Source organism: Arcticibacterium sp. (genome assembly GCF_055134445.1).
On sequence record NZ_JBSRVI010000034.1, the window covers coordinates 1 to 83,340 of the forward strand.

Annotated in this window: 65 protein-coding genes; 47 read left to right on the forward strand and 18 right to left on the reverse strand. The window is 37.3% G+C overall.

Going from position 1 to position 83,340, the window contains the following annotated elements:
• The 7 genes from ACTBZY_RS04010 to ACTBZY_RS04040 all read left to right on the forward strand — a co-directional run.
• Positions 1-284: RagB/SusD family nutrient uptake outer membrane protein (locus tag ACTBZY_RS04010; RefSeq protein ID WP_463045047.1), on the forward strand; the 284-nt coding region annotated here is incomplete at its 5' end.
• Between the two features lie 26 nt (positions 285-310).
• Positions 311-901, forward strand: a complete 591-nt coding sequence (locus tag ACTBZY_RS04015; protein ID WP_463045048.1) for a hypothetical protein — start codon at positions 311-313, stop codon at positions 899-901.
• Between the two features lie 4 nt (positions 902-905).
• Complete coding sequence (locus ACTBZY_RS04020; RefSeq protein ID WP_463045049.1) at positions 906-4,223, forward strand: VCBS repeat-containing protein; 3,318 nt, start codon at positions 906-908, stop codon at positions 4,221-4,223.
• Complete coding sequence (locus tag ACTBZY_RS04025; RefSeq protein ID WP_463045050.1) at positions 4,216-7,494, forward strand: VCBS repeat-containing protein; 3,279 nt, start codon at positions 4,216-4,218, stop codon at positions 7,492-7,494. The genes ACTBZY_RS04020 and ACTBZY_RS04025 overlap by 8 nt, the downstream gene beginning before the upstream one ends.
• Positions 7,491-8,054 (forward strand): hypothetical protein, encoded by a 564-nt coding sequence (locus ACTBZY_RS04030; protein WP_463045051.1) that lies wholly within the window; start codon positions 7,491-7,493, stop codon positions 8,052-8,054. Before ACTBZY_RS04025 ends, ACTBZY_RS04030 begins: the two co-directional genes overlap by 4 nt.
• A 175-nt stretch (positions 8,055-8,229) precedes the next feature.
• Entirely contained in the window at positions 8,230-9,729 is a 1,500-nt protein-coding gene (locus ACTBZY_RS04035) for a lipopolysaccharide biosynthesis protein (protein WP_463045052.1), read from the forward strand.
• 22 nt (positions 9,730-9,751) lie between these two features.
• On the forward strand, positions 9,752-11,203 hold the full coding sequence (locus tag ACTBZY_RS04040) for a UDP-N-acetylmuramoyl-L-alanyl-D-glutamate--2,6-diaminopimelate ligase (RefSeq protein ID WP_463045053.1): 1,452 nt from the start codon (positions 9,752-9,754) through the stop codon (positions 11,201-11,203).
• Here the strand turns inward: ACTBZY_RS04040 and ACTBZY_RS04045 are convergent.
• Together ACTBZY_RS04045 and ACTBZY_RS04050 are read right to left on the reverse strand one after the other, a co-directional pair.
• A complete protein-coding gene (locus ACTBZY_RS04045; RefSeq protein WP_463045054.1) occupies positions 11,200-13,425 on the reverse strand; it encodes an FUSC family protein in 2,226 nt (741 codons plus the stop codon). The two genes, ACTBZY_RS04040 and ACTBZY_RS04045, sit on opposite strands and share 4 nt — an antisense overlap.
• Before the next feature lie 14 nt (positions 13,426-13,439).
• Complete coding sequence (locus ACTBZY_RS04050) at positions 13,440-15,212, reverse strand: MutS-related protein (protein ID WP_463045055.1); 1,773 nt, start codon at positions 15,210-15,212, stop codon at positions 13,440-13,442.
• 52 nt (positions 15,213-15,264) lie between these two features.
• Between ACTBZY_RS04050 and recG the strand changes: the two genes are divergently transcribed.
• The 4 genes from recG to ACTBZY_RS04070 all read left to right on the forward strand — a co-directional run bounded on the left by recG (position 15,265) and on the right by ACTBZY_RS04070 (position 19,932).
• Positions 15,265-17,358: an ATP-dependent DNA helicase RecG gene (gene recG, locus ACTBZY_RS04055; RefSeq protein WP_463045056.1), complete on the forward strand. Its 2,094-nt coding sequence runs from the start codon at positions 15,265-15,267 to the stop codon at positions 17,356-17,358.
• A 124-nt stretch (positions 17,359-17,482) separates the two neighbouring features.
• On the forward strand, positions 17,483-19,348 hold the full coding sequence (locus ACTBZY_RS04060; RefSeq protein WP_463045111.1) for a carbamoyltransferase family protein: 1,866 nt from the start codon (positions 17,483-17,485) through the stop codon (positions 19,346-19,348).
• Positions 19,341-19,568 carry a DUF5989 family protein gene (locus ACTBZY_RS04065; RefSeq protein ID WP_463045057.1) on the forward strand — a complete coding sequence of 76 codons (228 nt, stop codon included), beginning with the start codon at positions 19,341-19,343 and terminating at the stop codon, positions 19,566-19,568. Before ACTBZY_RS04060 ends, ACTBZY_RS04065 begins: the two co-directional genes overlap by 8 nt.
• 1 nt (position 19,569) lies before the next feature.
• Complete coding sequence (locus ACTBZY_RS04070) at positions 19,570-19,932, forward strand: SxtJ family membrane protein (RefSeq protein ID WP_463045058.1); 363 nt, start codon at positions 19,570-19,572, stop codon at positions 19,930-19,932.
• Between the two features lie 75 nt (positions 19,933-20,007).
• On the opposite strand, the gene xylA is transcribed toward ACTBZY_RS04070, so the two are convergent.
• Positions 20,008-21,348, reverse strand: a complete 1,341-nt coding sequence (xylA, locus tag ACTBZY_RS04075; RefSeq protein ID WP_463045059.1) for a xylose isomerase — start codon at positions 21,346-21,348, stop codon at positions 20,008-20,010.
• Between the two features lie 81 nt (positions 21,349-21,429).
• Positions 21,430-22,143, reverse strand: a complete 714-nt coding sequence (locus ACTBZY_RS04080; RefSeq protein ID WP_463045060.1) for an MIP/aquaporin family protein — start codon at positions 22,141-22,143, stop codon at positions 21,430-21,432.
• 66 nt (positions 22,144-22,209) lie between these two features.
• Here ACTBZY_RS04080 and purB point away from each other — a divergent pair, with 66 nt between their 5' ends.
• The 3 genes from purB (at position 22,210) to ACTBZY_RS04095 (ending at position 25,793) form a co-directional block, all read left to right on the forward strand.
• Positions 22,210-23,553 carry an adenylosuccinate lyase gene (purB, locus tag ACTBZY_RS04085; RefSeq protein WP_463045061.1) on the forward strand — a complete coding sequence of 448 codons (1,344 nt, stop codon included), beginning with the start codon at positions 22,210-22,212 and terminating at the stop codon, positions 23,551-23,553.
• Positions 23,554-23,723: 170 nt separating this feature from the next.
• The gene (fucP, locus tag ACTBZY_RS04090; RefSeq protein WP_463045062.1) at positions 23,724-24,992 is read left to right on the forward strand and encodes an L-fucose:H+ symporter permease; all 1,269 of its coding nucleotides are present in this window, start codon (positions 23,724-23,726) and stop codon (positions 24,990-24,992) included.
• 189 nt (positions 24,993-25,181) lie between these two features.
• Positions 25,182-25,793, forward strand: a complete 612-nt coding sequence (locus ACTBZY_RS04095; protein ID WP_463045063.1) for a hypothetical protein — start codon at positions 25,182-25,184, stop codon at positions 25,791-25,793.
• On the opposite strand, the gene purU is transcribed toward ACTBZY_RS04095, so the two are convergent.
• Complete coding sequence (gene purU, locus ACTBZY_RS04100) at positions 25,790-26,629, reverse strand: formyltetrahydrofolate deformylase (RefSeq protein ID WP_463045064.1); 840 nt, start codon at positions 26,627-26,629, stop codon at positions 25,790-25,792. The genes ACTBZY_RS04095 and purU overlap by 4 nt on opposite strands.
• Positions 26,630-26,863: 234 nt before the next feature.
• On the opposite strand from purU, the gene ACTBZY_RS04105 reads away from it, so the two are divergent.
• On the forward strand, positions 26,864-28,276 hold the full coding sequence (locus tag ACTBZY_RS04105) for a tetratricopeptide repeat protein (RefSeq protein WP_463045065.1): 1,413 nt from the start codon (positions 26,864-26,866) through the stop codon (positions 28,274-28,276).
• A 31-nt stretch (positions 28,277-28,307) separates the two neighbouring features.
• Here the strand turns inward: ACTBZY_RS04105 and ACTBZY_RS04110 are convergent, their stop codons facing one another.
• Complete coding sequence (locus ACTBZY_RS04110) at positions 28,308-30,332, reverse strand: tetratricopeptide repeat protein (RefSeq protein WP_463045066.1); 2,025 nt, start codon at positions 30,330-30,332, stop codon at positions 28,308-28,310.
• Positions 30,333-30,539: 207 nt separating this feature from the next.
• Here ACTBZY_RS04110 and ACTBZY_RS04115 point away from each other — a divergent pair, with 207 nt between their 5' ends.
• The 5 genes from ACTBZY_RS04115 (at position 30,540) to ACTBZY_RS04135 (ending at position 37,277) form a co-directional block, all read left to right on the forward strand.
• On the forward strand, positions 30,540-32,255 hold the full coding sequence (locus ACTBZY_RS04115) for a tetratricopeptide repeat protein (protein WP_463045067.1): 1,716 nt from the start codon (positions 30,540-30,542) through the stop codon (positions 32,253-32,255).
• Positions 32,256-32,263: 8 nt separating this feature from the next.
• Positions 32,264-33,082 (forward strand): lipoprotein insertase outer membrane protein LolB1, encoded by an 819-nt coding sequence (gene lolB1, locus ACTBZY_RS04120; protein WP_463045068.1) that lies wholly within the window; start codon positions 32,264-32,266, stop codon positions 33,080-33,082.
• A 40-nt stretch (positions 33,083-33,122) separates the two neighbouring features.
• Positions 33,123-34,313, forward strand: a complete 1,191-nt coding sequence (locus ACTBZY_RS04125) for a murein hydrolase activator EnvC family protein (protein WP_463045069.1) — start codon at positions 33,123-33,125, stop codon at positions 34,311-34,313.
• An 81-nt stretch (positions 34,314-34,394) separates the two neighbouring features.
• Positions 34,395-35,213: a 3-methyl-2-oxobutanoate hydroxymethyltransferase gene (gene panB / locus ACTBZY_RS04130; RefSeq protein WP_463045070.1), complete on the forward strand. Its 819-nt coding sequence runs from the start codon at positions 34,395-34,397 to the stop codon at positions 35,211-35,213.
• A gap of 39 nt (positions 35,214-35,252) precedes the next feature.
• Complete coding sequence (locus ACTBZY_RS04135) at positions 35,253-37,277, forward strand: ComEC/Rec2 family competence protein (protein WP_463045071.1); 2,025 nt, start codon at positions 35,253-35,255, stop codon at positions 37,275-37,277.
• Here the strand turns inward: ACTBZY_RS04135 and ACTBZY_RS04140 are convergent.
• Positions 37,274-37,828: a cob(I)yrinic acid a,c-diamide adenosyltransferase gene (locus ACTBZY_RS04140; protein ID WP_463045072.1), complete on the reverse strand. Its 555-nt coding sequence runs from the start codon at positions 37,826-37,828 to the stop codon at positions 37,274-37,276. The two genes, ACTBZY_RS04135 and ACTBZY_RS04140, sit on opposite strands and share 4 nt — an antisense overlap.
• A 76-nt stretch (positions 37,829-37,904) precedes the next feature.
• Between ACTBZY_RS04140 and ACTBZY_RS04145 the strand changes: the two genes are divergently transcribed.
• On the forward strand, positions 37,905-38,402 hold the full coding sequence (locus tag ACTBZY_RS04145) for a hypothetical protein (protein ID WP_463045073.1): 498 nt from the start codon (positions 37,905-37,907) through the stop codon (positions 38,400-38,402).
• Complete coding sequence (locus ACTBZY_RS04150) at positions 38,399-39,616, forward strand: S-adenosylmethionine:tRNA ribosyltransferase-isomerase (protein WP_463045074.1); 1,218 nt, start codon at positions 38,399-38,401, stop codon at positions 39,614-39,616. The genes ACTBZY_RS04145 and ACTBZY_RS04150 overlap by 4 nt, the downstream gene beginning before the upstream one ends.
• On the opposite strand, the gene ACTBZY_RS04155 is transcribed toward ACTBZY_RS04150, so the two are convergent.
• Positions 39,597-40,622 carry a LacI family DNA-binding transcriptional regulator gene (locus ACTBZY_RS04155; RefSeq protein ID WP_463045075.1) on the reverse strand — a complete coding sequence of 342 codons (1,026 nt, stop codon included), beginning with the start codon at positions 40,620-40,622 and terminating at the stop codon, positions 39,597-39,599. The two genes, ACTBZY_RS04150 and ACTBZY_RS04155, sit on opposite strands and share 20 nt — an antisense overlap.
• Before the next feature lie 237 nt (positions 40,623-40,859).
• Here ACTBZY_RS04155 and uxuA point away from each other — a divergent pair, with 237 nt between their 5' ends.
• The 3 genes from uxuA to ACTBZY_RS04170 all read left to right on the forward strand — a co-directional run bounded on the left by uxuA (position 40,860) and on the right by ACTBZY_RS04170 (position 45,093).
• Positions 40,860-42,062 (forward strand): mannonate dehydratase, encoded by a 1,203-nt coding sequence (gene uxuA, locus ACTBZY_RS04160; RefSeq protein ID WP_463045076.1) that lies wholly within the window; start codon positions 40,860-40,862, stop codon positions 42,060-42,062.
• Between the two features lie 173 nt (positions 42,063-42,235).
• Positions 42,236-44,326, forward strand: coding sequence for an alpha-glucuronidase family glycosyl hydrolase (locus tag ACTBZY_RS04165; RefSeq protein WP_463045077.1), 2,091 nt, complete (start codon positions 42,236-42,238; stop codon positions 44,324-44,326).
• Positions 44,327-44,337: 11 nt separating this feature from the next.
• Positions 44,338-45,093 carry an SDR family NAD(P)-dependent oxidoreductase gene (locus tag ACTBZY_RS04170; protein ID WP_463045078.1) on the forward strand — a complete coding sequence of 252 codons (756 nt, stop codon included), beginning with the start codon at positions 44,338-44,340 and terminating at the stop codon, positions 45,091-45,093.
• An 80-nt stretch (positions 45,094-45,173) separates the two neighbouring features.
• Here the strand turns inward: ACTBZY_RS04170 and ACTBZY_RS04175 are convergent, their stop codons facing one another.
• The 3 genes from ACTBZY_RS04175 to ACTBZY_RS04185 all read right to left on the reverse strand — a co-directional run bounded on the left by ACTBZY_RS04175 (position 45,174) and on the right by ACTBZY_RS04185 (position 48,157).
• Positions 45,174-45,701, reverse strand: coding sequence for a YceI family protein (locus tag ACTBZY_RS04175; RefSeq protein ID WP_463045079.1), 528 nt, complete (start codon positions 45,699-45,701; stop codon positions 45,174-45,176).
• A gap of 134 nt (positions 45,702-45,835) precedes the next feature.
• Positions 45,836-47,110, reverse strand: coding sequence for a DEAD/DEAH box helicase (locus tag ACTBZY_RS04180; protein ID WP_463045080.1), 1,275 nt, complete (start codon positions 47,108-47,110; stop codon positions 45,836-45,838).
• A gap of 57 nt (positions 47,111-47,167) precedes the next feature.
• Complete coding sequence (locus ACTBZY_RS04185) at positions 47,168-48,157, reverse strand: N(4)-(beta-N-acetylglucosaminyl)-L-asparaginase (RefSeq protein WP_463045081.1); 990 nt, start codon at positions 48,155-48,157, stop codon at positions 47,168-47,170.
• Between the two features lie 166 nt (positions 48,158-48,323).
• Here ACTBZY_RS04185 and purH point away from each other — a divergent pair, with 166 nt between their 5' ends.
• Both purH and ACTBZY_RS04195 read left to right on the forward strand, forming a co-directional pair.
• On the forward strand, positions 48,324-49,838 hold the full coding sequence (gene purH / locus ACTBZY_RS04190) for a bifunctional phosphoribosylaminoimidazolecarboxamide formyltransferase/IMP cyclohydrolase (RefSeq protein WP_463045082.1): 1,515 nt from the start codon (positions 48,324-48,326) through the stop codon (positions 49,836-49,838).
• An 84-nt stretch (positions 49,839-49,922) separates the two neighbouring features.
• A complete protein-coding gene (locus ACTBZY_RS04195) occupies positions 49,923-51,317 on the forward strand; it encodes an MBL fold metallo-hydrolase RNA specificity domain-containing protein (RefSeq protein WP_463045083.1) in 1,395 nt (464 codons plus the stop codon).
• Positions 51,318-51,323: 6 nt separating this feature from the next.
• On the opposite strand, the gene ACTBZY_RS04200 is transcribed toward ACTBZY_RS04195, so the two are convergent.
• Together ACTBZY_RS04200 and ACTBZY_RS04205 are read right to left on the reverse strand one after the other, a co-directional pair.
• Complete coding sequence (locus tag ACTBZY_RS04200) at positions 51,324-52,070, reverse strand: ABC transporter ATP-binding protein (RefSeq protein WP_463045084.1); 747 nt, start codon at positions 52,068-52,070, stop codon at positions 51,324-51,326.
• A gap of 9 nt (positions 52,071-52,079) precedes the next feature.
• On the reverse strand, positions 52,080-52,811 hold the full coding sequence (locus ACTBZY_RS04205) for an MlaE family ABC transporter permease (RefSeq protein WP_463045085.1): 732 nt from the start codon (positions 52,809-52,811) through the stop codon (positions 52,080-52,082).
• Between the two features lie 82 nt (positions 52,812-52,893).
• On the opposite strand from ACTBZY_RS04205, the gene ACTBZY_RS04210 reads away from it, so the two are divergent.
• From ACTBZY_RS04210 to ACTBZY_RS04235, 6 genes are all read left to right on the forward strand, one after another.
• Entirely contained in the window at positions 52,894-53,598 is a 705-nt protein-coding gene (locus tag ACTBZY_RS04210) for an SDR family oxidoreductase (protein WP_463045086.1), read from the forward strand.
• Between the two features lie 90 nt (positions 53,599-53,688).
• A complete protein-coding gene (locus ACTBZY_RS04215) occupies positions 53,689-54,111 on the forward strand; it encodes a DUF5606 family protein (RefSeq protein WP_463045087.1) in 423 nt (140 codons plus the stop codon).
• A 139-nt stretch (positions 54,112-54,250) separates the two neighbouring features.
• Positions 54,251-55,174, forward strand: coding sequence for a hypothetical protein (locus ACTBZY_RS04220; protein WP_463045088.1), 924 nt, complete (start codon positions 54,251-54,253; stop codon positions 55,172-55,174).
• A gap of 1 nt (position 55,175) precedes the next feature.
• The gene (gene nadA, locus ACTBZY_RS04225; RefSeq protein WP_463045089.1) at positions 55,176-56,144 is read left to right on the forward strand and encodes a quinolinate synthase NadA; all 969 of its coding nucleotides are present in this window, start codon (positions 55,176-55,178) and stop codon (positions 56,142-56,144) included.
• A gap of 3 nt (positions 56,145-56,147) precedes the next feature.
• The gene (locus ACTBZY_RS04230; protein ID WP_463045090.1) at positions 56,148-56,603 is read left to right on the forward strand and encodes a hypothetical protein; all 456 of its coding nucleotides are present in this window, start codon (positions 56,148-56,150) and stop codon (positions 56,601-56,603) included.
• Positions 56,604-56,673: 70 nt separating this feature from the next.
• Positions 56,674-58,326 carry a S41 family peptidase gene (locus ACTBZY_RS04235; protein WP_463045091.1) on the forward strand — a complete coding sequence of 551 codons (1,653 nt, stop codon included), beginning with the start codon at positions 56,674-56,676 and terminating at the stop codon, positions 58,324-58,326.
• Between the two features lie 4 nt (positions 58,327-58,330).
• Here ACTBZY_RS04235 and ACTBZY_RS04240 read toward each other — a convergent pair whose 3' ends face one another.
• From ACTBZY_RS04240 to rseP, 4 genes are all read right to left on the reverse strand, one after another.
• Positions 58,331-58,780 (reverse strand): hypothetical protein, encoded by a 450-nt coding sequence (locus tag ACTBZY_RS04240; protein WP_463045092.1) that lies wholly within the window; start codon positions 58,778-58,780, stop codon positions 58,331-58,333.
• 31 nt (positions 58,781-58,811) lie between these two features.
• The gene (locus tag ACTBZY_RS04245) at positions 58,812-59,279 is read right to left on the reverse strand and encodes a MarR family winged helix-turn-helix transcriptional regulator (RefSeq protein WP_463045093.1); all 468 of its coding nucleotides are present in this window, start codon (positions 59,277-59,279) and stop codon (positions 58,812-58,814) included.
• A gap of 82 nt (positions 59,280-59,361) precedes the next feature.
• Positions 59,362-59,880: a DUF6702 family protein gene (locus ACTBZY_RS04250; RefSeq protein ID WP_463045094.1), complete on the reverse strand. Its 519-nt coding sequence runs from the start codon at positions 59,878-59,880 to the stop codon at positions 59,362-59,364.
• Entirely contained in the window at positions 59,855-61,201 is a 1,347-nt protein-coding gene (gene rseP, locus ACTBZY_RS04255; RefSeq protein WP_463045095.1) for an RIP metalloprotease RseP, read from the reverse strand. Before rseP ends, ACTBZY_RS04250 begins: the two co-directional genes overlap by 26 nt.
• Before the next feature lie 358 nt (positions 61,202-61,559).
• Between rseP and ACTBZY_RS04260 the strand changes: the two genes are divergently transcribed.
• The 12 genes from ACTBZY_RS04260 to ACTBZY_RS04315 all read left to right on the forward strand — a co-directional run bounded on the left by ACTBZY_RS04260 (position 61,560) and on the right by ACTBZY_RS04315 (position 76,791).
• A complete protein-coding gene (locus tag ACTBZY_RS04260; RefSeq protein WP_463045096.1) occupies positions 61,560-62,537 on the forward strand; it encodes a YpdA family putative bacillithiol disulfide reductase in 978 nt (325 codons plus the stop codon).
• Positions 62,538-63,178: 641 nt separating this feature from the next.
• On the forward strand, positions 63,179-63,880 hold the full coding sequence (locus ACTBZY_RS04265; protein WP_463045097.1) for a 3'-5' exonuclease: 702 nt from the start codon (positions 63,179-63,181) through the stop codon (positions 63,878-63,880).
• Positions 63,881-64,082: 202 nt separating this feature from the next.
• Positions 64,083-64,622 carry a heme NO-binding domain-containing protein gene (locus ACTBZY_RS04270; RefSeq protein WP_463045098.1) on the forward strand — a complete coding sequence of 180 codons (540 nt, stop codon included), beginning with the start codon at positions 64,083-64,085 and terminating at the stop codon, positions 64,620-64,622.
• Between the two features lie 2 nt (positions 64,623-64,624).
• On the forward strand, positions 64,625-67,108 hold the full coding sequence (locus ACTBZY_RS04275) for a PAS domain S-box protein (RefSeq protein WP_463045099.1): 2,484 nt from the start codon (positions 64,625-64,627) through the stop codon (positions 67,106-67,108).
• 2 nt (positions 67,109-67,110) lie between these two features.
• Entirely contained in the window at positions 67,111-68,247 is a 1,137-nt protein-coding gene (locus ACTBZY_RS04280; protein WP_463045100.1) for an FIST signal transduction protein, read from the forward strand.
• Between the two features lies 1 nt (position 68,248).
• Positions 68,249-69,748, forward strand: a complete 1,500-nt coding sequence (locus tag ACTBZY_RS04285) for a response regulator (RefSeq protein ID WP_463045101.1) — start codon at positions 68,249-68,251, stop codon at positions 69,746-69,748.
• Positions 69,749-69,930: 182 nt separating this feature from the next.
• Positions 69,931-70,656, forward strand: coding sequence for a LytR/AlgR family response regulator transcription factor (locus ACTBZY_RS04290; RefSeq protein ID WP_463045102.1), 726 nt, complete (start codon positions 69,931-69,933; stop codon positions 70,654-70,656).
• A 354-nt stretch (positions 70,657-71,010) separates the two neighbouring features.
• On the forward strand, positions 71,011-71,649 hold the full coding sequence (locus ACTBZY_RS04295; protein WP_463045103.1) for a hypothetical protein: 639 nt from the start codon (positions 71,011-71,013) through the stop codon (positions 71,647-71,649).
• Between the two features lie 413 nt (positions 71,650-72,062).
• Positions 72,063-72,860 carry a hypothetical protein gene (locus ACTBZY_RS04300; protein ID WP_463045104.1) on the forward strand — a complete coding sequence of 266 codons (798 nt, stop codon included), beginning with the start codon at positions 72,063-72,065 and terminating at the stop codon, positions 72,858-72,860.
• A gap of 93 nt (positions 72,861-72,953) precedes the next feature.
• Complete coding sequence (locus ACTBZY_RS04305; RefSeq protein ID WP_463045105.1) at positions 72,954-75,605, forward strand: hypothetical protein; 2,652 nt, start codon at positions 72,954-72,956, stop codon at positions 75,603-75,605.
• A gap of 1 nt (position 75,606) precedes the next feature.
• Entirely contained in the window at positions 75,607-76,179 is a 573-nt protein-coding gene (locus ACTBZY_RS04310; RefSeq protein WP_463045106.1) for a hypothetical protein, read from the forward strand.
• 12 nt (positions 76,180-76,191) lie between these two features.
• Complete coding sequence (locus tag ACTBZY_RS04315; protein WP_463045107.1) at positions 76,192-76,791, forward strand: hypothetical protein; 600 nt, start codon at positions 76,192-76,194, stop codon at positions 76,789-76,791.
• A 268-nt stretch (positions 76,792-77,059) separates the two neighbouring features.
• Here ACTBZY_RS04315 and ilvA read toward each other — a convergent pair whose 3' ends face one another.
• Complete coding sequence (gene ilvA / locus ACTBZY_RS04320) at positions 77,060-78,307, reverse strand: threonine ammonia-lyase (protein WP_463045108.1); 1,248 nt, start codon at positions 78,305-78,307, stop codon at positions 77,060-77,062.
• Positions 78,308-78,683: 376 nt separating this feature from the next.
• Here ilvA and ACTBZY_RS04325 point away from each other — a divergent pair, with 376 nt between their 5' ends.
• Both ACTBZY_RS04325 and ACTBZY_RS04330 read left to right on the forward strand, forming a co-directional pair.
• Positions 78,684-81,707 (forward strand): SusC/RagA family TonB-linked outer membrane protein, encoded by a 3,024-nt coding sequence (locus ACTBZY_RS04325; RefSeq protein ID WP_463045109.1) that lies wholly within the window; start codon positions 78,684-78,686, stop codon positions 81,705-81,707.
• A 13-nt stretch (positions 81,708-81,720) separates the two neighbouring features.
• Complete coding sequence (locus ACTBZY_RS04330; protein WP_463045110.1) at positions 81,721-83,214, forward strand: SusD/RagB family nutrient-binding outer membrane lipoprotein; 1,494 nt, start codon at positions 81,721-81,723, stop codon at positions 83,212-83,214.
• Positions 83,215-83,340 lie beyond the last annotated feature (126 nt).

Here is an 83,340-nt window from a genome sequence, read left to right on the forward strand (position 1 = left end):
TAATGAGAAGCGGTGACAATGCAGCTGCATTAAAAATGATAAATGACCTAAGAACCATACGTAAGGCATCTAAGCTATCTTCTTTAACTGCAGATACAATGTTTGGTGAAAGAGGTCGTGAACTATATTGGGAGGCAATTGCCAGAACAGACGAAATTCGATTTGGTAAGTTCAATAGACAATATCAAGCGGTGACGAATATTGAAGCTTATACTGTTCTGTATCCAATTCCATCCATCGCCATTGCTTCAAATACAAACTTGACGCAAAACGAAGGATACTAATTAAGAATTAACTAATTTTAAAAGGAATGCTCGAGCAATCGAGCCTTCCTTTTTTTTATATGAAAAGGCTTATCATTTTCTTCTCTTCAATGGTTATTCTATATTCTTGTGCATCAAATGAAGCACAAGTAACCGATCAGATATATAAAGAACTAAAACCTAAAGAAGCTCATGTGACAATCAAGATTAAAGATGAGTTATTCTACTCCCACGAAAGTAAGTTTCAGGGGAATATCAATCTAGGTACCGGTTTTAGCGATATCAATATTATTGACCAGTTTGGTGGAAATATTCAATTACAAATGGCTAAAAATAATTGGCTTAAAAGTGAAAAGAAAACATTCAATGTAAGTCCGAATAACGGTGAGGAGTATCCCAATTATGGGAACATGCTTATTGGTAAAAGAGACAGTAGTAGTTTTAAAGGTTATATATTGTCTCGCGGAAATTTTGAATGGCTGCTACTTAATACAGAAAGAGCCATTTTAAAATTAGATGGCTATTTCGTTCGGCCACAAGACGCTAGAATACCTCAAAATGAAATACCCTTTGAAGGTAAAATATACTTCAATCAACCCCGTATAGATCTAAATGATCTAGACATTAGCGACTTATAAAAATTTGAAAGCACTTTCCACGTTCCTCATTCTGCTTGCATTATTCTCCTGTAAAAGTGAGAAACAAAACACGTTATTTGAACTTAAGAACAATGATGAGATAGGGATTTCATTTATTAATCATGTAATAAACACAGAAGACCAAAATATATTCAACTATCGCAACTTCTACAATGGTGGAGGTGTGGCCATTGGTGATATTAACAACGACGGTCTAGCTGATATCTATTTTACAGCAAATCAGGGCAGTAATAAATTATACATCAATCAAGGTAATTTTCAATTTCAAGATATCACAGAGAGCTCAGGGACGAGTTTAGAAAAACAATGGAGCACCGGCGTGGTCATGGTAGATATAAACGCTGATGGCCTTTTAGATATTTATGTTTGTAACGCTGGTTACCAAAAAACAGTAGGTCAGGAAAATGCCCTTTTCATCAATAATGGTGACCTCACTTTTACCGAAAAAGCTTCCGAATATGGACTTGCCGATTCTGGTTATACTACCCATGCTGCATTTTTTGATTATGACCTCGATGGCGATCTTGATGTCTATCTCTTAAACAACAGTTTCATACCCGTTAATACGCTAAATAATGCCAACAACAGAGACCTCCGTGCAGAAAACTGGCCCGTGAAAGACTTTTTAAAAGGAGGAGGAGATAAACTGCTACGAAACGACAGTCATTTTGATGATGAGCAAGTCTTAATACCTTCGTTTGTTGATGTGAGCGAAGAAGCTGGGATTTTTGGTAGCCTCATTGGATTTGGCTTAGGCGTAACCGTTGGCGATATAAATAACGATCAATACCCGGATATCTATGTTTCTAATGATTTTTACGAAAAAGACTACCTCTACATAAACCAGAAAAATGGTACCTTTAAAGAGGACATTGAAAACAGAATGGGACATACTTCTTTTGCTTCAATGGGTGCCGACATGGCAGACATAAACAATGATGGTTATCCCGAAATTTTTGTAACAGACATGCTGCCAAAAGAAGAGCAAAGGTTAAAAACCACAACAGCCTTTGATTCTCACTATACCTATAGCCTTAGGTTACAAAGAGGCTTCTACCATCAGTACATGCAAAACACGCTGCAACTAAATAATGGAAAGGGGGCGTTTTCCGAAATAGCCAATTATGCCAATTTAGAAGCAAGTGATTGGAGCTGGGGAGCTCTTATATTTGATGCAGATAACGACCGCAACCCCGACATTTATGTTTCTAATGGTATTCAACATGACGTGATTGACCAAGACTTTATTGATTTCTTTGCAGACGAAGTTTCTCAAAGCATGGCTAGCTCAGGCAAAAAAGAAAGCATAAAGAATATTTTGGCTCACATGCCACAAAAACCTATCAATAACCTATTCTTTAAGAATGAAGGCAATCTCGTTTTTAAAGAAGAGAAGAATTGGACAGCCGATTTACCCTCCTTTTCAAATGGTGCCGCTTACGCCGATCTAGATAATGATGGCGATCTAGATTTAGTCGTCAATAATGTCAATCAGCCCGCATTTATATTTCAGAACAATTCGTCTACTCAGAATCATTACATTACCTATAAACTTAAAGGATTTGGTCAAAATACCTTTGCCATTGGAGCAGTAATTAATCTATACCATAATGGTGAAATACTTACCAAACAATTAATGCCAAGTAGAGGGTTTCAATCGAGCACAGAATACCCCTTAACATTTGGCTTAGGAGACTGGACAGCAATAGATTCCACTGAAATAATATGGCCAAACAACACCGTCAGCAATTTCTATCAAGTAAAATCCGACAGTCTTTATATGATAGACTACGGTTCGGTAAAAACAGCAAAAAGCAAACCTAAGACTAAGGCCAGCAGAAATGTTTTCACCCCTGTACCGTTTGAAATAGAGTCTCATTTGGAAAACCAATATGAAGATTATTATTACGAAAAAAACATCCCTTTTAAACTGTCAGCAGAAGGGCCTAAAATGGCCATTGCCGATCTCAATGGAGACCAATTAGAGGATATCGTTATTTGCGGAAGCAAAAATCAGGCAAGCCAAATTTACCTACAAAACGAAAAAGGTTTTCGAAAGACAGAACAAAAAGATCTAGCCATTTTTGCACCTTTTGAAGACATTTCTGTTGCCATTTTTGACGCTAATGGAGATGGACATCCCGACATTTATTTTGGAACTGGCGGCAATGAGGTCGAAATCAATGCTCTAGACTTAAAAGACCGTCTTTATATTAATGACGGCAATGGAAACTTTAAATATGACTTAAAAGCAATTCCCGGTAACACTTATAATACATCTACGGTGCTACCCTTTGATTATGACCAAGATGGAGATTTAGATCTATTTATAGGAAGTAGGTCTTTTCCGAAGCAATACGGCACTGTTCCACCATCTTTTGTCTATCAAAATAACGGGAATGGGAAATTCACCGATGTCTCCAAATCATTAAGCCTTGATTTTCAAACATTGGGTATGGTGACCTCCGCCACTTGGACAGATATAAACGGAGACAAAGCCAATGAGTTAACCGTTGTAGGAGATTGGATGGAACCCAGAACTTATCGCTATCAAAACGGGAAATTCTTTCGCATAGAAAATGGACTTGAAAAGTTATATGGTTTCTGGGGGGCTATAACCAGTTCGGATCTTGATAATGACGGCGATATAGACTTGGTAATAGGAAATATTGGTCAAAACTTCTCGCTAAAAGTAAATCCTGAAAAGCCAATTAAAATGTTTGTCAATGACTTTGATGGAAATGGAACCACCGATAAAGTCATGACGAAAACAATTAATGGAAGAGATGTCCCCGTCTTTCTTAAAAGAGAAATGATGGATCAATTCCCTGCTTTAAAAAGTAACAATCTAAAACATGTAGATTATGCCACTAGGTCTCTTGAAGATCTCTTTGGAAATAAAGCCCTTAAGAACTCAAAAGTCTTAAAAGTTAATTATCTAAAGTCTATTGTAGCTATTAATAATGGTGACGGAACATTTAATACGCTTGAACTACCCCCTGAGATACAGTTTTCATGCATTAAAGCCATCAGCATCAAAGATATTAACGGTGATAACTTTGATGATATCATCATGGCAGGAAACTCAAGGAATATGATACCTCAGTTCAACACTTTGGATGCTAATAGAGGCACTTTATTATTTAATGATGGTAAAAATCATTTCTCCGTAGTGGCTAATTCTGGTCTAAATATTACGGGAGAAGCGAAAGACCTCAATTTTGTTACTGTCGGTAAGAATAATTTCTTGGTTGCCGTTGAGAATAATAAGAAACCTATATTTTATTTATGGAATGAATAAGTGGTTTAAATTAGCTTCTCTTTCTTTTCTCTTATTTGGCTGCAATTCCAAAAAAGAGCCTGTGCTTTTTGAGCTCCTAGATAGTGAAAAAACAGGCATCACTTTTAACAATCAAATTGTACCAACGAATGACCTCAACATATTTAGGTATATGTATTTCTACAATGGTGCGGGAGTAGGTGCCGGAGATTTTAATAACGATGGACTAATTGACGTCTTTTTCTCCTCCAATCAAGGTGAAAATGAACTGTATCTTAATAAAGGCAACCTTAAATTCGCAAACATCTCGGATAAAGCTGGGATCAGTAATAATGGTGGTTGGAGCACGGGAGTGTCTGTTGTAGACATTAACCAAGACGGTTTATTGGATATCTATGTGAGCCAAGTTGGAGATTTTGAAGTCTTAAAAGGTCATAATCTATTATTCATTTGTGAGAAAATAGACCAAAATGGTATCCCTATATTCTCAGAAAAATCTAAAGAATACGGTCTTGACTTGGTTGGATTCGGCACTCAGGCCGTCTTTTTTGATTATGACCTTGACGGCGATTTAGATTTCTTCCAAGTGAACCACTCCGTTCACCAGAACGGCACATTTGGGAAAAGAGAAAATTTCCTTAACACCAAGCATCCATTAGCAGGAGACCGATTCTTTGAAAACATTAATGGCAAATATCTTGAAAAAAGCGACCAAAGTGGTATTAATCAAAATGCTCTCGGTTATGGCCTCGGATTGGCTGTTTCTGATGTTAACCTAGACGGATATCCCGATATATATGTAGGCAATGATTTTCATGAGAACGACTACCTCTATATCAATCAAAAAAACGGACGTTTCATAGATGAACTAAGCCAGAGGATTAGCCATACCAGTCGTTTCAGCATGGGTATAGATATTGCAGACCTCAATCACGACATATTTCCCGAAATAGTTACGTTAGACATGCTTCCCTTTAATCATGAAATTCTTAAAAGATCGGAAGGCGAAGACACCTTTTATAATTTCGAATTCAAACTAAAACAAGGATACGATTATCAGTTTGCTAGAAATAATCTTCAGTACAATAACGGAAATGGCGTTTTTAGTGAGATAGGTATGTCCAGCAACATCTCGGCAACAGACTGGTCCTGGAGTAGTCTTTTTGATGATTTTGATAATGATGGAGAAACCGACCTGTTCATTAGCAATGGTATTGCAAAAAGAATGAATGATACAGATTATATCAATATTGTTTCAAACGACGAAATCCAAAAGAGAATTCAAGAGAAAACATTCGATGAATCTGACGAAGCTTTAACAGATCTTATTCCAGAAATTAAAATCCCAAATAAACTATATTTAAACAAAGGCGACCTTTCTTTCCAAGACGCTAAACGCCAAATAGTCAATAACAAAGACTCCTTCTCTAATGGTGCAATATCTGTAGATCTTGATAACGACGGTGACTTGGATATCATTACCAACAATATCAATGCCCAAGCCTTTATATATGAAAATAAAACGATAAGCAGCACGGCCACAAACGAACCTTTGAAAATTCAATTAAAGGGAAGCGATAAGAATAAAAATGGCATTGGAACCAAGATTATAGCATATGCCAACAACCAAAAATACTATAAAGAAAAATTTCCTGTTAGGGGCTTCCAGTCTTCTTCCGAAGCTCCATTAATATTTGCCACTAAGGCTGCAATAGACTCTATTTGGGTTATCTGGCCCGACAATTCATTTCAATCTTTAAAAAAGACAACAGAGAAATCTATCACCATACAATATCAAACCGGACTTCCACAATTTGATTATCTAAGGCTAAAAATACCAGAAGAAGAAACTTTCATAGACGTCACTGACCAAATGCTTTACAAGCCACTTTTTCATCAAGAAAATACTTTCAATGAATTCGACCGTGAAGCCTTAATCCCTAGTAAAATGAGCACTCAGGGACCAGCCGTAGCTGTTGGAGATTTGAATGGAGACGGTTTGGATGACCTATATTTTGGAGGCTCAAGAAAAGAAAAAAGTAAAGTTTTGTTTCAAACCTCCACTGGAATTTTAAAAGAGTTTGACTTCCCAGATATTTCAAATGATAGCCTTTATGAAGATGTTGACGCTATTATATTAGATGCCAATAATGACGGATTAAACGATATCATTGTCCTTTCTGGTGGAAATGAATACTTGAATAAATCGGAATTCAATTCACCTCGACTCTATTTAAATCATGGCCAAAATGTTTTTAAGAAATCTCAGCAAGCCTTTCCTCTCCTCTTTACAACAGCTCAGTGTATAAAAGCTGCAGATTTTGACAACGACGGTGATCTAGATGTTTTTATTGGAAGCAGAACCTATCCATGGGCCTATGGGAAAATACCCCCTTCCTATTTATTGCTTAATGACGGTAAAGGCCATTTTACCATAAAGAATATGCCTGTACTTGAGAATTTAGGGATGGTAAAAGATGCCTTATGGATGGATATTGACCAAGATAATGATCCAGATTTAATTGTGGTTTTAGAGTGGGATGGTGTTTTTTGTCTGGAGAACAATAATGGCGAATTCATAAAAAAATCAATGACGGATAAAAAGGGTTGGTGGAATATCATTTATCCTACTGATATCAATAATGACGGTAAAACCGATTTCATTCTCGGTAACCTAGGCGAGAACAGTAGGTTAAAGGCTACTGAAAATAAACCTGTAAGAATGTATGTGAAAGACCTAGACGAAAATGGTCGATTAGATCAAATTCTGACTTATTACTTAGAGGAGGAGGAAGTCATCTTCGCAGATAAAAAGGAGCTTGAAAAACAAATGCCTTTTATTAGAAAAAAATATAACCTAGCCAAGGACTTTGCAAAAGCGGATTTCAGAGATGTTTTCGGACAGGATAAAATAAAGGATGCTAAAGTCTTTGAAGCCAATTACTTCAAAAGTGCCATTCTTCTAAATATGGGTAATGGGTCGTATAGATTAGACAACCTGCCTTGGAAAGCACAAGTGGCACCAATATCAGCCGTTGCAAGAATACAAGGGAGTTCAGGGTATCTAATTGCTGGGAACTTTTTTGATTCAAATATCCAACTAGGTAGATACGATGCTGGTATTGGAGGAATTCTAGACAAAAATGGTAACTATCATAACATTCCAGGAATTACCTTGAGGGAACAAATAAGGCAAATCCTTCCAATCAAGATTAATGGAGAAAGTCACTATCTGGTAATCGCTAATAATGCCGCCATCCGAATCATTAAAAAATCTAAAGTCAGTTCATGAAAAATTTACTCCTGCTTTTTATAGCTACGTTCTTAATTTCCTGTTCCAATAACGCCGAAAAAAACTGGGACACCGAAATATTTGAAAACCTACAAAAACTTCAAGCGGACCAAATATCGGCTGAGATTCAAGTTGATGGTCAACAAGTTTTCGATAAAAGGGAAAATTTTAATCCGAGTTTAAATCTTAGCGAAAACTCCTGTTATCTAGCATTTGAAAATTCTAATGGTGAAAAAATAAGCCTTCGACTAGATGGAGAAGGCTGGTATAAACAGCCTATTAAGAATGTAACTTTCAAAGAAAACATTCCTGTTTCAGAAGCAAATACTGGTTCTTTATCCATCCTAAAAAAAAGAGGGAATGAAAAAGAAGCATTTATTCTCAACGAAGGTTGGGCTGAAGTGAGACAACTGAATCAAGAAGCCTGTATTATTATAATTCATGGTATGCTTAATAGTTCTGACAAGGAAGCATCGAGCAAAACGATAAATGGATTAATAGTTTGGAAAAAACCGAAAGAACTGGACGCTAATTCTCCTCATAAAACCTATTATTTTTAATTCATTCGCTTATTCATTCGAGTAATTACTTGAAACAATTCATTCATTCTCAGAATACGACTTAAAAAGAATGAAAGATAAATGTTAACATTGCATATTATTTCTGAGACGAACCAAGTAATATAGCCGCCTCAGTTTCAAAATTTTCAAAGCCAGCAGTGGCAATACCTTAAGAATGTCTTTCCTTAAAAAATTAGCTGGTGATTCTGTACTTTATGGTCTAAGCAGTATCGTAGGAAGGTTACTCAACTGGCTTTTGGTGGTGGTGCATACCCGTATTTTTGAACAACCTAGAATTTTATCCGACAATGCTCAATTATACACCTATGTAGTTGGCCTTAACGTACTTTACACATTCGGTATGGAAACTGCATTTTTCAGATTCGCCAGTAAAAAGGAAAATGAGTCTGAATACTTCAATATTATCCTAAGCTTCATTATTCTTTTAGGCGGTACGCTTTCTACTCTTTTTATCCTCGGAGCCACGCCCATCATAGATTCCTTAGGATATCCAGGTAAAGAAAGACTCGTGATTTGGCTTGCCATAATTATTGCTGTGGATGCTATATGTGCTATCGCTTTTGTAAAACTTAGAGCACAAAATAAAGCCAGACGATTCGTTAAAATTAAGCTAATAGGCATTGCCATAAACATTGGGCTCAACTTCTTCTATCTGATGTTTTGCAATTATATTCTTCAAGGACTATTCCTTCCAGAATTAATAGGCTTCGCAGCCTATTTTTATAATCCAGCCATTGGTCCTGATTATATTATTTGGGCTAACTATGTGGCTAGTTTACTAACGCTGTTACTTTTATGGAAAGAGTTTGTTGGTTTCAAGTTCGTCTTGAATTGGGAAAAGCTTAAGACGGTTTTAAACTATGCTTATCCTCTTTTAATTTTAGGTTTAGCCGGAGCCATCAACCTAGTGGCGGATAGGCTTATGTTTAGAGATCTTATTCCAGAAGGTTTTTATCCTGGTTTCAGTACAGAAGACGCCTTTAGTATTTATGCCAACGTCTATAAATTATCCATTTTCATGACCTTAGTGGTTCAGGCTTATCGCTACGCTGCAGACCCTTTTTTCTTTTCTAAAATGGGTGATAAAAACTCGCCTCGAATGATTGCATTGAGTACCAAGTGGTTTACCATTGCCAGTATTGTAATATGGATTGTGGTCTCCTTAAACTTAGACTGGATTGGATTATTAATAGGAAAAACCTATCGTTCCGGCCTTATTGTTGTCCCAATTTTACTTTTAGCAAATCTATTTATTGGCATATACGGAAATATTTCAATTTGGTACAAACTCACAGATAAAACCTATTACGGAACCTGGATTACCCTTGGGGGAATGGTTCTAACCATTGTGTTAAATATCATTTTGATACCGATATATGGTTATATGGGCTGTGCCGTTACCTTTGCCATCAGTTCTCTTCTAATGGTTATTGCCTGTTACTATTATGGGCAAAAACACTATACTGTTCCTTACGATTTACTCAAAATTCTATTTTATCTGGGCATTGCGGCCCTTATAATTATAATAGACTCGCAAATTCAATATGTTGGATTGCAGTATTCTGTCCTTGTTCATTTAATTTTGTGTCTCGCCTTTTTAGCTCTAATTTACAAATTAGAGAAAAAAGGCTTTTCCGAACTAAGGATGAACTAGTACACTTCATATACAAACGACTATGCTTTTAAGCGACATTTTATACAAAATTTCCCTATTGACGGTATCCGGTAAAACGGATATTGAAATTTCTAATATTGAATTTGATAGCCGTAAAATAAACGAGGGTTCCTTATTTATTGCTGTTCCCGGATTGCAAGTAAACGGGCACGAGTTTATTTCAGATGCCATAGAATTGGGAGCAAAAGCCGTTTTGTGCGAAGAGTTACCTGAGAATCTTACGGAAGGTGTTACGTTCATAAAAGTAGAAAACTCTGCGATGTCTATGGGATTAGCAGCTTCTAACTTTTATGACAACCCCTCTTCAAAGATTAAATTAGTAGGCATCACTGGTACCAATGGCAAAACCTCCGTAGCCACCTTACTTTTTGATTTATTTAGAAAACTGGGTTATACCTGCGGGTTGCTTTCTACGGTACAGAATCAAATAGAAGATGAGGTTATTCCTTCTACACATACTACACCAGACGCTGTCAAAATAAATGAACTGTTGGCATTAATGGTTAAAAAAGGCTGCACCCACGTTTTTATGGAGGTGAGTTCGCATGCAGTAGTTTTAGAAAGAATAGCAGGATTGACTTTTACGGGAGGGGTTTTCACTAACATTACCCAAGACCATCTGGACTTTCACGAGACCTTTAAAAATTACATTGACGCCAAAAAAGGTTTCTTTGACAGGTTAACTAAAACAGCCTTTGCTTTAACCAACTCTGATGATAAAAATGGGAAGGTTATGCTGCAAAACAGTATTGCTCAAAAATATTCTTATGCATTAAAAGGTATTGGCACCTATAAAGGTAAAGTATTAGACTGTGGATTATTTGGGCTCAACATGACCATCAATGAGCGTGAAGTTTGGTTTAAACTTATTGGTAGATTTAATGCTTACAATCTTCTTGCGGTCTATGGCACAGCCATTCTATTAGAAGAAGAATCTGAAGCCATTTTAACGGAGTTGTCTCAGTTACAACCTCCTCCAGGAAGATTTGAACAGGTACACTCTACGCATCAAAGAGTGGGAATAATAGACTACGCTCATACACCAGACGCCTTAAAGAATGTTTTGGAAACCATCAATGACCTTAAAGATGGCAATCAGCAGGTAATTTGTGTGATAGGCTGCGGCGGTAATAGAGATAAAGGTAAAAGACCTCAAATGGCCAAAATTGCCTGTGAGCTAAGCGACAAAGTCATTTTAACATCTGACAATCCAAGAAACGAGGAACCTGAAGATATCTTGAAAGATATGCAGGAAGGTGTAAGTGTTACAAAAAGGAAAAAGGTTTTATCTATCTTAGACAGAAGAGAAGCCATAAAAACAGCAGTGATGCTCTCCAATGAAGGTGACATTATTTTGGTGGCAGGCAAAGGCCACGAAAGCTACCAAGACATAAAAGGGGTAAAAAGCCATTTCGACGACAAAGAAGAAATAATTAGAGCTTTTATGAACTAGTCTAAGCCTTTTACCGTCTGCCTCATACTTTCCGAAATGCTATGCAGCCATTTGAGGTGGTCTGTAACAAGCTTACCTTCTTGTAGTTTACTTCTCATGTCTGAACTCATGGGCGTAAAGCCCTTTTCTAGTTCCTTATCTCGTTCTTCGGACAATTGCAGAAATCTTTTGTCTAAAACCTCAGTGGCTTCTGTAAGTTCTGACTCATCTTCCAAAACCTCCACCTGCTCTCCTACCAGCGTTCCCAAAGCAGCTTTCAAATTCTCTAGAATATGCCTTATCACGGTTTCATATTCTTTAGAGGCCTGCGTAGTTTCATGGTTTTGAATATAAATACCTAAAGCAGCCAAAGCCGTCAAAAAAGTTTGATTTAAAACCACAACCGCATAAAGCTGGGCTTGATGACCTTGCCTAGACTTAGGTTCCTCGGTTTGACGCTGAAATGCCGCCATTAAGTTTCCACTTTCCAGAAAAGCTTTTTTTCTAGAAAGCCTATAAATGGTATCAGGCGTTTCTTTAGAATGATAAAGTCTATCAATATTCTCCATATAAGACATGGATGCTTCTATCGCTTTCTGAATAGCTATTTTTATGCCTCCCTGTTCCCAAGATGGCCAAAGGAGATATATGGCTAAGAACGAGATTCCAGCACCAATCAAAGTATCTAAAACCCTATACTGCACAATACTAAAAGCATTATCCACCAAAATTGCGTATAAAAGTATAACAGCCGTGGTAATGAAGGTGGCTGCCACTTTATAGTTTTTTTGAAGAAAAACAAAACCAACAAAAAGTGAAGGAATAGCTAGTGTGCCATAAACCGTCTTAGAATCAAACAATAAAAGAACCACTACACCTACCGAAGCACCTATCAGTGTTCCAAAAATTCTATTCAGAGCCCTTGCTTTAGTAAGTCCAAAGTTTGGCCTCAAAATAACCGAGATAGTCAATAAAACCCAATACGCATTCTGATGCTGAAGCGTTTTTCCTATTAATAAACCAGCAAACATGGCCACCGTAAGCCGAAGAGCATGTTTAAAAACCGATGATTTAATATTCAAATTGGCTCTCAGCGTCTTTATGTTATAGTCTTGTGTTGAAATAAAAAGCTTTCTGTCGCTTCTCTTCAGCAGACTTTCTGAGCCTTCCAGAATATTGGCATAAACACGTTTAGCAGAAAAGACCTTCTCTTCTTGACGAACTTCATAATCCAATAGATTTCTCAAAACCAATGCCCCTTGCCGTGCTTTCGGTAGTCCTATTTCAGTCACATAATCATGAATACTTCCTTCGCAAAAACCTTTATTAGGACTAAGATTGGTGTCTAGCTGCAAAGGCTTATTGGAACGTATAGCTTCTGCCAAAGCATATAAATGAACAATGGTACTCGCCGAAAAAGACTTAAAAGTTTCCGTTTTACTAAACTGCTCTCCTAATGTATCTTCTAAGCTTGCAGAGTCGGTGTCTTTTGCTAATCCCAACTCATAAACATCCAGCATTTCAAGAAAAATAAGAAGCTGCCTACTGGTTTCGTTGGACTGTCCCTCGTTCTGTCTTTTAGTATACAAAAGCACTCGCAAAAGCTCGTGCTGCTCATTCAAGCTAATCTGTAGTTTGAGCAATTTTTGCTCCAGCAGAAGTCGGTTATCGGCTTTGTTCCAGAGTAGTTGGTATTTAACTTTCAAAAAATCGGCCGTGGTTTCCACACATTCCGCCAAACTTTGTGCTGTACTTTTATTCTGAAATGCCCAATGCGACAAACTGGCTAAAACCAAATACCATATACCTCCGCAGAAAATTAAAAGCAGTTGTACGCCTAAAGGCAAATTCGTTTTTAACAAGGAAAAACTCATGACCATGGCAAAGTGACACGAAAAAACAACCATGGAAGCTCTAAAGCCATAGACCGAAAGCATACTTACCCAAAACAGGCTTAAAGCAAAAAATACGAAAAACAAAGGTTCAGAAACCGCCCGGGTAATATAACAGCCTGCCGTTATAATTAAACTGAGAAACAAAGCAGTTAAAATTCCAATTATCCTGTGTCTGGTTCCTCCGTCAATATTAGGTAAGAAAGTATAAAATACCCCTAAAGCAAAAGCAAGCCCGTAAGTCAAGTGGTCAAACGTAATTCCGAGGTATAGCGGAATCACCAAAGCAATGGTTAATACTGCTCCCTTCAAGAAATCGAATCGATATATTTGGTTTATGAGTTTTTGCACTTTAAAAATTCAGATTAAACATCCAAACCAACGCTTCTAAGTAACTCAGAAGCATTGAAACTATGACAGACTCCTGGCTTTAATTTGTAATCAAACGTCAACTCCCCATCTTTAGCATCATACTCAAAAAAGTAGTTCTTGCTACTATCAGGATATTTATCCGCCATTTCTGTCATTCTCAAATCATGGGTAGCTACCAAAGCGTAAGAATCAGATTTTATGACTCTTTCTAGAAAAGCCATAGAACCTTTAAGTTTATCTTCCGAATTGGTTCCTCTTAGCATTTCATCCACCAATAACAACGCCTTCGGTTCCTTATTCATAGCTTCCAAAAGAATTTTTATCCTATCTATTTCCGCTTTAAATGTGGAAGAGTTTTGCTCCAAGGAATCTTTAATTCGCATGTAGGCGAAAAGTGTAATTTCAATATTTAGCTTGAAACGCTCCGCAAAGACAGGAGCTCCTGCATAAGCGAGCAATACATTGGATCCCAGTGTTCTTAAAAAGGTGCTTTTCCCAGACATATTAGAACCCGTAATAAGGCTTAATCTGTTATTGGAGTCCAACGTAAAATCGTTAGCAACGGAGTCAATCATTAAGGGATGACCTAATTTTAGGGCCTCCACTTTCACACCATCCTGATCATACAATTCTGGAAACACCCATTTTGGATTATTAAAAGCCAGCGTTCCTAAGCTTGATGCTTCCTCAAAAGTGGCCAAACAACTAAATATTCTTTCAAAAAAGTTCGGATTGTCTTTTACCCATTTTCTAAGCCTTACCAACTGAACCAGATCAAAAGGGGAGAAAGCATAAAGAAAGAAGGCTGCAAACTGATTATTCTTCATGTCAATTTTAGTAGAAATTAACTGAAACTCTTCTATCGGGTTTTTACCGTCAATTGGGAGTAAATCATGAGCTTTTTTTAATATCTCACTCTGCCAGGTTTCCTGCAAAACCATTTGAGTCCCAGTTTTGTACTTTGCCATATCCCTGCTTAGTCCCTTGATTATCCTGAAATAAGGCTCTGTCACTTTTTTATTTAGACCTACCAAGGAAAAATTAAGTCCTAAGAGTGCCACTAAGGCTAGCATTCCATTATTGACCCCATATCGATAAAAGGCTATTATAACGCCCGCCACAAAAATCCATTTCAAGAAAGCATAGTACTTAATAAGTCCTTCAAGTTTTATTTTAGGCGGCTCTACCAAGTTTTCTAATTCCCCCACAGGAGCGTCGGATAGTTCAAAAAGTGAGGCCTGAAAATTTTGACGCCAGATGGCCTTTTCTGCAAGCTCCTTCGCGGCTTCTTGCCTTTTTAAAATCGTCTCTAAAGTGGGCACTTCAAGAAAAGACTTTGCCAATACCTCTTTACCCCATTGCGTTCTAGCCCTGTTGGTTAAATGAAATAGAGAAAAACCACCAAATACATCTAAGTCTGCACTGTAATCGTGGCGTTCATCACTAAACGCTATACCATTCCCATATTTATTCTTTCCGCCAGAGCTAACTTCTAATTCATTTTCTAAAACGGAAATCAAAACCTCCTTTAACAAAACCTCCTCTTGTATCTTCTCATGATATCTGACCAAAAAGTAAAATCCAGCCAAAATCAATAAAATGGCAGAAAAGGCAATCAAAGCGGACGTCTTAAATAAGAAATAAAGTAATATGCAGCCTAAAATAATAGCCGCTAGCCTTATATTAGAAGTATTATTATTTTTAACGTTTAACTCCGAAAGGTTTATCTTCTCCTTTTCAATTCGTTCTTTGTAGTATTTTGTCATGCTGGTATTATGATTCTGCGTGAAATTACCAAAGCCTTTCTATTTTTGTCTTATGTACTCCGTTTTAGAAAAAAAAATTGATTTCCTCCCAGGGGTCGGCACTTCCAGAGCCAGCCTCCTAAATACGGAGTTGGGTATCTTCACTTATGCAGATTTATTAGAGTATTATCCCTTCAGATATGAAGACAGGAGCAAATTCCATCATATTTCCGCTCTTTCAGAAGACCTGGACAGTGCCCAACTAAAAGGAAAGATTACCAATATTCATAAAGCCGGCACTGGAAGAAAAGAAAGACTCGTTGTCAATTTTTCAGACGGCACCGGCACCGTAGAGCTCATTTGGTTTCAAGGTATCAGATGGGTGGAAAAAAAATTAGTGGTAGGAGCAGAATACATTGTTTATGGCAAACCCACTATTTTTGGCCACGCATTTAATTTCAGTCATCCAGAAATAAACGCCCTAACTCCATCAACTGAAAAGGCAACGGGATTAAAACCCGTATATTCCCTTACCGAAAAACTTCGCAAAAAATTTATCGATAGTAAAGTTCTTGGTCAAATAACACAAAATGCATTAAGAGATATTGGAAATAATGTTCCAGAAAACTTGCCTGAAAGTTTATTGGTGAAATTCAAGATGATCCCACGTTGGCAGGCTTATCAATTAATCCACCATCCCAAAGACTATAATCATGTCAAGCATGCCCGAAGGAGACTTAAATTTGAAGAGTTATTTTACAATCAGCTTTCGCTGATCAATCAAAAGTTACTTCGTAAAAATGAGTTTGAAGGTCATCTCTTCACAAAAACAGAATTACTGACTAGGTTTTATACCGAGCATTTGCCTTTTGAATTAACCAATGCTCAAAAGAAGGTTATTAAGGAGATATTCTTTGATTTCAAATCTCAAATGCAAATGAACCGTTTGCTTCAAGGTGATGTGGGTTCCGGAAAAACCATCGTTAGCTTTATTTGTATGCTTATGGCTATTGATGGTGGGGCTCAGTGCTGTTTAATGGCACCTACGGAGATTCTTGCCACCCAGCACTTTCATGGCTTGAGTGAATTTGCCGAAAAAATTGGACTGAGAATAGCTCTACTTACAGGCTCCACTAAGAAAAAAGAGAGAACTCTAATACATGAAGGGCTACTAAACGGCACCCTTAATATCATTATTGGCACCCATGCCTTAATAGAAGATAAAGTCCAATTTCAGAATTTAGGACTATGTGTTATTGATGAGCAGCACCGTTTTGGTGTAGCCCAGCGAGCTAAACTTTGGAATAAAAACAAAGAAATTCATCCGCACATTTTAGTCATGACTGCTACACCCATACCCAGAACGCTAGCCATGACGCTTTATGGGGATTTAGACGTCTCTGTTATTGACGAACTTCCTGCTGGCAGAAAACCCATCAAAACGGTTCATAGATACGACTCTAAAAGGCTGGAAGTATTTCAGTTTATTAGAGAAGAAATATTAAAAGGAAGACAGGTTTATATTGTTTATCCACTTATAGAAGAATCAGAAACGATGGATTTCAAAAACCTGATGGACGGCTATGAGAGCATTGCAAGAGCTTTTCCACAAAATGCTTTAAGTATCGTTCATGGTAAAATGAAGCCCAAGGATAAAGAATACGAAATGCAGCGTTTCGTCAAAGGGGAAACAAATATCATGGTAGCCACTACAGTGATTGAAGTAGGTGTAAATGTCCCCAACGCCAGTTTAATGGTTATTGAAAATTCAGAGCGTTTTGGTTTAGCTCAGCTCCATCAGTTAAGAGGAAGAGTGGGCCGTGGTGCAGAACAGTCGTACTGTATCTTAATGACCGACTTTAAACTCTCTAGGGAGTCAAGAAAAAGAATTGAGACTATGGTAGAAACGAACGACGGCTTCCAAATATCAGAGGTGGACTTAGAGCTTCGAGGACCCGGAGATATGTCTGGAACCCAGCAAAGTGGTCTCATGGATCTAAAAATAGCTAATTTAGCCACTGACGGGGCTATTCTGAAATTTGCCAGAGAATCTGCACTAGAAATCCTAGATGACGATCCATACCTCGGGAAAAAACAATATGCTATGATTAAGGCTTTCATCGATAAGAAAAAGACTCCCAGATTAAATTGGAGTAGAATTAGCTAAAATCCATTATCTTAGCTAATAAAGCGTTAATTAGGGTAACATATTTTCACACTTTTCTTAATACTACGCTTCAGATTTCGTTTTTTTATATCCCATTAAACTGACTAATTAATTTTAGCCAATGTTGAAAATTTTAGGAATATCTGCGTACTACCATGATTCCGCAGCAGCTTTAATAGAAGACGGCAAAATAATAGCCGCTGCCCAAGAAGAGCGATTCAGCAGAAAAAAACAAGACGCTGGATTTCCTACTGAGGCCATCAAACACTGTTTGGAGTACGGAGGGCTTGAACTTTCAGATCTAGACGCCATCGTGTTTTATGACAAACCATTGCTTAAAATGGAACGCCTTCTAGAAACATACTACGCTTTTTCTCCTTCCGGTTTAAAATCCTTTTTGTTGGCTATGCCTGTTTGGTTAAAGGAAAAAATGTTCCTTAAGAAAACCCTAAAAATGGGTTTTTCTAATATTGGTGAATATGACAGAAAAAAAGTAAAGGAGCTTTTTCCTGAACATCATCTCTCACATGCCGCTAGTGCATTTTATCCCTCTCCTTACGAAGAAGCAGCCATTATGACGCTCGACGGCGTGGGCGAATGGGCCACGGCATCTATTGGATATGGAAAAGGGAAAGACATCAGTATCTTGAAGGAGTTAAAATTCCCTCATTCTATTGGGCTTTTATATTCTGCTTTTACCTATTTCTTAGGCTTTAAAGTGAACTCTGGGGAATACAAACTTATGGGACTTGCTCCCTACGGTCGCTCAAACTCTGAAGAAGTTAAAAAATATAAATCTATTATAAAAAGTGAAATCGTTGAAGTATTTGAGGATGGTTCTATTTGGCTCAACCAGAAATACTTCAGATATGCCACTGGCTTAAAAATGGTTTATGATGACAAATGGGAAGGGCTTTTTGGTTTTCCTAAAAGAGAGTCTGAAGCACAACTGGAACAACACCACTGTGACCTTGGTCTCGCCATTCAGGAAATAACCGAAGAAATAGTTATTCTGATGGCAAAAGAAGCACAAAGATTAACTAAAAGTGACAACCTAGTTTTGGCAGGAGGTGTAGCTTTAAATTGTGTAGCTAACGGGAAACTGCAAGATGCCGGTATTTTTAAAAACGTTTATATTCAACCCGCTGCTGGAGATGCTGGAGGTGCATTAGGTGCTGCATTAGCAGCACATCATATCTATTTTAACCAAGATAGAATTATAGATAAAACTAAAATTGATGCTATGCAGGGTTCTTATCTTGGGCCTGAGTTCTCAGGCTTGGATATCAAACTAATGGCAAAAAAATATGATGCACCATATTCGTTCTTTGAAAGTTTTGATGAATTATCAGAAAAGACTGCAAAATTAATTTCTGTAGGCAACGTTATTGGTTGGTTTCAGGGAAGAATGGAATTTGGTCCTCGTGCTTTAGGTTCAAGAAGTATTTTAGGAGACCCTAGAAACCCTGAAATGCAGAAAAAGCTTAATCTTAAAATTAAATATCGAGAAGGTTTCAGACCATTTGCCCCTTCTGTTTTGTCAGAAGATGTAGAAGAGTATTTTCAATGTAAAACCATATCTCCGTATATGCTTTTAGTTCATGGTGTTCAGGAAAGTAGAAGAAATAAAACCCCAGAAAATTATGCGGATTTGCCTTTAATGGACAAGCTATATTTTCTGCGTTCCGATTTACCTTCTATAACGCATATCGATTACTCCGCAAGAATACAAACAGTGCATGAAGAGACGAACCCAAGGTATTATCAGCTTATCTCGGATTTTAAAAAAGAAACAGGCATAGGCGTTGTCGTTAATACCAGTTTCAATGTAAGAGGCGAGCCCATTGTTTGCACTCCGCAGGATGCTTATAAGTGCCTTATGAGAACAGAAATGGACTATCTTGTGATAGGTAACTATATTTTTGATAAAACACAACAGCCAGAATGGCTAGAAAAAGATAAATGGCAAGAGGAGTTTGCCCTTGATTGAAATAAAAACCACCCCGAATGGTCAAACAAATACGCTTCTTTTTTGGGGAAAGGAGACCAAAACACATAGCATGGAATTCATTAAAGACTTATGGCATTTTCTTTCCGAAAGAAAAAAATGGTGGCTCGCCCCCGTTATTATTGTTCTGCTTCTGATTGGCGTATTGCTTGTCATTGGTGGTGGCTCTTCCTTAGCACCGTTCATCTACACATTATTCTAGAATGGAAAAACAAAATAAATCAGAAATCATACTGTCCATAGTAGTAGGGTTTTTAGTCCTATTTTTCATCTTCAAAGCCCAGTGGTTATTATATACTGCTAGTGCCGTTGGTATCTTAGGATTATTATCAGGCTTTTTTGCAGATTTGATAATAAAATTCTGGCTCAAACTCGCCGAGTTTATGGGCAAAATCAATGGCACCATTTTACTATCCATTATCTTTTTTGTGATATTGACTCCAGTGGCACTTCTGATGAAACTCTTTAAAAAATCGGATGAGCTGAAACTTAAAAAGCCATTAAACACCACTTTTGAAGATAGAAATTATCAATATCAGCCCGACGATTTAAAGAACATTTGGTAATAAAAGCTTTTAAAAAGAAAATCCCGACTTGAAATTCAAGTCGGGATTTTGCATATAAATCAAGTTTATCTAACCTTAAATATACTGGTTGATAATCATCTCAAACAATTCTTGTTTGCCGCTAATCTGAGCTGGCTCACCTACTTCATGAGCAATCTTAGCTAAATCTTCAAGGCTCAACTCGCCATTTTCAAATTTGGCACCATTACCCGCATCAAAAGAAGCATATCTGTCTGTTCTCATCTTCTTGTAAGGAGATTTGGTCAATATATCGTTCGCAATCAAAAGAGCACGAGCAAAAACATCCATTCCGCCAATATGAGCAATGAAGATATCCTCAAGATCTGTCGAGTTTCTTCTAGTCTTAGCATCAAAGTTTATTCCGCCAGTAGTAAATCCTCCATTTTCTAAGATAACCAACATAGACTCCGTAACCTCATAAAGGTCTACTGGGAATTGGTCTGTATCCCATCCGTTTTGGTAATCCCCACGGTTAGCATCAATAGAACCTAACATGCCAGCATCCACAGACATTTGTAATTCGTGAGCGAAAGTGTGACCCGCTAATGTCGCGTGATTAACCTCTGCGTTGATAGCAAAATCTTTATCTAGACCTTGAGCTTTCAAAAAGCCAATTACCGTTTGAGCATCAAAATCATACTGATGCTTAGATGGCTCTGCTGGTTTAGGCTCGATATAATACTTACCCGTAAACCCTTGCTTTCTTCCGTACTCAGAAGCCGTTCTTAAAAACTGACCTAAGTGATCCAATTCTCTTTTAGTGTTGGTATTCAAAAGTGACATATAACCTTCTCTACCTCCCCAGAAAGTATATCCAGTACCACCAAGTTCGATTGTAGCATCAATACAAGTTTTTACTTGCAATCCAGAATGAGCCACAACCTCAAAATTAGGGTTAGTAGAAGCACCATTCATGTATCTTGGGTTAGAGAAAAGGTTGGCTGTACCCCAAAGTAACTTCACACCAGAAGCTGCTTGTTTCTGCTTAGCATAGGCTACTATGGTAGCCATGTTGCTCTCATATTCTTTCAAAGAGTTCCCTTCTGGAGACATATCCACATCGTGAAAACACCACCATCCAGCACCTAGCTTTGTAAAAAACTCAAACGCTGCATCCATTTTCTCATGAGCAGCTGTCATGGCGTTGGCATTGCTGTCCCATGGAAAAGCCTTTGTTCCAGGACCGAAAGGGTCTCCACCAGTTCCACAGAAAGTATGCCAGTAAGCAACTGCAAACTTCAAGTGGTCACGCATGGTTTTACCTGCCACTATTCTGTTTTCATCATAAAACTTAAAGGCCATCGGGTTGTCCGACTCTTTACCTTCAAATTTTATTGGTTCTTTCACAAAAGGGAAGAACTCTTTGTCTCCAAGGGTTAAATTTAAATGACTCATTTATAATTTATCTTAAGTTAATTTTCAATAATAAGTGTCAAATATACAATTAATAATTTATTCCTAAAAATATCAGCCAAATTATAAGCCAAAAGCTATCAAAAAGTATGCGGCAATAATACAGCCTATAATAGGACCAACTACCGGAATCCATGCGTAAGACCAGTTATTACCACCTTTTCCTGCAATTGGCAATACGGCATGAGCTATTCTCGGTCCTAAATCTCTAGCAGGATTTATAGCATAACCCGTAGTCCCTCCTAAAGAAAGACCTATACCCCAAACCAAAATCCCAACCAAAAGTGGCTTCAATCCAGAATCTGCCTCCGCATAAATAGACATCACACCTATAATTAAAACAAAAGTTCCAATAACCTCACTGAGAATATTCCCTAAGGTATGTGGTACCGCCGGGCCAGTACAAAAGATCCCAAGTTTTGTTCCTTGATCATTTGTTTCTTTCCAATGTGGCAAATACATCAACCAAACCATAGTGGCTCCTAAAAAAGCACCAATAAACTGAGCAAGAATAAATGATGCAACATTAGCATAGTCTCCGCTGTGTACCGCCAAGCCAATCGTAACGGCAGGATTTAAGTGTGCACCTTGGCTCCCAAATTTTTGTGCGACAAAAACACCCAAAGCAACGGCAAAGCCCCAACCTGTGGCGGTGACTATCCAGCCAGAATTATTTCCATAAGTTTTTGCTAAAGAAGTATTAGCGTTTACACCTCCGCCAAAAAGTATCAGCATAAATGTCCCGACAATCTCGCCGATAAAGTTTGTTGTCTCCATTTCAATTTTAAGTTTAGGGTTGTTATTCTTGGCAATTTAGTAATTTCGCAACTTAATAATAATAGCATGCATTTAAATTCCCTTACGGCCATTTCTCCTGTAGACGGTCGATATAGACGCCATACGGAGAGCCTTGCTCCTTTCTTTTCTGAATTTGGCCTGATTCATTATCGTGTCAAAGTTGAGATTGAGTATTTCATAGCCCTTTGTGAAAAGCCTTTACCGCAGTTAACTGACTTTAACAAAGCCCTTTTCCCTGCCCTTAGAGCTATCTATGAAAACTTTAGTGAGGCCGATGCTTTAGAAATAAAGGAGACCGAACAGGTGACGAACCACGATGTAAAAGCGGTAGAATATTTTATTAAAGCGAGGTTTGAGAAAATGGATATTGCTTCCTTTTCTGAATTTATTCACTTTGGACTTACGTCACAAGACATCAATAATACTTCTATCCCTTTATCGCTTAAAGACGCCTCTGAAAAAGTGCTCTTCCCAGCTATTGAAGGAATTGTTGAAAACCTTTCTGCTCTTTCAACCGAATGGGCAGACATATCTATGTTAGCAAAGACACACGGCCAGCCAGCCTCCCCTACTAGATTAGGAAAAGAAATGGCTGTTTTCGTAGAACGTTTATCTGTACAATTTGACCAGTTAAAAGCTATTCCTTTTTCTGCAAAGTTTGGCGGAGCCACTGGAAATTTCAACGCCCATCATGTGGCCTACCCTGAGCACGACTGGGTTGAATTTGGAAATAACTTTGTGAACAACATTCTTGGTATTAGCAGAAGCCAGAAAACAACACAAATAGAGCATTACGATAATTTCGCGGCATATTCTGACGCCTTAAAACGCATCAACAACATATTGATAGATTTCTCAAGAGACATCTGGACATATGTAATGATGGAATATTTCAAGCAAAAAATCAAAGCAGGTGAAATAGGTTCATCTGCCATGCCTCATAAGGTAAACCCAATTGATTTTGAAAATGCAGAAGGAAACTTAGGTGTAGCCAATGCCTTATTAGAACACTTTTCTGCCAAGCTACCTATATCTAGACTACAAAGAGATTTGACAGACTCTACTGTTCTTAGAAACGTAGGTGTCCCGATAGGTCATGCCATAATTGCTCTTAAATCTTTGGAAAAAGGAATTGGCAAATTACAGTTGAACAAAGAAGCCATAGACCGAGATTTAGAAAACAATTGGGCAGTAGTGGCTGAAGCCATTCAAACGGTATTAAGAAGAGAAGGCTTCCCAAAACCTTACGAAGCCTTGAAAGACTTAACGCGTAAAAACGAAAAGATTACAGAAAAGTCTATCAAAGAGTTTATAGAGTCTTTAGACATTTCTGACAAAGTAAAATACGAGCTAAAGGCTATTACACCTTTTACTTTTACTGGAGTTTAAACCGCCATTGAGTTAAATAGATACTAAATCTTGAGATAAAAATTTATTTCAAGATTTAGCTTCCTCTATTACTCCTTTTGCATTTCCTGATGCAAATTGAGCAGATTCGAGAGCAATAGATCTTGGATTCAAATAGAATTTCTATTTTAGCATGAATAACCCTAATTAAAATGCTAAAGAAAACTCCTATCATCCCTTTCATTCTGACCACAAGCCTTTTCGCTTTGTGGGGATTTGCCAATGACATTACCAATCCTCTGGTAAAAGCTTTCGGAACTATTTTTAATCAAAGCCAAACCATCAGCACTTTTGTGCAGGTTGCTTTTTATGGTGGATACTGCTTAATGGCTATTCCCGCAGCTATTTTCATTAAAAAATACACTTATAAAAAGGGCCTTTTGATTGGCCTTGCACTTTATGGACTGGGATGTTTGGCTTTCATTCCTGCAGCTCAGTTAGGAATTTTCCAAGTTTTCTTAGTCGCCTATTTTATCATGACTTGCGGTTTAAGCTTCTTAGAAACCAGTGCAAACCCTTATATCCTTGCCATGGGAGAAGAAGAAACTAGTACACAACGATTAAATCTAGCTCAAGCTTTTAATCCTATTGGCTCTATTACTGGGGCATACATTGCCACAAATTTCATTTTAGGCAAAATGAACAAAATGGGCACGCTGGAACGTGCTGAACTTTCTACTACAGACTTTAATGTGATAAAAATGGCAGATTTAGAAATTGTCAAAGGTCCATATGTTATCATCGGTTTAGTCTTGATAATCATGTTTGTACTGTTTCTAATTTATAAAATGCCCGAATACAAAGAAGTCGACAGCTCTAAAGGCTTGGACATCAAAGGCACTTTTCAGCGATTAATGAAAAACGGCAGATATAAAGAAGGTGTAATAGCACAAGCTTTTTATGTAGGTGCTCAAATAGCCATGTGGACATTTATTGTTCAATACGGTACAGAAGTATATATGAATTCAAGCATGATAGAGGCTGAGGCGGCAGAAAAAGCCAGCGGGATGCAAATCTATGCCTTGGTACTTTTTGCGGTCAGTAGGTTTATTTTCACCTTCCTAATGAAATTTATGAAACCTGGCTTTCTATTAATGGTTTTAGCCACTTTGGCCATTCTATTCTTACTTCCAGTCATATTTATAGGGGGAGAAATGGGTATGTACTTCATTGTTGGAGTTTCTGGATGTATGTCTTTAATGTTTCCTACCATCTATGGTATTGCATTAAAAGGAGTGGGAGACGACGCTAAGCTAGGAGCAGCTGGACTAGTTGCCGCTATTGGTGGTGGGGCATTATTACCACTGGTTCAGGCTTCTATCATTGATAACGCTTCCGTAAACTTATCATTTATAGTTCCATTGGTATGTTTCATAGTAGTGGTTTTTTACGGACGAAGAGCCTATACCACATATGCTTAAAAAGTAACTTCCAGTAGCCTTAATTTTTTAAGGTCTACGTCATTAGGAAAAGCCCAAAATAACACTGGTTCTTGCAGCAATAGGTTATTTTGGGCTTCATCTTGTCATAAGCTCAAATAGATTCTACCTCAAATAAATCAATAACTCGCTTAGATTTTGCGTTATTAGCATCAACTATAACCATTATTAATGCTAAGATCACTTATCACCTTATTCATCTTCCTTTTAGGCTTCCAAGCTTTTTCTCAAGAAATGCCTCAGCCAGAGGAAGAAAAGCCGATTTACTTTGAACAACCTAAATCTAATTTTAAAGAAAATCTTCATTTTGGAGGAAATGTCTGGTTAGGTTTTTTCGGAGCATTTTACGCAGACCTTTCTCCTATGGCTGGGTATGAGCTTAACGAAAGCGGTACGGTAGCTGGATTAGGCGGAACGTTTATATATCAGGGAAATTATAGTCAGGGCAAAGGCGTAGCCATGTTTGGCCCAAGAGTTTTCATTCGTCAACCGATCTGGAGAAGCTTTTTTGCTCATGCAGAATATGAAATCATAAATGCTCCTATTACCCAATTTTATTCTTTTGATAGAGATCAAGTTATTACAGGAGAAATTCCAAAAAAATGGGAAGGCTCTCCACTCATTGGACTTGGCATGTACCAAGGTCGCACGAGAGAACAATACGGAAGTTTTATTTCTGTAATGTATAATATAGGTCAATCCTATGGAAAGGGTTTTGTGTCACCCCAAGGCCTCGGTGGCGGAGATTCTCCCTTTGTTTTAAGGTTAGGCTTTTTCTTTTAAAGAATAATGGTCTTGTTGCCAAAAATAAAAACGCGGTCGTTGAAGACTAGTTTTAAGGCTTTGGTAAGCACCGTTTTCTCTACATCCTTCCCTTCTCTTGACATATCTTTAGAAGTGAATCTGTGGTCAACTTTTTTGACGTCTTGAGCAATTATTGGTCCTTCGTCCAAATTATTATTTACAAAATGTGCCGTTGCACCAATAATTTTCACACCCCTATCGAAAGCCTGTTTATATGGATTGGCACCAATAAATGCGGGCAAAAAGGAGTGGTGAATATTGACAATTTTGTTTGAAAACTTGGCTACAAAATAGGGGGTCAAAATCCTCATGTATTTGGCTAAAACCAAAAACTCTGGTTGATACTGATTGACGACTTTCAAAATCTCCAATTCATGACTTTCCCTACTGTGGCCTTCACAACTAAGGTAATGAAAGGGTATATCAAATTTGTTGACGTAGGGCTCCAAAGTATCATAGTTGCTAATGACCGCCAAAATATTAGCATCCAGTTCTCCAAAATGATATCTGGTAAGTAAATCAGAAAGACAGTGATGTTCTTTGGTACACAAAATCACAATGTCCTTTTTCTTTTTAGGGTTTAATCTAAATTTGATTTCCTCATTGGGAACCCTTTTTCTAAGATCGGAAATGACAATCTCGGCATCAAAGTTTTTATCACTTTCAAACTCCGTCCTCATGAAAAATTGACCCGCCGGGCTAACATATTCATCCTGATTAATAATGTTACACTCGTTTTTATAAAGTACTTTGGTAACATGATAAACAAGGCCCTTTGAGTCTGGCCCTTCCATTAAAAGTATATTCTTGGTCATTGCTTTTTTTAGCTCTAAGGCCTAATAATTATGCGAAACAAATAGATTGAGGTAGCTATTCGCAAATTAAAACGTCTTTATTTTGAACTTTCAAGCTTAAAAGGGCTGGAAATGACCACTTCGAACTGGAAATCCTTTAAATAAATTAGTTTCTAAGTGTTGAAATCTCATCATAAAATAATTAATTTTAATTTCATGACGAGGTAATATTCTCAAAACAGCAGACCATTTTAAATGAATATTGAGTTTAACGACAATTTTGACGACATCGAGGATAAAGGCATAAGCCAAACCGCCAAGAAGTTTGAGGAAATGGTTCTAAACAATGAATCGCATTACCTGAACGAAGACATATATGAGTCCTTATCTGAGTTTTATCTTGAAAAATCAGATTGGGTTTTAGCTAAAAAAGCATGTCAATTGGGTTTGGACCAATATCCTTATTCTCTGGAACTCCTATTAAATAGGACTCAGCTTCATGTGAATGAATTTGAGTATGAAGAAGGTTTAGAATTGCTAGAAAAGGCTGCTACTTTTTTCCCAGCAGACACCGAAATTCTATACATGAAAGGCGTCATCTATAATCTTATGGGCGAGCATCATTCTGCTTTAGAGATTTTAGAAAGAACGCTAATGCTTTCTGACCAGAAAGACGACATATATTTCCAACTGGCTCAAACCTTCCAAAATCTTGGGGATTTTGAAACTGCAGTAGTGAACTATAAAGAAGCAATAGCTCTGGGGTACGACAATGAAATAGCCTATTTGGAGCTTATTTATAATCTTGAATACCTCAATAAACTAGAAGAAAACATTGCCTACTTCAAGGGATTGACAGACACAAACCCTTACTCTCACTATGCATGGTATTGTTTAGGTTTAGCTCAAAGCCGACTAAAACAATATCCTGACGCTATAAGAGCCTTTGATTTTGCTGTGGTCATAAAAGACGATTTTGCGAGCGGCTGGTTTAACCTTGGTCATAACTATATGAACGAGGAAAACTATGAAAAAGCTCAAGAAGCTTATCAGAAGACCCTTGAGCTTGAAAAACCTTCCGCTGAAGTTTTGACCTACTTGGCGTCTAGTCATGAAAAACTGGGCGATTTCTTGGCGGCTTTTAATAATTACAAAAAAGCAACCGAAATAGATGAAAAATGGGACGAAGCATGGTACGGAATGGGAGCCGTACTTTACGAACAAAAAAAGTGGATTGAGGCCATTCATTTCGCTAAAAAAGCTACAAAGCTGAATGAAACCAACAGTGATTATTGGTTATTACAGGCAGATATAGAAGCCCGTCTAGGAAACATGATGTCTAGTATAGAAGCCTATAACCATGCCGCAAATTTGGATTCAGAGAATATAGATGTTTGGCTAAATTGGTCTTTACTATATTTTGAACAAAAAGAGTATCAAAAAGCCTTTGAGATCATCTTTAATGCCATTGAAGAAGTGCCGGGAGACGCTGATTTATATTATAGAGCTACCGTTTATTTGGTTTATGATGGCACGTATAACGAGGCCTACAAGTATCTTCAAGATGGTTTAAATCTAGACTTTGACGCCCACGAGCAGATTTATCCATTTTTCCCAAACCTTAAAACACAAAAAGCTCTTTTTAGGATAATAGAACAGTATAGATAAGGCTGTTAACGGTCTTATCTATACTGTTATTCTAGAATGCCACACCATTTTGGTTTAGAATATCAACGGCTTCTATTTTTCCTTTTTTTGCCGCTTTTTTATACCATGCTATAGCATCGAGAATTAAGCCTCTGTTGGCGTGGTTTATACCAATATTATATTCATAATCTCCACTAGGATCTAGTTCCGCGGCCTTTTCCCAATAAGCAATAGCCTCGTCATTCTTTCCAGACTCCGCTAGACTCAATCCAATATTTTTATAAGCCACCAGATAAGTAGGGTCTTTAGTAATTAGGGCCTTTAAGCCTTCGATTTCCTTTGCCAAATTACCTTCTTGTCTATAGCTAAAAGAACGATTTAAAATTAAATCCAAGTTGTCAGGGTTTTCTTTTAGCAATTTATCATAAATAGCCCTTGCCTCATTTCCACGACCAATCGCAGACAAAACTGAACCATAGGTATTGACATATTCAAAATTTTCAGGCTCGGCTTCCGCTGCCAATTTAGCATATTGGTAAGCTTCTTCATTTCTTTCTGTTTTACTTAGAGCTAAGGCCATAAGCCAGTCTGTCCTGTTATTTATAGGCATATAATTATATGCCCTTTCAATATAAGGGATGGCTAAATCAAACTGCTCTTCGTCAATATACATGGAAGCAATAGTACGGCATACATCGGCATTTTTAAATCCATTATTGTCGGCACGGGTAAGATATTCTTTAGCCATAGGAAACTCCTTTTCTCTCAAATGATACCAGCCAATATTGCTTAAAACCATCGCATCTTGTGGGTATACTTTCTCCGCAGGTTTAAAGAGTGTATATCCATTTTTCCAATGTGGCACTTGCACAAAACTTAAAAGAGCACATACCGCCAAAAGAGCAAAACTGAAAAACTTCCAAGAAGGCGATTTCTGTATTCCTTTGGCTAAGAAAAGACTTATTAAAAATAAAGGTCCTATAGAGGATAAGTAGTAATACCTATCAGCTACGATAGCACTTCCCACCGGTAAAATCTGTAATACCGTCGAAATGGCAATAGTGAAAAAAGCGACAGCCCACCATATTTTCTTATTCTTCCTTCCTAAAAAATAGACCACTCCTAAAAAGATAGGCAACACAAAAGCAGCAAGATTAAATATCCCAGGAATGGCACCATTTGGTTTTCCAGGATAAGGGTAAAAAGGCAGTAGCGTACTTGGAAAAATGGTTTTGACCCAATAAAATAAAAAGGAGTAACAAGCAATCCTGGCTCTTTCAGATACCGTATAAGCCGCAGAAATAACCGAAGTAGCGTCTGCCCCAGCATCTTTTTGGGCTGTGGTGGCAATGTATGCAAATGTCAAAGTCACCACGAAAAAAGGAATCTTATCTAAAAGGTTTTTAACACTCAGTTTCTTATCCAAAAACCACCAATCAGTAATTATTAATAGAGCAGGCAACACCACAGCCATACCTTTTGAAAAACAAGAAAGTATAAAAAACAGTATCGAGAGACCATACTGAACTTTATTTTTGGAAGTCTGATAGTTTAAATAAGTCAAGAAAGACAATAAAAGAAACAGGGTGTAGAGTACATCCTTTCTTTCTGCAGCCCATGCCACAGACTCCACATGTAACGGATGGAGAGCGAAAAAACCGGCGGTCAAGATGGCCACCCAAAAGTTTTTATTTAATCGGCTTATTAAGAGATATACCAAATAGCTATTTAAACTATGCAGTACAAGGTTATTAAAATGATACAACCAAGGGCTTTCGCCCACTATGGCATATTCTACGGCTAAAGTAAGCATGGTCATTGGGTGAAAATTACCCACATGGAATCCCGTTAAAAGAGCGTTTAAATCAAAGTTTTTAACGGCATCATTAAGGGTAATGTAGGGGTCATCGTCCCAGACAAGGCCATTGCCCCAAATTTGGGCGTAAGCCAAGAAAACACCCGCTAACATTATCAATAGCACCCATTTCTTGTCTATTTCAAATGTGTCTAATGGTGGAACTGCTTTTTGACTAAGTTGATTTTTAATAGGGGTCTTTTTGTGTTTGCTTTTGGCCATTTTCGTCTTAAGTCGTTAACAAATCTTTCTTTCTACAAATTTGTATAAAAAAGCGACATTTCTCCTCCTCAACGGTCTATTAAATGATATTTTGGCGAATTGTAACAAAATAAGCTACTTTGCGTTCTGATTTGGCAGAACTATTGTATCCTATCAATTGTATCCTATCAATAGACTTCTCTTAAATTGATAAAAACATAACCATTAATGGCTAAAGCATATTTCTTACTTCTTGCATTTCTTTTGCCATTATTTTCTATGGCTCAAGGTGCCTCTACCAATGGCGTAAAAGATGAACAAGAGATAAACTCTGAGTCGCTATTTATCGATGCCATGAAAGAATATACTGCCGAGAATTATGCCAAATCTGCCGAAATGTTTCAAGCTGTTATTAAGAAATTTAAACCCACAGCTGGCATGTACCACATGCTCAGTAAGGCATATGAACAATTAAACAACCTTAACGCGGCATCTACTGCAGCAAAAAGCACTTTAGAACTGGACAAAGAAAACACCTACTATCAAAAGTTTTATGCCAACATACTTACACGTCAATTAGATTATACTGCCGCTATAGACCTTTATAAGAAGGTCATCAAAAAGAACCCATTAGATATTTCATCTTATATTCTACTTAGTGACATTTATATTAGCCAAGAGGAGTATGACCAAGCCATTAAACTGTACAATCAAGTTGAGAAAAATATTGGTGCAGATGAAGAAATCTCCCATAGAAAACAAATACTTTTTCTTAGGCAGAATAAAGTAGAAGCCGCCATAAAAGAAGGAACCAGGCTTATTGAAAACCAACCTTTAGATCCTGATTATGTTCTAAATCAGGCTCAAATAATGATGGGTAATCAAAAACTAGAGGACGCAGAAAAGTTACTAAAAGATTATTTACAAAAAGACCCAAACCTAGCCGAGGGGCATGTTTTATTGGCTGACATTTACAGACGACAGGGTGACATAGGTGCCTGTAATACGGAATTACAGCTTGCATTTCAAAATCCATCTTTAGAATCTAACATTAAGCTTAAGGTTTTAAGCTCCTTCGTTAAACTCGTAGAAACCAAGCCCGACACAGAGAATATCAATAACGCCATTTCTCTGACTCAAAAACTTATTGACATAGATCCTAAACTAGCAGGATCATATGTTATCATGGGTGACCTTAGGATGAAAAAAGGCAGACTTGAAGAAGCCCGTGAAAGCTACTTAAAGTCCATAGAATTTGATAAATCAGTATTTGAAGTTTGGTTAGCCATAGTGGAGCTTGATACGAAGTTAAATGATACGCCAGCTTTGATTAGAGATGCAGGTTTAGCCGCAGAATATTTTCCTAATCAGGCATTCTTTTGGTATCACAATGGCTACGGAAATGTTTTAGCCAAAAATTATGATGACGCCATTTATGCCCTAGAAGAAGCCAGAAATTTATCTTTTGACAATACTGAACTTCTAAAACATATTTTGTCGCTTTTAGGAGACTCCTATAATGCTACTAAGCAATACACTGCGTCTGAGAAGGCCTTTGAAGAGGTTTTGAAGATGGATGCAGGCTACTTGCCCGTTCTTAATAATTACAGTTATTATTTAGCCTTAAGAGGTAGAAATCTTGATAAAGCAGCATCCATGACCGAAAAACTGGTGAGTTTAGCACCAGGGAACGTCGACTATTTGGACACTAGGGCTTGGGTATTATTTAAGAATGAAAACTATCAACACGCCAAAGAGGTTATTGAAAGTGCCGTGTTGTATTCCAAAAATGTGAACGGAACGGTATTAGAACATTATGGCGACATACTTTTTAAGCTAGGTGATGTTACACAAGCCATTGAGCAATGGAAAAAAGCAAAAGAACTGGGAGAGAACAGCAAAAACATTGACGAAAAAATATTAAAACAGCAATACATCGAGTAACCGCCTTCATGATATCAAAATCAACCCGTCTTTTATTTGCACTTACACTTCTTATTTTTCAATTTTCCTGTAAAAGAGGTAAGATCCAAAAATCTATTGCTGAGCTTCCAAAATCCGATATTTCTAATATGGACTCAACGGCTATTCAAGGAAAGCCAGCAACATTAACGATAAGCGAATCTGACTTTGATTATCTTAAACTTAAAAGTAAAATAGACTTTCAGTCCGAAAACCTATCTCAATCTTTCCCTGCCAATGTTCATATTAAGAAAGACAGCGTCATCTGGATCTCTGTTTCTGTAGGCATAGAAGCCGCCAGGTGCCTCATCACACAGGATTCCATTTTAATCATGGATAGAATTAACAGAAAATATTACGGACTAAGCATTTCTGAGCTTAATAACCAGTTTAACTTCGATTTTGACTTTAAACTTTTACAGTCTTTGCTTATTGGTAACCTTCCCTTTGAAAAAAAAGACGATGATTTAGTTCAATTAAATAGTTTATATACCAGTTTGTTTCAGCGTACTCAAAACATTAAAATAGAGAACCAAATTGACAATGTAAATCATAAATTAACCACCATTCTTGCAGAAGACCTGGGTGGAAAAAGCAAACTTGGTATCTCTTATTCGGACTTTATTCAAGTTATCAATGGGGTCGTTGTCCCTCACGCCATTTTTGCAAAAATTGATGTCTTCAGAGGAGACCAGATCAAAACCTCTACGCTTGATTTTAAACATACTAAGTTTGAGTTTCAAGATAACCAGCTTAGATTCCCCTATGCCATTCCTAAAAGTTATGAGAAAGGAATAATTGCCTTCTAGCGGAAAACACTTTCTTTAAAAATTTGACTTAATTTTGGGTATGGTTTTCACTTTCAAAAAAGCTTTCCTTTTAATCGCGATTTTATGTGCGAGTATGGCTGTGTGTGGCCAGAAGTCCCGAGAACAATTAGAAAAGGAAAAAAAAGAAAATCTAGAAAATATTAAAAGAGCTGAGCGAGTACTCAATCAAACCAGTTCTCAAAAAAAGGCGTCCATTGGAAAAGTTAAAGCTCTCAACACGCAGATATTCAATCAACAAAAGCAAATAGATCTCTTCTCCCAAGATATCAATTTAATAGATACTGAAATAGGAGAGCTGGAAGTGGCCAACCAAGAACTTCAAAAAAAGTTAGCTGCTTTAAAGAAAGAATATGCAGAGATGCTTTACATAGCCTCCAAGTCTAGTGGGAAGCTCAATAAATTGAGTTTTCTTTTTTCTGCTCGTTCCTTCAATGACCTCGTAATGAGGTATAAATATTTAGAACAATACACGGATAATAGGAAAATACAGGTTGGACAAATAAATAAAGTTTCTCAAACGCTAGCGAGCAGACAACAAGAGCTTTCTCAAAAGAAAAATGAGAAACAGAATGTGCTAACTCAAAAACAAGGAGAAACTCAGAAACTCTCGGTACTTCAAAGAGAACAATCCCAAACGGTAGCTCAATTATCCAAAGAGGAGAGAAATATCAGGAAAGAGATAGAAAGCTCAAAACAAGCTATAAGAAGACTCGATAACCTTATTTCTTCCATTATTCGCAAATCTGCCGAAAAAGTAAGCAATGCCACTCCGAATGAGGCCGTCGTCAATACCGCCTTGTCGGCATCCTTTCAAAACAATAAAAGAAAACTTCCTTGGCCTGTTCAAAACGGTTTTATCTCAGATAAGTTTGGCGTTAAAAACCACCCAATTTTAACAAATCTAAAAGTTGACAACAACGGAATAGATATCCAAACCTCTCCAAATGCACGTGTAAGTTCCGTCTTTGATGGAATTGTACTTGATATTTCTCAAATTCCAGGTCTGAATAATGTGGTAGCTATTCAGCATGGCGAATATTTCACCGTTTACGCCAATTTGAAATCCGTCAATATAAAACTACAGGATAAAGTCATTGCCGGTCAATTGATTGGTATAGCCGGAGAAAAAGGTGGTGAGTATGAAATAAACTTTCAAGTCTGGCATCAGTTCACCAAGATGGATCCTGAAATTTGGTTAGCTAGAAAATAAACTTCTCGGAATAGCATTGGCAAAATTAAATTTGCAATCGAACAAAAAATCGTCAATCTTCAACAAAACTTAAAGTAAATTATGTCTGTACATTCTGATGTAAAACGAATTACTACCAACATTTTACGCAACATGAAACAGCAAGGCGACAAGATAGCTTGTCTTACCGCCTATGACTATTCTATGGCTACCCTTGTAGATGCTGCTGGTATAGAGCTAATTTTAGTTGGCGATTCGGCTTCAAATGTTATGGCGGGTCATGAGACCACTTTGCCTATCACCTTGGATCAAATGATTTATCATGCCCAAGGGGTTATTAGAGGAGTAAAGAGGGCTCTTGTGGTAGTAGATTTGCCCTTTGGAAGTTATCAAGGAAACTCCACCCAAGCTTTAAAGTCGGCCATCAGGATCATGAAAGAATCAGGTGCTCATGCGGTAAAAATGGAAGGTGGAGAAGAAATAGAAGAATCCATTTCTAGGGTTTTAAGTGCCGGTATTCCTGTAATGGGTCATCTAGGTTTAACGCCGCAGTCTATCTATAAATTTGGAACATATTCGGTTAGAGCAAAAAGTGAAGATGAGGCAGATTTACTTAAATCTAATGCCCAACTTCTTAACGATTTAGGATGTTTTGGTGTAGTTTTAGAGAAGATACCTCAGGAATTAGCCGCAGAGGTCACCGCTTCCATTGATATCCCTACGGTGGGTATTGGTGCTGGAAATGGCTGTGATGGACAAATTCTGGTCATTCACGACATGTTAGGAATAAACAAGGATTTTAGCCCTCGTTTTTTAAGACGCTACGCCGACCTACATACCGAAATGACCAATGCCTTCACGGGTTATATTAAGGATGTAAAATCTGGAGACTTCCCGAATGAGAAGGAAAGCTATGGCTAGCATTTGGCCGCAATACTTTTAAACTAAATCTACTTAAGCATGGAATTAAGAGCCTATCCTATTATTCGTTTGGTGCTCTTTCTTATCCTAGGCATTCTGGTATTTGAATTTTTCAATCTCTCCCTTTCCCAAGTATTTATAGTATTTGGGGTTTCCCTTATAGTTCTTCTTTTAGGCTTATATCATAAGAAAAATGCGGTTTTTAGCATTGCTATTTATAGCTGCTTGATAACCATAGGCTGGCTATTTTCAAGTTTTCATGATAGAAATTCTCAAAACCAAAGAAACGATTTTGAAGCTTATCTCATAAGAGTTAATTCTGCCATAGAAACCAAGCCAAAATCCTATAAGGCCATTGGTGAAATTTATAAAGTTAGAAAAGACAGTGTCTGGCAAGAATCAAAAGGGGATATTCTTCTTTACTTTTCACAAGATACCTTAAAACCGAAATATGGAGACATTTACTTGATAGCTGCTACTCCCAGAGAAATTGAAGGTCCCAAAAACCCCCTCGAATTTGATTATAAACTCTTTCAAGCCAGACGGGGAATTAAAATGCATCACTTTCTTAGAAAAGATGATTATACGAAAGTCGGTTACAAACCTAAAAATCCCGTATTCCAATTGTCCTACGCTCTTAATACGGTTTCCAGCGAAAGACTACACGAAATATTGGTAGACAAAGCCAATATAGGTGTGGCTGAAGCCATGCTAATAGGCACTAAAGACGAACTTGACGCAGACGTACGCGACGCCTACGCCACGGCAGGTGCCATTCATATTCTGGCTGTTTCAGGGCTTCATGTGGGAATCCTAATGCTTATGCTAAATTTTATATTTGGCCCATTAAACCGTAACAAAAAGACAAAATGGCTATACGGTCTTATTATTGTCTCTTGCTTGTGGGCCTATGCCCTTTTTACTGGTTTTTCTCCGAGTGTGGCTAGAGCCACACTCATGTTTAGCATTATTCAAATAGGTACTTTAATCCAAAGAGATAAAAACAGTATTAATGTATTAGCGGCATCAGCGTTTTTGCTGTTACTCATCAATCCATTCTGGTTGTTTGAAGTTGGTTTTCAGCTTTCTTACTTGGCTATTTTTGGGATATTATACCTCTATCCTTATTTAAACGAATTATATCAACCTAAAAACTGGCTGTTGACCAAACTCTGGCAAATAAGTGTTCTTTCTATTTCTGCCCAACTATTCACATTTCCTTTAAGTATTTACTATTTCCATCAGTTTCCCAGTTATTTCCTACTGACGAATCCTTTGGTTACGGTACTGAGCAGTGCGGTTCTTTTTTTGGGCATCCCTTCACTATTATTCTATTGGGTACCCTTCCTTTCGGATGTTTTAGCTTGGCTGTTAAAATATACCCTGGTCGTTCTTAATAAATCCATTTTCTATGTTTCTGCCCTACCTGAATCTAAGCTTCAAGGATTTTCCATTTCTCAGTTTGAAGTTGTGGCCTTATATATTTTCCTCTTTCTGGTTATTCTATTTTTCTTAAAAAGAGAATCTAAGTATCTCTTTACAGGTTTAGCCTTATTCCTGATAATTTCCGCTTGGAATTTTCATGAAGATTTCATTCAGCGTAGACAAAAGGAACTTACTTTTCATTTTATCCCACGTTCCTCCGGTTTTAGCCTCATAGATGCTAAGTCTGCTTTATTTATCACGGACTCCGTCACAGCTAAGAACCCTCGAGCCTATAATTTTCATTTAAAAAACTATTACGACCATCTTGGTGTAAAAAACTATAAAATCATCAGCCCTGAAAATGGGAAACAGAACTTCACTTTCGAGTTGGGCGAATCCAATCATTTATGGATACAACAATTTTTCCGTACCAAAGTGAAAGATTCATTTTCGAGAGTTATCGTTTCTAATAACGCTGTTTACAATATTGAAAAGCAGTTTGACACCTATCCCGAAGAAATCATTTTAGACGACACCAATTCCAAATACAGAATTGCTACGCTCAAAAAACAAGCGGACTCATTGAACATAAAATTGGTCTCGTTATACGAAACTGGAGGTTTAACTTATAAATACTAAACCCTTGGAAACCATTTAACCTCCTCGGCTTTTTCATCCTGGCCCATCTTCCTCGACAGCACGAAAAGATAATCTGAAAGTCTGTTCAAATATTTTATGATCATAAAGTTGAGTTCTTCCTCGTCGTGAAGTCTTATCGCACACCTTTCTGCTCTTCTACACACCGTCCTAGCCAAATGTGCATAGGAGACGTTAATGCATCCACCTGGTAAAACAAAATGTTTCAAGTCCGGCAGTTCTAGGTTCATTTCATCCATCTGATTTTCAAGAAGATTTATATCCTCTTCTTTTAAATCTGGAAGCTTCTTTACTCCGCCACCGCCAGACTCCGAAGCCAGCTCTGCTCCAATTGTAAAAAGTCTGTCTTGCACTTCCTTCAAAATTTCTCTCTTTGCTGTGTCTTCGGAAACATCTCGCAATAATCCTATCCAAGAGTTTAGCTCATCTACCGTACCATAGGCCTCAATTTTCAATTCTCCTTTGCTAATTCTCTTCCCTCCTATTAACCCTGTGGTTCCTTTATCCCCTGTTTTGGTATAAATCTTTGACATAATTATTTTTAAACGTAATGCAAGACTAAATTTGCACTCAAATTAATGGTACCACAAGAAATTTAGGTGATAAATTATGTATAACGTTATATTTAATTATTGGAAAAGAGCTGCTTTTATCTTTTTGCTAGGTCTTTTACTTTACTGCTATGTTGGCCTTCCAGAGTCTATTGCTTTTAAGCATAATGACATAGGCCGACCTATCGGCTTTATAGATAAACAAAGTTTCTTTTATATTTCAGTTGCCTTGATTGTTGGCTTGAACCTTCTTTTTGGGGTTGTAAAGTCATCTTTTGAAAAAATAAATTTGCAAAAAATCATACCTAACAGTAGCTGGTCAGCCCAAGAGACGGAATTAAAAACTCTTATCTCTGCATGGTTTAATGCCATTCTTGCCTTTGTAAACACCTATTTAGTTTTTGTATTAATGGGTCTTATGCAAATCAATAGAGATCCTTCGCAAAATCTCAACAGAGATTACAGCTGGTTCCTAGTTATTGGAGCTGTTATACTTATGGGTATTCTTTTTTCTGTGCCCATAAAAATCCTTTTTTCGAAGCCTGTTCAAAATTGAAAGTACCGTCCGAAATAAAAATAGAAGACTATAACTACCCACTTCCTGACGATAGGATAGCGAAATATCCTTTGAGTCCGCGGGACTCATCCAAGTTATTGGTTTTCAAAGAAGGGAAAGTGAAGGATGAAGGGTTTAAGTCTCTTCCAAACGAACTTCCACTTAAGGCACACCTGGTGTTTAATAACACCAAGGTGATTCCTGCACGGTTATTTTTTAGAAAAAAAACTGGAGCACTCATTGAAATTTTTCTATTAGAACCCGTTCAACCCAGCAGAGTTATTTCTCAGGTCATGGAATCAACAGATTCAGCGACCTGGAAATGTATGATTGGCAATAAAAAGAAATGGAAAGATGAGATTTTAGAATTGTCTATCCCTGTTTCAGATTCTTTACAAGTTATTGTCAAAGCCACTCTATTCAATAAGGAAGAAAACACAGTTGCTTTTGACTGGACGGGCAATATAAGTTTTGCTGAGTTGGTAAAGATTTTTGGTCAAATCCCCCTTCCTCCTTACCTCAATAGAGCAACAGAAGAGATAGATAAAGAAACTTATCAAACTGTGTACTCTGAATGGGACGGAGCAGTGGCTGCCCCTACAGCTGGCCTTCATTTTACGGAAAGCATATTCGAAAAATTAAAGGAAAAAGAAATACAAACCTCTTTTATCACGCTTCATGTGGGTGCAGGAACTTTCCAGCCTGTAAAAACTGAAAATGCACTAGAACATCACATGCACTCCGAGCAAATTGTCTTCACAAAGACATTCTTGGAATGCCTCTTAAAAACAGAAGGTCCTGTTATTCCTGTGGGCACCACATCTATGCGTTCTTTGGAGAGCCTATATTGGTACGGCGTAAAAGTTTATAAAAATCCAGCAGGGGAAGTCCCATTCTTTATTGAAAAGTTATATCCATATCAGAACTTACCTGAAGAATTACCTTCAAGCCTAGTTTCCATTCAGGCTATTATAAGCTATATGGAAAGCAATAACCTTGAAACTTTAGTAGGCGATACTGAGATTTACATCTTTCCGGGTTATCATTTTAAGATTTGTAAAGGAATTATTACGAATTTCCATCAACCTAAATCAACGCTCTTACTTCTTATTTCGGCACTTATAGGAGAAGAATGGAAAGAAATATACGAATTTGCCTTACAAAATGACTTTAGATTCCTCAGCTATGGAGACTCTAGTTTGCTTCTCTCATAGTGGAGCCACGCTTTATAAGCTCATGTCTTAACACTATAGTGTTGGTCATCTGAACGTCCATATTACCATTAAGATGTGCTATTAAACTGTTGGCCGCCAACTCACCCATTTCCTCTCCAGGGTAATGAATAGTTGATAATTTGGGCTCTACGATTCTACTTATAGGGTCGTCATTAAAACCTATAATAGCAATTTCTCCAGGAACTCTTATTCCCTCCTTTTTCAAAGATACCATAAGGGAAGCCGCACAGGTGTCGTTAGTCACAAAAATCCCGTCTGGTTTTTCATCTAATTCTGCAATATGTTGACTCACTTCATAACTGGCATCTAGGCTAAGATCGGTTACAAAGAGCATTTTTTCAGAAAAAGACAAGTTAGAATCCACTAATGCCTTTAGGTAACCTTTATATCTATCCTGGTAAACGTTCCAATCCAAATCTCCCGTAATGTGACTGATTCTTGTGCATCCTTGCTCTATTAAGTGCATAGTTGCTTCATATCCTGCCTGAAAATTATCAATGACAATTTTGGGTACATTCTTTATATCCAGCACCCGGTCAAAAAACAAAGTGGGAATACCTTTTTTTAGAAATGGCTCAAAATGAGCAATATTATCTATTCCGAGTAGCGTTGATACCAGCAGACCATCTACCCTAGAATCAAACATCGTTTTAGCATTGGCTATCTCCTTTTGCTGGTTCTCTAGTGACTGTGTAATCAGTAAATTATATCCAGAATGATTAGCGGCCTTCTCCATTCCTGCCAGTACTGTTGCCAGAAAATATGAATCTAGCTTGGGCACCATAACCCCTAAAGTCATCGTAGATTTAGCCCTCAAGTTTTTAGCAAAAAGGTTAGACCTGTAACCCATTTCTTTTGCCGCTAAGTTTATTTTACTTTTGGTTCTTTCGTTAATGGCTGGATGATCGTTCAGGGCTCTACTCACCGTAGAAGCAGAAATGTTCAATTGATCAGCGATGTCGTAGATAGTAACTTCTTTTTGCATATATTAATGCTTGTTATAGATTCAAAAATAGTGATAATATATTTCCCAAAAGTGGAAATTTAGAAAATGCAATCGGTTGAAATTTAATAAATTTCCGTATATTTCAAGCTGAAATATTCAATCCTTTAAAATAAATTTGCTTTTTCTTAGCCTTAAATAATTGAAGAATGGTTTCCAAACCATTTGAAAGATTGGCAGAGGGATATAAGGGACTAAATTTAAATTGAAAATAATACAATGAAACATACCATGAGATGGTACGGCCCAAACGACGGGGTCACTTTAATGGATCTAAGACAGGCTGGTTGTACTGGTGTTGTCAATTCATTACATCAAATAGCCGTAGGCGAAATCTGGACGAAGAAAGATATCCAAGAACGCATTGATATTATTCAGAAAGACAATGACAAGTTTTCAAAGCTAACTTGGGATGTCGTAGAAAGTCTTCCTGTTCATGAAGACATCAAAAAGGGTATCCCTGGCAGAGAAAAATATATAGAAAACTATAAGGCTTCGCTTAAAAATTTGGCTAGTTGCGGTATTACCACGGTTTGCTATAATTTTATGCCCGTTTTAGATTGGTCTAGAACGCAGTTAGCCTATCAAATGCCAGATGGTTCTTATGCTTTACGTTTTGTTCATGTAGATTTTGCAGCATTCGATCTCTTCATTTTAAAGAGAAAAGGAGCTGAGCAAGACTATGACGAAGAAACAAGGCTTCAGGCGAAAGAAAGATTTGACGCCATGTCAGCAGAGGATATCAAAACTTTAAAAGAAGCCATTCTTCAAGGACTTCCTGGCTCTGATGACGCCTTTACGGTAGAGTCTTTCCAAAAACTTTTAGACGAATACAAGCATATTGGTGATAAAGAATTACGAGAAAACCTTTATTATTTCATGCAGCAAGTAGGTCCAATTGCCGAGCAAGTTGGTGTCAATTTATGCATTCATCCAGATGACCCACCAAAACCTTTAATTGGTTTACCTCGAGTTCTTTCTTGTCAAAAAGATATTGAGCAGTTAATGGCTGCTTATGATCATCCTGCCAATGGACTTACTTTCTGTACGGGTTCTTTGGGCGTAAGAGCAGACAATGATCTAGTGAGTATCATAGAACAATTTGGTAATAGAATTCACTTCCTTCATTTAAGAACTACGCAAAGAGAAGCAGGTTCTAAAAACTTTCATGAAGCACAACATTTAAATGGTGATGTTGACTTTTATGAAGTTATTGAGGCCATTCTTAAAGAGGAAAGAAGACGAAAATCTGCGGATGAAAAAGTAACAGAAATTCCGATGCGACCAGATCATGGACATCACTTTTGGAGTGATTCAGATAGAAAATACTACCCTGGTTACTCTTATATGGGCAGGCTAAAAGGACTCGCTGAACTAAGAGGAATGGAGCTTGCCATTAACAGGCAACTCGATAAAGCATAGACTTTACTTTAAGTAAAGTAGACAAAACGATCTTCTAAATAAGATAAAAGTCATCAATTACTACCCTCGGGTAGTAATTGATAAACTATGCCTATAAAACTGCATAAAGGTTGATTTTGCACCCGAAACAGCCTCTTTATCTCATCATAATTCAGCTCCATTTCCTACATATTATGAAAAAATTCATTCTGTTACTCTGCTTAATCTCCTACATTTCCTTTGCCGATGACGGCTCTCGCCTCTGGCTAAAGTACGACTTAATTCAAGACGCATCAGCGAGAAAAGCCTACCTCAAAACGTATAAAAAAATAGTTTTACACCAGGACACAGAAAGAACACAACTGGCTGCAAAGGAATTACAGTTTGCTTTAAAAGGACTCCTAGGAGCTGATACACCCATTGCTAATGGGAAAAATGAATCTTCGAAAAACGCCATTACCATATCTATTGATAGAAATTTAGATTTAGGAGACGGTTTTCATATTTCTGGAAACAATTCAGGAATTAAAGTGGAAGCACAGAATGACCTCGGTGCCCTCTATGGTACCTTTGCTGTAATAAGGAGAATTCAAACTTTAGAATCTTTGACTTTCGATTTGACCGAAAAGCCTAAGATTAACATTAGAATGCTTAACCATTGGGACAATGCCAATGGAACCGTAGAAAGAGGCTACGCCGGCTCTTCCATTTGGAAATGGACAGAGCTTCCAGAGGTTATAGACCCAAGAATAATTCAGTATGCACGAGCAAACGCATCAATCGGGATAAATGCCGCCGCTATTAATAATGTTAACGCCAGTTCCAAGTTTCTCACCCCAGAATATTTACGTAAAGCAAAAGGAGTGGCGGACGTTTTACGTCCTTATGGTATCAAAGTCTTTATTTCTGTAAACTTCCGTTCTCCAAAAACACTTGGCGGACTAGAAACATCAGACCCTTTGGACCCGAAAGTTCAGGAATGGTGGCAAGAGAAAACAGATGAAATTCATTCTTATATCCCAGATTTTGGAGGCTATTTAGTTAAGGCGAATTCTGAAGGAGAACCTGGACCACAAGATTACGGACGAACACATGCTGATGGAGCCAATATGCTGGCCAAAGCCCTGGAAAATAGAGACGGAATTGTGATATGGAGAGCGTTCGTTTATAATGCCGACATTAACGGAGATAGATTTGAAGAAGCTTTCAAACAGTTTAAACCTTTGGATGGACTGTTCGACGAAAAAGTCATAGTTCAGGTGAAAAACGGCCCGATTGACTTTATGCCCCGAGAGCCGTTCCATCCAATGTTTGGTGCTTTTCCGAAGACTCCTTTGGCTATGGAATTTCAGATTACGCAGGAATATCTAGGTCAATCTACGCATTTAACCTATCTGGCTCCGATGTTTCAGGAGACCCTAAGTTCCGATACTTACGCCCAAGGCGAAGGTTCTACGGTAGCAAAAGTAGTAGACGGAAGCCTTTATAAGCATCCAATAACCCTTATGGCTGGTGTGGCCAATACAGGCTCGGATGCCAATTTCACGGGTCATCCTTTTAATCAAGCCAACTGGTATGCATTCGGGCGACTGGCCTGGAACCACGAACTCAGCTCAGAACAAATTGCGAAAGAATGGGCTTCCATGACACTAAGCAATAATCCTAAAGTTATTCATGAGGTAGAAGGAATCATGATGGAATCCCTACCTATCTACATAAAATATACCTACCCCTTAGGTCTACACCATATGATGGGAGAAGGGCATCATTACGGCCCCCAACCCTGGCTAGATAAAAGTGGCAGACCAGACTGGACTTCTACCTATTATCATAGAGCAGATAAACAAGGGATTGGTTTTGACAGGACTGGCAAAATGAGTAATGCCTTAAGCCTGTATCAGCAGGGTGTTCAGAAAAAATGGAACAGCCCAGAAACCTGCGATTTGAATTATTTAATGTGGTTTCATCACCTAGAATGGAATTATAAATTAAGTACTGGAAATACGGTTTGGGAAGAATTAATGCTAAGGTATTACCAAGGACCGCAAGACGTTAAAGTGCTTATGCGTAAATGGGAAAGCTTACGCAATGAGATTGATAAAGAAGTTTTTGAAAACGTTAAAAGTAGATTAGCCATACAGCAGAGAGAAGCTTATTGGTGGAGAGATTCCTGCTATTTGTATTTCAAACAGTTTTCGCAACAGCCATTACCGGCGGGTTTAGAAGAGCCAAACAGAACATTAGAAGACGTAAAAGACATCGAAGGAGTATACCATTTAAGATAGGATAGAAAAACATGAATAAATTTTCATTAAAAGGAAAGTTAGCTTTAGTTACGGGCGGGGGTACAGGAATAGGCTTAGCCATTACGGAGTGCTTTATAAAAGCTGGTGCACGCGTGGTTATAACGGGACGCAGAGAAGATGTCCTAAAAGAAACAGCAGATAAACTTGGAGACAGTGTAAAGTACATCGTCAACGACATCACAGATTTAGACAGTTTGCCAACATTAGTAGAAAACATAGAGTCCAATATTGGCTCATTAGATATTTTAGTCAATAACGCAGGCGTAAATCAAAAGAAACCCGCTGTAGAAGTCACGAACAAGGAGTTTGACCGTATCATACAAACGAACCTTTACGGTGTATTTGTGTTAACACGTGAAGTTGGAAAAAAAATGATTTCTAGAAAATCTGGCTCCATCATTATGATCTCGAGTATGTCTGCCTATTACGGAATAGACCGAGTGGTATCATATACCGCCTCCAAGAGCGGCGTAGAGGGTCTAGTTATGGCTTTCTCATCGGAATTCGGGAAAGACAATGTAAGAGTAAATGCCATAGCTCCAGGTTTCATAGAAACCAATATGATGCTGACCGCCATGAACTCAGACCCTGCCAGAAAAGACAAAGCTTTTGATAAAATTCATTTGAACCGTTGGGGGCAAATTGAAGACATTGGAAACGCTGCCGTTTTCTTTGCCTCGGATGCTAGTGCATACATTACATCCGTTTCTTTACCTGTAGATGGCGGAAATAGCAAAGGCTTTTAAAAAAGCAATACCCAAGAACCAAGAAATCCGCCAGACTACTGTGAGTCTGAGCGGATTTTTGTCATTTAATTTAAACCTAATTATCCTTTTACCAGCTGGATATTTAATAGGAGCTTAATTTCGTCTCCTACCACTACTCCACCGGCTTCAGTTACGCCATTCCAACCCAAGCCAAAGTCTTTACGACTAATCTTCCCTGAAATGTCAAAACCTGCTTTTTCAATATTATAAAAATCTAACATTTTACCACCATATGCCACATCCAACTCCACAGATTTAGTCACGTCTTTAATGGTCAAATCTCCTAGTAGTTTAAACGAATCTTCGGAATTTGTCTTAATAAAAGACTTAGAAGCAAATTTTAGTTCCGGAAAACGCTCTGAATCGAAAAAATCTCCAGATTTCAAGTGATTGTCTCTGTCTTCGTTTCCTGTAGTAATAGTATCTATTTTTGCAGAAAAGCCAATCTCTGCATTCTCAAAAGTATCTCCTTCCGTTTTCACTTCTGCACTAAAATCTTTAAAATCTCCAGTAACGGTAGAAATCATAAGGTGCCTTACCTTGAATTGCACTTCTGAGTGCATGTTATCAATATTCCAAGTATTCATAATTAATTGTCTTTACATTGTATGTTATTACATACATATAACTTTATCAGAAGAATAAAAGTTCAACGCGTCAAAAAATTACAAATTGGGCATAAAAAAACCTCTACTTTAAAATAGAGGTTCTGAATAGAATACTAAGACTGAGGTTTTGAATCTCCCTCCCTTTTAGGGCCACGATCTTTAAAATTTGACTTCCCTTTAAAATTCTTTTTAAAAGGTTTCTTTTTCTTAAAACCACCGTCACTTGACTTTTTCCCTGGCTCATATGCAGGACCTGCTCCTAATTCTTCAGGGATAGCTTGCTTTGGTATATCATCTCCAATAAGACTCTCAATCCTAAAAAACTTACGCTGATCTTTTTGATTTATTAAAGTAACAGCTGTTCCTGCCGAACCTGCCCTTGCTGTTCTACCAATTCTATGGATATAATCCTCAGGGTCTGGTGGGCAATCAAAATTAACTACTAAATCTATTCCGGTTACATCTATACCTCTTGAAATAATATCTGTACCCACCAAAACTCGGACTTTACCAGCTTTAAACTGATTCATCAAATCCTCTCTAGCGGCCTGATCTAAATCAGAACTAAAGCCTTTTGCTCCTAACTTGAATTTATTCAACTCCCTTTCAATATTCTTGACATTGTCTTTCGAAGAAGAGAAAACAATAATACTTTTGAAAGATTCATCTTTTAAAAGATGGGTCAACAAAGGCAATTTTTGAGTATCGTAAACCACATAAGCCAATTGCTTAATTCCTTTTGCAGGTTTAGAGATAGCAATATTTATCTGCTCTGGTTTTTTCAGAATCTTATTGGCTAAATTCCTAATCTCTGGTGGCATTGTTGCAGAAAACAACAAAGTTTGTCTAGTCGTAGGTAGTTGAGAACTTATTCGAAGAATATCTCCTAAAAAACCCATATCCAACATACGATCTGCCTCATCCAAAATCAAATGTTGCAGTTTTCCAAAATCAACCTTGTCGGAATTCATTAAGGCTATTAACCTTCCTGGTGTTGCAATAACCAAATCCGCTCCAGCCTCTAAAGCTCTCTTTTGGGTAATGAATGTATCTCCATCTCCTCCCCCATATACTGGAATAGAACTTACTCCTGTAAAATAAGAAAGACCTTCTACTTGTTGATCTATTTGAATAGCCAATTCTCTAGTAGGAGTAATCACCAAGGTATTCAAATGCCTTTCCTCGTCGGGCAATTGAGCTATCTTATGCAAAACCGGTAATATGAACGCAGCTGTTTTACCTGTACCAGTTTGGGCACAAGCTATTAAATCCTTTCCCTCAATTACTTTTGGAATGGCAAATTCTTGGATAGGTGTTGCATTTTCAAAGCCAATGGCTTCCAGCCCTTCCAGTAGTTTCTCGTCTAATCCTAATTCTCTAAATGTCAAATTTCTAGTGTTTTAAAGCACGATGATTTAACAAAGCTAAACAAAAATTCAGCCACATTAACTATTCTCTGATTTAACCAAAAAATCACTTTCGTAAACCTTCGTTTCTCCGCCTTGATTAATCGCATAATTAAAACCCTTCTGAATGGTATAAGCTCCGTGATGACCTGCCTTGTCTATGGCTAAAAAACCCACTTGGAATTGTTCAAAGTCTTTCAATTTATTCGCTATTCTCTTTACGCCCTCTTCGCAGGCTTCTTGAGGAGTTCTTCCCTGACGCATGAGTTCCACAATCAAAAAGGAACCACAAGTTTTCATCACAAGCTCACCTACCCCAGTGGCTACCGCTCCGCCTATCTCATCATCCACGTACATACCAGCACCTATAATTGGAGAGTCTCCAACCCTACCATGTAATTTATAAGCCATCCCACTGGTCGTACAAGCTCCCGCTATTTTGGCGTTGCTATCTAAAGCCATTATGCCAATAGTGTCATGTCTTTCAATATTAGCCACGGGTTTGTAATCCGCAGTCTCCAACCATTCCTTATATTGTTTCTCGGCCTCATCTGTTAAAATATCTTCTTCTGCAAAGCCTTCTTCTTTCGCAAACTTCAAAGCCCCTTCTCCAACGAGCATCACATGAGGTGTTTTTTCCATCACACGTCTTGCAACTGATAGCGGATGCATTATTCCTTGAAGAAAAGCCACCGAACCGGCATTCATTTCGTAATCCATGATACATGCATCTAATGTTACTATACCGTCTCTATCTGGCCTTCCACCATAACCCACACTCATGTCATTAGGATCTCCTTCTGGCACATTTCCTCCTTTTTCTACACCATCCAATGAACTTCCACCATTTTCCATCGCCGTCATTGCAGCATTTACAGCGTCTACATTTGGCCCCCATGTGGCAATTGAAACGGGCACCCCTGACTTAGAATTCGAGTTATGAACCACAGTCTTTTCTGTCTCACAAGCCAGCAAACCACCTACTGTTAGACCAGCGGCACCAGACTTAATAAAATTTCTTCTTTTCATTGATTAGATATTTAAGGAAATTTAAAAAGGAATTTAGGTAAGATTACTGAAATTTTAAAATTTCCTGAGGTCAGAAAACTTGAACTTCTTAGAAACCCACATGATAGTCTATCTTTTTCCTTTATTTTTGCAATTCATTTTCCCATAGAATTTACTACTTAAAAGAATGGCAAAGAAAATCCAATCGGCATTAATCTCTGTTTTTTACAAAGACGGTTTAGATAAGATTGCAAAACTCTTGCATGAAAACGATGTCACTATCTACTCTACAGGAGGAACACAAAGTTTTATAGAAGATTTAGGAATTCCTGTAACCGCAGTAGAAGACCTTACTTCTTACCCTTCCATTTTTGGAGGCAGAGTAAAAACCTTACACCCTAAAGTATTTGGCGGCATTCTTCATAGAAGAGAAAACCAAGACGATGTAAAAACAGCGGCAGAGATGGAAATCCCAGCCATTGACTTAGTCATAGTTGATTTATACCCTTTTGAAGAAACGGTAGCTTCTGGTGCTTCAGAAGATGATATTATTGAGAAAATTGACATTGGAGGAATTGCCCTCATAAGAGGTGCAGCCAAAAACTATCAAGACGTACTCATCGTTTCTTCCAGAAATCAATATGATGATGTTTTTAATATCCTTTCTAATAAAGGTTGTGGAACAGATTTAGAAGACAGAAAGGCTTACGCCATGAAAGCATTTGGTGTTAGTTCCCATTATGACTCAGCTATCCACGGGTATTTCTTCGGAGCGGAAGATGCAGGAAACTTTAGAGCTGGCGAGACCAAAACTTTAAGATACGGAGAAAATCCTCACCAATCTTCTACTTTTTATGGTGACTTAGATGCCATGTTTGACCAGATTCATGGAAAGGAATTATCGTATAATAATTTAGTAGATACGGACGCAGCGGTTAGATTGATTGACGAGTTCGAAGATTTAACCTTTGTAATCATGAAGCATAACAATGCTTGTGGTGTGGCAACAGCTCCTACGGCTCTTCAAGCCTATGAGAATGCATTGTCTTGTGACCCTGTATCAGCTTTTGGAGGTGTCATCATTACCAATGCTCCGGTGGATAAAGCAACGGCAGAATCCATGCACCCATTGTTTTTTGAGATTTTAGTGGCTCCCTCATTTGATGAGGACGCACTAGCTATTCTGACGAAGAAAAAAGACAGAAGACTTTTAATCAGAAAAGAAGTTAAAAATGCTAAAAAGCAATTCAGAACTTTACTCAACGGTGTTTTAGAGCAAGACAAAGACATGACCATGGAGTCGGCAAAAGACTTCAATGCCGCTACAGAAAAGAAACCAAGTGATGCTGAAATTAAGGCCTTAGAATTTGCATTGAAAATTTGCAAACATTTAAAGTCTAATAATGTCGTTCTCGCAAAAGAAGGTCAATTGCTATCATGTGGTGTAGGACAAACTTCTAGAGTAGACGCTCTTAATCAGGCCATTGATAAAGCGAAACAATTTGGTTTTGACTTGAATGGAGCGGTGATGGCTTCTGAAGCGTTCTTCCCTTTTCCAGACTGCGTAGAAATTGGACATAAAGCGGGAATTACGGCAGTGGTTCAGCCTGGCGGCTCTATTCGCGACCAGTTGTCTATAGACTATTGTAACGAAAACGGTGTAGCCATGGTAATGACTGGCGTCAGACATTTCTTGCATTGATAATTATATTCTAACTTGTGGGCAGCATAAATCTACCTGCCTACAAGTTTATAATTACACTCCACTTCAAAAAACCTAATCAATATGAAAGTTCAATTCTTTGGAGCCGCAAGACGAGTTACGGGAAGTAAGCACCTTTTAACCACAATATCAGGTACTAAGATACTTTTAGATTGTGGACTATTTCAGGGTATTGGAACAACAGAATTGAACTCTTCTTTCGGATTTAATCCCGAAGAACTAGATTTCGTTATTCTTTCTCATGCACATATTGACCATACGGGTTTACTACCAAAATTAATTAAAGATGGTTTTAAAGGCACGGTATATTGTACGCATGCCACCAAAAGCCTTTGCGAAATCATGCTCATGGATTCTGCAAGAATTCAAGAAACAGATATAAGAAGAATTAATAAAAGACGGAGAAAAAGAGGTGACGAACTGCTAGAATCCCTTTATAGTGAAAAGGATGCCCAAGACGCTATTGACCTAATGGAAACTAAGGGCTACCATACTAAATTTGAAATAGAACCTGGTGTAACATTTAGCTTTTATGAATCAGGTCACATCCTTGGCAGTGCTGGCATATATATAGAATTCCTTGAGGATAATCGTATGAAGTCCTTATTCTTCACTGGAGATATAGGAAGGCCTAACGATAAAATCTTAAGAGAACCAGAGGCCTTTCCCCAGGCAGACTACATCATCTCTGAATCTACTTATGGTGATAAATTGCACGAACCCGAGCCTGACATGAGAGCTCACCTTTTAAGGGTCGTGAAAGAAACTTGTGTAGTGAACAAAGGGAGGCTAATTATTCCTGCTTTCTCGGTAGATAGAACACAGGAATTGATTTACGCATTGGATGTATTAGAAAACGAGGGGAAACTCCCTAGAATACCTGTTTATATAGATAGTCCACTTTCTGTGAAAGCTACGCTAGTAATGCGTAAGCACGAAGAGGAGTTCAATCCCGAAATCTTGGATTATATAAAAAGAGACGGAGACGCATTTGGATTTGAAAACCTTAACTATATCACCAAAGTAGAAGACTCCATCGCCATCAATAATTCTAAAGAGCCTTGTATTATCATATCTTCTTCTGGAATGGCAGAGGCAGGGAGGATAAAACATCACATCAAAAACAACTGTGAGAACCCTAATAACACCATTCTAATCGTAGGATATTGTTCTCCGAGCTCATTGGGCTATCAAATAAAAATTAAAGCTTCTGAGATAAGAATATTTGGCGATACCTTTAAACTAAACGCCAATGTGGAAGTTATGGATTCATTTTCTGCTCATGCAGATTACCAAGAAATGATAAGCTACCTAGGCTGCCAAGATGCATCAAAAGTTAAAAAGGTTTTTCTTGTTCATGGTGAAATAGAAAAGCAAACGGCCTTTAAAACAAGGCTCGAAAATGTAGGTTTCAAGAATATTGAAATCCCTCACCACAAAGAAGCTTTTCAAATTTAAGCTCAATCAACCTCTCAATTGCCTCAAAGCATGATTAGAGAACACAAATTCATCCAATTCTTGAATGTGGGTGGTTAATATGGATTGGCTATTTCCTTCCCAAAGTTTTTTGCCTTTGTGAAGAAACATGATATAATCACCAATAGAAAGAACCGAATTCATGTCATGAGTAATAACCACAGTGGTAATCTCATACTCGTCGGTAATTTCCTTAATAAGCTCATCTATTTTTATGGCCGTTAGCGGGTCTAAACCAGAATTGGGCTCATCGCAGAAAAGATATTTAGGATTCATAACTATAGCTCTAGCTATACCAACCCTCTTTTTCATTCCCCCCGAAACTTCAGAAGGCATTAATTTACCAGTACCTTCCAATCCTACTCTTTGCAAACAAAACTCTACCCTATCCCTCTTTTCCGACTCAGACATTGTAGTTAACATCTTTAAGGGAAATTCTACATTCTGATAAACGGTTTTTGAGTCAAACAAGGCTCCTCCTTGAAAAAGAACACCCATATCTCTTCTAATATCCTTCTTATCCTCCTCTTCTTGTAGCAAAAATCTTCTTCCGTCATACAGCACTTGCCCTTCCTCCGGTTTAACTAAATCTAGCATACACTTAAGAAGAACGCTTTTACCTGTTCCGCTAGCACCTATAACCAAACTCGTTTTTCCTTTTTCAAAGATTCCACTTACGCCGTAAAGGATCTGACGACCATTAAAAGATTTAGAGATGTTTTTTATTTCTATCACGGCTAATTATCAGGTTAAAAGTTCTGCTAATAAATAATCTGCCACCAAGATGGCTATACAGCTATTTGTAACAGCGGTGGTGCTGGCTTGCCCCACCTCTAAAGCACCGCCTTTGGTATGGTAGCCTTTATAAGCAGAAATGGTGGTAATGAGAAATCCAAAAACGAAGGATTTCACTAAAGCAATGATAATATTATAGGGAACAAATGACGTTCTAATACCATAAATGTATTCTTCAGGTGTCAAAATCCCTGTCATGGTACCAGCCAAATAGCCGCCGTAAATTCCAAGGAAATCCGACAGAATGGCCAATAAAGGGAAAGTAATCATAGCCGCTAAAACTTTGGGCAGTACCAGATAAGAGGAAGCATTAATACCCATCACTTCAAGGGCGTCTATCTGCTCCGTAATCCTCATGGTTCCTAGCTCACCAGCAATATTAGATCCTACCTTCCCTGCCAAAACTACACACATAAAGGTGGAGGATAGTTCTAAAAGCATCATATCTCTAACCACATTACTCACAATGTAATTAGGAATAAAGGGGCTTACAAGGTTGGCATAAATCTGAACACAGGTTACCGCCCCTATAAAAAAGGCCACAATAGAAACAATAAAAACAGAATTTATACCAATTTTGACACACTCGTCAATAAACCTCTCCCAGTAAACTTTAAAAGTTTCCCGTCTAATAAATAGACTACCGAGGAAAAGGAAAAAATTTCCAACTATAGAAAGCATTTAGCGGATGTTTTAAGCTTACGCAAATTTAATAAATTGATTGGGTATGCAATATCAACTAGTTTTGTGCAAAAACCGAACCATGAACAAAGTTGCTGTAATTACTGGTGCTTCTAAAGGAATTGGAAGAGCCATTGCTGAAAAATTCGCTTCACAAGGCATTGACCTTATTATCACATCCAGAAATAAAGAGGATTTGGAAGTAATCAAAATTAAGTTGGAATCGGAAAATAATATTTCTGTTCACCCTTTTTCTGCCGACTTAAGTGAGAAAAAAGGGGTAACATCCTTCGTGGAATATGTTAAAGGCTTGGGTTTACCCATTCATATACTCGTAAATAATGCCGGCGTATTTATCCAAGGTACGCTAATGGATGAAGAAGAAGGTTCTTTGGAAAGTCAAATAAACACCAACCTCTATTCTGCTTACCATACCACTAGGGGATTGATAGACACCATTCGAAAAACCGAAAACGCCCATATTTTCAATATTTGCTCTATAGCCAGCCTTCAAGCCTATCCAGGCTCTGGTTCTTATACCATTTCTAAGTTTGCCCTTCTGGGTTTCACCAAGTCATTACGGGCTGAACTTATCCCTGAAAAGATAAAGGTAACTGCAGTGATGCCTGGAGCCACCTATACCAGCAGTTGGGAAGGTTCAGATATGCCTGAATCAAGGTTTATAGCAGCTACCGATATAGCGGAATCTATATGGTCTGCCTACAATCTTTCACCGTCTGCGGTCGTTGAAGAAATCATCATTAGACCGACGGAAGGAGATCTTTAGTAGGACGCTTTTTAAAAATCTTAGGAATACATGATAATTGCGAAAGTTTAAAATTCTTACTTTTGCAGTCAAATTTAGAAAAACAATAAAATGGAGGCTTTACAAGATGTAGCACATATTTCTGGAAGACCAGGATTATTTAAGATTATTAAACCAGGACGCTCCGGTGTAATAGTGGAGAGCATGGACGGTAATAAAAAAAGGGAGATTGTTAATGTAAATGCTAAAGTATCTGTTTTAAAAGATATTTCTATTTACTGTGAAGAGTTTGAGAAATCAACCCCGCTGTCTGAAATATTCACAACCATTCGTGAGCAAAACGGAGCAAAAATTGATTTTGATGTAAAAAACTCAACACCGGAAGACTTTTTCAAGTTTTTTGCAGTAGTCATGCCCGATTTCGATAAAGACAGAGTTTACTCTTCAGATATTAAAAAAATAATTCAGTGGTATAACCTTCTTTCAACTGCAATGCCCGAGTTGTGGGAAGCAAAAAGCGAAGAAGATGAGTAATAGCAGCACTTGCTTTTAATCCTTAATAAGTCAATAAGACCCATGTAAAATAAATTATGGGACTTATTGACTACCACAACTTATGAATAGAATCCAAAACTTTGTAATTTGGTAACCTCATAACGACAAAATCTACCCAATGAGACGTCTTCTTATTTTGTTTATTTTATTTCTGGCAGCTCATTTTGTGCAGGCACAATCGGACTGTTTACTAACAAGAAGTGCTACAATTACCGGCAAGGGTCAAGAATCTGAGCTCATTAACAAATATAACCTCAACAGGAGTCTCATTGAGGAAACCAGAACAATCCCCAACTCTCAAGGTGGTGGTTCCTATACTACCAAAAAGGTATTTGAATATAACGAAAAGGGGTATTTAAGTAAAATCTCTGAATTTGTGAATGACGAATTCAAAACCTCAATCCTTAGAACCTACGACAGGCTCGGTAATCTAATTTCTGAAACAGAAGGCAAAAAGCCTAACGGACTAAATAATATCATCAATAAGCTCACCTCCTCAAACGGCACGGAAGTTAAACTTTACTTTGATGCTAATAACGGTATCAGTGGAAAAGAAGTTACCGAAAAAAACGACAAGGGGGATGTGGTTAAATATGAAATGCATAATGCCAAGGGAGAAGTAAACCTCTCTAAAGAATATAAATACAACAGCTCTTCAAAAGAAACATACTACAAAAGAAATGACGTAGTTGGTGGAATGATTGAAGTGACCTTTTCTGATTACAATAACGAAGGAAAGATAGGAAAAGACAGCACTTTTCTAAACAATAAATTGATTGCTAAAACACTATATACCTATACCAATGGCTATTTGACCAAAAAATCTCGGTATGGTAGAAATAACATTTTGGAATACGTTATTGATTATAGCAATAATGCACAAGGAAAAATTTCGGAAGAGCGTTTTATATATAATGCCAACCTTCTAAGCGTTGTAAAAAACACTTATGACGCAAATGGCAACCTGATTGAAGAAAAACGCTTTGATAAAAACAACGAACTTTTAAGAACTAAAATTCAGGAATTCACCTGTCCTAATTGATATGGAAGCAATAGTAGAAGAGAAGATTGACTATGTGGCTGAAATTGCCAGATTAAAAAAGGAAAAGAATGCTGTCATTCTGGCCCATTACTATCAAACCTCAGACATACAAGATATTGCAGATTATATTGGTGACAGCCTAGGTCTCTCTCAACAAGCGGCCAAAACAGAAGCGGATATTATTGTTTTTGCAGGTGTGAGGTTTATGGCAGAAACTGCCAAAATATTATCTCCAAGTAAGAAAGTAGTCCTACCAGATATTAACGCTGGTTGCTCTTTAGAAGAATCTGCTCCCGCAGATAAATTCACAGCTTTTAAAGCCAAACACCCAGAAGCTGTCGTAATTTCCTACGTTAACTGCTCTGCGGAGCTCAAAACACTTACGGATATTGTTTGTACCAGTACCAATGCTATTAAAATAGTAGAAAGCGTACCAAAGGACAAACAAATAATTTTCGCTCCGGATAAAAACCTTGGGGACTTTCTAAATCGTAAAACAGGAAGAAACATGATTCTTTGGGATGGAGCATGCATGGTTCACGAAGCCTTCTCTGCAGAGATGATTGCCGACCTTAAAGCGAAACACCCTCAGGCTACCATTATAGCCCACCCAGAAAGCGAAAAACCTGTTTTAGATAACGCGGAATACATTGGCTCTACCACAGGCTTATTGAAATATACCATTAACAGCCCTTCAAAGGAGTTCATAGTAGCTACGGAATCTGGTATTATTCATCAAATGAAGAAAGCCTCTCCCGATAAAATATTCCATGTGGCTCCAACAGTCAAAAACGGGCACCCCTGTGTTGCTTGTGCAGACTGCCCACACATGAAACTAAATACAATGGAGAAACTTTACAGATGCCTATTAGACGAAAGTCCAGAGATTTTACTTTCTGATGAAATTCTCGAAAAAGCTAGAGCTCCAATAGACAGAATGTTAGAAATTTCGGAAAAGCACGGTCTTTAATGAATGATTAGCAATATTGCTTCATGGGCGGCTTGGTTCCTATTAATGAGTGCTTTGTATTATCATTTACAGCATCAAGAGGTGAATTCTGGAAATGCTCAAATGCTTATTTATGATATTACGAATAGTACTACGAATGACGCAAAAGCCAGACCCTTGATATTTCTATCTATTTCTGCTTTCGTTTTATTTGTCCTTCATCTGGTAAAAAAAGCAGACCCCTCTATTTTTAACTCACCCTTACCAAAGGAAAAAGGCTCTATGGCTAATTCCCATGCTATCGTCATTGAGCTTATATCCATGATTCAATTATGGATTGGAGGCCTTGCATTATTGCTTTGCAAAAAAACATCATCGGAAGACTTTCAAGCCATGCACAGTTTATGGTTTTACATAAGCCTTTTGGTATTTATAGTTCTAATTTACATATTAAGGATGCACAAACACCAAAAGAGCTAAAAATTGCTTTCCTTTGAGAAACTAAATTACATCCATTAGAAGTTATTAACAGAGCTTAAAAGAAAAGAGAATGGAAGAGAAGAAAAAAATAAAGAATAGCAAATTCGCCATAAGAATCCCCATTATTGTAGCAGTTACTTTAGCAGCGGGTATACAGATCGGAGCAAAATTCTTCAGCGACCAAAACATGGTCGGCGATGTTATTAAATCCTCTAGTAAGTTTAAGGAGATCCTGACTTATATAGATAGAAGCTATGTTGATCCTGTAGATACGGATTCTCTTGCGGAATATGGTATTACCAAAATGCTAGAGAAGCTAGACCCCCATACTGCTTACCTTCCAGCTAAAGAAGCTGAGTTGGCCATGTCTGAACTTCAAAATGGTTTTGACGGAATAGGTGTAGAATTCAATATTTTCAATGACACCGTTTACGTAGTTACTCCTTTGTCTGGTGGCCCTTCGGAAGAAGTTGGCATCTTAAGTGGCGATGCTATTTTAGAGGCTAACGGCACCAAATTAACCGGAGAAGAACTCAGTACACGTCTTATTTTCAATACACTTCGTGGCGAAAGAGGCACCAAGGTCAAGATGAAAATAAAAAGAAAAGGCTTTAAGGAGCCTTTGGAATTTACAGTTATTAGAAACAAGATCCCTACCTATTCTGTAGACGCCTCTTATCTCATGGATGATAAGAAAACTGGCTATATCAAAATAAATAGATTTTCAGAAACCACTTACGACGAGTTTTTGGACGGCCTTAAGGGTTTAAAGAAACAAGGGATGACACAGCTTATCCTAGATTTAAGAGGTAACCCTGGAGGGTATCTAGAAAGAGCCACAGCCATAGCAGATGAGTTTATTTCCGGAAATGACGTTTTGGTATATACAGATGGGAAAGATGACCGAAACGACCGCAAAATGTACGCTAGAAAGGCTGGAATCTTTGAAAAGGGTGCATTGGTAGTATTGGTGGACGAAGGCAGTGCCTCTGCCTCGGAAATTGTATCTGGAGCACTTCAAGATTACGACAGAGCTTTAATTATAGGAAGGAGGACTTTTGGAAAAGGTTTGGTTCAAGCCCCCATTTCTCTTTCGGATGGTTCTGAGCTAAGATTAACCATTTCACGATATTACATTCCTTCTGGTAGAAGTATTCAGAAACCGTACACTTCAGGGGATCTGAATGATTATTATGGAGAATTAGGTGAAAGAGCCCAGCACGGTGAATTTTTCAATGCCGATAGTATTAGAAATGATCCTAAGAACTTATACAAGACTAAAGGAGGCCGTACCGTTTATGGTGGTGGCGGAATAACCCCAGATGTGTTTGTAAGCAGAGATACTACACATATCAGTAAATACTTAATGGAATTGTATGGCACTAACGTGGTTAGGGAATATGCTCTCATCTATGCAAATGACCATGCGGAAGCCTTGAATAAGATGTCTTTAGATGCTTACATCAAGTCTTTCAATGTTTCTGAAGCCATGTTAAAAGAAATTGTAAAGAAAGGCGAAGCTATAGGCATTAAATATGTAGACAGCGATTTCAAGAAATCTAAAGGATTTGTACAAAATCAAGTTAAAGCTCTTATAGCAAGGAGTATATGGAAAGACCAAAATGGTTTAAGTAATTCCTTTTACAGGGTCATCGGCAAAGACGATGAAATGTTAAAAGCTGCCATGGGTCATTTTGAAGAAGCACGAAACCTAGGAAGATAAAATCTTATTTCCTGGAGAAATTATAAGCGATACCGAGTCTGGTTCTTAAAAGGCCAGACTCGTAGTCGCTAGCCACATAAGGAGATAACTCAAACGCCACCTGAACCTGTGGGTATTTTTCAAAAGGTGCTGATCTTACGCCAGCATTAAAAAAGAACCCTTCATATATATTCCCAGAATTTTGGAAAGTAGCCAGATAATTGAACCTCATTCCTCCACCTAAGTAAAACCTTCCTTTAGCGTTTCTATTTAAATTTATCGCTGGTGCCACCTCTGTTCCCAATGAAGAGAAAAATGAGTTTGTTTGGAATCTTAAATCCAACCACAACCTAGACTCAGGGTTGGTAGATACCGATAAAATGGAGCTAAATGGATAATAAGCCACGCTTTGCGAATTAGCCGTATAGCCACAAGCCAAAATAACGGACAAAAGAAGAACACCTTTTTTTAGCATAGAAAAGTATAATAGCTCAAAAGTATAGAAATTAAATCATTTCTAAAGCCATTAGACCTGCTTTGGGATCTGAAGTTTGATTTTCTACCGTCGCCTTGATTTTGTCCAATACTTGAATAAATATGGTTAACTCATCTTCTGATATGACATCCCCTATCGCTTTATTAAAAGCAATCACTCCTTCTCTTGCAAAAGACCTCTTGGCCTTGCCTTCTTTGGTCAGAAAAACATTGACAAATCGTTTATCTTTGACATCCGTCTCTCTATAGATCCAACCCTTCTCCTCTAATGATTTAAGCATTCTGGTAAGGCTTCTAGGTTCCATTCCTATAGAAGGACCTATTTTAGTGGCTGGGGTACCATTATCCATGTCGATGTTTAGAAGAACATAGCCAATAGACATAGTCATGTCATTCTGAGCAGCATAAACATTGTACATTCTAGAAATAGCATGCCATGTCCATTTGATATGGAAATCTATTGTTTCTTCTTTCTTCATGATTCAGAGTAAGTTACTAACATCACAAAGTTAGATCAGAAATATTATTATGCAAGCATACCATTTAAAGAAGTTCTATGACTTAAATTGGAAATTTTTGCAGTTTATTATCAGAAGAAAAAATCAAAGTATGACGCTCTTTAGCATTCAAAACATTAAGAAGATTGCTTTGATCATCAAATACTTCCATAAAAATACTGTTCAAAATACTATACCCTTTAAGCTCGCTAGTCTTATTAAGTTCTAGATATATCCAGGTCGCGTCTGCTTCTGCCTCCATACCCAGATAGTTGGCAAACCTAACCTCCTTACCTTTGACAAAGGCAAAATGTTTTTTAATATACTGTTTCACAAAAGGTTCAGAACTGTCAGAAAAAATGTCAATTTTGACTCCTGGATTGCTTACCTCCACAGACTTTTGGAAATCATCGGTAAATACCCTTAACGTAATTTCGTATGAATTAGAAGCTTCGTTAAGTCGCATTTCCGTCAGGGACGTATGAAAATCGTGTCTTCCGATACCCAAACTTAATAAGGAGCAAAGGAATACCACGTATTTCAAACTTTGGCTCATTTTAAAATAAAGCTTGCATGGTGTCATTGAACATAATCCAAGCCAACAAACTAAGTAATATAACCATACCCACTTGCTGGGTTCTTTCCATAAACTTAACCGACGGCTGACGGCCAGATATCATCTCGTACACGAGTAAAACGGCATGTCCTCCGTCTAAAGCAGGTATCGGCAGTAAATTCATAAAGGCTAATGCCATAGATAGCATTCCTGTAATCATCCAGAAACGTGTCCAATCCCATACACCACCGTAAAACTTTCTTGCAATTCCTACTGGACCCGCCATGGCCTTTCCTGCAGAAACTTGACCCGTAAAAATCTTCTTGAAGCCCTTAATATTATCTGTTATAACAGAAAATGCTCTACCAGAACCCATCACAAACGCCTGACCGATCCCTAAGTCAACATGCTCATATTTTAAATCAGGAATAGACTGAAAACCTAATTTCCCATCTTCGGTAAATGTTGGTTTTATGGCAACGGTGTCATCTCCTCTTTTAACCATTAACTCCACCTCTTTACCAGAATTTTTCCCGGCCAAGTTTGTGAACTGATGATAGTACATAATGTTCTCTCCATTAAGAGAAACTATCTTGTCACCTTCTTTCAGTCCAGCTTCAGAAGCAGGCATGTCGGGCATCACTTCACCAACAGAAAAAGTTTGCACCGCATCGATAAAACCTTCACTATTTTCATCTGAAAGTTTCTCATACAAATCGTTTGGAATAGGAATCTCAATGGTTTCACCATCTCTTAAGACCGTATAGTAAACGTTTTCTCCAAGAAGTACGTCAGATCCCATGGCTTCCGAAAAGGTTTTCACCTCTTTTCCACCTACGCCTAATATTTTATCTCCCGTTTTAAGACCTATCTCTTCCGCTACTGGATGTGCCACAATTCCTAACTTATTGACCTCTTCCATTGTTAAGAAGTTGTCACCCGCTTTATAAGTCATTCCCCAAAATATAAGGACTCCTAAAACGATATTGACTATAACGCCGCCTAACATTACGATCAACCTTTGCCATGCCGGCTTGGCTCTAAATTCATAAGGCTTTGGTTCCGAAGCTAACTTTGAAGCATCTTTGGTTTCATCTATCATACCTTCAATATCCACATAGCCTCCCATTGGAAACCAGCCGATACCATATTCAGTATCTCCCTTTTTCTTCTTCCAAAGGGCAAAGTTCAGCACATTTGGCAGTGGAAATAAAAAGTCAAAAAAGATGTAAAATTTATTTACACGGATTCCGAACATTCTAGCGGCAATAAAATGCCCCCATTCGTGTAATCCAACTAAAACAGTCAAGCCTAGCAAAAGCTGTCCGGCCATTATAAATCCTTCCATATCTTATTTCCTGTACCCAAACAGGCATCTTTTTAGTCTGTTACTTTACTTCCTGGGTGATGAAGTATATTATATGCTCTTGAAATTTCTATCGTGCAAACTCTTAATGGTTTACGGGGTGCAAAAGTCGCCTTTTCTGAGCGACAAAACAATCCTTTAGCCACAATTAGCTTTAAACGAGTCAAAAATGAAACACAAATAATTTAACGCTCGTTCAGAACCATTTAATATTTCAACTCTGTTGTATTTCCAAAGCCAAGTTATTTTAAAGGTTCAATCGCATTTCTTACATACAAGCTTTTGAAGTATCTTAAATTTTGACAACTACTTTTTAAGCATTTACAGACGCCAAATCATTATGAATATATTCGATATTGCCATCATTGGAGCAGGACCTATAGGTCTGGCTTGTGGTATAGAAGCACAAAAAGCCGGACTAAGTTATGTTATCCTAGAAAAAGGAACTCTCGTAAATTCGCTATATCATTATCCACTAAACATGACTTTTTTTAGTACTTCTGAGCGACTTGAAATTGGCAATGTTCCCTTTATGTCTATCAATTCTAAACCCACACGTACAGAAGCCTTAGAGTATTACCGAAGAGTTACTAACCAATGGAACCTGAATGTCAAACTCTTTGAAGAGGTAGAAAAAGTAAGCCCGAAACAGGATTTATACACCATAAAGACCAGTAAAGAAGAATACATGGCCAAAAGTGTCATTATATGTACGGGTTTTTATGACATTCCAAATTTAATGGGGATACCAGGTGAAGGTTTACCAAAAGTGACCCATTATTATAAAGACCCCAGTTTCTATACCTTTCAAAAAGTATTGGTAGTTGGCTCCAATAATTCTGCTGTAGACGCCGCCATGGAAACATGGAGAAAAGGAGCGGAAGTAACCATGGTGATTCGTCAAAAAGAAATTGGCGACCGCGTCAAGTATTGGGTTAAACCCGATGTGGAAAACAGAATAAAAGAGGGTTCCATAAAAGCCTATTTCGATTCTTCCATCACGAGTATTGAAGAACGACAAGTGACTATCAAAACCCCAGAAGGTGAAAAAACAATTCCAAATGATTGGGTAATAGCCATGACAGGCTATCAACCGAACCTTCCTTTTCTTAAAAAAGTGGGCATAAACCTTTCTGAAGACCAAATCTTAAAACCTCAATACAACGAAGAAAGTATGGAAACCAACCTCCCCAATATTTATTTGGCCGGAGTGGTATGTGGTGGAATGAACACCCACAGTCTTTTCATTGAAAATTCTAGAATACATGCTGAGCAGATTGTGAATGCTATTTTAAAAAAAATTAATGCTTATTTTTGAATATGAATGAGTTTAAGTCAAATAAAACGGCCATTAGGTGAAGAACAAATGAAGAAAGTGAAAAACCTACATTTGATCTTTCGCACCCCATAAGCATTCAAGAAAGATTGCAAGCTGCCGCATTTCTCAATGCACAGGCTTGGGGATATGATGTAGAAAATCCTCCCAAGATGAATGAATCCCTTTTTTCAAATCGAACTTTATCCGAATAGAATATTTGATTCATATTTTTATATGATTATCTATTTGCATTAGGCAATGCCAAAGTAAAGAATATCTTCATTGTGGTTATTCCGTGTTGTTCATTGCTTCTACAGAACCACTGTTGATTGGGTCTTCGGCTGAATCTACATCGGAAACCTCTAGCTTTTAGACCATTGCTCTTAGCCAATTTGGTAGGTTCACCCGTTTCTTTACATCTACACCCATATTGAAAGGCTTGAACTTTACAGATACTCATGAGCAATCTGTCGCCTTCGAGAAACAAGAACTTGAATAAGAAAGCTGCTTGAAACATCTTATTGCCTTAAAAAAAGCTACTGGAAGACATAAATGATATAAAAAACTCCGAGGAGACCAGAACTCCTAAAATTCTAAAGTCCTAAAAATTTCTTACTTTGGTAGAACAATTTCACATCAAGATGGATCCACTTCTCTTTAACATACTGTTTCTGGACATAGAAACTGCGGCACAAAAAAACAATTACAACGAACTTCCTGATCGATTAAAACCTCTTTGGGATAAAAAAGCCGCTTATCTAAAAAATGACGCCGAACTTTCTGCAGCAGAAATGTATAAGGATAGGGCGGCCATCTATGCCGAATTTGGACAGGTGATTTGCATAGGCATTGGAGGTCTATATCTGGAGGAAAATAAGACTTTGAAACTTAAAACTAAAGTGCTTTCTGCCAATTCAGAAAAGGAACTACTAGAAGACTTTTCAGCCATTTTAGACAAACATAAGGCAAAAAACTCCTTACAGCTCTGTGCTCATAATGGTAAAGAGTTTGACTTCCCATACCTTTCTCGCAGAATGCTTATAAATGGTCTAAAACTACCTGATGCCTTAGACCTTGGAGGCAAAAAGCCTTGGGAAATCAACCATATTGATACTATGGAATTATGGAAATTTGGCGATTATAAGAAATTCACTTCCTTAGACTTACTGGCAGCTGTTTTTGACATTCCAAGTAGTAAATCAGACATTTCCGGTGCGGACGTCAATCGGGTTTATCATGAAGAAAATGATTTAGAAAAGATTAAGGAGTACTGTGGAAGGGATGTGGCTGTTTTGGCTCAGCTATTTTTAAAGATGCGGGGTTTAAATTTATTAGTGCTGTAAAATCTTTATCGATTTATTTATAGAGAATGACATTCAACCCATTCAGGGTTTAAACACACTTCTTTCTCTTTTTATTCACAAAGCTCCGCCGACTCCGGTATAAACTAGAGATTACCTACATATCCCCAGAGCAATAGAAAATGTGAAATAATGATGATTACTTATCAAATTGTAGTAGTTTGAACTACATAAAATTGTATAAATGAAAGGAATTATATTTACTGAATTTCTAGAGATGGTGGAGGAAACCTTTAGCTACCAGATGGTTGACGACCTTCTTACCATGGAAAGCTTACCATCTCAAGGTATTTACTCGGCAGTAGGCACCTATTCACATAAAGAAATTATAACCTTGGTTGGTAATCTTCATAAAAAAACAAACATTCCTTTAACAGTTTTATTAGAAACGTTCGGGGAGCACCTTTTTAAATCTTTAGAACAGGCCTATGGAAGTCTATTTGCAGATATTAATAATGGTTTGGATTTGTTGAATTCTATTGAAGATCACATTCACGTTCAAGTAAAAAAACTTTATCCTGATGCAGAACTACCCACTTTCAAAGTCATTGAGAAGACGGATAAAAAAATAATTATGGAATATACTTCCGACAGAAGAATGGCCGATTTAGCCGTTGGACTAATTCGTGGATGTATGAAACATTATAATGAAGAGGCTAGGATTAGTAAAAACCTATTGGCAGAAGACGGACGAGTAGTATTGTTTACGATTGAAAAGATTTAGGAATGAATTTGAACGAAGAAGTTGAACTTTTAAAGAAACGAATCAATAGGGAAAAGCTTGCCAGACAGTCAGCTGAAGAAATTCTAGAGGAAAAAGCTTTGGAGCTCTATCATACGAATGAAGAATTAAGACTTTTGAATGAAACTCTAGAAAAAGAAATACTAAATAGAACCGATGATTTAGTTAAAAGTAGGCTTCGTTATGAACAATTGGTAGAATCTGCCAACGATATTATTTATGAAGTAGATGCTAATGCCAATGTTATTTATGCAAATCAAGCAACTTATAGGATACTTCAATGTGAATCAGATGAACTTGAAGGGCGAAATGTGTTTAATTTAATTGCGGATAGTCATAAAGAATTAGTAAGGAATTCTTTCAACGATTGTATTAAGAAAAAAGAGCCCAAATTATATGTTGAATTCCCCTGTATTAGGAAAGACGGAGAAATAATATGGCTAAGCCAAAACTTCCAAAACGAGTTTATTCGCATAAATGAAAAGTCTGTTTTTAAAGGCGGTAAAGGGGTTGCTAGGGATATAACAAGTCAATATATAGCACAGAAGCAGCTTGAGATAAGTGAGGAGAAATATAGGAACATAATGGAGAATATGGATTTGGGGTATATTGAAGTTGACCTCAATGGTATCATAGTTAGGGCATATGACAAATTTTGTCAGATGACCGGCTACTCAAAAGATGAGCTTATCGGTAAGGTTGCGAACAACATTCTACTGCCAGAGGAATATAAGCCCCTATTGAGACTTCAGGATGAGTCGAGATTAAGGGGAGAAGTAAGCAATTATGAAATTCAAATGAAAAAAAAGAATGGGGATCTACTTTGGGTTTTAATCAGTGGAGGACCCGTTTTTGATGAAAAGGGAAAAACAATTGGTTCTGTAGGCATTCACTATGATTTATCCGAACAGAAAAACGTCCAAGCGGAACTGGCTTTGGCAAAAAAACAAGCTGAGGAATCACAAAAAGTTGAGCACGATTTTTTGGCCAATATGAGCCATGAAATTAGAACTCCCCTTAATGCCATCATTGGAATGTCGCATCTTCTTTATGACACCAATCCGTCTCAGGAGCAATTGGAATATTTTAATATCATAAGAAATTCTGCAAATTTTCTGCATACGTTAATATCTGACATTTTGGATATGGCAAAAATTGAAGCGGGGAAAATTGAGCCAAAAAGTGAGCCTTTTGACCTAATTGGGTTGTTAAATACGCTTCAAAGAACTTTTGAATTAAAAACCACTAAAAAGAATCTTTCTATAACAATTGATATAGACAGTAAAATTCAAAACCTAATTATAGGAGATGAAACTCTTCTAAATCAGATTCTTTTAAATTTAGTGGGCAATGCCGAGAAATTTACCGAAAAAGGTACAATCAGCCTTAAGGCCAATATTATTAATGAAGAAAATAATGTCTGTAACATTCAATTCACTGTTCAAGACACCGGTATTGGGATTTCTTCAGAAAGGCTTGAATTGATTTTTGAAAAATTCAAACAATTAAGTTCTAAACAACAATCAAAAACAAAAGGCACCGGATTAGGGTTAGCGATAGTTAAGGAATTAATAGAACGAATGCAAGGTAGCATCAGTGTAAAAAGTGAGTTAGGTTCTGGTTCTATATTTAGTTTTGAACTGCCATTCATAAAAACCAATACGCCGCGTAAAAATCAAATTGGTTTGTTAGAGAATGATGCCACAGATTTTTCTAATAAGCGTATATTATTGGTAGAAGATAATGCCATGAACAGGTTATACGCAACTAGACTTCTTAAAAAATGCGAAGTGAATGTAATACACGCTTCTGATGGGCTTGAGGCTATGAAAATGATTAACAAATATCATTTTGACTTGATTTTAATGGATATTCAAATGCCTAATCTTGATGGTTATGAAACCGCTATACAGATTAGAAATACTATTAACATCAATAAAGTTACACCAATCGTGGCATTGACGGCTTCTGCATTGGCAAAGGAAAAAAGAAAAGCCCTTGATGCGGGAATGAATGACATTTTAACTAAACCATTTACTCCAGAAGAAATGAACGTGTTACTTAGTCATTTTTTTAAAGATCCCAGGATAAAAGCCAATCTTGAAGATAATCTCAAAAATGACATTAGTATTAATAGAGAACGATTAGGAGAGATTTATGCAGGAGATAATGATTTTAAGAAAATGGTTTTCGAAACATTTTTGGAAGAAATACCTCCACAAATGGAAGAATTTCATTTATTAGTAAAAAATCAAAATTGGAAAGAGGTAGCTAGTCTAGCACATAGAATAAAACCATCTTTAGGGATGGTAGGACTTTCGGAAATTGAAGAAGACTGTAGAATTATAGAAGTGACTATAAAATCTGATGGTATTAATGAACACGTAATTGCCATTGCTCATCGATGTATAAATAATTTCGAAAAGTACATTGAACTTATTAAAAAGGAATTACAAGAAACGGGCTAAAAATGAAAATAAAACAGGAACTTTTCTATAATGGAACTTGGCAAACAAAAAATGAAACCGAAAGTTTTAATTCTTTGGATTGTCAATTGATTTTGGCCTTTTGTGGTAAAGAACAGTTAACTACTGAAAATATAACAATAATAAGAGGAAAATATCCTCAAGCCAAAGTGATTTCTACCACTACGGCTGGAGAAATATTGGGCGAAGAATTACATGAAGATAGCATCTCGTTAACAGCCATTCATTTTGAAAAAACAGAAACCAAAGTCTTCTATGCGAACATTAAAAGTTGTACAGGAAGCTATCCACTTGGCAAAAAGCTAACAGCCCTCTTACCCACAGACGGGCTCAAATATATACTAGTTATATCGGATGGCAATTTAATTAATGGAACAGAACTGGTCCATGGAATTCTAAGTTCCAACAAAAACAACATTCTTATCACCGGTGGTTTGGCTGGTGATGGAGCCAATTTCAAGTCTACTCTGGTAGGCGTAGACTATAATATAGAAGAAGGAAATGTAGCATTAGTTGGCTTTTATGGAGATAATATTAAAGTAGGTCATGGTTCTTTAGGAGGATGGGATGAGTTTGGTCATGAGAAAATTATTACTAAATCTAAAAAGAACATATTACATGAGCTAGATGGCAAGAATGCCTTAGAATTATATAAAGAATACCTGGGAACTTTTTCTGAAGAATTGCCATCTTCATCATTGCTCTTTCCGCTTTCCATCAAAATGAACGATGAAGGCAAAAGCAACGTGAGGACAATTTTATCTATTAATGAGGAAAATCAAACCATGACATTTGCCGGAAATATGCCTGAAGGAAGTATCATTAGACTTATGAAGGCAAACTTCGACAAGCTTATAGAAGCTGCGGGTATGGCTGCGGATTATGCTTTGTCTGATTTAGAAGACGAACCTGACTTAGCTTTAATGATAAGTTGTATTGGTAGAAAATTAGTTTTAAACGAGCGAACTGAGGAAGAAATAGTTAAGGCTAAAGAGCGTTTTGGTAGTAAAACTAGGATTACGGGATTCTATTCCTATGGCGAAATTTCTCCATTAAATGAAAGAGCTGAATGTGAATTACAAAATCAAACCATGACCATAACAACATTTAGAGAAATTTAAAATGGAACTACATCCACTATTACAAAGGCATTTGCATAAGCATTACCCCGAAGAACTTGGTCATGAGCAAATTAGTGATTTATTAGAAGCGATAAGCAAGACTTTTTCTTCATTTGATAGGGATAAAAGAATTACAGAGCATGCTTTTCAAATAAGTGAGAAGGAGTACCAAAATGTTTTAAAAAGCCTAAAAAATGAAAATGAATTAAAAAGATCTTCAATCCTAAAAATGAAGCAAACTCTATTAGAGATCGATTCAACTAATGCAGATGTTTTACATGACACTGATGACTTAATAGAGATAATAGAACTTCTTCAAAGACAGCTTCAAATTAAAAATGAGTTAGAGAACACTTTGATAAAAGCAAAGAATGAAGCGGAAAAAGCGGCAAAAGCCAAGTCAGATTTCTTGTCAGTTATGAGTCACGAAATCAGGACTCCAATGAATGCAATAATAGGAAATATTCATATACTAAAGCAAGAAGAGCATTTGGAATCCCAAGAAGACTTCCTTGCCACATTACATGTATCATCTCAAAATCTACTTAATCTAGTCAACGATATTTTAGACTTTAGTAAAATTGAAGAGGGAAAGGTTTATTTTAATGAAAGACCATTAAATCTCAGAGAGATACTATCTGAAATTAGAGATATGAATAATTTCAGAGCACTAGAAAAGGAAAATGAAATTGTTTTGGACCTGGATGAAAACTTACCTCAAATTGTTCTTGGCGATGCTGTAAGACTTAACCAAGTCATGAACAACCTCGTCTCAAATGCTCTAAAATTCACTAATCAAGGAAAAGTAAATATTCAAGCAAAATTGAACGGAGAAACAGCAGAAATGTGGTTTATTGAATTTTCGGTAATAGATAATGGTATTGGAATTAAGGTGGAAGATCAGTATAAAATATTTTCAAAATTTAGCCAAATAAATGCTGAGAATAATAGAGAGCATGGAGGCTCCGGCTTAGGTTTATCCATCATTAAACAACTACTACATCTCCAAAAAAGTAAAATTCAACTAGAAAGTGAATACGGAAAAGGCTCGCGTTTCTTTTTTAATCTAGGAATGAAGAAAGCCAGTGATAGAGATAAAAATAATATTCAAAGAGAAGAAAATGTTGCAGCACATTCATTAAAAGGTGTTAGAGTGCTCTTTGTGGAAGATGTAAAATTCAATATTATAGTAGCAAATAAAATGATGCAATATTGGGGAATGGAAATAGATCTTGCCCAAAATGGAAAAGTTGCGGTCGAAAAAGTAGTTTTAAATCAATATGATGTAATATTAATGGATTTACAAATGCCTGTGATGGATGGCATTACTGCCACAAAAGAAATCAGAAAACTGGGAAGCAAAGTTCCCATTATTGCTTTGACGGCTTCTGTTTCTACAGAGGCAGAGAAAAGTGTCTTTGAGAGTGGTATGAATGATTATCTGACCAAACCATTTAATCCAAAGGATTTATTCAATGCAATAAAAAAGGTTGTTTTATAATGGTGCTAAGCTTCTCAAAAGAATTGTTTTTTCCCAATTAGCAATGTGTACCATAATATCTTTAAATATTTGACCCAGTTATTTTTACGATAATTAGAAAAATAGTTAGATTCACAAAAACCAAAGTACTAGGGTTCATAAGTCTACATTACTTTCTTACTCTAAATATCAAGACCCACCGGATGAATTGCATAATCATAGACGATGATACATTTTCAAGGACAATATTAACAAGACTCTGTGAAGGAGTGTCTGAGTTAGAAGTTATTGACACTTTCGCAAAGCCTATTGAAGCCATCAAGTTTCTAAATAACCACAGCATTGATCTAATTTTCCTTGATATTCATATGCCGGATTTTTCTGGATTTGATTTTGTTCAAACGCTTAAGAATCCACCTATGGTAGTTTTAACGACATCTGATGACTCTTTGGCTTTAGATGCATTTGAATTTGAATGTATAATAGATTATCTGGTTAAGCCTATTTCCCAATTAAGATTTGCAAAGGCAATAACTAAGATAAAAAAAATAGCTCCCTCTGTTTATTCAGAGACTCCAGAACTAAGCAAAGCTGTTAACACAGAATTGATTTCAAGCAAAGAAACTTTTTTTGTTAATATTGACAGAACATTGATAAAAATTGAGACCGCTGAAGTTTCCCTCATTGAAGCTAAAGGAGATTATATATTAATTAAGACCAAGGGAAAAGAGTACAAGGTTCACTCTACACTAAAAAATGTACTTGAAAAATTACCTCCAAAGTACTTCTTCCAAGTACATAGGTCTTATGTTATCAACCTTTCAAAAATTGTCGACATCCAAGATAACACCATCTTAATTGAAAAAAGTGTGGTACCAATTAGTCGTTCTAAAAGAACCGAATTCCTTCGACGTCTGGATTTACTCTAAACCAAACATAGATTATTATTTTTTCCGTAAAGGATACTTCCCGTTCTCAGAATAGGATTATTAAACACTTACACCCCATTTGAGATAATTCTGATATCTATTTTCTTGAATCGTATCAATGCGACCTTCGGAGCTCAATAAACTTTTACAGGTTTTCCATAAAGCAGTGCAAATTAATACTTCTGGAATTTCAACATGGTTTAGCTTCTAAAATCCGAGTTTTCTTAAACGTAATAAAAATACCATTCGCCGAAGCTAAAGTGTCAGTGAACTAAGATTGAGTTTTTTTCTTGAGGGAAGGCTCTAGGTTTGAGCATCGAAACAAAATTTTCTATTTAACAAAACAAATTTATTATGTTTAAAAACAAATTTATTATCACAGCAGCGTTTACCATTATCGCAGGATCATTAATGGCTCAAGACAACAACGACACAAACATTGCATCGCATCAGCTGGATGTTAATGTTCCAGAAGTTGCAATATTAGATTTATTTGACAACACTACAGGAACAGAGGCAGCCACCATTTCCATGGACATGACGGATGTTACTCTGGCTGGTACCAATAGAGAAGCTGGTCTCTATGCATTTGAGGACATGAGTTATACCGATTTGTTCCTAAACTATACGAGTGTTACTGGTGCAGGTGGTTCAGGGTTTGATGTTACAAGACAAATCGATGTTCAGTTAGAGACAGGCAGTACTTTTCCTAATAGCTTGGATTTAAGAATAACTCCAGAACCTCCAATTGTTGTAGTCAATGGTGGAACTACAAATTCGGCAGGAACAGTAGTAACAACTGGAGTAGCTTTGGGTGCAACTACACCAATTGGTACAGACGCGACACTTGTAAACAGTATTGAAAGTGTTTATACTGGTGACAGAAATAGTGGTGTAAGATTAACTTATACACTAGAGCAAAACGGAAACTTTGCTGATTACCAAGCTGGGCTATATCAGGCTAATTTAAGATATACTTTGTCTGATTTGTAATAGTATTGACGCTATAATTTAAGGCCTTATGAAACGATTTCATGAGGCCTTTTTTTTGTGCCAATCTAAAGTGCAAGGTTTCTAACCTTGATAGCAATTTAATCAATACTGTAATGTCATTTACAACTACTACTTCCGGATAGTCAGTAACTTATTAAGTAATCCTAATAACAGATATCTATTAGAAAAATTAAAGCAAATGAGTCAGAACTAAGCTTAAAACAAAGGATAATAGAAAAATCACTTGACGCCAAAAGTAAAACTGGACAACTCGAAGCCTCAATTTATAATAAGCTCTCTGGAGTTAAAGAAGGTTAAATACAAACCACCGAAGGTTAACTGCAACTCGTCGAAGAATCACTTTTTTAGATATAGGTAATGCGGAACTTGCAATCATAAAACAAAGCGAACCAATGAAATACCTGAAATCAATCGTACTAATTTTTACATTGTTAATTATCACACAAATCTCTTTTGCTACAGTAACAGTACTGAATGGTTTGACCCACGTATACAACGGAAATTCAGGTGAAGAGCTTTCTGGTGAGGTTGTTCTGTTTAATTCTAGCTCAAAACCTCAGTTAGTAAATTTCGAAATTAATGAAGCCCTATTTTCCTGCGAAGCCTACAGAGTATTTACGGAGAAAAACCCTCATGAGCAATCTTCCAGTGATTGGTTCAAAGGCGGGCTAATGACCAAACAAATGGAGCCAAACGAAAGGTTTGTCTATCGATATAGTATTCAAATTCCATTTGATGAAAACCTTAGAGGTTCATTTTGGTCGATGTTAATGATTACCGTGGATGACCCAATAAGAGAAGAAGTAGTAGGCAACAATATTGGGCTTGCCACTAAAATACGATACGCCATCGGATTGCTTACAAATGTTAATGGATTTGATGAAGTAGATTTAGAATTTGAGGCAGTAAAACTGCAAAAAGACAATGAAGCGGCTTCCAAAACCCTAGACATCAAAGTTAAAAATTTGGGTGAATTTATCGAGGGTGTTACACTTACCCTAGAGGTGTATGACAGCAATGGAAAAAAGGTGACCGAGTTTAAGACAGATCGCAATATTGTCTTTCCCGGAGTGTGCCGACTGTATAAGCTAGATATTTCCCAACTTCCTCCAGATCAATATGAATGTCTTCTTTTGGCAGACAGTCGAGAGGAGTTTACGGGAACTAATCTGTCTTTTTCAACTAAATAATTCACCATCTAAATCTCAATAGTGATGTTACATGCCAAAAACATATTTTTGTTCACTACAGTATTCTTCTTCTTAGGGATGACAATGTCAGTCATGGGCCAATCACTTTTTGAAATAAATACTGTTCATCAAACTCAATCCTACAGCACAGGAGCCCGCCATACTTTATCTTTTGAACTTAGAAATAAAAGTAAATCTACGCAAGAGATAATGCCCTCTCTTGAATTACCAGATAGCTGGCAAATGCACACTAACACTTCTATACATTCCATTCCAGCTGGAAAGAAAAAATGGGTTTACATAAGTTTCACTATTCCTAAATTAGAAACTCCTGGAAAGGTTTATGGTCACTTTCTTTTATCTACGGCCAACCAGATTCCGATTAGAAATAAGACCGTTAGCTTTAATATAGGAATGAATCATGATATTCAGTTGAAAGTGGCATCTTTCCCTAAAGCCTTGGAGTCAGGTGAGAAAATAACTTCTAAATACGAAATCATCAATCTTGGCAATGTAGCAGAAATGATTCAATTGAGTTCTGTAAATACACTTATTGGAGAATCTAAAATAGAAATACTGCCTGGCGAATCAAAAGTAATTGAGGTAGAGCAAGAGACTTCTAAAAAAAGTACAAGACTTCAATCTGTTAGTACGAGGTTAGATGTGGAGGTTTTAGAATCCGAAATTGTAAAAAAAGCATTTAGTACAACTCAGGTTTTTCCTAATAAAATAATCAAGAAAGATGCCTTTTTTAGATACAATATGGAAGCAAGTCTTTATCATTCAAACTATATTACTAGAGGGAAATATTATGATGCACAATTCATAGAAGTTAAAGGTAATGGCTATTTGGATACCTTAAAAGACCATCATATAAACATGATAGTTAGAGCACCAAATCAGTCTAATTTAACAAGATTGGCCGTCAATGATCAATACAGCCTTACATACAGATATCAAGATAAAACAACTATCCAGCTTGGGGATCATACTTTTAATATCAACAAATTAGGTTTTGCCAGTCGCTATGGAATAGGTGCGAAGATAGACCAGTCATATAAAAATTGGATTTTCTCAGTCTTTTATTCAAAACCAAGGTTATTTTATATTTCAAAAAAACCAATATTCGGAGGCAAAGCGATTTACCAACATAATGATAATTTAAGATTTGGATTGTCACTTACTAGTTCGAATGATATTGCTCAATACAATAACAACCAAGGCATTAGGGTAATTGAAGGTGGTGGGCAAATTTTAGTACTGGAAGGTAGTTATCTTACAGATAATACAACTATAACCACAGAGCTTGCCAGCAGTATAAATAAAGGGGAAATAGATTTTGCCACAGATTTAAATCTTACGCAAAGGCTTGGGAAATTCTATTATAATGGGAATCTCACATTGGCAGGAGAGAATTACTTCGGAATGCTTAATAACAGTGTTAGATATTCTAATGCAATAAATTATCAGAACAAAAAATTAATGCTAGGTGTTGGCCAAAGCTATTCCAAGGTCAATGAACGAATTGATTCTACCATTTATGGAATCCAACCTTATTTCCAAAATAAATTTATTTCAGCGGGTTATAGATTCAACATGAACCAATTGGTTAATATCCGAGCGTATGAGAGAATTAGGGAAGATTTAAGTGTTAATCAAATTTTCAATTATAGAGAAAAAGGAATCAATTATCGATATCAATATAAAAAATCGAACTTATCTGTTAATCTAAATGGACGGATTGGAAGAACCCAAAACTTATTCCTTGACGGTTTTAATATTCGAAATACTTATGGTCATTTTCTAAATGCTCATTATAAAATAAACAAGCAACTGTCAGTTCGAGGAAGTTTTAGTCATAATCACACAAATAGATATTCTAGGGCCAATAGCCTGAATGACTATTTCCTTTATGGAGCTGGACTTAATTATACCTTGAGCCAAAGTTTCAGATTTAATGCAAATTATAATAGCGGTTTTAGTCCAGAAGAAACTTATAAAAAAAGAGACTTAATAAATGCAGGCTTTTTCATGGAAATTACAAGAAATCATCAAATCGAAGCCAGAGTAAATTATTATATGAATCCAAGCGTAACTAACAAACGTGAACTTTTTGCTTTTGTGAAGTACACCTTCAAGTTCGGTGTTCCATTGAAAAAAATGCTGAAACTAGGTGGTATTAAGGGTCGAGTATTTTCATCAGATCCGTCAATAAGCTTAAAAGGAATTCAATTCATTGCGGATGGCTTGGCTGTTAAATCTAATTCAAAAGGAGAATTTGAATTAAACAATATAAATGAAGGAACCCATCAATTGCGACTTGAAGAATCATCACTCCCAATGAATGTAGTAACAAAAGAAGTTACTCCAATTGAAATTTCTATTCTTGAAAATGCAAGCCCATCAGTAGTAATTGAATTAGTGAAGGCCAAGGAGTTACATGGTCAATTAATTGTTGATGAATATGACCAATCACTAGTGTTAAGTGGAGAAATAAACCTTAAAAATAGTCTTTACAATTACACAGTACGTGCCGATAAAAATGGAAAATTCAGGTTTACCAGAATTGTCCCAGGTAATTACACGCTATCAATAAATAATTTGACAGAAAACACACTGGTTCCTTTTAATAAGAAAACTGAAATATCGCTAATGACCAATGACATAGAAAAAGTTGAATTAATGCTTAGGGAAAGAGTAAGGAAAATAAAGTTCAAAAACACTACAATACAAGTCTCTGAATAATATGAAAAAGTCAATATACATATCGTTACTCTTTGTGATTCTGATGAATACTATTCAGGCACAAAGCACAGTAAACGCCAATAATGCCACTGCCTTTGTATTTGGAGGTGATCAGCAATCGAATTCCATTCAAGTGAACATTCTTCCCATTGCAATCTTGGATGTTGAGCCAGACCCAGGGGTAGGAATAAGTTTTGGAGGCACAGTTACTTCGTTAGAAGCAGGACTACCAGCATTCTCGACAATTAATGTTAATGAGGAACTTTGGGTAAACTTTACACACAGAAGCCTAAACTCTCAGAATGCATCAATTAATGTAGCAGCGAATCAGGCTGTTCCCGCATCTATGACCATCAATGTGGAAATTATTACTACTGGTGCTGGGGGTAATTTCTCAGGGAACCCAGCTGGGGTTGTCTCTATAAGTCAAGCAAAACAAAGTCTTATTTCTAATATACCAAACGGATTTACTGGCGATGGTCTAAATTCTGGCTATCAGCTCAAATATACAATTCTAAATCCCAATGGCATTTCATTACCAACAGGCTTTGAAATTAATTACACAATAGAATAAATATAACCAATCATGAAAAAGATAATTTTAGTAATAATTTTTACCATTTTGAGTAAAGTTGGAATTTGTCAAATACTCCCAGGTTCTTTAGATGTTACTGGCTTCCCAACCATCTCTCAAAATTTCTCTGACCTTGTTACTGAAGCGGGCAATGATGATGGCATAAATGGATTTGAATCTGCATTTAATGCCACAGAAATAGCATTTATTTTAGACCCAATAGTAGACCCAACAACTGGTTTGGAATTGGAATCTTCTTTTGTGTGCTCAGAATATGTTTTTAGATACCAAGTTTACATGCATACGGTAGGAGTTCCAGCTAATATGATAATTGAGGCGAAAACAATTTCAAATGGAGGTGACAGGTTTCCCGCAGATGGAATTTATGATAATTTACTTATTCAACCTCTCGGCCCTAGAAATTTATCGCCAGAAAATGGGGGAAATTATATCCAAATTCCAAATGATGGTAACAATGCATTGAAAGTAATGGAATTCATTGGCTGTAGAGAGAATATTCCAATTCAGTTCCGAGTTAAAGCAAGTTCACTTGCAAATGAGACTTCCAGCAATATAAATGTAGTATATACTGTAGTTGGTAGTTTAAATTGATGAGAATACGTAATCAATCATCTGTTGCATATCTTAAATTCTCTGAACTTCTAAACTGAATCCTTTAAACAGGAAATTCTCAAAAGCTAGGTATAGCTCGTCAATAATTCACCTTGCTTGATAAAGATATCTTTCAAATAAGTCCGATAAGATTTAATTTGAACAATTTTTTATTCACGAAAATTGCGAGAGGCCTAGAGGGCTTCAAGATTCATATCGAAACATTTTAAGAGGAATGCCTCCCAAAGACTGATATATTCGACCTATCTCAGACCAAAAATTCAAACAACTCAGGTTTGTCATTGATGTAAGTAAACTTAATACCGAGCTTGTTCATCCTTTCGATTAAGCCCTTAAAGTTCTCTTTCTTCTTGATTTCAATACCGACCAAGGCTGGCCCTCTTTCACGAGCGGTCTTTTTTGAATATTCGAAAAACACAATATCATCCGTTGGACTCAAAACATCGTCCAAAAACTCCTTCATGGCTCCTGCTCTTTGAGCAAAGCGAATAATGAAATAGTGCTTTAGTCCCTCATATATCAGCGAACGCTCCCTTATTTCCTCCATCCGAAGGATATCGTTGTTTCCTCCACCAATAATACAAACTACATTCTTCCCTTTTATTTCATCCTGCATATCAGGAAGTGCCGCAATACTCAAGGCTCCCGCTGGCTCTGCTACAATGGCCTCTTCGCTGTATAAATCTAAAATCACAGAACAGACTTTGCCCTCCGGCACAAGAATTACTTTTGAAAGACCTTTCTTACAAACTTCAAAGGTTATCTCCCCTACTTTTGCCACTGCGGCACCATCCACAAACTTGTCCATTTCGTTCAAAACAATAAGTTTATCAGCATCTATAGACGCCTTCATGGCAGCAGCACCAGATGGCTCCACCCCTATGAGTTTGGTCTGTGGACTAAGCTGACTAAAAACCGTAGAGATACCAGAAGCTAAACCTCCGCCTCCTATTGCTAACAAAACATAATCAATTTTAAAATCCGCGTCCTTAAAAATCTCAAGCCCGACAGTTCCTTGACCTTCTATGACGTGTAAATCATCAAAAGGGTGAATAAACGTAGCTCCTGACTCGATAGTATATTTCTTTGCTTCCACAGAAGCTTCATCAAAAGAGTCTCCAACCAACTTAATCTCTACCCATGTTCCACCGAAAAACCGAACCTGTTTTATTTTCTGAGCAGGTGTGGTCGTTGGCATAAAGACCGTGCCTTTCACACCCAACTTATGACAAGCCCATGCCAGACCTTGGGCATGATTTCCTGCAGATGCACAAATAACCCCTCTATCCAAAACCTCTTGACTTAAAGAGGCCATCTTATTATATGCTCCTCTTAATTTATAAGAACGAACCAACTGCAAATCCTCCCTTTTTAAATAAATGTTAGCTCCAAACCTTTCAGAAAGGTTCAGATTATGTTGCAGCGGCGTATGCGTCACTATCCCTGTAAGTAGCTCTGCAGCCGAATAAATATTTTCGATTTTAGGCAATTGCATTTTTTAAATTTAAGTAGGCTGTAAATTAAAAGAGCTTTAAAACAAAAGGCAATCAAAAGCACAATTATCAACCATCAAGCCCTCAAATAGACAATACCTTTCAATATAATCCGTATTACGTCCATTAACTTAGAATCTCGGTAAGTCTAAATATATGACGTCAAAAGCCCTGTGTTTTGTAAAAAAACGAACTCTTATTGTATAAAAGGAAGAAGGGCTCTTCACTTCCATCGAATTGGTCTAGAATAATTTGTTTATCGCCCATATTCAAATATAATTGTACCCCTTCAATTAACACAAGAGAATTTTCCCAAGTTCATTGAATGCAATCCATACTTTAATTACACTAATCGTTAAACAAGCCAAATTTTCTTTTATGATCAAAACAAAACTTATTATTCTCCTGAGCTTCATTTGTGCCATTGCTAATGCACAAATAACAGGAAAGGTTACTGGAACGGACAATGAACCTATTCCTGGAGCAAGTGTGAGTATCAGTGGAACCACCACAGGAACAACTACCGACGCAAACGGTAAATACAAAATCAGTGCAAAATCAGGAGATGTGCTAACTTACTCTTTCATTGGTTTAATAACTGAGACCATTACTGTAGGTAACCAAAGCGTAATTGACGTAAGTCTAAAGGAGGATACCAAACTTTTGGGAGAAGTGGTAGTCACAGCTTTTGGTGTTACCAAAGAGAAGAAATCTTTAGCCTACTCTATCCAGTCCTTGGAAAGCAAAGAGTTAACAGAAGGTAATCAGAACAATGTGATCAATACCCTTCAAGGTAGAATTGCTGGGGTAACAGTAACCAATTCTGGTGGAGCACCTGGAGCCTCATCTGTGATTATGATTAGAGGTGGTACTTCTATTACTGGAAGTAATCAACCGCTTATTATTGTAGACGGTATTCCTATTGACAACTCTACCGATGGAGGCTCAGAAGTAGCAAGCATAAACAGAGCTTCTGACTTAAACCCTCAGGATATAGAAAGTGTAACCGTACTTAAAGGCCCAGCCGCTGCTGCCCTATATGGTATCCAAGCCGCATCTGGAGCTGTAGTTTATACCACAAAAAAAGGAAAAGCAGGAAGCGTAAAAGTAAGCTATAACGGAACCATAAGCACCAGCTCTATACTTGGAACACCAGGCATACAAACGGCTTACGGTCAAGGGGAACAAATACTAGGTTCTAATGGAACTTATACCTATAACTTGGAAAGTCCTCTTTCTTGGGGAGAGCAGTTAGGTTCAGGAACAAAGGTTTATAACCACATAGAAGATTTTTACCAAGCGGCCGTTTCTTATAATAATAACATCAGCCTTTCTGGAGGATCTGATAAAAGTCGTACCTACATGTCTCTTGGGAGGTTAGATAACAACGGCGTTATTCCTACTACTTCTTACGACAAAACGAGTTTCAGGTTATCCAATAACACCAAACTGAACAACAAGTTGACCGTAGGTGCTACAGCGAATTATGTTAAAACCAATATTTCAAGTACAAGAGACGGAAATGCAACCGGCGGCAGCTATACCAGTATCTTATCTTATCCTGCCAATATTGACATTCATGATTACCTAAACACCAATGGCACACAGAAACCATACTATGTAGACCAGATGTTTGATAACCCATATTGGAGTATGGATAAGAATCCTATTTCAAATGAGCTGAATCGTTTTATGGGTATTTTAAGCCTTGATTATAATATTTTGAAAGGGTTAAACTTGGCTTATAAGTTTGGGGTTGACGTTTATGACCAACATAACAGCTCTCTTACCACAGGCTCTTTTATTGAGTCTAGAACATCAGGCTCTATTGCTCAATATGAAAGACTTCATAAGAAATATACGTCCAATTTAATAGCCACTTACGACACCAAATTGTCGGATGATTTTAGCTTAAGTTTATTGGCTGGAAATACCGTAGAGGACTATAATCAAAAAACGGACTACTTAAGCGGTATCGGTTTTCTAGCTCCTGGGATATTTAATATCAGCAACATTGCTAAAGAAAACCAATCGATTACCGAGATAATCTCTAGAAGAAGAGGAATGGCCATTTTTGGTGAGGCTAGATTAGGTTATAAAGATGCCCTTTATCTTAATGTTACGGGAAGAAACGACTGGTCATCTACCTTACCAGTAGACAAACGTTCTTTCTTCTACCCTTCTGTAGGTTTAGCGGCTGTGGTGACTGAACTAACAGATCTAAGTTCATTTGAGGCTTTAAATTACTTGAAATTGAGAGCTACCTTTTCCCAAGTTGGTAAAGATGCTCCTATTGGTCAATTAGAGAGTTATTTGAGTACTAATATCAATGGCCTGGCAAGTTCTGCATACACTTGGAACGGGGTAGACGTAGGAAACCCAAGTCTTGAGCCAGAATTTACCAATAGTTTTGAAATTGGTGCGGAAGCAAGATTCCTTCAAAATAGATTAACCTTAGATTTAACCTATTATAATACCGTATCTGACAATCAGATTTTAACTGATATCCGCGTACCCCCAACTACCGGAACCTTCTATGCTACCTTAAACGGTGGCTCTATTGAAAACAAAGGTTTTGAAGCTTTATTAAGTTATAAAATACTTCAAAACACTTCAGGCCTGAGCTGGAATGCCATTTTCAACTTCGCTAGAAATGAGTCTAAAGTAAAAACCCTTCCTGGTGCAATTAATGAAGTTTACCTTTCAGACTCATGGACCTTCTTAAACTCTGCCGCGGGTGCGGGAATTTTAAATGGTTCACTGTTTGGACTTAGAGGTAAAAGAGCAGTTACTAATGACGCAGGGCAGGTTATTATAAATGCCAATGGTTACCCAACATTAACGGACCAAACCTTTACCGATATTGACAGACAACCAACCTTTACACTGGGTATCACAAACAGTTTCAAGTACAAAAATGCTGCTTTATCGTTCTTGTTTGACATCTCTTCCGGTAATACCGTTTATAATGCCACCAAATCTGCCATGGCCTATTACGGCGTAGGTGCAATAACTGGCGACAGAGGAACCACGACTATCATTGAAGGAGTAAGAGCAGATGGCTCTCCAAATACCGTTGCGGTAACTAAAGACCAAAACTACTACCAGAACTACTACAGCAGACTGGCAGATAACTTCACTGAAAATGGCTCTTATGGTAGATTGAGATATGTCAACCTATCTTATAACATCGATAAATCAGTTTGTAAAAAACTCCCTGCTCAAAACATCGAATTCTACGTTACGGCTAGAAATCTTTTAACCATAACAGACTACAGCGGGGTCGATCCTGAAATAAACGCATTTGGTGCTGGCGTATTGGGTGCTGGTTCTGTGGGTATTGACAACCTAAGCACACCAAACGTTAAAGGATTTGATGTAGGAATGAAAGTAACTTTTTAATTGAAAATCACTCATGAAAATATTATCTAAAGCTCTATATATGTTCTCGCTATTGGCATTGACGGCCTGTAGTGACGACTTTTTTGATGTAAACAGCTCTGTAACGGCTCCTACAACCGCTTCATTAGCTCCCCAATTTAGAATTCAAGGAGCTATAGAAAACACGTTTGCGGCTACGCTTTATCGTGGAAGTAGAGAGGTGCTAGGTGTCATGCAATATGGATCACAGAACGTGGCAAACTACTATTCTGAAGTTTGGAATAATGAGTTTACGACGGGTCGATATTTCCTTTGGCAAAATGCCTATGTGTACTCACTGCCAAATTCGGCAGACTTAATAGCTCTTGGTAAAACGCATAATAGCCCAAACTTTGTGGCGGTGGGTAAAATTTTGAGAGCTTATAATTTTGGATGTACGACGGACCAATACGGTGATATCGTTTTTGAAGACACTTACGATGGTCAATCAACGATGAACATCACGCCAAAGTTTGTAACTCAGAAAATAGCCTATACCAATATTATCAAAATGCTTGATGAGGCTATTGTAGAAATAAACCAGGCCAGCGATATAGAGCTAAACACAGCCAATGGAGATGTATTCTATCAAGGAGACAAGGCAAAGTGGATGAAATTAGCTTATGCACTTAAAGCCAGATACTTGAACCATCTTTCTAAAAAGAGTTCTGGAGACATGGCTTATAATGCAGACGCCATTATTGAAGCTTGCTCAAAAGCTTTAGCGTCAAACAGCGACAATGCCATGAGAACTTACGGAGGCGGTCTGACAGAAAATGACAATCAGCCTTACAGCTCTAAAGGTTACGGTAGCTCAAGAGTGGATTATTGGTCTGAGTTCTTTGTAGAAACCTTAAAAAATTCTCTAAACTTAGCCATCCCATTTGAGGATCCTAGACTAAGAACTATTGTTCCTGCTACTGCCACCGGCGAATACATAGGTGTGAAAATAGGTGCTGGCCCTGTCAATGGAAGAGATAAATACAGTATAGGTAACGGAGGTTCGTATACCAGTGCTACCTCTCCTACTTATCTGATGACCTTTAGCGAAGTGAAATTTATCGAAGCTGAAGCTAAGTTTAGAAAAGGAGACAAAGCAGGTGCTTTTGCAGCCTTAAAAGCTGGGGTTATTGCAGACATGACTAAAGCTGGCGTGGCAGCAGCAGATGCTGCTCCATACATTGCTAAGCTAGAAGAGATGGGTTCCGCTAATTTAACCTTATCACAGATTATGACGCAGAAGTATATTTCTTTGGTTTTTGACCCGGAATCTTGGGTAGATATGAGAAGAATGGATTACAGCTCTGAAATCTATAAGAACTTGTCTAGGCCTACCAATGTGAACTTGGCAATTTTCCCTAATGAAAATGACTGGATTCAAGGAATGGTTTACGAGTATAACGAGGAAGACAGAAACTATGAAAACATGCCTTCTAATATACCTGCAGTAAGACTAACAACGCCATTATGGTGGAATGTGGCGGAATAAGATTCAATCATAAATTCGAAAGCCCGCTCGTCAAATTGACAAGCGGGCTTTTTTCCCAAGTTTGACAGCCAAAAGTAAAAATCACATGCAAATCGGCTTTCTAATTAAATCTGGGAGGTTTTTTTG

Excerpts from the sequence above, each read along its gene's own strand:
- ACTBZY_RS04015 (WP_463045048.1), top strand. The coding sequence starts at position 311 with ATGCTCGAGCAATCGAGCCTTCCTTTTTTTTATATGAAAAGGCTTATC.
- ACTBZY_RS04025 (WP_463045050.1), top strand. The coding sequence starts at position 4,216 with ATGAATAAGTGGTTTAAATTAGCTTCTCTTTCTTTTCTCTTATTTGGC.
- ACTBZY_RS04030 (WP_463045051.1), top strand. The coding sequence starts at position 7,491 with ATGAAAAATTTACTCCTGCTTTTTATAGCTACGTTCTTAATTTCCTGT.
- ACTBZY_RS04035 (WP_463045052.1), top strand. The coding sequence starts at position 8,230 with ATGTCTTTCCTTAAAAAATTAGCTGGTGATTCTGTACTTTATGGTCTA.
- ACTBZY_RS04040 (WP_463045053.1), top strand. The coding sequence starts at position 9,752 with ATGCTTTTAAGCGACATTTTATACAAAATTTCCCTATTGACGGTATCC.
- ACTBZY_RS04050 (WP_463045055.1), bottom strand. The coding sequence starts at position 15,212 with ATGACAAAATACTACAAAGAACGAATTGAAAAGGAGAAGATAAACCTT.
- recG (WP_463045056.1), top strand. The coding sequence starts at position 15,265 with ATGTACTCCGTTTTAGAAAAAAAAATTGATTTCCTCCCAGGGGTCGGC.
- ACTBZY_RS04070 (WP_463045058.1), top strand. The coding sequence starts at position 19,570 with ATGGAAAAACAAAATAAATCAGAAATCATACTGTCCATAGTAGTAGGG.
- xylA (WP_463045059.1), bottom strand. The coding sequence starts at position 21,348 with ATGAGTCATTTAAATTTAACCCTTGGAGACAAAGAGTTCTTCCCTTTT.
- ACTBZY_RS04080 (WP_463045060.1), bottom strand. The coding sequence starts at position 22,143 with ATGGAGACAACAAACTTTATCGGCGAGATTGTCGGGACATTTATGCTG.
- purB (WP_463045061.1), top strand. The coding sequence starts at position 22,210 with ATGCATTTAAATTCCCTTACGGCCATTTCTCCTGTAGACGGTCGATAT.
- fucP (WP_463045062.1), top strand. The coding sequence starts at position 23,724 with ATGCTAAAGAAAACTCCTATCATCCCTTTCATTCTGACCACAAGCCTT.
- ACTBZY_RS04095 (WP_463045063.1), top strand. The coding sequence starts at position 25,182 with ATGCTAAGATCACTTATCACCTTATTCATCTTCCTTTTAGGCTTCCAA.
- purU (WP_463045064.1), bottom strand. The coding sequence starts at position 26,629 with ATGACCAAGAATATACTTTTAATGGAAGGGCCAGACTCAAAGGGCCTT.
- ACTBZY_RS04105 (WP_463045065.1), top strand. The coding sequence starts at position 26,864 with ATGAATATTGAGTTTAACGACAATTTTGACGACATCGAGGATAAAGGC.
- ACTBZY_RS04110 (WP_463045066.1), bottom strand. The coding sequence starts at position 30,332 with ATGGCCAAAAGCAAACACAAAAAGACCCCTATTAAAAATCAACTTAGT.
- ACTBZY_RS04115 (WP_463045067.1), top strand. The coding sequence starts at position 30,540 with ATGGCTAAAGCATATTTCTTACTTCTTGCATTTCTTTTGCCATTATTT.
- lolB1 (WP_463045068.1), top strand. The coding sequence starts at position 32,264 with ATGATATCAAAATCAACCCGTCTTTTATTTGCACTTACACTTCTTATT.
- ACTBZY_RS04125 (WP_463045069.1), top strand. The coding sequence starts at position 33,123 with ATGGTTTTCACTTTCAAAAAAGCTTTCCTTTTAATCGCGATTTTATGT.
- panB (WP_463045070.1), top strand. The coding sequence starts at position 34,395 with ATGTCTGTACATTCTGATGTAAAACGAATTACTACCAACATTTTACGC.
- ACTBZY_RS04135 (WP_463045071.1), top strand. The coding sequence starts at position 35,253 with ATGGAATTAAGAGCCTATCCTATTATTCGTTTGGTGCTCTTTCTTATC.
- ACTBZY_RS04140 (WP_463045072.1), bottom strand. The coding sequence starts at position 37,828 with ATGTCAAAGATTTATACCAAAACAGGGGATAAAGGAACCACAGGGTTA.
- ACTBZY_RS04145 (WP_463045073.1), top strand. The coding sequence starts at position 37,905 with ATGTATAACGTTATATTTAATTATTGGAAAAGAGCTGCTTTTATCTTT.
- ACTBZY_RS04155 (WP_463045075.1), bottom strand. The coding sequence starts at position 40,622 with ATGCAAAAAGAAGTTACTATCTACGACATCGCTGATCAATTGAACATT.
- uxuA (WP_463045076.1), top strand. The coding sequence starts at position 40,860 with ATGAAACATACCATGAGATGGTACGGCCCAAACGACGGGGTCACTTTA.
- ACTBZY_RS04165 (WP_463045077.1), top strand. The coding sequence starts at position 42,236 with ATGAAAAAATTCATTCTGTTACTCTGCTTAATCTCCTACATTTCCTTT.
- ACTBZY_RS04170 (WP_463045078.1), top strand. The coding sequence starts at position 44,338 with ATGAATAAATTTTCATTAAAAGGAAAGTTAGCTTTAGTTACGGGCGGG.
- ACTBZY_RS04175 (WP_463045079.1), bottom strand. The coding sequence starts at position 45,701 with ATGAATACTTGGAATATTGATAACATGCACTCAGAAGTGCAATTCAAG.
- ACTBZY_RS04185 (WP_463045081.1), bottom strand. The coding sequence starts at position 48,157 with ATGAAAAGAAGAAATTTTATTAAGTCTGGTGCCGCTGGTCTAACAGTA.
- purH (WP_463045082.1), top strand. The coding sequence starts at position 48,324 with ATGGCAAAGAAAATCCAATCGGCATTAATCTCTGTTTTTTACAAAGAC.
- ACTBZY_RS04195 (WP_463045083.1), top strand. The coding sequence starts at position 49,923 with ATGAAAGTTCAATTCTTTGGAGCCGCAAGACGAGTTACGGGAAGTAAG.
- ACTBZY_RS04205 (WP_463045085.1), bottom strand. The coding sequence starts at position 52,811 with ATGCTTTCTATAGTTGGAAATTTTTTCCTTTTCCTCGGTAGTCTATTT.
- ACTBZY_RS04210 (WP_463045086.1), top strand. The coding sequence starts at position 52,894 with ATGAACAAAGTTGCTGTAATTACTGGTGCTTCTAAAGGAATTGGAAGA.
- ACTBZY_RS04215 (WP_463045087.1), top strand. The coding sequence starts at position 53,689 with ATGGAGGCTTTACAAGATGTAGCACATATTTCTGGAAGACCAGGATTA.
- ACTBZY_RS04220 (WP_463045088.1), top strand. The coding sequence starts at position 54,251 with ATGAGACGTCTTCTTATTTTGTTTATTTTATTTCTGGCAGCTCATTTT.
- nadA (WP_463045089.1), top strand. The coding sequence starts at position 55,176 with ATGGAAGCAATAGTAGAAGAGAAGATTGACTATGTGGCTGAAATTGCC.
- ACTBZY_RS04230 (WP_463045090.1), top strand. The coding sequence starts at position 56,148 with ATGATTAGCAATATTGCTTCATGGGCGGCTTGGTTCCTATTAATGAGT.
- ACTBZY_RS04235 (WP_463045091.1), top strand. The coding sequence starts at position 56,674 with ATGGAAGAGAAGAAAAAAATAAAGAATAGCAAATTCGCCATAAGAATC.
- ACTBZY_RS04240 (WP_463045092.1), bottom strand. The coding sequence starts at position 58,780 with ATGCTAAAAAAAGGTGTTCTTCTTTTGTCCGTTATTTTGGCTTGTGGC.
- ACTBZY_RS04245 (WP_463045093.1), bottom strand. The coding sequence starts at position 59,279 with ATGAAGAAAGAAGAAACAATAGATTTCCATATCAAATGGACATGGCAT.
- ACTBZY_RS04250 (WP_463045094.1), bottom strand. The coding sequence starts at position 59,880 with ATGACACCATGCAAGCTTTATTTTAAAATGAGCCAAAGTTTGAAATAC.
- rseP (WP_463045095.1), bottom strand. The coding sequence starts at position 61,201 with ATGGAAGGATTTATAATGGCCGGACAGCTTTTGCTAGGCTTGACTGTT.
- ACTBZY_RS04260 (WP_463045096.1), top strand. The coding sequence starts at position 61,560 with ATGAATATATTCGATATTGCCATCATTGGAGCAGGACCTATAGGTCTG.
- ACTBZY_RS04265 (WP_463045097.1), top strand. The coding sequence starts at position 63,179 with ATGGATCCACTTCTCTTTAACATACTGTTTCTGGACATAGAAACTGCG.
- ACTBZY_RS04270 (WP_463045098.1), top strand. The coding sequence starts at position 64,083 with ATGAAAGGAATTATATTTACTGAATTTCTAGAGATGGTGGAGGAAACC.
- ACTBZY_RS04275 (WP_463045099.1), top strand. The coding sequence starts at position 64,625 with ATGAATTTGAACGAAGAAGTTGAACTTTTAAAGAAACGAATCAATAGG.
- ACTBZY_RS04280 (WP_463045100.1), top strand. The coding sequence starts at position 67,111 with ATGAAAATAAAACAGGAACTTTTCTATAATGGAACTTGGCAAACAAAA.
- ACTBZY_RS04285 (WP_463045101.1), top strand. The coding sequence starts at position 68,249 with ATGGAACTACATCCACTATTACAAAGGCATTTGCATAAGCATTACCCC.
- ACTBZY_RS04290 (WP_463045102.1), top strand. The coding sequence starts at position 69,931 with ATGAATTGCATAATCATAGACGATGATACATTTTCAAGGACAATATTA.
- ACTBZY_RS04295 (WP_463045103.1), top strand. The coding sequence starts at position 71,011 with ATGTTTAAAAACAAATTTATTATCACAGCAGCGTTTACCATTATCGCA.
- ACTBZY_RS04300 (WP_463045104.1), top strand. The coding sequence starts at position 72,063 with ATGAAATACCTGAAATCAATCGTACTAATTTTTACATTGTTAATTATC.
- ACTBZY_RS04305 (WP_463045105.1), top strand. The coding sequence starts at position 72,954 with ATGGGCCAATCACTTTTTGAAATAAATACTGTTCATCAAACTCAATCC.
- ACTBZY_RS04310 (WP_463045106.1), top strand. The coding sequence starts at position 75,607 with ATGAAAAAGTCAATATACATATCGTTACTCTTTGTGATTCTGATGAAT.
- ACTBZY_RS04315 (WP_463045107.1), top strand. The coding sequence starts at position 76,192 with ATGAAAAAGATAATTTTAGTAATAATTTTTACCATTTTGAGTAAAGTT.
- ilvA (WP_463045108.1), bottom strand. The coding sequence starts at position 78,307 with ATGCAATTGCCTAAAATCGAAAATATTTATTCGGCTGCAGAGCTACTT.
- ACTBZY_RS04325 (WP_463045109.1), top strand. The coding sequence starts at position 78,684 with ATGATCAAAACAAAACTTATTATTCTCCTGAGCTTCATTTGTGCCATT.
- ACTBZY_RS04330 (WP_463045110.1), top strand. The coding sequence starts at position 81,721 with ATGAAAATATTATCTAAAGCTCTATATATGTTCTCGCTATTGGCATTG.